Here is a 115343-nt window from a genome sequence, read left to right as displayed (position 1 = left end):
GACAAAGGAATGGAACAAAACCATCCCGCGCAGGCTTCTGTAAACGATCTGACCCAAGGGAGAACATCATGAAAATCGAATGGACAAAAGCAAATGTCGGGCGCAGGGGCTTCTTGAAAGGGGCAACTGCGCTTGGGGCGGCATCCGCGCTGCCTGCAAGCTGGGCCAATCGCGCCTTCGCCGCTGATGACGGGGTGTTGCGGGTGCGCGCCTATGGTGATGCCCAGAACATGGACCCCGCACATTCCGTCGGTGTTGTCGAAGAAGAAGTGCATGCCTCGATTTACAACAAGTTGATCCAATACAAGCCCGGCGAGGAATGGGGTTGGCAGCTGGATGCGGCGGCGATGATCGAGCAGGTTGACCCGACCCATATCAAGTTCGCCCTACGCGATGATATCGGTTTCACCAATGGCTTCGGTGCGATGACCGCTGAAGACGTGAAATTCAGCATGGAGCGCATCGTGGACGATGCGACCGAAAGCCCGAACAAGCCCGATTTGGGTCCGTTCAGCCATGTCGAAGTGAGCAGCGAACGCGAAGGTACCATCGTTCTGAACGAGCCGTTTGCTCCGATTTGGTCGATCGCCCTGCCCTACATAACCGGCAACATCGTCTCGAAAGCTGCGGTCGAGGCCGCAGGGGGCCGCATCGGGGCTGATCCGGTCGCTGAATCCGGCCCTTATCTGCGGGACAGCTGGTCACCCAAAGAAAAAACCGTGCTTAAGCGCAACCCGGATTGGAAGGGTGACGCACCAACATGGGACACAATCGAAATCCTGCCGATCGACGACGAAAACACCGCCGAGATCGCCTTTGAGGCGGGCGAACTGGACATGACTCGGGTTTCGCTGGGATCGGTTGAACGCTATCGGGCCGGTGTTCCGAACGGCGGATCTTTGGTCGAGAAACCCTCACTGTTCTATGTCTGGTTGGGCATGAATCTGGATCACCCCAAGCTTCAGAACCCAAAACTGCGTCAGGCGATTCAACATGCAGTCGACGTACCAAGCATCCTAGAGGCGGCCTATTTTGGAGCCGCTGAACCCTCGACAGGCATCATCGCACCTGGCCTTGCGGGCCACCGCCCACAATCTCTGGTCCCTCCGGCGGCAAACTTCGAGAAAGCGGCGCAATTGCTGGCGGAATCTGGCGAGACCAATGTGACGCTTACGCTGGACACGCTGAACAAGACCACTTTCACAACGACGGCTCAGATCATTCAGGCAACTCTGGCGCAGATCGGGATCACGGTCGAAGTCAACGTACTGGAATCCGGTGCATTCTGGGCAAGCGGAGACAACGAGAACCTGCAACTGGTTCTGAACCGCTTCTCGATGACCCCCGATCCATATTATGCGACGGCTTGGTTCACCACCGAACAGGTCGGCATCTGGAACTGGGAGCGGTTCAGCAACGCTGAATTTGACGAAATTCACAACTCGGCATTCAAGGAAGCGGATGTGGCCAAACGCGCTGAGATGTATCAGCGGGCGCAGGATCTGATGGAAGAAAGTGGTGCCTACCGCTTTATCACCCACGAGGCGACACCGGTGATTCATTCGGCTCGTGTCACCCCCGCGCTAAGACCCGACGGTCTGGCACTGCTGCGGTATTTCGGCAAGGCGACCTGACCTCCCCAAGGTCGGCTATGTCCGGCGGGGTTTGACGCCCGCCGGACAAAACAGCTCGCCACCCATCCACAAGGAGCCAGCTTTTCATGTTGAAGTTTGCAACCCGCCGCTTCGGGCTAGCGCTGCTTATCCTGTTCGTGGCGGTTACCGTCATGTTCCTGATGATCCGCGCCGTCCCCGGGGACCCGGTCCAGATCATGTTGGGGCCACGCGCAACACCTGAGCTTCAGGCCCAGCTCACCGCTGCGTTGGCGCTGGATCAACCAATCTGGAAACAGCTGGTCATATTCTATGGAAACCTGGTCCGTGGCGATCTGGGAATCGACGTATTCTCGGGCCGATCCGTGACAGATATCGTGTTTCAGCAGCTACCCTACACTCTGGAACTGATCTTTGCGTCGATCCTGTGGTCCGCCACCTTGGGAATTGCGCTTGGGGCATATGCCGCCGCCCATCCGAACACTCTGATCGACCGAATTGCGGCGGCGATTTCGGTCAGTTTTGTTGCAGCACCCGCCTTTGTCGTAGCACTTCTGTCGCTATTGGTCTTTGCCGTGCATCTTCAGTGGTTTCCAGCCATCGGCGCGGGCGAAGGCTTCTGGGGTCGCATTGATCACCTCGTTTTGCCCGCCTTTGCCATCGGGCTAAGCTGGGTGGGCTACATCGCGCGGTTGGTGCGCGCCTCGATGTTGGAAGTCTTAGGCGAAAACCACGTTCGGACCGCACGAGCCTTCGGTATCGCAGAGCGCCGCGTGGTGATGGTTTATGCCTTGCGTATCGCCATTCTTCCGGTTGTCACGGTGATCGGCGTCGGCATGGGTTTCCTGCTGAGCTCGGCCGTATTCGCCGAAATAGTGTTCGCGCGCCCGGGTCTGGGCAAGCTGGTGATCGACAGCATAACCACCCGCAATTACCCGATTGTCATGGGCTCGGTTCTGATCTCAACCGGTTTGTTCGTCGTGTCGACCGCACTGGCGGACCTGATCAATGCGTGGCTCGACCCACGCGCTAGACAAGCGCATTGAGGAAAGCCGAAATGGAAAAATCTCGTTCTGAACTTGGTCAGATCATTGTCGGCGTCGCCCGCGACCCTCTGGGTCTGATTGGTTTGGTCATTGTCGGCACCATCGTCTTCTGTGCGATTTTCGCCTATTGGATTGTGCCCTATGATCCTGTGGCCATGGATATCAAAGCCCGGTTGCAAGGCCCGTCTGCCGAGCACCTTCTGGGTACGGACCAACTTGGCCGCGATACGTTTTCCCGCGTGATTGCCGGCGGTCAGGTTGCGTTGAAAGTCGCCTTGCCTGCCGTCTTTGGTGCTATGGCAATTGGCCTAACCTTGGGAATGATTGCGGGGTATGGGCCAAAATGGCTCGACAACCTGTTGATGTTGTTCTTTGACACCATCCGATCCTTCCCAACCGTGATGTTCGCGCTGGCCGTTGTGGCCCTGGTCGGTCCCAGTTTGCAAACGGTTGTGTTCGTGGTGATGGCGACTTCGATCCCAACCTATGGCCGTGTGGCGCGAACGCAGACCCTGACGTTGCGCAACTCCGAGTTCATTCTGGCCGAGCGGTCGATGGGGGCCAGCATGGCCCGCATCTTGGGTGTGCACATGCTACCAAATATCGTGGGGGTTTTGGCCGTCCTGGCTGCTATGGACATCCCGACGGTAATCGCGCTTGAGGCGGGGCTGTCCTTTCTCGGGCTTGGCGTGAAGCCCCCAACCCCCAGTTGGGGCGCACTTCTGAAGGACGGGTATTCCCTGATCCGACAGACACCTTGGCTGGTGGTGGGCGGCGGTCTGCCGATCATTCTGGCAACCCTGGGCTTTACGTTTTTAGGGGAATCGCTGCGCGACGTGGTTGATCCCAAACTGAGGAAACAGCGATGACCGAAACTCTTCTGGAAATCGAGAACCTCAGCGTCGATTATGAAACGGCACGCGGAGATCTCAAGGCATTGCGGGATCTCACCTTTGACATCCGCAAAGGTGAGATCGTGGGTATTGTCGGTGAGTCTGGTTGCGGAAAATCAACCTTGATCTCGTCGATCCTGCGGCTGACCGCACCGAACACGCGGTTCCGGCAAGGCGAAATACGCTTTAAGGGGCAGGATCTGTTGCAAGTGCCTGAACGCAGGATGCGTGATCTGCGCGGGGCCGATATCTCAATCATCTTTCAGGACCCGATGCAGACCCACAATCCGGTTCTAACCATTGGCCAGCAGATGGTCGATATTCAGCATCGATCAAAGACAAGCAGGCAGGTAAAACTGGCCAATGCGGCAAAGATGCTGGGGGCTGTTGGAATTCCGGACCCTGAAGCGCGCTTAAAGCAGTTTCCGCACGAGTTTTCTGGCGGAATGCGACAGCGGATCGCCATTGCCATGGCGTTGATTTCAGAACCCGACCTGCTGATCGCGGATGAGCCGACCACCGCGCTGGACGCCACGCTTGAGGTGCAAATCATTGAGCGCTTGCAAGAGCTGCAGCGCGAGTTCGATTGCGCCATCCTGTTCATCTCGCACCATCTGGGTGTGATCGCGGAACTCTGTGATCGCGTAGTGGTAATGTACGCAGGCGCCGTGGTCGAAAGCGGCGAGGTGCGCGAGATTTTTCACAATCCCAAGCACCCTTACACACGCCGTCTGATTGATTGCGATCCCGGCCATATCAAGGAACGCGCGCGGGTTCTGCCAACTATTCCGGGCGAAGTGCCCGATCTGGCCAACCTGCCCGGCGGCTGTATTTTCCGCGACCGCTGCGATCAGGCGATGCCACGCTGCGCAACGGACGTTCCGCCCTTGGATCGTCTGAAAGAAGGGCATCACGCCGCCTGCTGGCTGAACCATGAGGAGGCCGTGACATGAGCCTGCTGAATGTCCAAGACCTGCAAACCAGCTATGGCCCGGTCAACGTGCTGGCGGGCGTCAGCTTTGAGGTCGAAGCTGGCGAGACCTATGCGCTTGTCGGCGAAAGCGGTTCGGGCAAGACAACTGTCATCCGTGCGATTGCGGGCCTGGCCCCGGCGCAGGCCGGTTCGGTCGTGTTTGACACGCAAGAGATACGAGGCGCGCCGGAACGGGTAATGCGTCCGCTGCGCAAAGACATGGCGATGATGTTTCAGGACCCTGTGGGCAGCTTGTCACCACGCCTGACAATTCGAAGCCTGATCACGGAACCCTATCGCATTCAGGGCATGAAAGATCGCGATCTGGATGCCGAAGCCAAGCGTCTGCTGGAAATGGTGAACCTGCCGGTGCATTTCGCGGACCGCTACCCCTATCAATTGTCCGGTGGCCAGGCACGACGGGTTGGTGTTGCCCGCGCTTTGGCGCTGGAGCCGAAACTGATCCTGGCGGATGAACCAACGGCGGGGCTGGATGTCTCGGTACAGGGTGAGCTGCTGAACCTACTCAATGACCTGCGGGAACGCCTGGGCCTGGCGATGGTGATCATCACCCACAACCTGAACGTGGTGCGCCACGTGGCAGACCGCATGGGCATTATGTATCTGGGTCGACTGGTCGAGGAAGGCACGACAGAGGCGATCTTCGACGATCCGCGCCACCCCTATACCCGCTGCCTGCTCAGCGCCAACCCCGAGCCGGACCCCGATGCGCGCCTTGAACGGATCGCGCTCAAAGGTGAGCCGCCCAGCCTCTTGCAACGTCCGTCGGGCTGTGAGTTCCGCGAAAGATGCCCGTTTGCCAAAGACATCTGCACACAGACACCGCAATGGGAGGTTGCGGCGGGCCACGGGCTGCGCTGTCTCGCACCCTTGTCGGGTGCGCCTGCTCCGGGTCACTAAAGGATGAGGGAAACACTCTATTTCGGCGGTCCCATCCTGACGATGGACGCCGACAATTCCCGACCCGAGGCGGTGTTGGTGCGGGACGATGTCATCATTGCGGTGGGGGACGAAGCAACGCTGCGTCGGCGGATGTCATCCGATGCGGGTGTATATGACCTAGCTGGCCAGACCCTGATCCCAGCCTTCATCGACTCGCACGGCCACTTCCCAGATCCCGGCTTCATCCAGCTGTTTCGGGTTGATCTTGCATCACCTCCACGCGGCGTGTGTATGGATATGGCGCAAGCTTTGGAAAAGCTGCGCTGCCGAGCCGAAGAGACGCCCGAGGGCGATTGGGTGATGGGCGTTTTGTTCGACAACACCGCCATTTCAGAAGGCCGCATGCCTACCCGGGCCGAACTGGATGATGTCTCAACGGCGCATCCAATCTGGGTTCTGCATGCTTCGGGTCACAATGGCGTGGCCAATTCGATGGCGCTGAAGCTGCATGGCGTCAATCGCGACACCCCGGACCCGGCCGGAGGGCGTTATGGCCGCGACCCCGATACCGGCGCCCTGACGGGGCTGGTCGAAGGGCTGTCGGCCATGGGCGAAATGGGCGACACTGATTTTCTGATCGACCGGGACAGGTTCTGGCAAGGGTTCAACGCCTGCCGTGATGAGTATTTGTCCCACGGAGTAACTTATGCACAGAACGCTTGGGCATCGCAGGTTATGCTCGACCACTTTACCAGCCTTCCTGCCGATCAGGATCCCGGCATTGATTTGGAATTGTTGCCAATTGCCGATCTGGAACCGGCTCTGAGCCAGGGCTGGATCGACGATAACTGGCCCGGAAACCCACATTTTACGCTGGGTGCGCGCAAGCTGTTTACCGATGGCGCATTCCAATTGCAGACTGCCTATCTGTCTGCGCCCTACTACAAGTCGCTGGACCCCGATCACCCCTGTGGCATGATCTATGCCACGCAGGTCGACATGGATACCGAGGTTCTCCGCCTACACGCTATGGGGTTTCAGATCCACTGCCATTGCAACGGGGATGCCGGGGCCGAGATGTTCATCGATGCGGTGGACAAGGCCTTGTTAGCGCATCCGCGAGACGATCACCGCCATACCATCATCCACGGCCAGGTTCTGCGCGACGATCAACTGGACCGCATGGCGCGGCTTGGAATAACTGTCAGCTTCTTTTCAGCACATGTGCATTTCTGGGGGGACCGACACTACGATACCTTCCTCGGCCCGGAACGCGCTGAACGGATTTCGCCAGCCGCAACTGCGGAACGATACGGTGTACGCTATACGATCCACAATGACGCGTCGGTTACGCCAACGCGGCCCATCCATCTGGCGCATTGCGCGGTGAACCGACTGACTGCATCCGGCCGGCAACTGGGTGAAAAGGAAAAGGTCAGCGTACTGTCTGCGCTACGGGCACAAACCATCGATGCGGCGTGGCAAGTGTTTAAAGAAGATCAGCGCGGTTCGATTGAGCCCGGAAAACTGGCAGATTTCGCCATCCTTTCTCGCAATCCCCTAGATGATCCTGAACGGCTGCTCGACACATCAATTGTTGCAACCATCCGGCGAGGACAGATTGTGTTTGGCGCCACCAAATCCAGAAAAGAACTGGAGTTTTAGAATGACAGCGAAACGCATTGCCATTGCCGGATTTCAACACGAAACCAACTGCTTCGGAGCGACCAAAGCGGGTCTGCCCGAGTTCGAGATGGCAGATTCCTGGCCCGAAATGTTGCATGGCGCGCGTGTCATCGCAGACACCAAAGGCATGAACCTACCCATCGCCGGGTTTTCTTCCGCCGCGAACCAGGCAGGTTTCGAGCTTTTCCCAATCCTGTGGTGTGCGGCAGAACCTAGCGCTCATGTCACGGATCACGCGTTCGAGAAGATATGTACTATGATCTTGGATGGCCTTCGCGGCGCGGGACCGCTGGACGGAGTGTATCTCGACCTGCACGGTGCCATGGTGACTGAAAGCCTTGCCGATGGTGAGGGAGAACTGTTGCGCCGAGTACGTGATCTGGTAGGGCAGGACGTTCCGGTCGTGGCGAGCCTGGACCTGCATGCCAATATCTCTGACCAGATGATCTCGCAGGCGGACTATCTGGCAATTTTCCGCACGTACCCGCACCTCGATATGGGCGAAACCGGTGCACGATGCGTACCGGTTCTGCAAAGGCTACTGGCAGGAGAAAAGCTGCACAAAGCCTTCCGGCAGGTGCCCTATCTGATCCCATTGCATGCGCAATACACCTGGGCCGCACCGTTTGATGAGATTTATCAGTTGCCCACCCGGTTCGAACAGGCCCATGTCTATGCAGAAATCGCACTGGGTTTTACAGCGGCAGATTATCCCGATACTGGTCCGTCCTGCGTTGCCTACGCGACCAGTGCCGCGCAAGCGACCGCCGCAGTAGATCAAATAGTCGACCTTTTTCTGGCCCGCGAACCTGATGTGGACTGCTCTATGTTGTCGTTGGACGAAGCCGTTCTGGCCTGTCGTTCGCATCGCGACAAACCGCTCGTGTTAGCGGATGTACAGGACAACGCAGGCGCAGGCGGCACATCCGATACCACCGGACTTCTGGCCGCTTTGATCGAGGGGGAAGCGCAGGAGGTTTTGATGGGTCTCTTCCACGACGCCGAAAGCGCAGAGAAAGCGCATCGTGCAGGCCAAGGCGCAAAACTGAACCTGGCCATCGGCGGAAAATCAGGTCTGCCCGGGCTCCACCCCGTTGAGGCAAAGTTCGAAGTTCTGGCCATCGGAGATGGCATCTGCCGATACTCAGGTGAGATGTACGGAGGCGGCATCGCGACGCTTGGCAAAACGGCCGCTCTGAGGATGATAGAGTCTGGCGCGAAGATAGACTTGGTCGTCACCAGTGTGCGCAACCAATGCCTAGACCGCGCTCATTTCACCCATATCGGCCTGAATCCCACATCCTATTCAGTGATCTGTGTCAAAAGCACCACACATTTCCGGGCGGATTTCCAACCCATCGCAAGCGACGTGAAAGCCGTTGCCGCTCCAGGCACCTTTCTCTGCGATCTGGACCAGATCCCCTACTACAACATCGCAGGCAAACGCCGCATCGAAACACGTGGACCCAAAACCAGAACCCATTGATTTCCCACCCGCATCGCAGCTCGCAATCGACATAGCAGGCGCAGAAACTGCATTGATATCCCGCTTGTAAACTAAGAGATTGGAAACTTCTCGCTTCACGTTTTGACAATGCTGCGTCATCATTCGCTTCAAACCTACAGAAGATAGGGCTTAAACCGCTTCTGTTCGGCAGAAACCCAAGCCCATTACGACCAAGCTTTGATAGAGCAACCCTGCAGCAAATCCCGACCCAGCGAACGGACCTTGCTAGCGCGATTCACGGTTCGAAATCGAGCGGTGAAGATGTCTGACTTATATTGGTTGGCTGGCGCACATAAAGCGCGTCTTGAGCCCTTATTCCCCAAATCACACGCCAGTCATCTACGCGAGACCCGCGGAGTTACAGACCCAGATTGTGATGATCTGCTAAAACCCGCTTTTTATCGGAATAGTGAACGAAACCGCAACGCTGGGAAATACCATCACACCGGATACCTCCGCTCAAACAAACTGGTCTGAGATCCGGCCTGTTCGGCGTTGGATGTAGACGGCAAGTGTAGCTATCGATAGACAACTTCCACAGGGTCAAACCGAAAACGAGGGCCCGAGGCAACCCAGGCAACAGGAAGAAACTATGAAGCGCTGTGCAATTGTACAATTTGAACCGCGCCATGAAGAAGTCATCCCCAGCTTGGTGGCCGCCTGTAATGCCAACGGGTACCGACCACGAATCTTTCTGCATCGCCGGATCTTAAAGCTGCGCGGAGATATCATGGCCTTGGTGCCGGGATTGGAATTTGATGTTGAGTATGTGCCTTTGAGCACACCGGATTACCGGGCTGCGGATGCACCAAAACATATCAAGTCTACTATGGCTGCAATTGAAGCGGCCGAACATGACTTCGTCCTGATGGCCTCTTTGAGTCGTCCAAAAGCGGCAAGCTGGGCGCATGGAGTGAAGAAGCCATTGATCATGGTCCTGCATAATCTGGATCAGTTCAACCATATGGCACCCCTGCGCGAGACGCTTCAGATGCCAAATGCGCGCTACATCAGCCTGAGTGCACATGTCACGGCTGAATGGATCAGCCGGGTGGGCAAAGCCCATATGGACAGGATCGCGACGTTGGAGCCGTTTTATTGGATCGATGATCCGGAACCAAAGTTGGGCCAGCCGCGTCAGGTCGTGATCCCCGGCAACGTTAACATGCGGACACGTGATTACCCTGGCCTGCTGGATCTTCTTGGCAATCGACCGGACGCCTTTCAGAATCTACATTTCATTCTGCCGTCAGGAGGCGGAGATCGCGCCAAGGTTGAAAGTGAGATCCAGGACCGAAAGCTTGACGCGCGTTTTACGTGCGTGCCTTTGGACGACAGCGGGCAGGTGGGGCATGCCGCGTATTTTAACGCACTGGCGGGCGCTCAGGTGATACATCCGCTCATGCCATTTGACTATGAACAATATCAACGGATCAAGATCACATCTGCCCTGTCCTCTTCGGGTGGATTCTGTGTGCCGATCGTCATGGACCGCTGGTCAGAGGCCTGTTACCGACCACCAATGCTGATTGCTGACAATGGGTTGGAGGCAAGCCTGACCCGCATTTCAGGGGCGAGTGATGCAGAACTCGGCGATCTGCAGGTAGCACTGAAGTCTTACCGCCGATCTGCACTTGCAAACGGAGCTGTCGGGCTAAGACGGCTAATTGAACAATAAGTGCATCTATCCGGTTCACTCTCAGCCTTTTAGATCCACCTACCACCGAGTTGGAAATCGCCCAAGTTGGCAACATGATGCCGCGCCGTACTTTTTTCGTTCCTACGCGAAATTCGCAGTTCAGAACATCCGCAAAACCGTTATTCTCAATGAGCACCACATGACATGCGGTCTGGCAGATGACCAGACTGAAGCGTCGGATCAAAGGAATAGAATGACACGAAAGCTAGCGATCCTGACGGTCAAAGATGAAGGCGCGTTCCTGTTGGAATGGCTCGCCCATCATCAGATGGTTGGATTCACTGATTTTCTGATCTTCTCAAATGATTGCGCGGATGGCACCGATCTGATGTTGCACCGACTCGAAGAGATGGGGCAAATCACTCATATCAGCCATGAAGCCAAGCCTGATAAGAGCGTACAGTGGCAGGCTATGAAACAAGCCGCCAAACATCCTCTATTGAAAGAAGCAGACTGGATATTGGCGCTCGATATTGATGAGTTTGTAAATATCCATATTGGCGACGGCTCATTAAACGCGCTCATCCATAGCCTCCCCGAGGCGGATGCGATCACGCTCACCTGGCGGCTATTCGGAAATGCAGGGATCGTTTATTTTGAAGATGCGCCGGTGACCCAACAGTTCACTTCGTGCGCCCCCAAACCCATCCTTTGGCCGTGGCGCGCCTCGATGTTCAAAACGCTTTATCGCAACAACGGGATTTACCGTAAACCAGGCATTCATCGGCCAATTTCGCCTGATCAGACCCGCGTGGATGAGGCGCGCTGGTATGATGGATCAGGCCGTTTGCTTGGTGGCGATCATCGCCGCCAGCGGGTATTTTCCAACTATACCCAAGATACGACCATGAGGGTTCAGCTTAACCATTATGCTTTGGGCGCGATGGACTCCTTTCTGCTCAAACGTGCGCGTGGACGTGGGGTGCATTTCAAAGAGAAAATCGGCATGGATTATTGGGTCGATTACAACTTTAACAGCGATCAGGACGTCTCTATTTCCCACTACCAATCGGCACGGGCTGCTCGGGTTACCGAGCTAAAATCAGATGCCACACTGAAGAAGCTACATGACAAGGCCTGCGAATGGCGGCACAAGCGATTTAAGGAACTTTTGGAGTCAGAACCTGAACGCGCGTTTTTTGCTCGCCTGATGATGGCTGGCCAAACCACACCTCTGACGGAGCATACGGCCCGTCAGCTTATTTCAGTTGCCATGCGCGCGAACCAGAAAGCCGCCGCAGAGTCCGAGTAGGAGCCTTACTTCGTGCCGCAATCATCAAAAACCCATCCTGAATATCTGTCTACCCATGCAGGACGTACGCAGCGGATATTTCAGGTCGGTTTCAACAAGTGCGGCACAAGGTCGATTTCCGCCTTTCTAGATAACAACGGCATTCCGACGGTTCACTTCAAGCGTGGCAATCTTGCCCGCGCGCTCGCTAACAATCTTAAGTATGGCTATGCGCCGCTCAATGGCATTGACCGTTGGGTCGGCTACACCGACATGCAGATGGTGAGCGGCTCACGCGTGATTGAAGGTTGCCGTTATTTTCGTCAACTCGCGGCATATTATCCCAATTCCTATTTCATATTGAACACTCGAGACAAAGACAGGTGGATCGCAAGTCGCCGAAACCATGGCAATGGGTTTTATGCCGAGCGTTATCGTAAGGGTATGAATTTCGAGTCGGTTGATCAGGTAATTGATCATTGGTCAGAAGAATGGGACCGGCATCATCAGGAGGTGCCCGAATTTTTTAAGGACCAACCGGATAAATTATTGATATATAATATAGAAACAGACAGCCCTGACCAGATGTCCGAGTTCCTTGCGCCTGATTTTGAGACTGATCCGACTTTCTTCGGCCATGAGGGTAAAACGTCCGGAGGCAATGACGCCGACGATGCGGTTTCTCCGAATTGAGATGTCATGGCCTGCTTATTTAAGCAGCATAAGAAATCGAGTGTGGGCGAGAACGAAAGGTTCGGTCGCCAACTCTCTGACGAATGAATGCGACCTAAAACTTGCCCAGCTTAGCTGGCTAACGGAGTGACAAGATTGAACAGGCAGGCTGCGCCGCCGCGCACCTTTTGATTGCCTTGATTCCTATGGTACGCGCGATGCTCTTGCCGTTGGCAATCTTTTGGAAAGGCCGTTGATTTCGACAATTTGGGCAATGAGCGTCGTAACTGTTGGTTTACTCTTGGTGCTGTTAGAGCACAAAATCCAGACCAATATCGAGGCAGTGTGCACTGTGGGTGATCCAGCCCATAGAAATCAAATTAACACCGGTGTTCGCCACAGCCCGCACATTATCTGGGGTTATCCCGCCTGAAGCTTCGGCAATGGCTTGACCATCAATCATGCCTATAGCTTCGCTTAAGGTTCTTGGATCCATGTTATCCAGAAGCACCGCATCAACACCGATTTTCAGAACTTCGGCCAGCTGCTCCAGCGTGTCGACCTCGATCTCGACCTTGACCATATGACCGACTGTCTCTTTGGCCCGCGTCAAGGCTGGGCGGACACCCCCGGCTATAGCGATGTGGTTGTCCTTGATCAGCACCGCGTCACTTAGGGAGTAGCGATGGTTCATGCCGCCGCCTGATCGCACAGCGTATTTCTCTAAAGCCCGCAAACCGGGCGTTGTTTTTCGGGTACAGACGATGGCAGCACGCGTGCCTTCGACGCGGCGAACCATATCGGCAGTCACACTTGCAATACCCGATAGATGACCCAAGAAGTTGAGCGCCGTACGTTCGGCAATCAGCAGACTGCGCGACGGCCCTTTGAAGGTAGCGATCACTGTGCCGGGCGCGACTGTCCCACCATCCTCGACATGACGGATTACTTTGATCGCCGGATCTATCAGCTCACAAGCCAATTCAGCACAATCCAGACCGGAAATACATCCGGATTGACGCGCGCAAGCCACAACTTCGGAAACATGATCCGAAGGAATAACAGCCGAAGAGGTGACATCTCCGGCGAGGCCCAAATCTTCATCAAGTGCGCGGCGGATCACCGGCTCCAGCATCGTTCGGGGCAACGGGGCTAGGGGCATGATAGTCATTTCTCAAGCAGTCCTCAAAAAGGGTTCCTGACTGTTCAAACTCGCATGAGCAAGTACTTCGGTCAGAGTCATCAAAAGAGATTGCGCGTTCGCCTCAGGATTAGGGAAGTCACTTCGGTAATGTCCGCCACGCGATTCTCGGCGCAGATCGGCAAAGACCGCGATCGAAAGCGCGACTAGTGCCGGGTCAGAAGCGCAGGCAGCGGTTTCGACCAACGGAGATAACTTTGAAATGACTTGACGCAATCCCACCTCGTCGCGGATCAAACCCAGAAATTTTGTAGCCAAAGGCCGGACAGAGCTAGGGTCAGAACGAGGCAGAGCGGTAACTGTAGGCACAAATGACAGGTTTCTCATTTCTGCCTTGGCAACATCATTTGCGGCGCGGCATCCCATCACCACCGCCTCCAGCAGTGAATTGCTAGCAAGGCGATTGGCACCATGCAGGCCAGTGGCCGCGCATTCACCTATGGCCCAAAGGCCTGACAGAGTGCTTCTTCCATACTCATCAACGGCGATACCGCCCATGTGGTAATGCGCAGCCGGAAGTATCGGTATGGGATCGCGCGCCGGATCAATTCCGCTTGCTGCGCACAATGCATGGATGCCAGGGAACCGCTGGACAAATTCGGCACCAAGCGCGGCACGAGCATCAAGAAACACTCGCCCACCTTCCAATATGACCTGATGCACGGCACGAGCCACCACGTCGCGCGGGGCCAGTTCAGCCCCCGGAATATGCGACATGAAGCGCTTGCCGGTTTGGTCAATCAGAATTGCGCCTTCGCCCCGGACGGCTTCACTGACCAATGCCAGTGGTGTCTGCTTGGCATCCAGCGCTGTGGGATGAAACTGGACAAATTCCATATCGCGCAAGGCTGCCCCGGCACGGGCGGCCATCATGACACCCTGGCCGAAATTACCTGAAGGGTTGGTGCTGACACCAAACAAACCGCCGCAACCGCCTGTCGCCATAACGACCTGAGATGTGCGCAGTACCTCTGCTTGGGCATCTTTTTGCAGATGAACGCCTGTGACGTGTCCGTCTAGCGTCAACACCCGTCGGGCTTCGACTCCGGTCAAGCAAGTGATCGACTGGCATTGCAACACAGCACGCGCAAGGGCCGATGCGATTTCGGCTCCGGTGCGGTCGCCGCCTGCATGCAGTATGCGGCGGCGGGAATGCGCGGCCTCGCGCCCCAAGGCATATCTGCCGTCGGCGGTTCTATCGAAACGAACGCCATGTTTCTCTAAACCAGTGATCGCCTTTTGCGCTTCGCAGAGAATGGCCGACGCCACGGTTTCATCGCACAACCCGTCGCCGGCCCGCAAAGTATCGACCAAGTGTTGCGCAGGATCACCATCCGCGCCTAGTTCGGCGGCAACCCCTCCTTGAGCCCAAGCGCTGGAACATTCCTGGCCCAGCCCTGCACGGGTGATTAGTACTACGGGTTGTGGAGCCAGTTCCAGCGCAGCCGTCAGCCCGGCGATGCCGCCACCGATGATGGCAGTTCGACCATGAAGCCCTTCGAGCCCGATCATTTCACTGCCAGCATCCGTTCTACCGCGCGGCGCGCATCTTCGGCGATGGCCGGATCGACGGTGACTTCGTGATGGCCCAGTTCCAATGCGTTGCGAATGTTGCGCAGACTAATGCGCTTCATATGTGGACACAGGTTACAGGGGCGCACGAATTCCACCTCAGGATGGTTCAGCGCCACGTTGTCGCTCATCGAGCATTCGGTCAGCAGGCAAACCCGCGTCGGTTTTTTATCACCGACGAAATCCGACATGACTGCGGTAGAGCCAGAAAAATCTGCTTCGGCAACCACTTCGGGCGGGCATTCAGGATGGGCCAGGACCGTAACACCCGGCCACGCTTCGCGCATTTCACGTATATCGGCTGGAGTAAACAGTTCGTGCACCTCGCAATGTCCATGCCATGCGATCAATTCGACATCGGTCTCTTTGGCGACGTTCTTGGCGAGATACTCGTCCGGGATCATCAACACGCGCGGCACTCCGAGGGATTCCACCACCTTTACTGCGTTGCCCGACGTGCAGCAGATATCCGATGCCGCCTTCACCGCTGCCGAAGTGTTTACATATGTGATCACCGGAACGCCGGGATGGGCTTCGCGCAGAAGCGCAATATCCTCGGGTGTGATGGAATCTGCCAGTGAGCACCCCGCCCCCAAATCTGGGATCAGTACCGTCTTTTCCGGGTTCAGCAGCTTGGCAGTTTCCGCCATAAAATGCACACCAGCCAACACAATGACATCGGCATCAACCTTCACAGCTTCGCGCGCAAGCGCAAGGCTGTCGCCCACGATATCGGCAACTCCGTGGAAGATCTCCGGCGTTTGGTAATTGTGGGCGAGGATGACCGCATTCCTCTCACGCTTGAGATCAAGGATGGCTTCCAGATCATCTTCAAACAGCATCCATTCGGGTTGCGGGATGATCTGCTTTACCCGGTCGTAGAGGTCTGGAAGGCGAAAATCTTTCATTGGCTTCTCCATTTATACTCGAATCGAGTATATTGAGGTCATGCTTATTCTCGATTCGAGATTATGTCAAGCGAGGTTCAGGACCGGGAGAGAGGTAATCTGACGCCCGACAGCATGCGAGCCTCTAGAATGGCCGGCCTATATCGGAACAGGCGCGCCGGGCGACCACCGGTGCCGCTGGACATTTCGCCGGTATCTTCAATCAATTCCTGCTGATCAATCTGGCGGCGAAAATTGGGTTTGTGCAGGTGTAGACCAGACAGCGCTTCGACTGTGCGCTGTAACTGCAGCAAGGTGAAGCTTTCGGGCATGAGCTCGAACACCACCGGAGAGTATTTTATCTTGGCCCGCAAGCGAGATATGCCGGTGGCGAGAATGCGACGGTTGTCCGCTTCCATGTGACGACCGAATTCAGGAGTGTCAACAAGCCCTGCTTCGTACATCAGCTCATAACGTTGCAAAACCAGTTCTTCGTTCCAAGTCTTCCCATTCAAACCAAACAGATAGTCCACACGCTGCAGTTTTAGCGGATCACTTCCTGCCCAAGCTGAGATACGTTTGATAATTTGCGGTAGCTCTTCTGGGCTGCGATCACGATGATCCTCCCATGGGAAGTACTGATACCAGCTACGCCATGCCGGACGTCCAGCACCGGTAGTATCCTGCTCCCGCACCAGACCGAGATAGCTGATCGAGATACGCTGAGAGTTGTCGGCATAACCCGAGCGTGGATCGCGATCCCTGTCTGCAAAGGTATAAAGCTGTTCAAGATATCCCACCGGATGGCCGGTCTGCGCCTCAATCCAGGCCCGCAAGCCGCTTTGTAAGCTGCGGTGTGAAGATTCGAACGGTCCCGAAGGTAGCGCGTTACCGCCACGCAAGGTCATGACACGCGGCTGATCATCAGTCACGGCGATTAGGATTGCGATCAGTTCGGCAGGGGCTAGTCCACTTGGCAAGGAATTTCCTGTTTGTAGAATGTCGCGAAGCGTTGGTTAGAATGTGCGTTCTAACCCAAATTTAGTACCTTGGCTTGAAGAAAAATACAGTGTGACGGGTGCTTCTTCAGAGAACAAGCATTTCTGGCCCAGTTAATCGTCCCACTGTTCTAACATCAGGTTACTACTTTCGGTCCAATGAACCTGAAATACAGTTTCGTCTCACGACTTGAGAAGTGTCGCAAGATATGGGTTCGGGCTGACCAAACAGCCCGTTGAGGTATTCGTTTCGCTAAGGTAGTTCTCAGAACGGTCTTACGTATGATCTTTTTGAAGGCTGCCGTTTCCGCAAAGACATTAATGATTACACTAAATACTTCGATTTGCGACACACAGTGTCTTATCGAAATTTGGAAGCGATCATAGCATATCGCAGCTAAGGTCTGACCACTTCACATTCGACAGTTGGGTTGTGAAGCTTCCTCCAGTTCGAAGATACCCATCCGACCCGCGGCGCTAAGCAGCCAGTTCTTTGAATCGTTGTACGGGACGGGGTCCAGGAGTGAATTGAAATCTACGGATCGGGACCTCTAGGTAGTTTGATATCTTGGCTGATGTTCACAAATTGCAAGTTTCAGAACATCCCAGTTTGATTTTTGCGTCATGCGCTTTGGCTTTCTTAGGCTGAAGATTCTGATCCCGCATTGACACCACGGATGAAAGAGTCCACGCACGGCGGTAACAATCCAGCAGTCGTTCGGGCGGGGCATTCTGCTGCTCCGATACCAGCACTACTGGTCGAAAACTTCTCCCGGTCCAATAGTCAGAAAGAGAGAGGCCCAGGGCAGCAAAACCCTGAGCCAGCTTTCAATCGGACGGTCCCGCCTCAGCCGCCACTCGAGTTTGCTAACCCGGGCTGGGCAAAATCATTGGCGGGTGGTGTCAAATCCTGCGCACCGGTGCCGGGCATCAACTCGAAACCCAAATCGAATTGATCCAGGGTCGAAGCCAGTTGCGCTACGATCTCGGCGTTGCCCTCAGACTGCGCGGTGCCATCAGCGAGCATCTCGGTCAATCTGCGCTCACCGGTCATGACCTTTTCCAAGTCCGTGCGGCTCAGACTGATCGAAAGATCGGCGTCTTCCGCCACCTGGTCGACGATATGAGTCAGAGTGGCATTGCTCATCTCGACAACGATGTTCTCGTCCCGGTCGGGGATCGACAGGTTGATGGTGAACTCCATATCGGTGGCTTTGGCGCTATTGACGCGAATGGCCAGAAAGTCGAGCCACATCGTGGTCTGCATCGCCTTTATCGTATCGGGACCGGTGGTCTCGATGGTAGCGCCCTGCGGAATACCGTTGCGCAGTTCGAACGCCGCACCAAGGAACGAGTTGCGGACCGAAGGGCTTTCCTTCTGATACCCGATCTGCTCGAACGCGTCGGCCAACAGGTCCTTGGCGGCCTGGTTCTGTGGTTCGGCGTAGACCAGTTTGTTCAGAATCTCGGTCGCTTCAAGGTATTTGCCGGTGTCGACCAATTCCTGCCCTTTCGACAGGATCGGTTCGGCGCCGCCCATCATCTCGATAAACAGCGGCGCGCTGTCTTCTGGCGACAGAGGTGTGAGCGTGGTGGGGTTGGCATCCCAGTAGCCCAGATAACGGTTTATCACCGCCCGGCTGTTATGCTCGACCGAGCCATGATAGCTGCGCGCGGCCCATTGCTGCTGCAGGCTTTCCGGCACGTCATAAACGTTGTGAATCTGATTGATGGTCACGCCCTTGTTGGCCAGATTCAACACCCCGTTGTTAAGATTGGCGTAAGTGTCACGCTGCGCACGCATCACTTCTTGAATGCGCTCATTTCCGTAACGGGGCCAAGAGTGAGAGGCGAACATCAACTCGGCATCCTGCCCAAACTTGTACAGCGCGTCATTGACATGCTTGGACCAGCTCAGCGCATCGCGCACCAGTGCGCCACGCAAGGTATAGATGTTGTGAATTGTCCCAGTGATGTTTTCCGCCGCCCAGAATGCCTTGAGGTCGGGGAAATAAGTATTCATCTCAGCAGGTGCTTCAGTACCCGGTGTATTCTGGAAGATCATACGCACGCCGTCTACGATGATCTCTTCATACGCGTCCGAGACATAGCGGGTCGGTTCGATCAGGCCCGTGGTGCCAGCCGAGATGTTTTTGCCGATGGACTGATCCACATGGCCGAACGGGCTGCGTGGCAGCAATACGCCGTATTGGAAAAACAGACGGCGGTTCATCACGTTGCCCGCATAGACGTTTTCGGAAACCGCATATTCCATGAAACCTTCGGGCGCGATCACCTCCACGCCGTTTGCCACGTCCTCATCGGTGATCACCCCGCGCACACCGCCATAATGGTCGGCGTGGGAATGCGAATAGACAACCGCCTTGACAGGAAGTTCGCCCACGGTGTCGTTTAGCAGCTTCAGCGCTGCAGCGGCAGTTTCCTTGGAGGCCAGCGGGTCAAAGATGATCCAGCCGGTATCGCCACGAATAAAAGTGATGTTGGACAGATCGAAGCCACGCACCTGATAGATGCTGTCGTCGAGAATCTCGTACAGGCCGAAATTCATGTTCAGGATCGCCTGACGCTGCAACGACGGGTGGATCGAGTCGAACTCTTTGCCCTCGAGCAGATAGTCATAGCTGCCGATGTCCCAGGCGACGGTGCCATCCTCGGTTTTGATCTGGCGGTATTCTGGAACCGCAATTAGCCCCTTGCGGCTTTCTTCAAAGTCACGCTCGTCATCGAACGGCAGGTTATTGCGTTGGGTTTGCTGGAATTCGATCGTGTAATCCGAGGGCAACTTGCCCTTCGGGTCAAAGTGCTGAGGACTATCATCCTGCGCGACGGCAAGACCTGAGGTCAGCGTCAAAAAGGTGACGGTCAAGAGTAAGGTGGTTCGGCGTGGCATATATAATCGGTTCCTATCATGAACGCTTCAAAAGAGGTCGCAGCGCAGGAGGTCTGACGGGACGAACCACGAGGTTGAAATTCGTCCCGCCGGTGCATTGACGTCCAGAAGTGCCGAGATGCGCGATCTTTTGGAAGCCGGGTGCCTGCCTGTACGACCAGCAGTGCGGCCCTCTTATCCGCAGAATTTTTCCCGAGAAGTGCAAACATGTTGCCACCTGTCGAAAAACGCATGTATCAACGAGGCCAACATAATGGTTTTCCTTGGTTTTCCCGAGGCAGAGGGATATTGAAGTGGATACTACCGAGCGCGAAATTCGGGTACAGATGCAACGTATCCTGGATCATCCGGATTTCACCGCCAGCCCCAAACGCCGCGCATTTCTGAACTATATCATCGAGGAATATCTGGACGGTCGTTCAGATCAGATCAAAGGCGTGTCGATTGCCATGTCCGTCTTTGACCGCGACGAAAGCTTCGACCAGCAGGTCGATCCGATTGTCCGACTTGAGGCGCGGCGACTACGGCAGGAGATTGACACCTACTATGCCGGGCCCGGTCGGGGCGATCCGATACGTCTCACCATACCCAAAGGAGGATACGCGCCGCGGTTCGCAAAATCTTCACTGCCCAGCCCTGATCAGGCACCTGCTGACGCCCGGCCAAATGCCGGGTTCAGCGGACGACGACGCGCTGGGATTGGACTGGCTGTCGCCTTTGGCCTGGCATTGTTTGGGCTAATCTGGGGATTGACCCGTTCAGGGGCGCCAGAGGAACAGGCAAATCACAGCTTGCCCAAAGGGCCCGTCGTGGCTGTACTGCCCTTTGAAACTCTGGGAGAGGGCCCCGAGTACCTCGCCGATGGTCTTACCCGGCAGTTGACGACCGAGTTGATCCGGTTCCGGGACATCTGGGTCTTGCCCCTTGGCAGCACACTGCATTCTGGTGAAACCGAGATTGATACGGCAAGCTTGCGTACAGAATTCAACGCGGATTTCGCGCTGGAAGGCAATGTGATGGACAGGGGTGACACCTTGCGCCTGTCCGCACGCCTCATTGATCTGAAAGACCGAAGATATATCTGGTCGCAAAGCTATGAGGTCAGCGATACCTCCAAGGAGATCTATGCGGTACAGGACAGCATTATCCGAGATGTAATGGGTAAACTGGCCGGGAAATACGGGCTACTGACGCTTGGCGCGATGCGAGATGCCGATAGAATTCCACCCAACAATCGCGATGCTTTTGACTGTGTGCTTGGTTATTACAGCTATCAGGTAACCATCAATCTGGATCGCCATGCCGAAATCAAATCCTGCATCCTGAACGCGCTCGAGAAGGCTCCGGATTATGCCGAGGCCTGGGCGGTGCTGTCGAACCTGTATCTGCAACAGATACGTTTTGGGCTGGGCGGAAATCGCGAACAGATTCTGGCCGCAGCCGATGCCGCAGCACGCCGGGCGGTCGAGATCGACCCAAATCTGGCGGCGGGACATCTGATGATGGCCAATATGCGGTTCGTGCTCGGTGATTTTGCCGGGTTCCGAGAGGCCGGGCAACGGGCGATTGACCTGAATCCGAATGACACCGACATTCTGGCCCATTACGGGATGCGTCTGGCGTTCAGTGGCGAATGGGACAAAGGACTTGCTACTGTAGACCGGGCAATCGCTCTGAACCCTGTGCATCCTCAGTGGTATCTGTTTCCGCGGGTTTTTTACGAGTTCGACCGGGGCGACTATGAAGCGGCGCTGGCACAATTGGAACAAATCGATATGCCAAGTTTCTTCTGGACCCATCTATGGCAGGCTGCGCTACACAGCAAACTGGGAAATGGGGAACAGGCCCAGGCGGCTCTACGCAGCTTGTTGGTTCTACGCCCAGATTTTTCATCTGTTGCATCGGATATACTTGCCATTTGGCAACTTGACGCCACTTTTAAGGAGAACCTGTTGGCCAGCCTCCAGAAGGCTGGTTTGTCAGATTCTTGACCGGCTTATCCAGTTTCCGCACACCTATTCATCGGTGGGTTTCACAGTTATCTGGAATCGCATCACCCTTGTACGCAGCAATAAGTAAACCACGTCAGATGGCTGACTTTATATCATCAGATCGTCGTTCGATTTTCTAGCTTTCACGCAAGCGGGCCAACGGTCGCTGCCGGTCCATATCTGGGATGGTTTGTCAGAGTTGGCGTTTTTTTGGGACGGCCTTTTACATAGTTTCGGCATTGCAAAACACTTTGCTCATCGGTGCTCAACATGCGGAAGTTGATCACCTGTAGCCTGAAAGAAGCGCGCTTCTGGGTGGGATATGTCAATTCGATGCGCCAACATGCAAGGCAATCGAGACGCATCTTTGGAAGATCTGCGCGACACTGTTCACCCACCCAATCAGGCAGGTTTCTTTAACTGTTACAACTGAAACGTTTATTCGGCATCAGAGCACTCCTTCTCTGGTCAGAATTTACCCCAAATTACGAACTCTGTTCGGGCCCTTTTTTGAGTCAAGGCCAAGGCCCCTTTCGATAAACCACTGAGTAATCTGCAGCCATTACTAGCCCACCACACCGTGACCACGCACCTGCATGCAGTTCACAAGCACATGACGCCGCGCCATTTCGTCATTGTACTGGCCGCGCACAGATCCGACTATGCCACCTGCGATCGCACCTCCGATGACATCTTCCTTCTCGCCAACAACCCAACCAGTAACCGCGCCATCAATAGCGCCGAACGTAGCATCCATTTTACGCTGCCCAGGATTGAAACTCGCGGCCATCAATCGGCATTCAGCCTCATCTGTGTAGAAGCTCGCATTCCTGGTTCCGTCAACCATCAGTGGCTTCTGCATCGGGTACTGAGTGCATGCGGTAAGACTGATGAGAGCAACAAAAATGAACTTTTTCATCGCAGCTTTCCTTTCGGGAATCGAAGTAATTGCTTGGCGTACACGCTAAACTTGCCTGCCTAGGCAAATCTCATTTAGGAAGTTTACTATTGTCGAAAAATAGCCCCGCCATTTTACGCAGCGTAAAATTGCATTTGTTTCGCTGGCTCGGTCGCAAACTTCTCTGGCGCATGAATACAGCGCCTTTCTTGCGCAGCTAAGTTGGCTAACTAGGCAACTAGATTAACGCGAAAAAACCGTCGGCCGAGCATGCCGAAGGCGTGACGGCACGCAGACGCGTAGGGCTGCGGCACAAGAAAGTCGGCGGCCCGAAAGTCCTTTTTCAATTTTTATAGGGTCTTCTATTCAGCCGCGTAACGCTCCATGTCGGCAAGGCGCGTATATCCGTCCCGCGTCTGTGGTGTTTTAATGCCTAGAATATTTCCGGCGATTTGGGTCCGGAGAATCTGTGCGGTCCCGCCGCCGATAGTGAACATGCGCACATCGCGATACATCCGCTCCAGAGGTTCACGATCGCTGTAGCCGCGCGCGCCGAACATCTGCAGCGCATCGCTGACCACCTTAATAGCCATCTCGGACGCAAAAAGCTTGGCGCGGGCGGCCATGGTCATATCGGGATACTGACTGCCGTTTGGGCCACGCGATCGTGCCGCTTCTTGGAGCAGCAGCCTGGCTGCATGAACTTGCGTGTCCATATCGGCCAGCATCCATTGAAGCCCCTGGAATTCTGCAAGCGGGCGCCCGAACTGTTCACGTTGAACGAGGTAGCGTTTTGCATGTTCAAGTGCCCCTGCCGCAACACCCATAGCAACTGCTCCCGCACCGACGCGTTGCGAATTGTAAGCGTTCATCAGGTCGGCAAAGCCACGCTTCAATCCTGAAGGCGGTTTGACCAGCCATTTCTCGTTGATCTCGACATTCTCGAACCGCAATTCTGCTTCGGGCATACCGCAAAGGCCCATCGTGTATTCGCGACCCACCACGGTGAACCCCTTGGGCGTATCTCCTGACATCGGGTCGGCAAACAGAATGAAACCGCCAATCCCCTGATCGACGCCTGCCTCATCGAGCACGCGGGCAAAGATCAGGTACAGCTTCGAGACCCCTCCACCAGTGATCCAATGCTTGGACCCGTTGAGGATGTATGTGCGACCCTGTTTCCGCGCGGTAGTCTGCATTTCGGTCGCGGCACTTCCCGAGTCAGGTTCGGTTATGCAGATCGCAGGCTTATCTCCTGCCAGGACATGCTGAGCACAAAAAGCCTTCTGCTCATCATTGCCGTACCCCATGACCGCACTGATGCCGCCCATGTTGCCCTCGACAACGATGCGGGCGGTCAGGGTGCAGGCTTTCGCGATCTCTTCGACCACCATGGTGACGTCCAGAAAACTCGCGCCCTGCCCACCATATTTCTTTGCAATGGTCATACCCATGATGCCAGCATCGGCCAATTCGCCAACATTCTGCCAGCAATACCTGCGCGATCTGTCCCAATCTGCGGCACGTTTCTCAAATTCTGGGGCCAGTTCTTTCGCAACGTTCACAAGCGGATGCGGCATGCGTGTCCCTCGTCTCTGTTTCTTAACAGAATACGCTTGCAGTAATACAACACAATCGAATAAAAATGGATATCTAATCCAATATACCTTAACTTATGCAGACACGTTCTCTCAGAACCCTCATACGGGTCTCGAATGTCGGCTCCTTTGCGAAAGCGGCCGAGCAGCAAAACATGACATTGTCTGCACTTTCAATGCAGATGAAGGCGCTTGAGGTGGAGCTTGGCGTCGACCTCTTTGACCGTACCGTACGACCACCGCGACTTACGCCAATCGGCCGGAGCGTCGTCGAGGCATCGATCCCGCTCCTGCAGCACGAAGACAGCCTTCTCAAAATCTGTCGCCCGACAGACACGCTTGTCGGGCATTTCCGAATAGGATTTGTCACAACTGCTGCCGTTCGCTTGCTGCCGAACTTCCTGAACAACGCAAAACGTCAAGCACCGCAAGCGACCTTCTCATTCGAAACCGGCCTGTCCAAGGTTCTACAAGAAAAGGTTGTAAGCGGTCAGCTTGATGCCGCCCTTCTTACAGATGCAGAAGGTGTTCCTGACACGCTTGCGGAAGAGGTGCTTCGAGAGGAACCCTTTGCCTTTGCAGCCCATAAGAAATTGCTGAAAGACGGCCTCGCGGGTTTATTGAATGCGCAGCCCTTCTTTCATTTTATGCCCGACACCGGGATCGGAAAACTCATTGCTGGAGAGATGCTTAAGCACAAAAGACCGAAGGATTCCGAAACCATTGTCCTTGATAACCTTGAAGCGATTATGGAATGTGTTTCGGCAGGCCTGGGATTTACGCTTCTGCCTGTCCCCGATGTTTTGCGGTACCGGTCTGACGACGTCAAAAGTATTTGTCCCCCACAATCGTCGGCTCGGAAACTTGTTCTTGCGACCGTGCGCAAGGGCGCGCTGGCTGGAAGTGAGGCGATGCTTGCCGCGCTATTTTCGACAGGCGAGGCCGTCGCTGCGGGCGAATAAGAAACACCTCTCCCGCACTCGCGGTTTCGCCTGGATCGACTATGATCTTGAAACGCACATGTGATCCCCGTTGCGTGTCCAGTCAGTTTGGACGAGTGCCCAAATAGAATCGGCTTCCGATCTTGAAGCCCTCTATTGGGTTCACACATTAACGGACCGTTATTACCATTCGCCTATGGTTGCCATTGCTGCGATTTAGCCCTTAGTATCGGCCATTCGCTGCATCTGCGATGGCAACTCCTCCAATCTGATATATCGGCCATTTAAGATCGGGTGTGCAATATCTTCTACGCCGCAGAGACGCTAAAATCGGCAACGCTATCTGCACAAGCATCTTTTTAAGTCCGGCGTAAGAAATCCGACAGCACAACATTGAAGATATCGGGTTTTTCCAGATGTACCGCGTGGGCGCAGCCGGGAACGACGGAAAGCTCAGCCTGATTGATCGACGTCCAAAGTTGTTTGGTCTGTGTCCACGAATACGTGCGGTCCATGTCACCCCAGATCACCAGAGAGTTAGCTTTGATGGCAGAGAGATAATCATCGGCGCGCCAAGCGCGCATTGCGTCCAGCCCCTTGAGCATGGCATCCGGTGTACATTGCGCTGCAATCTCAGCGCAGTCTGAGTAAGCTTCAGCAGACCGGCCATCCAAGAACCATGTCGCAGCGATGCGGCGAGCTGTTTCCTGGAAACCCTCGGTTTGGGCACGCCGTTTGCTTTCCTCGATTGTCTCGAAACGGTCGGGCAGGATGCCAACCGCGCCAGTGGAGTAAAGGATCAACCCACCTATCCGTTGCGGGGCACGATGTATCATTTCCTGCGCGATCATTCCGCCCATCGAATGTCCCAAGAGGTTGAATTGTTCGACGCCAAGGTGGAATAGATGTTCCAGGACCCAATCAGCAAATCCGCCGATCGTGTCGATGCTAGGTAAGCCTGCATTCTGTCCGAACCCAGGCAAGTCGATCGTGATCAGCTTTTGGGTTTCTGAAAGTTGGTGCTGTTGCGGTGCCCATTGCGCGCCTCCACCCATGAAACCATGGACTAGGACAAGCGGCCTCACTTTCGCTGTCCCTGCACAATTCGGTCAAGTATCATGGCGCAAAATAGGATGGCAAAACCTGCAAGGATTCCCTGCCCGACATTGGCGTATTGCAGCGCCTCAAGCACGTCTTCGCCCAGACCCTTGGCGCCAATCAACGAAGCTACCACGACCATGGCGAGCGACAGCATGATGGTTTGGTTGATTCCTGCCCGGATCGAGGGGCTAGCCAGGGGCAGATCGACCTTTGTGAGCAAGTACCATTTGTTTGCGCCAAAACTAATTGCCGCTTCGCGCACGCTTTCAGGCACGCCGCGCAGGCCCAGTACGGTCAGGCGTACCACAGGAGTACCGCCGAAAATCATCGTGACAATAACGGCTGCGGGCTTGCCGACGCCAAAAAACGCGATCACAGGCACCATGAAGACAAACGCCGGCATGGTTTGCATGAAATCCATAATTGGTTGGATGAAAGCATAAAAACGCGGGCGCCGTGCGGCGAACATTCCAAGTGGAATGCCTATCACGATTGAGAGACAAGCAGCAGTGCCTAGCAAAGCAAGTGTCGTCATTGCCGCCTCCCAGAAGCCCAAAAGGCCCATATAGGCAAGGAAGGCTCCTGAATAGATGGCCGTGCTGATACCTGCCGTTAGCCATGTTAGCAGAATGATCAGGCATGCAATTACAATCCAAGGAGTCTGGACAAGTATGACCTCCAAGGCATCGAGCAACGCGCGGATGCCAATCGTCAGCCCATCAAAAAAAGCTTCACTGTTGCGGACACAAAATGCGATGAAATCTTCCACCCAAGTGATGCCGGTCAAACGGATATCGGGATCTGTTGGAAAGTGACTGAGCAATGAAAAACGCCCGGGGAAGCTGTAGTGCAACATTGCCGCTGTTACGATTAACGCCATGAAAATTGTGCTGAACACGATCTCTGAAACAGGCATAGCTGAACGTATCGAACGATCCGAAATCCATTCTGAAAACCGTGCCTCAAGCGCCCAGTTTGCCACAACCGATTGCACCGCTTTTATGACCAACAGAATAATAAGGCCCGACAATATGATCGCGGGGCCTTGGGCGGCCAATGCTTCGGCTTCGGCTCGTATACCGCCGATATTGGCCTCAAGAGATTCGACAGTACGCTGGTAGACATCAATCTTGTCGGAATTTGCTTCGATCGCAGCAGCCAATTGCTGACGACGCAACTCCAATGTTCCTTCAATTGAAGCGATACGAGCCATCGCGTCGGCTGCGAGGTCTCCAAAAAGACCGCGGGCAATCTGAACATAGGCGAGTGTTTCGATGATCAGGAATGGGAGTGCCCAAGACCACAAGCCACGCGCTCCGAACCAGATTGGACCGAAAATCCCGGCCATCAGATTGAAGGTCGCCGTAAAGCGAGCGGACGCGCCGATCTTGTCAAAGTTTTTGATGTAATAATCGGGGTTAGTACGTACAAATGTGCGAATGTTCTCGCGCCGCTCTTCAGCATAGGCCAGAGCAGCTTCGCTTTCGGTATCTTCCAGGGGGTTTACGCCATCAGGGTTCGCGTCGGATGTGCTCATGATACTTCCGTCCCCTCGATTACTGTGCGCAGCAAATCGGCGCGGGTAATCAAACCCACATCCCTGCCGCCGTCCTCCACCAGGATGGCGCTGCTGTGGTCAATCGCCAAATTGATCAGAGTGCTAAGATTTTCCGCCTCATTGACGCGCGGTGCATCTGCGTCCAACGGGCCATGGGTGGCTACATAGTCTGAAATTGGTTGCATCACTGCGTGCGCGCGCACCACTTTGAGGCGCGAGATACCCGCTACGAAGTCTGCCACGTAATCGTCGGCAGGGTTCATAACGATGTCTTCGGCAGTGCCGATCTGAACCACTTTGCCGTCGCGCATGATCGCAATTCTATTGCCGATACGCACCGCTTCGTCCAGATCGTGCGTAATGAAGATGGTAGTCTTCTTCAAAATCTTACTGAGCCGAATAAATTCATCCTGCAATTGTCGTCGAATGAGCGGATCGAGCGCCGAGAACGGCTCATCCATCAACAGCACATCCGGGTTCGCAGCCAATGCGCGCGCCAAACCCACGCGCTGCTGCATTCCACCGGACAACTCGTGTGCGAATTTCGATCCCCAGGCCCCCAACTCGACGATGTCCAGTATGGCGGCAGCCTGTCGCATACGTTCATTTTTGCTGACTTGTCTGATTTCCAGCGGTAAGGCGACGTTGTCCAAAACCGAACGGTGCGGCATTAGAGCGAAGTTCTGAAACACCATACCGATTTTGTTGTTACGGAACTGCTGAAGCTCTTGCGGCCCCAGTGCCATAACGTCGGTTCCTTCGATCTCAATCTTGCCACCGGTAGGTTCCAGAAGCCGATTGAAGTGGCGCACCAACGTGGACTTGCCGCTGCCAGACAGGCCCATGATACAGAATATCTCACCGCGGTTCACAGAAAGGCTGACATCAGCCACGCCGACAACACAGTTGAATTCAGCTAGTACCTCAGCTTTGCTCAGCCCACGCTCACGGATTGCCTGCAATGCGACTTCGGGTTTCGCTCCAAAAATCTTCCAGACATTCGATATTTTAATAACTGTATCGTCACCCATGCGTCCCCCAGCGGCCTCGGAATGGGCCTAGTTGGCTCAGGGTGGCAGCGAAATGGAACTGCCACCATGGTCATTTCTTCAGCTTGGGTTCAAAGACCCAGCCAACCATCCACACGCTCGGGGTTCGCTTCGACCCATTCTCTTGCTACGTCCGCCGGGTCGCGGCCATTGGCGCTGATTTCGAAGGCAAAGGCTGAAACATCATCAGCTGTTAACTGAAAGTTGGCAAAAAACTCAGCAATAGCCGGCGAACGGTCAACCAGCGAGTTGGACCATGCGATCTGCACGTTCTTAAGCGCGTCCTTGGTGGCAACTGTCGACTTTTCATACCAATCGGGATCATCCGACGGCTGCACCATCACATATTTTTCGGGGTCAAATGTGGGCTCCGACAGCATTTCCACGTCAAACATGTACCAAACTGCATGAGGTTTATAGCAATAGAATGCATAGCCCTCGCCCTTGGCGATGCTATCCTTGATACGCGCTGTTTTAACGCTTTCTTCGGCACGGACCGGTTCGATAAAGTCCAACAAGCCGTAGTCGCGCACCTTGACTTCGTTTACATTTGCTGAAGCCCAGCCTGGAGCACCGATCCACATTTCACCACGGCCATTGCCGTCGCTATCCATCAGTGCGGCAACATCAGGACGACCCAGATCGGCAATATCGGTGATGTTGTTCGCTTCACCAAAGTCCTTGGATACACAGAAACCTTGATTACCTTCGTAAGGGTTGGACGACAAGGTGACCGTGCCCGCGTCATCTACGTATTTTTGAGTAAAACTTTGTTGATTAGGTAGCCAAACATCAGGGTGAACATCGATGTCGCCCTTACCTTGGTCCATCGCCTGGAAAATCGTAGCGTTATTGCCGGGTACATACTCGACTGTGCCTCCGATCCTCATCTCGACAACCGCGCCTAGAAGATGTGCGATTGCCTGAGCACCAGTCCAGGATGGGACTCCGATTTTTACCTCTTCAGCCGCAGCGGCGGGCAGGGCCAAGAGGCCCAGCGAGACTGACACTGTCAGGGATTTCATGCTTATATTCATAGTAACTCTCCTGCTGGTAAGTTGAATTCTTATGCGCGCGCCCGCTTTCGTTGCGGGTCTATGAATGGAATTTCTGTGACTTTCGCACCAAGGCGTTTCATGCGCCCGTCAAGCTGCCCGATTTCCAGCCTATTTTCAGTTTTCGAGTGTTCCACCGAAAGGCGTGCGATCGCGATACCGTGCTCAAGCAAAGGAGACTTGGTTGCAGAGGTAATCACCCCGACCTGTCTTTCTTTTGCAAATACCGCATCTCCATGCATGGGAATATCGTCGGATTCTAAAACTAAACCCTTGAGGACTTGTCGTGGGCTCTGCCTGTTACGCTCCAGTGCTGCCTTGCCGATGAACTCAGCTTTGGTCAGATCAACAGCAAAGCCCAGACCGGCCTCGAATGCGTCGATGCCTGGCGCAAATTCGGCATTTGCAGCCGCCAAGCCCGCTTCGATCCTGATGATCTCCAGGGCGGCTGACCCCATCGGGGTAATCCCGAAATCTTCACCCGCCTCCATGATTGCGTCCCAAAGGGCGACAGCATCGGCCTTTGAGCAGAAAATCTCGTATCCAAGCTCCCCAGTGTAGCCAGAGCGGGACAGCATAAAAGGCGCCCCTTCGCGACCATTTAGTCGGGCAACAGTACAGCCAAACCATTTTAGCTGCTCAAGGGAGGGCACATGTGGTTGCGTGAAAACGATTTTACGCAGTACATTTCGGGAATTAGGCCCTTGCAACGCCAGGTTTGGCAGCGAATTCCGCAGATCATGGATTCGCACCTGAAACCCGCGTTCCTCCGCCAAGGACTGCAATGCTCGTCCGCTCTCTTCGGTGCCACAACACCAGCGGAACAGGTCATTTGCGAGCCGGAACAAAGTGCCGTCATCTATTACCGCGCCGGTATCATCACACATCAGCGTATAAGCCCCGCGCCACACCGGTAGCTTGGCAACATTGCGTGTCGTTGCAAGCTGCAACAATTTCTCAGCGTCTGGCCCAATGATGTCGAATTTGCGCAACCCGCTCATGTCCTGCAAAGTTACCGCTTCTCTGCAGGCCCAGTACTCGCCCAATGTTCCATATGACGGAAAACTAACAGGTGCCCACAAGTCCCGTGCAGGCGCAAAATGTTGGGTCAGTGGCTCCAGACGTTCGTGAAAAGCCGATTCCTGACTAATGGACATGGGGGCATCTTCCTTTTCCCGGTAGGCGACCGCACGGCGGATCGGTGTGTCTGGATGGTAGATCCGCACGTGCACATCTGTGGGATTCCAGCCATTTATCGGGTCAATGTCGTCTGGGCACGCCGTGGAAGCGCATACCAAGTCTTCCATTGCCCGCATTGCGACGTAATCGCCTGGGCGCGAATAGCTTTCATCTACCAGCAGTTCGTGGGAATTTTGATCAATCCAAGTATTCCAGAAGAAATTAACTGCAGGCCAGGCCGCGCGGCGTCTAACTCCATATTGCGCCAGTGTTTCAGAAATGTTGTCAGAACAGTTGACATGGCCTGGAAAACCTCGCTCAGCGTATCCCCGTGCGGTGCAAGCCAACCCGTAAGTATCGTGTCGTCCGCAAGTGTCATGAACGACATTTAGAAGCGGGTTCATGTCACTATCGAAAAACTTGTCGAGCATACCAGGGCCAGGATAAGCGCGCCGGACCAAAGACCGAGTTGCGGTACTGTCGATCAGCCATTCCTCACCTTTTTCGAGTTTATCTGCTCGCATTGCGATAAAGTCCGAGCATTGTTGGCCCTCGACATCAATGATTTGGACTATTTCGCCTTGCTTAACTTCATATGACAATCCAGTGCCGCGCTTTACGGTGAATTCTTTTCGCACATCACCCAGGGGTTCGGGCAATATCGAACTACTGGCATTTGCCATTTGATGAGAGATACTGACTGATCCGCCTCTGGACCCGGTTGCCAGTTGATCACGATCCATAGCCCGCATGATCCAAGCAGAAATTGTAGCACTGGCTTTTAGAACGATCAGATCATCGTTTTCAGGAAGGTAAGCGATACCAATCTCGGATTCTGGTTTACCTCCCTGAGCTGCAATCCAATTGATCAGTTTTTCGCCATCTACTTTGGAGAAATCCAAAACTCCTGCTTTAATAAGCGCTAGCGACACAAGCGCATCTCCGCCCACTTCGTCAAAAGCAATGACTTGCAGTTGGTTTTTAGGCCAATTGCCTGTCACCGACAGAAGATCACCTGGTCGCATGATAACATTCAGTACTTCGCGCGGACCTAGCGTATATGTTTTTCCGTGCGACGGCTTCTGAAACCCTGGGTAAAAGCGTCCAGGCGTCATGTAACCGCTATTGCTGAACTCATGTAGTATCGAATAATCGCGCATCGTATTCCAAAGTGAGTCGCTTATTGTAACTAGTTACATAATCTTGATGAAACTAGTTACATGTGTCAAGTTAACTGTCGCGAGATCGAGGATATCCAAGGAATTCAAAGGAATTGACCGAGCAGAAAAATAAGAAGCGCGCGAACCTTCGGGATGTTGCCAAGGCAGCAGATGTTTCTGTTGCGACGGTGTCGCGCGTACTGAATTCTCCGAAAACCGTGTCTGAAGACACACGCCGACGTGTGCTTGATGTTATTTCGAAGCTGCATTTTGTACCAAGTGCTGCAGCCCGTGCGATCAATTCCGGGAGAACCCGAGTCGTTGGGGCCATGGTTCCAACTTTGGACAACGCAATATTCTCAAAATTTCTAGCGGCGCTTGAAAAAGGTTTGGCACTAAATGGTTTGTCACTCGTAGTCGCAACTACCAATGGCGACCCGGACATAGAAACGAATAAAGCGCAAGGTCTGGTTGATATTGGTGCAGAAGCACTGATTGTTTCCGGCATCACACACAGTCAAGACTTCGAAAAGATCATCGAACGGACACGCCTCCCCGTGATCGCCACCTCCTACTATGAAAGGGACCACCATTTTCCGACCATCGGTTATGATAACGCCGGCGCTTCTTGCACCGCTCTCAGTTTTCTTCTGTCTGCTGGGCATAGAAATATTGCCGTGATTCACGGGCCAACAAAAAACAACGATAGGACGCTGGCACGGCTTGATGGTTTGAAGAATCCGGATGTGAACCACACCCTGCAAATGTACGAAACGGAAATTTCAATAAAAGGTGGCTGCGTCGCAACACAGAATCTTCTTGCAGGGGACACGGCCTTTTCTGCAATTCTCTGTTTTTCCGATGTCTTGGCGATGGGCTCTCTTTTTGAATTGCAAAGAAAGCGGGTAAAAGTGCCTCATGAAATGTCAATTGTTGGCATCGACGATCTGCCCTCTTCATCCTGCACCTTTCCTGAAATCACGACCGTGCATTTGCCCGTCACACGGATGGGTGAAGCCACTGCCGCAGCGATAGTTGAGTGGTTGGAAAACCAAGCCGTTCCTAAATCGAAACTTCTTCAGGCTGAACTGATTGTGAGGAACTCCACACGAAAATTGGCATAGATTGGCTTCTTGTACTGAAAATAGACTGAAGCGGTGTTAAAATGTGTGTTTTTCATCTAAAAGCTGACGCAATGAACATATGACTGCCATTGGGCTACTTCCAGTGAAAGGATGCTTTGTCCGATCAACCGCCATTCGTTACCTGGCATTGAGCGCCTGGATTATTAGGTTCGCGACGGGCCGAACTCAAAAAGAATAGACGCCAAATCGACGGTTGCTTTGGGTTCGTAGCAGACTTCAGAGGCGACACAGCAACTCGTGATATAGTCCCTTGTCAACGCCGGCTTGACGGTGTGTGCGGACATGGTGGATCGGATGGTAAGTCATAGAAACGCTACACTTACCTGCCATTCGCGCACTTTGCCAGTTTGGAACAAAGGGCTTGTCGTCAGTCAGAAACGGCCTTCTGCAGAAGCTCATTCTCCTTCTGCAAACGCTTGAGTTCCTTTCGTTGATCGGCTCCCATCCCACCATATTGCTTACGCCACCGGTAGTAGGTTTGTTCCGTTATGCGAACCTCGCAGATCGCATCTGCACGCATCATTCCCTAACCAACAAGCACATCAACTTGTCGCAGTTTCTGATCTATTTCCTCTGCCTCGTGTCTCTTGATCGAAATTCTCGATCCTCCGCTTTTCAATCATAACGGTGGTTCAAATCAAATGGGGTATTCCATTGTCAGCTATGCATATCCGCATCTATGATGGCGCGGATCCGTTGCAAATCCTCAAGTTCGATGCCGGTGATCTCGTCATAAAGGTTGCGAAACTCGAGCTCATCCATCAAAAACTCAATCTTAGCTTGGTGCCAGGCAACAGCTTTTTCGTGTAGCTGCGCAATCTGGGGAATGGCTAGCAACGCTTCCATCGCCACTGACAATCTGGCCAGGTTGCGTTGGATAGTGACGTCCTGATACTGGTTCCAATCCATCCGTATCCAATAGTTGCGCCCGACAGTGCGATCCACATGCAGGGCCCGTCCACGCTGGCGCTTGACCAAGAAAGACTGCGCAGATCTTAGTGCGTAGTGGTTTAGCTGGACCAGCTCATAGCCGATGGTCTTGATATCGGACCTCCAGCCATTCTTTGCCACTTTGTGCGTGATATCCTGACCCGATCCATTGACCCATAGCACCTGTTCGGCTTTTGCTTCTTTCAGCTTATTTGGCCGGTGACAGCTTAGTTTACGATAGGCACGAATATTCCTGGTGGCGGTCTTGAAGCCCCAAGCGGTATGCGGTTTGGGCAGATATGACGGAGCGCATCGGTCAAATTGCGCAATGACCGGCCTGTCCTCGTAGGTCTTTATCCCGGCCGACCCAAATTGCCGCCAGGTCATGGCAATATTGCTGACCCCCTCGGGCAGGCGCTTATAAAGTTCCGGCAGTGTCCCGTTACCAAAGCGGATGTTGATAAACTCATCCACATCAATATGGATAACCCAATCGGCACGTTTGACCACCTTGAGCTTTGCAGACTGGTTCAGAGCCCACTGTTGCGGGGAATTGCCCTTCCATTTGTTGTTGTCGACATGCGTGACCAGACCGGTTTTGGCCAGCGCATCCAGCATCAGATCCGTGCCATCCTCGCAGCCATTGGTATAGATAACAAAGTGATGCACACCGATCGATTGGTGGTATGCAATCCATTCCAATAGGAAAGGGCCTTCGTTTTTCATGCAACCGATCAGCACCGTGCCGCTGGTACCCTCTGGCGGCCTGAGGTCCACCGGCACCGTGTCACCCATGGGTCGACTTTCGTCAAAACTTGTCAGGTCATTGCGCGGCAAGAAGCGACGGGCAAATGGCAGCACTTCTTTTAGAGTGGATTCTTCTTTTGCAGAGGAGGCCAGGGTAGAGAATGCAGGAGGCTGCGCAGTCAGATCATCTGGCCATTCAATCCGGTTAACTATCGCATCGGCACCAAATTGTGTGGCCCAAATTCTGGCGCGATCAGATCCTGAATCAAGATCAGTCAAAATCAGGATGTCGGCCGCCAATTGCCCCAAAACTTCGTGGACTCGACCAACAGAGACTTCCGTGGTGAGGTTTTCTGCTAGCCCTGGCATGGCCAAAAGCATGAACCGCGGTCGCTCATTAGCAATCGCACTGGCGAGTGCGGGCAAAAAATCGGGCGGCTCGGCCTTTGCACGTCTTCGCCGTGTAATCTGCGCAAACGTAACCAGTTGCTGCTGCAAATCCGCATTATCGATACTCAAAACAGACGCAACCCCATTGGCTTGGCGCGCCTGATCCCGAGCTGTGTCGCGTATATCCAGGATTAGCTGCATTAGTCAGCGGGCTCTTGATGGATGGGAACCAGCTGGTCGCCAAGGGCTTTTTCCAGTTTTCGGATGGTTCGCCGCCGCTGCCGCCAGAACATTTCTTCCCAGGCCAGATCAGGTGAGACAAATCCTGCATCGGCAAGCATTTTATGCAATCTGGACATGTCAAGCTCTCCAAGTGAATGGCGGTTGGGGCGACCGCGCGAAGCCAATACCCAATCGGTGCGAATGGCATTGGCGACTAAAGGCTCTTGCCCGCAAAAGGCCGCTAGCTGAGCTGAGATATTGTGATGCACCGAAGAAGTGCGGCGCGGGATCATTGCAACCTGCTGATCTGGACGGCCTACCAGAGCAAAAAGATGCAGTGCCGACCCGTCTAGTGCAACGATCTGACGGGCGGCTTTGTAACGCGCGATCTGCTTTTCCATCGGGTGTTGTTCCGGATAGAAAATCTCGTAACCGTTCTGGCGCAAATTCTCTTCGAGAAACTCTTCTCCGATAACGCCACCCCGCCGTATTCCAAGACCTGCGCGCGAGATATAAAGCCGCTCCGGCCCATCAGGGGGAACGTCGGCGCCAAAATTTTGATGGATCAAGGCACGATATTCAGGCGTTCCCGCCACAATCGGGCCCAGCCCAAACCCCTGACCGGGCACCTGCAGATGTTCTACCTGAGTTGGCTCGGTCACCACTTTGATTGGCAGATCAATACCCAGAAGCGCAAAAAAACTATGCTGCATGGGGCGTGTTTCACCCCCATTGGCGGGTCGCTTGGGGGTAAAGAGGACCCCATCAATATCCTTCGCGATTGCCGGCAGCGGCCAAAGACGTGCGGTGCTTTCAGCCAGGAAATGACCAAAGTGTACCCATAACAGCCCGGCATAAAGCCAGCGACCCGACAATTGCGGCAAAGGGTCTGTTGGCGATACCGGTTGGGTGGTCATGGCACGCTTTCCCCGCCAAAGCGCCCCATGCGCGCAATATTCCCGGTCTTCAGTCAGAACACCGGCTTCCTGCACCGTATCGGAGACTGCGGGCGGAACCACAATAGCCCGCTCAAGTGCAACAAGTTCACGTGACCATCCTTGATCAGGCTGAGGAGGTTGGTTCAGATCATTATCGTTAAGCGTAGACATCTTTGTTCACACCCGGTCAGAGCGACCGGGTCGACAAAGACATGCTTTTAGTCGGTCTTCTGGTGTTAAAGGCCGGGATAGATGATCGGCGAATATCCTTGTGATCTGTAGCCAGCTTCTTTGACATTCGCCTATCCCATAAACTGGACCCCAGATTAATCCAAGATCTGTGTTCGGGCTTCATAACATTCGGCCCTATTCACCCCAGTATTCTGATATGGCCGTACCTGCGCCGCTGCAAGTAATCGTAGTGAAATTTCTACGCCAGAAAAAGTAAAGGCTCTGTCCGTAGGAAGACAATCGAATATGTTGAGAGTGTCGCAGTTTATCATCCTTGCCTGAAGCGACCGCCATTACTTTGATTGCCAAGTTGTTGCACGTTGTACTCAATACAGTGGCCGATTGGGGAACTGTCTGCCGAACAACTTGGCACTACGGTGTTAGCAGATGACGCCTAGTGTTTTTGATTCCGATCGTCCGAAACTTGGACACATACTGGCGCTTCTGACTTGCCCAGACATTTTAATCTTGGTCAACAGACTTCAGCACATCCTGTGGCATCGCCTTAGAGGGATCGATGTCATGTTTCTTGCATAGCTTGGCGACCTGGCTGTTGGGATGCGGCAAAGGAAACCCACCATCCATATTGTATTTCTTGCGCATGCTTGAGCCGCCAATGTGATGAACCCCCAACGCGTTTTCATCGAGCGATATGCGGGAAAACCGCGGCCGGAAATAATTCAAGCGCATGGCCGTAGGTTCTTGGGAATAGAATGACTCGGGTGGCAGGGCGTGTTTAACTTCACCGTTTTTGCCCAAAAAATAAGAGATAGCCTGAGGCCCGAACGTATAAAATGGCAGCTGCGACAGGTTTTCCAACGGTACCGAGAAAGAGCCGTCTTCATTGGACTTGCCGATGGAAACATCAATATTTTTTTTCCACGGCCAGTCATTGGGGATCACGATCTCGGACCCGTTCATAAAGTCATGCATACCCTGCAATGTTGGAGAACTGTGCGGCAGCCGGAGAGCCGCATTGTTAAAATAGCGTTTCTCTTTTGCGAAAATATACGGAATGTCGGGGATCGGCTGCATACACAACATATCGCAATCCATCCAGATTTCGTCGGATTCCCGAAGCATGTTGATCCTGAAAAAATCCGACAACGGGGCATAAGCGCTGTTTCGCTTTTCGTTTCGCCATATTTTCAAGTGGTCAGGCAAAAAAATACGTGCATCCGCATTTTCAACGCCCGGTGGTGTGTTCGTGATTTCTTTCAAAGAGTACAACTTGACCTTATGGCCGTGATCCACAAAGCTTTTGAGGCAGAGTTGCTCGAAAAAAGTCAGACTGGATCCATGCCAAAACGATGAAATTACTGGAGAAATTTCCATGCTGGATCAATGCCCGTTATATTTTTCGCTTGCTCCGCATTAGCATGGCTCCGGTATTCGATCCACTGGTTTAATGATCCCGATACAAGCGCAATTGTGATGGTGACCCAACCGTCCAATATGAACTGTCTGTAGCGCAGGTCCGTTAGTCAGAATTCTCGCACCTTTGTGTTTCGCGAAAAAGAACGAGCGGTAACGATCAAACTTTAGGGGCTCGCAATAAGCAGTAATTGTTTGGTTACCTCAACTTTGGTCCAGTTTTCTCAGTCCTCCCCGACAAAGGTCGTAAGATCACCCAAACTGTCTTAAATCGGATCGTCCAATAAGACCTCAGGATGCTCTTGCTTAAGGCGGAAAATTCACCGATCAAGGTTGCCACAAATCCAGACTTACTGGGCAATAGAGGAAGCCGGTGACTCTAAAGACGTGCAATCAGCGATTTTGGCCCTTCCCAAACACAGGAATCCTTTGAAAATGGCCACCTGGGGTGTCGTTACCATGGTCAAAGAGCCGCCAGAGCTGGTGGCTATATTTGCTTCCTATTATGCGTCACTCGGCGCGCAAGAGATCTTTATCTTTCTGGATGGTGATGATCCGAAAGCGCGGCAACTTCTGGCTCAGATACCGAACTGTCGCGTTGAAGTGATGGATGACACGTTTTTTCGAAGAAACTGGGACTGTGCTTATCCAGAAAACAGTTTCAGACGCCAAAGGCTGATAGCGACAAAAGCCTATCGAGAAGCAAAAGTCGATTGGATGCTTTTCCTCGATGCGGACGAGTATCTGCAAGCCGATGATTTTGCACAAGAGCTTGCTGACCTGCCCTCGGATGTTGATACGATTTCAATTCCTAATGGCGAGCGTGTGTTTTCAACCGAGGACACCACACCCGGACTTTTTGGTGGTCTTATGCTGAAGCCTAAGCACACCCGCGGCTATGTCGCCCGAAGCTTATTCGGAGAAGAACGACTCAAATACAGCGACAGAGGATTTTGTGCGCATCGTTTCGGAAAAAGCGCCACCCGAACGGGGAAGAACATCAAGTTAGGTGTTCATGCGCCACAGCGGTGGAGAGGCAACATCAAGCGACATGTTTCTCAACAATCGGTCATTTGTCACTTTGACGGACTGACCGAAATTCACTGGATGCTCAAATTGCTGAGATATCATGATATGGGAACATATGAATCACCTAAGGGCAGCAACGATTTCCGCTATGAACAGGTCCAATTCCTGAAAAATTCATCTTCTTTGAATGCTGTTCAAGAGCTTCATGACATTATCCGAAAATACGACAAGGACACCGAAGAAAGACTAAGGGGTCATGGTCTTCTCGATGATGTGCAGGTCCGCCCTTTCCGGGGTTTGGATTCCTATTATCCTGACCACGAGTTTGACTTGTCGGTTGAGTGGTTCAACGATGTTCTGAAGATGAATATGTCGGACCTCTATGCGAGATTACCGACATGATGTTTGATGCAAATAGTCTGACCTTATGCAAAACATGCTCTACCGACCGCTCATCCTTGGAATGGAGCAAGAATGACCGAAACGAACCCTGATGTTGCGATCCAGTACCGTGGATTGAAGATACCTTCATCGCCATTTCTGGACGAAACGATTATAAATCTGATCGAGCAGGACAATTATGAAAGCTGGGAAATGGATGGCGCTTTGAGCGTCGTTCAACCTGAGGATCGTATTCTGGAAATGGGCGCCGGGCTGGGTATCGTGAGTGGTGTTGTCGCGCTCGAGAACAAACCAGAGGCTATTCTCAGTTTTGAAGCCAATCCAAATCTAATTCCACACATCCGTCGTTTACATGCCCTAAATGGGCTTTCAGACCGGATCGAAGTCCGGAATGCGATACTAAGCGCCAATCCAAAGGATCCCGACTCTATTCCGTTTCATATTGACGCTTCATATCTAGGGTCTTCAGTTTTTGATAATGAAGGTGAATCAACAACATCAGTGCGCGTAGCTAAAGCGGACTTCGAAGCGGTGAAACGAGAGTTCGCTCCGACGGTTCTTGTGATGGATATTGAGGGGGCGGAACTGGATTTCTTGAGGAATGCGGACCTGTCGGGCATTCGAGCCATTGTTATTGAATTCCATCGCCTCATTTATGGGCACAAAGGTGTCCGGGCCTGTAAAAGGATTCTTTCGAACGCGGGTTTTCTACGGCTGGACGATTTGTCCTGGAGGGTTGTTTGGACCTGCACACGAGATCTTGGCTGAACCGCGTCATTGAGACGAGCATTTTCGAACTATGCGAATTGGCCAAGGCAGTTGAGCGCCCTGAAATGAAACGTTTAGCCGACTTGTGACCTGAATTTGCCCATAGCAATTTATTCGTTGCAACTATGTGCATCTGCGGACGGGAACTTGTGACAGGACCTCAAAGAACTGTTTCTGCCTTCAATCTCGGATCGCGGGGCTGGGTCAACGACCACGATGTCGGCGCTGTATGTCCCTGTCTTATTGTGCCGTTTTCCGGTCATAGCATCTGGAAACACCACCATTTTGCGACACCGGCGACACCCCGAGTTAACTGCAAAGCTCAAAGCGAAGCCGCACCCATCATACGGTGTGCAACAAAACTGTTGACGAGACCTGATCTCATCAATAATCGGTAACCATCTGTTGGGGTGCCCCTCGGGGCTGAGATGCAGACATGCAAACCCATTGAACCTGACCCGGTTAGGACCGGCGGAGGAAACAGGCATACCGGGCGCCCCGTGTCACAACTCGTGTCACTACGCAGGCTCTGGGTCTTTCCACGCACATCCTGACCATGACAACGAAGGATGTGCCATGGTTGCGACTGCATTGACGATTGCCGGTTCCGACAGTGGGGGCGGCGCGGGAATTCAGGCGGATCTCAAATCATTCGGCGCAATGGGCGTGTTCGGTTGCAGCGTGGTCACCGCGATAACCGCGCAGAATACCTGTGACGTGACCGCAGTACATCCGGTACCCGACAATGTGGTCGCGGCTCAGATCAAGGCGGTCCTAGACGACATCCGCATAGACGCCATCAAGATCGGAATGCTGGGCACGCCATCATTGGTTGAAACAGTGGCCCGTGCAACGGAAGGTTTTTCCGGACCTGTCGTCCTAGACCCCGTCATGGTGGCGAAATCCGGGGTCGCCCTGCTTGAAGATCAAGCGATTGCCGCGCTGAAGCGGTATCTTCTGCCGCGCGCTGACCTGCTGACACCGAACCTGCCCGAGGCGGATAAGCTGCTGGGACAAACCCATAAGGGCGACAGTGCCGGACTGGTTGCGCCGTTGCTAGCGCTAGGTCCTAAGGCGGTTCTAATCAAGGGCGGCCATGCCGATGGCATTGAGTGCCTTGATGTGCTGGCAAAGTCAGGGTTCGTTGTCACGCTGGGGGCACCGCGGATCGCGACCCGCAACACGCATGGTACTGGCTGCAGTTATTCCGCAGCAATTGCGGGCTGCCTTGCGCGGGGCATGGATCTTGAGACTGCGGTGCGGCGGGCGCATGGCTGGCTGCACGCTGCAATAAAACGTGCCGACGGGTTGGAGATTGGACAAGGCCACGGCCCGGTGCATCATTTTCACGAGATGTGGGCATGAGCGCTGTCACCATACTGGGTGCAGGGGTTGCCGGGCTTTGCGTTGCAGCCGAGCTGGTGTCACGCGGTGTTTCCGTACGGATGATTGACCCGGCAGGTCCCGTGAATACGCATTCCTGCAGCTGGTGGGCCGGTGGCATGTTGGCACCAGAATGCGAGGGCGCAGTCGCCGAACAGCCCGTTGTGGAACACGGGCGTAAAGCAGCGGATTGGTGGCAAAAGCAGGGGGCGCAGTTCGGTCAGGATGTGAACCGGAACGGTACCATGGTTGTCGCTCTGGGCCGGGATCAGAGCGAGCTGACGACGTTTGCACGGCGCGCCGAAGGCGTGGAATGGCTGGACCGTGAGGGCATCGCCCTCCATGAGCCACATCTGGCCGAGCAATTCGGCAAGGCGTTGTTCATCGCGAGTGAAGCGCATCTCAATCCCCGCCCGATGTTGACCGGGTTGCATGCGCAGCTGGTGGCCTCGGGCGTTGAGTTTCTGACCACAAGCGAAACGCTGGGTCAGGTCATCGACTGCCGTGGTCTGGCCGCGCAGGATCGGCTGAGCGATTTGCGCGGGGTAAAGGGTGAGATGCTCATCGTGCGCTGCCCGGATGTGTCGCTGTCGCGTCCCGTGCGGCTGCTGCATCCTCGTTTCCCGCTCTACATTGTACCGCGCGGCGATGGCGTATTCATGTTGGGCGCAACCCAGATCGAAAGTGGGCAGCGCACCCGCGCAAGCCTGCGATCCGTGATGGAACTAATGAATGCGGCCTATGCGCTGCACCCGGCATTTGGTGAGGCCGAGCTGCTGGAAATTGGCGTCGATGCCCGCCCGGCCTTTGCGGACAATCAGCCGCGCATCCGCCATTTCGAAGATCGCATCATGGTGAACGGGCTGTTCCGGCATGGCTATCTGCTTGCTCCGGCGTTGGCGGGGATGGTGGCAGATCTGGTGACCTGCGGCACGCAGCCCGCGCTTTGGTACGAGAACTGCTAAGGCACGAAAAGCGCGTATGAAACGCTGGGGAGAACCACATGAAACTGATGGTGAATGGTGAGGTCACCGAGGCCAAGGGCCCCAGCCTTGCCGATCTTCTGATCGAACTTGGCAAAGGCAACGACAAACTGGCCACGGCGGTGAACGAGGTGTTCGTTCCGGCATCAACACGTGCGGCGCACATGCTTTCCGATGGGGACCGGATCGAGCTGGTTTCGCCGCGGCAGGGGGGCTGACATGCCGGAATTCTACGGCAAGGAAATAGCGTCGCGCCTGATGTTGGGCACCGCGCAGTATCCGTCGCCCGCAGTGCTCGCCGATGCGTTTCGACGTTCGGGCGCAGGCATTGCCACGGTGTCGCTGCGTCGCGAGGCGGGTGGTGAAAGGGCCGGGCAGGATTTCTGGTCTCTGATCCGTGATTTGGGTGTCGAGGTGTTGCCCAATACCGCCGGGTGCTACTCAGTACGCGAAGCGGTCACTACGGCGCAGATGGCGCGCGAACTTTTCGAGACCAACTGGATCAAGCTTGAGGTGATCGGCCATGCCGACACTCTGCAGCCCGACCCGTTCGGCCTTGTGGAGGCGGCGCGCATCCTTGCCGACGATGGGTTCGACGTCTTCCCCTATTGCACCGAAGATCTGGTGCTGTGCGAGAAACTGATCGAGGCAGGCTGCCGGGTACTGATGCCCTGGGGTGCGCCGATCGGCACCGGATTGGGGCTGAATAATCTCTACGGCCTGCGCTCGGTCCGGGCTCATTTCCCCGAGGTGCCTCTGGTGGTCGATGCAGGGCTGGGTCTGCCGTCGCAGGCGGCACAGGCCATCGAAATCGGCTATGACGCGGTGCTGCTGAACACGGCGGTCGCTAAGGCAGGTGATCCGGCGGCGATGGCCGAAGCGTTTGCGCGCGCGGTCGAAGCGGGGGCTTTGGCATTCGGTGCCGATGCGATGGAACCACGCGACATGGCCGCGCCCTCGACCCCTGTTTTTGGAAAGGCCATGTTGTGATCTTGCCGTCGCTCTACCCGATCTTCGATGACATCTCATGGCTGCGCCGAATGCTGCCGCTCGGGGTGCGGTTGGTGCAGCTGCGCATCAAGGAACATCCCCTGGATGCGGTGCGCGCGCAGTTGGCGGAGGCGCGGGATTTGTGCCGCGACCACGGCGCTCTGTTGGTGGTCAATGACTATTGGGAACTGGCGATTGAGCTAGACTGCGACTGGGTGCACCTAGGGCAGGAAGATCTGGATACCGCTGACCTTGACGCGATCCGAGCTGCTGGATTGAAACTTGGAGTCTCAACCCATGACGAAGCAGAGCTTAAGCGTGCGCTGGCTTTGCGGCCTGACTATGTGGCACTCGGGCCCGTTCATCCGACCATTCTTAAAAAGATGAAATGGCACCAGCAGGGTGTCGAAAAGCTGACCGACTGGAAGGCGCGGATCGGACCTATTCCGCTTGTGGCGATAGGTGGCATGTCGGTCGAGCGCGCGCAGGGTGCGTTCGCCGCCGGGGCCGACATCGTGTCCGCCGTGACCGACATCACCTTGAAGGACGACCCAGAAGCCCGTGTACGCGAATGGCTAAGGATCTGCCTATGAGCCGCTATGCACGCCAGATTGCTGTACTTGGCTTTGGCGCGTCGGGGCAGGAAAACCTGCGCACCGCGCATGTACTGGTGATTGGCGCAGGAGGGCTTGCCGCACCAGTGCTGCAATATCTGGTCGGGGCCGGTGTGGGACGTATCCGTTTGGTTGATGCTGACAAGATCAGCCTGTCGAACCTGCACCGCCAAACGCTGTTCCGTGAACGCGACATAGGGCAATCCAAAGTGCAGGTGGCAGCACGTGAAATGATGGCGCTGAATGATGAGGTGCGGATCGAACCGGTCGAAACCCGCTTTGATCCGGCCAATGCCTCGCAACTTTGTCAGGGCATCAATCTGGTGCTGGATTGTGCCGACAGTTTTGCCGCCAGCTATGTGGCCTCGGATGTTTGCCTTGATGCCGATTTGCCGCTGATCAGCGCCAGCGTGGTGGGCTCGGAGGGCTATGTCGGGGGCTTCTGCCACAAGGCTCCGGGTCTGCGCGCGCTGTTCCCGGATCTGCCTGCAAGGCTGGGTTCCTGTGACGCCGATGGCGTGCTTGGCCCGACGGTGGGTATGATCGGCAGTCTGCAAGCGCAGATCGCGGTTGCGGTGCTGAGCGGGGACCTTACGCCAATGGGGCGTCTGGTGACCTATGAGGCCACCAGCATGCGCTTTGGCGGTTTTCGCTTTGACGGCGCGCCGGATCCCGCACCAGAGCCGGACTTCATAGCGCAAGAGATGCTTCGGGCCGACGATCTGGTAATCGACCTACGCGCCGCAGATGAAACTGGCCCGGAGCTGGCCGGGGCTCAGCGCCTCAGTGTCGATGAAATCGATCCGCGTGACCCCCTTTTGCAAAACAACAGACGCCTCATCCTTGCCTGCCGTTCCGGTCTTCGGGCCTGGCAGGCGGCGATGCGGATTTCCACGAAAAACGGGCCCGAAATCAAACTTCTGGCCCTAGGTGACAACAACTGAAACGAGGAAACCGAATTGAAACATTTTCTGACCGTAGCGGCGATGCTGATGGCTACACCGGCGCTGGCACAAGACAAGATGACTCTGCTGCTGGATTGGTTCGTGAACCCTGATCACGGTCCGATCATCGTGGCGCAGCAAAAGGGTTATTTCGCAGACCAGAATCTTGAGGTCGAGATTGTGCCGCCTGCTGATCCCTCGGCCCCACCGAAACTGGTGGCCGCTGGGCAGGGTGACATCGCCGTGAGCTACCAACCAAACCAGCACCTACAGGTAGCCGAAGGTCTGCCGCTGATGCGTGTCGGCACGTTAGTGGCGACACCACTCAGCTGCCTTTTGACGCTGAAGGACGGCCCAATCCAGGAAATCAGCCAGCTAAAGGGCGGCAAGATCGGGTTCTCAGTTGCCGGCGTAGAAGAAGCGGTGCTGAGTGCCATGCTGGGCAAGCACGGTGTCGCGCTGAACGAGATCGAAATGATCAACGTCAACTTCTCGCTCAGCCCGTCGGTCATGTCCGGACAGGTCGATGCGGTGATCGGTGCCTATCGCAATTTTGAGCTGAACCAGATGGAAATCGAAGGCATCGAAGGCCGATGCTTCTATGTCGAAGAAGAAGGCGTGCCGACATATGACGAGCTGATCTATGTCGCCAACCCCGAGCTGATGGACAAGGACAAGGTGCGCCGCTTCCTGCGCGCCACCGAGCTGGCCACGCAATACATCGTCAACAACCCGGATGAAAGCTGGGAGGTTTTCAAAAGCTACGCGGAAGAGCTGGACGACGAGCTGAATGCAAAGGCCTGGGTCGACACCCTACCCCGCTTTGCCTTGCGTCCTGAGGCGCTGGACGAAGGCCGCTATATCCGCTTCGAGGAATTTCTGGCCAGAAGCGGCCTGGTCGAGGGCACCCGCCCAGTATCGAAAATCGCGGTCGATCTGGGGGCACAATGAACTACGGTACCTCATTTGAGGCGTGGCGAGCGGCGGCCGGGGAAACCTGGCCTGCCTATACCCGCCACGCATTCGTGCGGGGCATGGGTGATGGAACCCTCCCGCGCGCAGCGTTTCTGCACTATCTCAAGCAGGATTATGTCTTTCTGATCCATTTCGCCCGCGCTTGGGCGCTGGTGGTGACCAAGGCCGAGACCGTCGCGGATATGCGCCTCGCCGCGGGGACCGTGAATGCACTGATCAATGGCGAGCTTGCCCTGCATATCGGCATCTGTGCCAAGGCTGGGATTTCCGAGGAAGAACTTATTGCAACGCAAGAGCGTCAGGCTAATCTTGCCTATACACGCTATGTGCTGGATGCCGGGCATTCAGGGGATATGCTTGATCTGCTGGCCACACTGGCCCCCTGCGTCATGGGCTATGGTGTGATCGGGGCGGAGCTTTCGGCGACAAAGACGTCGGAAACCTATGCCGATTGGATCAACACTTATGGCGGGGAAGATTACCAACAGGTCTGCTGCGATGTTGGCGCGCTGATCGATGGCGTGGTAGCGCGGCGCATCGGGGATGACCCGCAAAACTGCCCACGTTGGGCAAATCTTTGCGACCGCTTCCACAAGGCGACCGAGCTTGAGGTCGGCTTTTGGGGCATGGCATCGCAGCCATGAGCCCGGCCCCCGCCCTATATCTGCGCGGATCACTGTCGATTGGCGACACATCCATCGCGCGCGGCATTGATCTGCGACTTGATGCAGGGCGGTGGACCTGTCTTCTGGGGGCCAGTGGTGTGGGCAAATCCACAGTGCTCAAGCTGCTGGCCGGACTGGGAGACCATGTTTCTTTGGACGGTGAAATCTGGGCCTCGGACGGTGGCGCGCTGGCCGGGCGGGTGGCCTTAATGGCGCAGAGTGATTTGTTGCTGCCTTGGCTATCAGCGCTCGACAATGTGGCAATAGGGGCACGATTGCGCGGCGAGAAATTCGATCGGGGCCGGGCCGAGCAGGTACTGGAGCAAGTTGGGCTAGGCACACATCTGGGCAAGAAACCGGGAAAGCTCTCCGGTGGGCAAAGACAGCGCGTGGCCTTGGCCCGAACCCTGATGGAAGACCGCCCCATTGTGTTGCTGGACGAACCATTTTCAGCCCTTGATGCCCTGACTCGGGTGCATATGCAGGACCTCACCGCACATCTGCTGAAGGGACGTACGGTGCTGCTTATCACCCATGACCCGGCCGAAGTGGCGCGGCTGGGGCAGAACATCATGATCATGACGCGCGACGGGCTGCACCCGGTCGAAACTCCAATGGGCAGCATCCCGCGCCCTGTTGATGATCCGGGTGTGCTGGGCATCCAGGCCGCGCTGCTTCAACAACTCAGGACGAACAGATGAGCGCAAGCGAAACTCTCAGGGCGCTGAACCAGGACAACTGGACAGCGGCCACGACACATGACTTTACCAATGCGCTGGCAACCGGAATGCTCGATCACGACAAAATGGCTGGCTATTTACAGCAGGATTACCTTTTCGTGGAAGGCTTTGTGCGGCTGCTGGCCTCAGCAGTGGCGCATGCACCCAACCTCGCCGATGCTGTGCCGGGCGCACAGTTTCTAGGTCAGATCTGCGGGCCGGAGAACACCTATTTTTTGCGTGCATTCAGCGCGCTGGATGTGCCGCAGGCAAGCGAAGCCGCACCCGAAACACTGGCGTTTCAAGCCCTGATGGACGAGGCTCGTGCATCAGGGCGTTATGAGCGGATGCTGGCGGTGTTGGTGGTCGCGGAATGGGTCTATCTGGATTGGGCTAGCCCGGTCGAAAACCGCGCCGATAATCTGCCGTTCTGGCTGGGTGAATGGATCACCCTGCACTCCGGCGACGGGTTCGAAAGTGTGGTGGCCTATCTGCGTGAGCAATTGGATGCGATCTGGCCGACCCTTTCGGACCAGGCGCAAACCGAGGTTGCCGCCACCTTCGAAAAAGCCGTGGCCCTAGAGCGCGCCTTTTTCGATGCCGCATGGGCAGGATTCCCGGTTGCCCGATGACAGGTTGGTCCGCAGGAATCGCTGCAGTCGCAGTGGCAGTGTCGCTTTGGCAACTGGTGGTCTGGGCCACCGGCTTGCCGCGTTTTATCTTGCCTCCGCCAGCGCTGGTTTCCGAAACCATTTGGAACAGCCGCAACCTTCTGCTGGAGCATGGGCTGGTCACCGCGACCGAAGTGCTGATCGGGCTGGCCCTTGGCGCAGTGCTGGGCGGGCTGTCGGCCATCGGCCTTGCCGCCTCACCGCTAGCACGCGCGCTGGTGCGACCGATTTTGGTGTTTTCCCAGACCATCCCCGTCTTTGCCCTCGCACCGATTCTGACCCTGTGGCTTGGCTTCGGGCTCGAGGCTAAGATCGCTATGGCTCTGCTGATCATTTATTTCCCGGTCACTTCGTCTTTCTTTGATGCACTGATGCGCAGTAATCGCGACTGGCTGGATCTGGCTCGGGTCATGGGGGCGTCGCCCGCCCGAGTAATGTGGCACATCCGTATTCCATCTGCTCTGCCCGGATTTGCCAGCGGCCTGCGTCTGGCTGCTGTCTATGCTCCCATCGGTGCCGTCATTGGTGAATGGGTCGGAGCGTCGCGTGGGCTGGGATATCTGATGTTGCTGGTCAATGGACGTGCCAAAACGGACCTGATGTTCGCCGCTCTGATCGTGTTGGCGGTACTTACCATCATCCTGCACACAACGGTCAACGCCCTGTGCAATCGGTACCTGGATCAGCGTGATCGGATATGAACAAAGTACTGACCATAAGTATACGCGAACGCGGAGATCGACTTTAATCGTGCCACCAGCTGTGATGAAAAAGCTCAAAGCTAGAGTACATTGATTTCCAGAGCGCAATGTTAAACAAAGCTAGTTGGTCGAGCGGCGAACACAGAGTGTGCCGCAGTCACTTGTCCAAGAGTCCTACGGTAAGGATCAACTTGAATTAAGCCGAACCAGACCGCGTAGCGTCATGGTCTGAAAGTGGTTTATCATTGCCAGTGGCCACTACTTCCGCTGGTCAGGCCTCCGCAGCCAGAGAAGCCGAATGGTTTCCGTAATTTTTGCAACGCGGATCACATAGTGAACGCCCCACACACCAAAAGCCTGTTTGGTTGACAGATCCTGATTCCTCAGAAGATTTGTTAACGTCTTGAAGGAAGGGATCAATTTCTGCACAGGCGGGATGTAATTTACGATGCCGCGCTTGGCATTGCGGCGTAGCCTAGCCCCCTCAATACGACGGGCTTTGGTGATGTGATCCTCAAGACTGTCGCGCGCCGGATGACGAACGATGGCGTCTTCGGCAAACACAATCGCTTCGCCCGCAGATTGAGCACGATCATTCCATTCCATGTCCCCGCCGGACAACACCGTGTCGTTGAACCGACCGATGCGATCCATAAGCTCCCGCCGTACGATCAGATTGGCCGTAACCGCGCGCCCCCGTTCCACCCATTTTTTTTGCTCTAACCCCAAATGAACATCATAGAGTTCGGTCGTCTTCCAATCCTGCCCGTTCGGGATCAGCACAACATTGCCGCCAAAGCGATTAACCTCGGGGTGGTCTTCGGCTATTTTCAACCCGGCCTCTAGATAGAGCGGGTCAGGCTGACAATCGGAGTCGGTGAAAAACAGCAGCTCCGAGGCGGCTTCTTCGATTCCTCGGTTGCGCGCTGCGTATGAGCCGGGTTTTGCCTCACTTAGAATGCGGGCGTTGGCGGGCAGGCGAAACCCGTTGGGCATGGGGTCGGTCGGGTCATTGTTGACTGCAAGTATCTCGAACTGGTTTGTGTTCAGTGTCTGAGAGGCGAGCCCATCCAGACAAAGCTGCAATTGGTCCCAGCTTTGATAGGTCGGGATGATCACTGACGCGCTCAGGGACGAACGCGCCGGTGTAATGTCAGGCCGTTGGATCACGTCGGGATCATTCGGCATTGACGGCGTTCGAGTACTGATGGTCATACAGGGTTTTGAATGGCCCCGGTTTCTTCAGCAACTGTTGGGCGCTGCCCTGCTCAAGAACTTCACCAGCCTCAATCACCACGATCTTGTCCGCATGCATGATGGTTGAAAGCCTGTGAGCCACGATGATTGTCGTACGCCCTTCGGTCAGGCGGCCCAAGGCTTCCTGAACCAGATGTTCCGACCGCGAGTCCAGCGCACTAGTTGGTTCGTCCAGCAGCAGGATCGGGCTGTCGCGCAGAAGCGCGCGCGCGATCGCAAGGCGCTGTTTTTGACCACCGGACAGGAAGGCACCATTTTCACCAACCAGAGTGTCAAAGCCTTTCTCAAGCGACATGATGAAGTCATAGGCATTCGCGGCCTTGGCAGCCTCGATCACGTCGTCTTGCGAGGCACCCTCACGGCCAAAACGGATGTTGTCGGCGATTGAGGCCGAAAACAGAAACGTCTCTTGCCCGACGAACGACATGTTCTGGCGCAGTGATTTGAACGAGGCGTACTTGATATCCTGACCATCGATCGATACCGAACCACTGCTCGGGTCATAAAGGCGCAGGGCCAAATTCAAAATGGTCGACTTGCCGCCGCCGGACAGACCAACCAGAGCGGTGGTCTTGCCAGCTTCGAACGTCAACGAAAGCCCTTTCAGGATCGGATCGCGACGACGGTAGCCGAAAGTGACGGCGTCGAACACCACCTCTCGCGGACCATCAGGCAGGCTTTTGGGATTGGCCTCTTCCGGCAGAGTTTCAGGCTCGTCCAACATATTGAACAACATCTGCACCCGGCGCAGACCCAGCTCCATCTTCACCCGCACCTTCGTCAGGCGCTTCGCGGGCTCATAGGCCATCATCACAGCGGTCACGAACGACATCAGTTCACCCGGAGTGGACGCTGCAGCGCCAAACAGCTTACCAGCGCTCAACCCGATGACCGAGGCAATTGCAAACCCGGCCAGGATATCCGTCAGCGGGCTCGTCGCAGCTTGCAAACGCGCAAGCTTGTTGCGGCGCTTCTCAACGCTTTTCACCGCCGAATTCATTTCGAGGGCCATGCGCTCTTCCAATCCGAAGGACTTGACCACACGTATACCAGCCGAGGTTTCTTGAATGACCTTCATGATCGCGCCCATCGATTGCAGCTCCATATCCGCAATCTCTCGCACTTTGCGAAGCAGCATGCGAACACCCAAGATCGCCAAAGGGCCGACGATAAGCGTAAACAAAGACAAGATCGGTTGCTGGTAGAACATCACGGCCAAAAGACCAATCAATGTAAGCATATCGCGCACCGCCGTGGTCACCATGATCTCGATCACCGTGCGCGCAGCCTGGGCGGTTTGTGTCACCTTCAACAACAGATCCGAGCTTTCGGTCAAATTGAAGAATGACACCCCTTGCCGCAAAAGTTTGTCGTAAAGCTTGATCTGCTGTTTCGAGACGATCCGGTTACCGGCACGGGTCAGAGCCACAATCTGGACGTAAGTCGCAATCCCTTTGACCAGGAAGATCGAGAATACAGCCATCGAAACGCCGAAAATCTTGGCTGAGTTTTCACTGTCAAACAGCGAATCCACCACATCACGCATGATAAAGGCGATACCTGCAGTGGTTGCCGCAACAAATACCATCGCGATGATCGCGATTGTATAAGGGACCGCTTGCTCGCGCATATTTTCGGAGAGCAGTCGCCACAGGACGGAATCACTCAATACGGCCGCAAATTTTGATTTGATCTTTTGCAATGCACATGTCCACTGTGATCAGGATCGAGCTATGTCACATCTGACGCGCTCATAAACAGTTTCCGCTAGATAGTCGCCTGTTGCCAGTTGAGCAAGCCCGCGCCCTATTCTGCCGCTTCAATGCGAATTGTTCGAACCGAAGGGTCTACACGTGAATAAGCGGCCAAAACCCTCCCCGACCATTTCTGTGCAATGTAATCCGCCATAAAACGCGTTGGTGCAATCAGAGTCGCCAGGCCCCCTGCCCTTTCGGCTTCGTTCAGATGCTTGAACCAACTGGACCAAAGTTCTGGGTCACGCTCATGTAGGATCGATTGAACCTGTGCCCAAACGTCTTCACCCTGCGGCGGCGGGATCGATGGCTTTGACTGAAATGGCACAACATTGGTATCGCGCTCTGGCTTCTGCTGCATTCGTTCCTGGAAATCCGTTCCGATCACGGGCCAGGCTTCCATTGTGTCCAGCATGATCTGCTTGAGGTCGAGTTCATAAACCGCAACCCGACCCCGAGCGGCGGGTCGTTTGACCGCAATCCAGCCTGCGCTGCGCAGCTTAGCCATCTCACGTTTAACTGTGCGTTCGTTCACGGACCACAACCGAGCGATCTCTTCCCGGCCAATCGACAGTTCATTGGAGCGCCAGTTATAGCGCGTGGTAATTAACGTCATGATGCGAAGAACACTGCGATGACGATGTTTGTCACCTGATAAGGCGTGAACGGCGAGCGCCGACAAGATATCGTACTTCAGTGCAGGCGCATTTCGCCCGACCGGTTTCGCAACCTGCATCCGTTTCCTCACCGCTCTTTTTTGCCTCATGCGGGTTGATCCCGCCGTAATCGCGCCGTTTCCCAACGCTTTTCGTGATTGTTCACTGATTAGCGTCCAATACTTCGATTCTGTCAAGAGTTCGTTGAGATCACGCTATTTGACAGGTGCTATTCGCTATCAAAAAATAAAAGAAGTAGGTGAATCTATGGTGATGGGGGACATACTGGGTGTCCCCTTTTGGAGCAATAATGTCCCCCTATATGCCGTATTTACTTCATTTGTGACCCCCTAAATCTGGTAGGATATCTGAAGTCAGGACGATTGCAGAGAGCAGCAGCGTTCCGAATCGGTCAGCATTACATACGGCCATATTTTCTTACCCGTGGGTAACATCACAACCTTACAATAATTTCTTTTGCCAAATATGCAAATCGGGCGTAAATAACAAAAGAGAGAAAAATAACGTCCAGAAGAATGAGAACTGAGGCATGTACACGCACGAAGACCTGAATGCATTGCGCACCCAGTCCCTGAAATTGCAGGGCTGGATTCGCCAGCAGACTTTCAGCCCTGAGATGGAGAAGACGCTAAGGCGGTTCTCAAGCTGGGAGGTGTCCGAGCTGATCTTTAAGGTGAACCAATCGACTTTCCGAGGAAAGCTGGCCGCCGATCCTTCATTGCCGGGAGGCGAGGTCGAGCCTGATGGGCGGCAGCGTTGGTTTAGTCTGGAAGAGGTAAATGAGCTCAGGCGGCGGCTTAAGGTTAATCGCAAAGCGCTCACTCCCCCACGCCCTGCGGGCAAGCGGGCGGTTCGGGCCGCTGTTGCCAATTTCAAAGGGGGGGCTGGCAAGTCGACAGTGGCGTTGCATCTTGCGCACGCCGCTGCTCTGGACGGCTACCGAGTATTAGTGGTGGATTTTGACCCTCAGGCGACGCTCAGCCATTCGATGGGTCTAACCGATGTCGCTGAAGATTTCACCGTCTGGGGTATCATGGCGCGGGATCTGATCCGTGAAACCGAGCGCATGAATAACCGCCCTGCGGCTGCGGAGTCAGGAACTGCCCTGCCCCGCCGAGAATTACCACCTTCTATAACGGATATGGGCCTCGGCGAACTGCGCATTTCTGATTTTATCAAGCAGACCTCATGGTCAACGATTGATGCGATCCCTTCTTGCGCCAACGCTGCTTTCGTCGAATTCGCATCAGCACAATATCGGCACCTGAATCCTGAGTGGTCTTTTTTTGCTGCTGTGTCCCGCTATCTGGATCAAATACCGAATGATGCTTATGACCTGATCCTGTTCGATTGCCCGCCTGCGATAGGATACCAATCCATGAATGCGGTGTTCGCAGCAGACATGTTGTATATCCCGTCGGGGCCCGGATACTGGGAATACGATTCAACCACCTCATTCATTGGACAGTTGGCTGAAGCCCTCGAAGATCTGGCCTATGGTTTCGACAAGACCTTACCCACGGGTAAGATTGGTTTACCCAAGACATTCTGCGAAATTCGGTTTTTGCTTACGCGCTACGAACCGGGGAACGCACTGCACACAGCGATGTATGACGCATTCCGCAAAGTCTTTGGTGAGCACCTCGCCGAGCACCCGGTCGAGATGACGCGTGCGGTCGAGCAATCTGGTCGGTTCCTGAGTTCAGTTTATGAGATGGATTACCGTGAGATGACGAGGGAAACCTGGCGTCGCGCGCGTTCGACATTTGATAATGTTTATGATGAATTCCGGGGCGTCATGCTATCGGCCTGGGACAAGCTGGAGGATGACGTATGAGCCGAAAACGCAGAATGTTCGATATCGATATGCCAGCGATGGAAGAAATCCCGGTTGGCAAGGTTCCGGATAAAGCGCTTGAGAAAAGGCGCGGACCAATGGCTACTGCAATCTCCGAGAACGCTAATGCGCTACGCGACCAGCAAACTACCGAAGATGCAATCAGAGTCGAAAATGACAGGTTAGCGCACGAGCTTGTGCGACTACGTTCAGAAGGGTATGTTACTGAACAGATCGCATTGGCGGATGTTGTTACCGAGCGCCTGACGCGCGACCGCAAGCCTGGCCCTGATCCTGAGTTGGATGAGTTGAAGGCTTCTATTCAGGATGTGGGTCTTTCGAACCCGATCCGGGTCGAGCGTCGCAACGATGGACGCTTTGAGTTAATTCAAGGAATGCGCAGATTATCGGCATTTCGCGCATTACTTGAGGAAACTGGCGACGCGCGATTTGCGACGATTCCGGCCGGTGTTTCTGACGTTGCAGAGCTGGATGATAGCTATCGTCGCATGGTCGATGAAAACCTGATCCGAAAGGATATCTCGTTTGCGGAAATGGGCGCGCTTGCGCGTGCCTATGCGGAAGACCCTTCCAATGATTGTCCGGATGTCGACAAAGCGGTTTCAACCTTGTTCAAATCTGCAAGCTATACCAAGCGCAGCTATATACGGGCATTTGCGAGTTTGCTGGCCATGTTGGAAAAGGTTCTTATGCACCCAAACGACATTCCACGGAATGTGGGTGTTGAACTCAAACGAAAGCTCGACTCTGATCCTGGATTGATCCGACAAGTCAGTACGGCTTTGGTGAGTGAACCAAATCGCAACAGCGTGCGCGAAGTGGCCATTCTTCGCGATTTTCTCACAATCGAAAATGCGACCGCCGCTAAGCCAAAGGCTGAAGCCGTAGATAAACCACGCCGCGCGAAGACAACGTTTCAGGTAAGGAGCAGGGCAGGGATTGCAAAATGTTCTGCATCCAGCGGAAGGATCGAACTTCGCTATGATCTCGACTTTACCCGTGTCGATAGGGCTAAATTAGAACGTGCTGTGGCCACTTTGATCGAGGATCTGCGAGAAGAAGACGATCTTACCCACGGGTAAGACGGGCTTAGCGAGATAGATCCGAAGCGCGGCGCTGGTTAATTTCAGCGCCGTTTTTTTGCACAAACTGGACAGCTGTTTGAGTCAGAACCTCACGAGGTCATCTGAACCATTTGATCGTACCACCCGGACTCAAACGCTTGTTTTGTGCTTCGGACGGCTGCATTCCGAGCAGAGGCGATGACATCAAGTCCAGTTAATTAATATAAGGCGTCGCGCCGCATTGATGTTAAACTGGGGCAGGTGATCTGCAAATTATTTAGTTTGTCACGGCGGAACTGATGCACAGTCTATGGGATAGGGCAGGGACCACGCCACGGCCTCAATCTTCGTGCGCACCGCCGCTGCTTTTCATCAGGAGAACTATCTTGGCGTGCGGTAACATATTCATAGCACTTGAGCATACAACGGTGTGGCGGTGAGTACCTATCAATGATTGGTATGAACGTGCCGTGGCTTGCCAGAGAAAGCGCGGCGATCGGTTGAATGATCGACAATAGAGAGCATCGTGTGTGAGTAGTGCGCAAAATGTACTAATAACTACTATTATTAATTCTGTCGGTCTGCAGTTTCATGCAGTAAGAGAATGTGATTTCGGCGGCATTCTTCTTCGCAAGTTTCCTGGGCTGAACAGGCGGTGGTTCTGTCGTAAACTCTGCTCCCACTTGTCAGATCGAACGCAGTCCTGTTAACGCGGGCTGGGACGTGACAGGAGCAAACTGTGACGATCACTTTGAAAGGCGCGCATTTTCCAATATCAATGGTTGTCGGAGGATCGGCAGCGACCGCGCAAACAGCGGCATATGGTCAAGCGGATCTTCGAGCAGTAGCGGGATGAGCATGGTTTCGAGGGTGGTTACACCATCATCAAGGACTATGTTCGGGAGCATGGTCGACAGCATCGCGAGATGTTCTTACCGCTTGACCATGCATCCGGCTATGCTAAGGCCAATTTCGGCGAAGCAATGGTGGTGATCGGTGGCATTGAGCAGAAGGCTCACTTCATTGCCTTGGATCTGCCGTAAAGCGATGCCTGCTACATCCGCGCCTATCCTGCGGCGGCTGCCGAGGCCTGGATGGACGGGCACGTCCGTGCCTTTAGGTTCTTCGGGGCCGTTCCGCGGTCGATCCTTTACGATAACGACCGGTGCCTTGTAGCAAAGATCGAGCCCGACGGAACTCGCAGGCGTGCGCGGCTGTTAAGCGAAATGCTGTCCCACTACGTGATCCAGGTCCGCAACGGGGCGTCCTGGTACGGGCAACGACAAGGGATCCGTCGAAGGGCTGGTGGTTATTCCCGGCGCAATTTCATGGTGCCGATCCCGAACTTTCCAACCTGGGATGCCTTCAACGACAGGCTTGAGAGGCAGTGCCAAAACGACAGGCGGATAAGAAGCGCGGGCATACCGCGACGATTGGCGAGCGGCTTCAGCATGACCTGGACGTGATGGCTGCCTTAACGACCACGCCCTTCGAAGCCTGTAACTAGGCAACAGGCCGGGTCAATTCGCTCGCGTTGGTACGTTACAAAACCAATGATTATTACTTTCCGGCGCCTACGGGCATAGAGATGTCTGGATCCGTGGCTATGTTGACCGGGTGGTGATCGGATGTGGTGGTGAGGTCATCGCGCGACAAATTCGCAGTTACGACCGTGAGGACATGGTCTTCGATCCGGTTCATTACTTGCCGCTGATCGAGAAGAACATAACCGTTTTCGAACAGGCAGCTCCGCTAGCCGGATGGGAGCTTCCCAAGGTTCGATGCTCTCAATAAGATTATGGAGACACGCATGCTGAAAGCCGGAAGGCGCGAATACGTGCAGGTCCTACGGCTGCTCGAAAGCTTCGAAATGGAGGAGATTCATGCTGCAGTGAATACGGCTATCCAGATGGGGTGATCAGTTTGATGCCGTGAAACAACCGGTGCTGTGTCAAGTGGAGCGGCGGCCGCCGAGGCTCGATCTGAATGTCTATCCGTACCTGCCGCAGGCCAAGGTGGCGACGACATCTCTGGCCAGCTACATGTGCCTGACAACAGTTGCTTCGACATGACGGAGACGCCACAGGTCCTGCTGAACCATCAACTAAAAAAACTGAAGCTGCCGACCATCCTGCGGGAATACGACAAACGGGCTCGGCAGTGTTCCTCCGAGGGCCGCGACTATGTTCAGTTCCTGGCCCGGCTGATCGAGCTCGAACTATTTGACCGGGAAAGGCGGATGATTGAGTGCCGGATCAAGGCGGCTCGGTTCCCAGCGACCAATAGTCTCGACAGCTTTGACTTCTCCGCGATCCCGAGCCTCAACAAGATGCAGGTGCTGGAACTGGCGCTCTGCGAATGGATCGACCGCTGCGAGAACGTCATCGCTCTCGGCGCCAGCGACACCGGTAAGACCCACGTGGCGCTTGGTCCCGGGTTATCCCGCCAGCTGGATAAATTGCTGAAATGGACAGAGTCCGGGCGTGAATTGAGCTTTGCGGATCATTTTGACCAATTCTATACCTGCCAAGGCAGATGCTGCCGAAGCGAAAGATTTGAAGCCCAGCATGAATCTGATCCTTCGTTTGATGAAGTGGTGATCTTGTTCAATGATGGTATTGAGGTATTTGCGCTTGACCATCTCAATCGGGATTGGACAACTGAAGCTCTTGAGTATATTACTAACTGCCTTGATGCCGGCCATGTTGGTAAAACTACTGTCGATAACGATCTTGCGCGGTGGACCGTTCACCTCAAGTGCGCGGGCAAAAAACCTCGTCGCAGCAGCTTTGTTCCGGTGCTCGGACAGCATGAAATCAAGGGTCTTGCCGTGTTTATCGATCGCTCGATAAAGATATATCCATTTCCCTTTGGCCCGCACATATGTTTCATCCATTCGCCACAAACGTCGACGGATGCTTTCTATAACGCGCTGTGTCCGAAATGAGACCAGCATATTGACTGAACCAGCGGTTCAGTGTTGCAAGATCCAGATTAACGCCGCGTTCCGCAATGATTTCCTCCAGGTCACGGTATGAAACACCGCAGCGTAGGTAGAAGAAAACCGCGTGCAAAATCACGTCTTTCGAAAAATGCGCACCCTTAATTGAGATCGTCACGGCCTGCTGCTGTCATATTCCAGCCCACGTTAGCAGAACTGCGTTCGATCTGACAGGTGGGGATGGAGTTTGCGACAGAATTTGTTCGTCTGTTCAGTTTGAGGGTAGTTGCTGTAGTCGGGCTTTTTGTCGCTGGAAATCTTAACGCCGATTCTTAATTGGGCCAGATCGACTACCGAATTGGCTTCTTGTTTTTTGAGGGTTCATTTACTTTGCGTTCTCTGCGTCGGCATCTGTATCAATCTTCTGGTACCACGTTGTTTCGCGCCGGGCCACACACCCTCAGATAGTGTCACTATCTAGCTTTAGCTTAAGACAATCTCTGTCTATTTGAAATTAGATATACCAAATTTCGCCAGTAAAATTGAAGTTTCCAGCTTCTACTTTGTTTCCTCAGTCCGCCCAACGAATCCTTTAAAAACTGCAAGAGTTTCTTCGCTTACATGATGCTCAATGCCTTCAGCATCATGCTCTGCGACTTCCGGTGAAACGCCCAAGGCGATCAGGAACTCCACGACAATCCGGTGACGCCTTCTACAAGCTTCCGCCAATTGACGCCCGGCATCGGTCAGTTGAAGTGAGCGGTAGGGAATTTGTTCTATGAAACCTTCTCGTTTCAAACGGGCCAAATTCTTCGAAACCGTAGGTTGGGTTACGCCCAACCGCTCTGCTATTTCGACCGGGCGCGCCGAGCCATTCTGATGGATCAACTCTGCAATAAGTTCAACGTAGTCTTCAACCATTTCGCTTTGGTGGGCCTGTCGCACAGCCTCAAATCCACTCGCCTGGGTATCAATACTACGATCTGAATCTTGCGGTGTCGTTTCAGTCATCGGCTCACGATTAGGTCGTTAATCCAGTCACTAGTGTATGCACCTGAAAGCCGAACTTGACAATGAGCATGCCTTCATCAATAAATTAGACAAGGCTAATTTTAATAGACAGAGCTATGAAATATCTAATAGCGTCCACACTTCTTTGCGCATTGCCAGTGATCGCCGATGCCACGGCGATTGAAGAATCTCCTTGGGCTCCGCGCGCTGCCGCGTATCGACTGACCTTGTTCATGGGAAATCTAACCCCGGTTCCCTGGGATGAAATTGAGAGGAGTTGGACCTCGCCCGCACCTGTCAGTGACATTCAGGTCGCTCCATTGTCACGCGTTTCCGACAAAGAGGCGCTTGCGATCAACCAAGCTATGCAAGCCGAAGATCTCCAGGCGCTGTTCGAAGCAAGCACAATTGCCATTGCTGAGGGAATCCTGCGCCATCTGGATGTCGCAAAGACCGCGTTGGGTCAGCCTGAAGCGGCACGCGAGGTTGCACAAGCGGCAGCTCTGTTCCGCGCATTCGAAGATGGTATCAAGGCTGCGGATGCGTCGGCGGCTCGCGATCTGGGCCGGGCATGGCTGGTTCTGAACTCTACCCTTGGCAGCGCAGGAGTACTGGGCAATGGTGCACAAACGGTGGATGCCGACCAATTTGCGGAAGCTCAGGCCATTGTCGCTGCCTATATTCGTGCCAACTATCTGCCATCCGAGTATGCCCAACGCGACAAGTTAACACCGCTGCCTGAAACAGTTGTGCTTTCCGGCGAACAAATCACCATGCCCGCCACGCTGCCGCCAGGGTCGAACATCGGAGATCAGGCGCAGCTGCCGCGGCTGGTTCTTCAGTTTGAAGAGGCGGGTGAGGATGAAGCCAATCTACCGCTGGTGGCCTATGGCGATATGCTGTTCGACAGCCCTGAAATCTTCGGCGGCCCGGCGCGCGAGTTAGGCATCGCCTGCTCGACCTGCCACAACCGCTCCGACGTGAACCGGGATTTCTTCATACCGGGCCTGTCATCCCATCCGGGTGGGATGGATGTGGACGGTTCGTTCTTCAATCCAATGTTCAATGACCGGACCGATGATCACTTGGACACGCCTTCTATGCGTGGCATCCGCTTTACCGCACCTTATGGCCGCGACGGGCGCGAACCCAGCCTACGTCGCTTCATCCGAAATGTGATTGTGACTGAATTCGCCGGAAAGGAACCAACACCGTTCCAACTGGATGCGCTGGAAGCCTATGTCAAACAGTTCGACTTTCTTCCCAACCCAAAGATCGACCGGTCCGGCAAACTGACCGATCTGGCGTCAGATGCCGCCAAGCGCGGGGAGGTGCTGTTCAACACCAAATTTGCCGGACTTGGTGACAAATCCTGCGCTTCGTGTCACACGCCTGACCGTCAGTTCCGCGATGGTCTGACCTACGACATCGGCAGCGCGGAACCACCATTCCCCGGCGGCACGGCTACCGCGTTCGAAACCCCGACACTGCGCAACGTCAATTTCACTGCACCTTACATGCATGACGGATCGCTGCCGACGCTGGCCAGCGTTGTTGACTGGTTCAATGACACCAAAAATTTGGGGTTGGACGAAGCACAGCGCGCAGATCTGACGGCCTATGTCGAAGCTGTCGGAGACGGTGAAGACCCCTATCAAGTATTCGAGGGTCGCAACAGCGTATTCCGCTTGTCCTGGGAGGAGCTGACAACATTCGCCAGCACGCTCGATACCCTGCTGCCGATGCAGGATGCCGAAAACATAGCGGTTCTGATCGACACAGTAGCTCCTGATCTGGCCGCGGATGCCAGTGTCATGGTCAATCAGAACGCCAAGCCCGAAATCTACGAATTCGCCGCGATCCTGCGAGCGGTTGGCGATGCCAGCGCCGAAGGTAACTGGACCGAAGCCACCCGCCAGTGGGAACTGTTCAAGGCCATGCAGGCCGAAATTGACGAGAGGATGTTCTGATGTTGTCGCGCCGCAATTTTCTGGTCGCTGCAGCCGCATCTGCAGCCCTGCCCGTAATGGCTGCAACTGACCGGGGGCTGAAGCTGGCCTTCATCCCGCAGGAGAACCCCGAAAAGCTGTTGGGTGACATCAACGTCATCACCGGCTGGCTTTCAGAGCAGATGGGCGTCCCGGTCACGGGGTTTGTCACGTTCGACCACGCTGCTGCCGTTGAGGCGCTGCGCAACGGTGATGCCGATATCTCGTTCATGGGAGCGTTGCCCTTTGTGTTGGCCGAAGACCAGATCGGCGCCGTACCGCTATTGTCCGAGGTTTATCGCGGGCAACCCAGCTATTCGGGCCGGGTCTTCGTGCGGCGTGACAGCGGAATCGAAACGCTGGCAGATCTCCGGGGACGTGACATCGCCTTTTCCGATCCGGTCTCGGAATCCGGTTACATCTATCCCCTTGATCTGTTTGTGCGCGCCGGGCTGTTCTCGGGCACGGGCGATGCCGACAGCTTTTTCGGGCAAAAATTCTTTGCTGGCGGATATCAGCAAGCGATGCAGGCCATGGCCAATGGGCTGGTCGATGCTGCGGGCGCGAGCCAGTATGCAGATCTCTATCTGACTCCGGATCAGCAGGCCGAGGTCAAGGTGCTGGCGGAATCAGAACAAATTCCCAGCCACGCAATCATTGCCCGCCCTGATCTGGACGCCGGGCTGCAGGCGAAGTTCATTAAAACCATGCTGCGCCTCAACGAGAGTGAGAACCGTCACCTGCTGGCTTACCTCTATGGCCCGGACGGGTATCTTCCTGCTGATCCTTCGGTTTACGAAGGCGTGCGCGAGACTGCGCGGCGCTATGGGTTTCTGAAATGAACCCTATAGTTTCACTCAACGCGGTATCGCAGCACTTTGCCAGTGCGGCAGCTCTTTCAGATGTTTCGCTGTCGGTGCAGCCCGGTGAAAGCGTCGCGCTACTCGGTCCTTCGGGTGCGGGCAAATCAACGTTGCTGGCGTTGTTGGATGGTCGTTTGAGTGGATGGCAGGGCGAGGCACAGGTGCTGGGCAAGCCACTTTTGGCAACTGGGATTCCATCCCGCGAGGACCGTGCCAATACTGGCTTTGTCTTCCAGGAATTCGCATTGGTTGATCGGCAGAGTGTTTATCAGAATGTGATGAACGGTCGGATGGGCCGGATGAATATCTGGTCCTCACTCTGGGGTCGGTTTCGGGAAGAGGACCATATGTGCGTGACACGAGCGCTTCAGGATACGGGGCTGTCCGATCTGGCAAGCCGCCGTGCCGATCAGTTGTCGGGTGGACAACGGCAGCGCGTTGCGATTGCCAGATGTCTGGCACAAGAACCCGAGTTGATCCTTGCGGATGAGCCCGTCAGCAATTTGGACCCTGCTCACGCCGAACGCATTCTGAGCTTGATCACCAGCTCTGCACGTAGTCGCGAAATCGGCGTCATTTTCAGCTCGCATCAGCCCGACCTGTCACGCCGCTTTGCTGAGCGCATCATAGGCCTGCGAGATGGCGTGGTATTGTTCGACAAACCGTCGGCTCAGTTGACCAGCGGGGACATCGATGAACTGTATCACGGTGCCGGTGTCACATCGGGGCTGCGGGTAGTCAGTTGATGGGTCGATCCGTCATTTGGATCATACTGGTACTGGCGATCCTGTGGTCGCTGACCAGCGGGGATATGGGATTGGGCAAGCTGCCAGGCGCGGGACCCCGTCTGGTAGAGTTTTTGGGGCGCATGATCCCACCTGACCTGTCCGTTTGGCGCGAGGTTCTGACCGGGCTGGCGGAGACTCTGAGGATCGCCATTCTGGGAACATTGTTTGCCGTGATCCTGTCGGCGGGACTGGCCGTTTTGGCTTCTGAAACTATGGTACCAACAGCGATCTGGCGTCCCGTCCGTGCCTTGCTTGCGGTTATCCGGTCGATCCCACTGATCCTGGTCGCTATGCTAATGGTGGGCGCTGTTGGGTTGGGCCCGCTTCCCGGTATACTGGCAATCACATTTCACGCGACCGGCATGTTGGCAAAGTTCTATGCAGAAGCCATCGACAATGTTGCCACCGCTCCTGTGGCGGCGCTTGAAAGCGCAGGGGCCAACAGAATTCAACAGTTGCGTTGGGCAATCTGGCCGCAGATGGCGCCTGTGATCATGCGCGATACCGTATTTCGGTTTGAGCTAAATCTGCGCGAAAGCCTGATACTGGGCATTGTCGGTGCCGGTGGCATCGGGTTGTATGTACAAACCTACGTACGGTCGTTTCATTATGAAAAGGCTGCGACCGTGACGTTGGCAATCATCGTTTTGGTTTTATTGTCAGAGGCACTGAATACGGCCTTGCAAAAGCGCTTCAGTTGAGGCCCCACTATGTATTTCCGTGTGTATGCGTGGCCGCCATTCGAGCCTTCAGCTTCCCATTGCGGAGGGATCGAACGCGTGCGTTCATCCAGTGACGGAATATGAAGCGATAAAGCCAACCCCGAATGCTGCCGAAACTTTGCGCATGATCAGCATAGAACGCATCCGGACTATCAAAAACGCCAAAATCCTTCACGATTCCGGTTTTCTGAATGTACGTGTCACGACCTTCCCATTCGACCTGAGGGGTGCTCAAACAACGGGTACCCGCCCCATAACCGCACAGGCTTTCTGTTTCTGCAAAGTTATGCTGCAAGGCCTCCAGGTATGGCTGATCCAGAATAAATCCTTCGAGGTTGACCCAACGACCGTCTACTTCGACTTCGACCCACGAATGCAAGATTTCTTCTGGCGCCAGCGGATAAATCAGTTCGGGGACCACACCCCTCTGCAACTCTTTGTGGATCGTAAAGCCATGTAAACGGCATCGGATACCGCTGCCGCGAAATAGTGCCATCAAAAGCGTACCCTTGGTATTGCATTGCCCATAGCCGTTGGCGAGCACCTCTGATGCCGGGATATCGTCTGCACGGTTGTAACCAAAGGCAATCTCGTTACGAACGAAATCATAAATAGCGCCAATTCGATCCCCGATAGGCAGATCGGGCCAGCGCCGTTCCGTTATGAGCCCAGAAATTGCGGGTGTTTCAAAATCAAGCAGAGGTGTGGCGGTTAACAACGGGTCTCGGTTCAGCATTTGGTCTCTCGTCGAATCAACTCAGAAAGACTTGTAATTGCTACAGTGACTGTAGCTTCAAGAGGCTATTTCCAGTTCGCAACAACGCTGCCCAGGGTTACGCGCCGATGTCTTCGTGATCAGTAAGACATTCGGAATGATCGCGTAGAACTTCGAGTACACGACAATCCGAGGCGTTGCCGCCACTGCATTCATGCACCATGCGCTCCAGCTCGGTTCGCAACGCTTCTAGCCGCGCCATTCTTTGCTCAATTTGTTTGAGTTGTCGGCGCGCAATACTGTCGGCTTCATGACATGGGCGATCCGGATCGTCGGACAAATCAAGCAGTTCGCGTATCGCCTCAAGCGAAAACCCCAATTGGCGGGCGTGACGGATAAAAGCCAGGCGATCCAGTTCGGTATGGCCATAACGCCGCTGGCCACCTTCGGTGCGCCCCGGTTCCGGCATAAGTCCGATCTGCTCGTAGTAGCGGATCGTCTGAACCTTGGTTCCGGTCTTTTTTCCAAGCGTTCCGATCGTCAGCATCTGGGTCTCCTTACAAAGCTACAGCTTATGTAGGCTCGGGTTGACGCCGCACAATAGAACCTTCCAGCCGGTGGACCTGTGACACCCAGCCGCAGGCTCAAAATCCCCTTTGAACCTCTAGCAGGTAGAGGGTGTACATGCCGTTCTGAACCAAGAATCACAGGCGGACGGCTAACTTTGAAACTGACCGTATTTCAAAAAATCTTATGGGTACTGGCTGGTGTCGCAACGGCGGCATTTGCCTATTTGATGCTGTGGTCAGAATATAGACCTGCGCGGATTGAGGAGGGGTCTGTTCCGTTCGAAGCCAGGTTCGAACTGACAGATCACTCTGGTGTTGTCCGTACCCAGAACGACTTTGCAGGCAAGTGGATGTTGGTGTTTTTCGGTTTCACCAACTGCCCCGACGTTTGCCCTACAACACTGTCCGAGGTGGCAGCAGTGCAGGAAGGTCTGGGAAATCAATCAACCCAAGTGCAACCTATCTTCATATCCATCGACCCCGAGCGCGACACTCCGGCCGTCCTGGCCGAGTATGTACCACTTTTCGATGCGGGGATCATTGGGCTTACAGGCACGCCAGAACAAATTGCGCAAACGTCCAAGACCTTCCCGATATTCTACGAACGGATCGAACAAGCCACTGCGCCGGATGGATATACGATGGGGCATACCTCTCATCTGTTTCTGTTCAACAAGGACGCTGGATTCGTCCAGTCCTGGTCATATGGCACGCCTGCCGAAGAAATTCTTGCGGATCTGAAACAGAGACTCTGAGCACCATGACCCGGTTTTTCAAAGATACACTTCTCGGCCTGGCCTGGGCGATTGCCTTGGTTGCTTCTCTTTCTGTTCTGTTCATTGGAGAGATCCTGGGGCAGACGCCCTGTGTGCTGTGCTGGTTCCAGCGTGCGTTCATGTTCCCATTGGCGATCGTACTGGGGCTTGGCCTGTGGTGGCAGGACCAGAACGTGGGCCGATATGGGATAGCACTGGCATTGGGGGGCGCTGCTGTCGCCTTGTGGCACATGGGCCTGTATGCTGGTCTAATCCCCGAAAAAATCCAACCATGCTCGGCCAGTGGTCCGTCCTGCACGGACGCAAATCAAACTGTTTTGGGCATCCCGATTCCGCTGATGGCGCTCGTTTCATTCGCGCTAATCGGCGTTCTGTGCGCCCTTTCACTCAAGGAGAAACAAGTATGAACAGACGTGGCCTGATTTTGTCCGTTCTCGCATTCGGTGGTGCCGGATTCGGAGCCGCTTCCTGGTACGTGAACCGTCCGGCTGCTTCAGGCAATACCGAGCCTGTTGCACCCGAAATCGCTGAAACACTTATCCGTTCCTACTCGCCTGTTCTCGGCCCAAAGGACGCACCGGTTACAATCGTCGAATTTTTCGATCCGGCTTGTGAAGCCTGCCGTGCCTTTCATCCGGTCGTGAAGGACATAATGGCTCAGCATGGAGACGCCGTGCGCGTTGTGATCCGGTACACCCCTTTCCATGGCGAAGGCTCAGAGGAGGCGATCCGCGTGCTTGAAGCGGCACGCATGCAGGGGGTCTTTGAACCGGTCCTGGAAGCCGTGCTGCGAGAGCAGCCCAAATGGGCCGCGCATGGTGCGCCTGAGCCTGGTCTTATTATTCGAATTGCAGCAGCGGCGGGACTGGATGCCGAGGCAGCGCAGGCACAAATGCTTGCGCCCCAGACAGTTGGTGTTCTCAATCAGGATCGCGCTGATGTCGAAGCGGTCGGTATAAGGCAAACTCCGACATTCTTCGTCAATGGCAAAGCTCTGGATCCGTTTGGTGAGGCTGAATTGAGACGCCTGGTCGCTGCAGAAGTTGCAGCACTGCAAAGCTGAGCAGTAGCGAGAGGTACTATGAGACTCACTGCAAAAAATACACTTCTGGCAGGTGTGCTTGCCGCATTCGGCACCACTGCCATTCTATCGGCACCTGCACTGGCAGGGGGCGGCGATGTTGTCGTTGAAGATGCCTGGTCGCGCGCTTCAATTGGCACCAACCGACCTGGCGTCGCTTACATGACGATCAGCAACACCGGCAATGAGGCCGTCACGCTGACGTCTATCCGCACCGATCTTGCGATGATGCCCGAGATCCATCAGACATCGACCAATGCAGAGGGCGTCAGTTCCATGGCACCAGCTGGCGAGCTGGAAATTGCGCCGGGTGGTTCCGTAGCGCTTGAGCCGGGCGGGCTCCACGCTATGCTCATGCGGCTGCAACGCCCTATGACTGAAGGCGAGAGTTTTGCGCTGACTCTGATCTTTGCTGATGGTACAGAAAAGACCGTCAACGTGCCGATATTTGGTATTGCTGCGCGAGGCCCCGAGAACTGATGCAGCGGCGACGCGTTCTCACATTCGGGGCTGCTGGACTTGGTGCAATCGGGCTGACACTCTTTGCCGGATGGTGGCAAGTGGATGGGCCGGGAGCGGCTCAATCTGATCGCCTTCGTCCCCTTGCGTTGTCAGATATGAACTTTCGCATGGTTGATCACGAAGGGACCACCGTCACCCCGCAATCGCTCGTCGGACGTGCAACAATGGTGTTCTTCGGCTTTACCTACTGCCCGGATGTTTGCCCGACGACACTTTCGGATATTTCCCTCTGGCTGGATGATCTGAGCAATGACGCGGATGAATTGAACGTCGTGTTCATAACCGTAGACCCTGAAAGAGACACAGTCGAATCTATGGCCGACTATGTCAGCTACTTTCATCCCGCTGTCCGAGGGTGGGTCGGCGTTTCGGGCCAAATCGCTCAGGCCGCAGACGATTTTCGCGCCACTTATGAAAAAGTTCCAATGGAAGATGGCGACTACACAATGAATCACACTGCAAGTGTATTTCTGTTTAGCCCCACAGGCGAATTTGTCAGCACCATCGACTATCATGAGCAGAGAGAATTCGCTGTGCCCAAGATCCGTCGTGCTTTGAAAAGTGGAGCGGATAAAACATTATGAACGCACGGTTTCTAGCAACCTCGGCAATCGCGATCAGCAGCGTCTCAATTGCTTCGATCGTGTTCATTGCCTCGAACAGGTCTGAAGTGACGGCGCCTGCGCCCACGGTCTTTCCGGTGCCCAAGCTTCCTGCGGAACCGCAGATCACATCGGCTCCGTTGCTGAACGTACCATCAGCAGAACTCGCTCCAAGCCCCGTTTCGTTTCGACCTGCTCAACCGGAACCCATTCAGGCAGAGGAACCTTTGCCACCTGTTGAACCACCTTCACGGACATGGACACGCGAACTTGCGTTGGGTGACACGCTCGACAGTTTGCTGTCTAAAGCCGGGATCAACGCAACCGATCGGGCCGAAATCGCACTTGCGCTTGGCGCTGAATATGATTTGCAGCGTTTGCGCCCGGGCCACTCGATAACAGTCGTTACAACCGCAGCGGATCAACCGCAGAGCGTGGAGCTTGCGGTGGAAGATGGTGTAAGAATCGAGGTGCTACTCAGCGAAACGTTGTCCACGCGCGTGGTCTCGCCAGAACCCGACACCGTCATTCTGGCCCGCAAAACAGAGATCGAAACTTCGATTTCAAATGCGTTGAGTAGCGCAAAGATCCCGGTTCGTTTTGCGGTGGATCTGGCGCAGATGCTGAGCGGGACAGTGGATTTTCGGAGGGATCTGACAGGTGGTGAAGCTCTCCGTCTTCTCTGGCGCGAAAAGAGCATCGATGGCGAGAGAACAGGCCAGCCAGAACTCATTTTTGCGGCGCTGGAGGTTGATGACCAACTTTATGAAATAGCATGGCCAGATGCCGAAAATGGCCGCGCCACAATCTATGTCGATGGTGAGCTTCTTCGCGTCTTCTCGCAGCCAGTCGAGGGCGCGCGCCTGAGTTCAGTCTTTGGTCGGCGAAAACATCCGGTCTACGGAAATGTTCGGATGCATACAGGTGTCGATTTTGCTGCCGCACGTGGTACTCCGGTGCATGCGACGGCCCCGGGCCGCGTGTCTTATATTGGTTGGCGCGGGGGGTATGGGCGTGTGGTCGAAATCGCTCATGGATCGGACACGGTCACGCGATACACGCATCTTAGCGCAACCGCCGATGGTCTGACCAAAGGTCAGCGCGTGGAGGCGGGCCAGGTGGTTGGTCGTGTCGGGTCGACCGGCACCGCGACCGGCCCAAATCTTCATTATGAAGTATTGGTCGACGGGCGCCCGACAGACCCGCTATCTGACGATCGACTTGCTGCCGCTGCGAATGACAAGGTAGAAAACGAAGCAGCGCAAAAGCGATTAAGTAGTGCACGGGCACAGCTTGAGAAGCAGCTGGGCGATCTCACTGCCAAGAAACGCGAAGCTAACTCGTGAGAGTTCTTTCAGAACGCCTTCAGACGCGCGGCTATCAGTTTGACGGTTTGAACGCCTGAAGTGAACTGCACCGCAAATGAACAAAATCAGAGGATGTAAGATGATGGCAATCACGGGTGCCTTGGTTGGCGCCGTTTGGGGTAGGGTCCTGGCAAAGCGCCGGAATGGCAACAGCCTTGATATTCTTCAGTACGCCGCAGGATATGCCATCGCTTTTGGCCTGGTGGCGTTTTTCCTTTCGATCACAGTTGTGCGCTTGATGTAACGCGCCAGTAAGCGAGGCGAAAGCCGGACACCTTGAAGTCCGGCTTCCCCTCTTATGTGGTCGCAGCGCCTATTCCCTGCGAGCCAAGGGTATTTGCCGCAGTCTGGGCGGTGTGATCTTCCGGAGCTTTCAGAAGCCGTAAGGCATTGGCTACGACCAGCAAGGACACTCCGACATCTGCGGCGATTGCTCCCCACATTGATGCCAATCCAAAACCGGTAAGGGTCACAAACAGTGCTTTGGTCGCAAGTGAGAACCCGATGTTCTGACGGATGATCGACATGGTTCGACGTGAATGATCGATCAGCCAGGGTACTTTGCCGATGTCATCAGTCATCAGAGCAATGTCTGCAGTCTCAATAGCAGCATCAGATCCAACTGCACCCATCGCAACTGCATAATGTGCCCGAGCCATCGCAGGCGCGTCGTTGACGCCATCGCCGATCATCGCAACCATCTCGTGCTGTTCTGCCAGTTCCTCAATCGCAGCGACTTTGTCCTCCGGCAGAAGTTGGGCCCGAACTTCGTCGATGCCGACTTCGGCTGCTACCGCTCTCGCTGTTTGTTCGTTGTCACCAGTCAGCATGATGATTGACTTCACGCCCTGCGCATGAAGCCGGGCAACGATGCTTCGGGCTTCGGGGCGAATGCGGTCCCGCAGCTCAAGCAAACCGGTTAACCCGTTCTCATCCCCGACAACAACAAGTGTGCTTCCCGCGCTCTCGATTTGGTTGCGCAACTCGGCAGGGATGGACGCGCCAAAACCTTTCTCGACAGCGAAGCGGTCAGAGCCAAGCCAGATATCTCCACGCTCGGTACGGCCTTCCAGACCACGACCGGGAACGGTTCGGATGTCTTCAGCCGCCGATATCGAAATGTCGGTCTGTTCTGCCCGGGTCAAAATGGCGCGGGCCAGCGGGTGTGAAGACCGAACCTCGAGGCTGGCAGCGCTCGCTAACAGCTCCTGCTCGGATGCGGCGCCCAGCGGATAGACATTGGCCACTTCAGGCTCACCCATGGTGATCGTGCCTGTCTTGTCCATGGCTAGTGCGGTGGTACGCCCGGGGGCCTCGATATATGCGCCGCCCTTAATCAGAACCCCAGCCCGGGCCGAAGCGGTCAAAGCCGCAACGATTGAAACCGGTGTGGAAATTACGAGCGCACAGGGGCAGGCGATAACCAGCAGAACAAGCGCATTGTAAAACCAGAAGCCCCACGATGCGCCAAATGCAAGCGGCGGGATCAGGGCGATGGCCACTGCGACGACCATAACGATGGGCGTATAGATCCGCGCAAATTTTGTAACCCACTGCTCAACCGGCGCGCGGCGCGCATGAGCATCACCGACCATCCGGATGATCTTGGCAAGCACGGTGTCTGACGCTGTTTTCGTCGCACGTATTTTGAGGGTGCCTTCACCATTGATTGTGCCGGCATAGACCTCATCACCCAGCTCTTTGGGAATCAGCGCGCTTTCACCCGTGATTGGAGCCTGGTCAACGGCACCGGCCCCTTCGATGACTTCTCCGTCAAGTGGAATGCGATCCCCACCTCGAACGATGAAGCTGTCACCGACAAAGACATCCGCCGCCGGGACCGTTGCCTCAGAACCGTCAGCACGAACCAGCCGAACCGTCGGGGGGGCCAGATCAAGCAGCGCGGACACCGCGTTCCGAGCACGTCCGACACTCCAGCTTTCCAGATAAAGAGAGAGCGAAAAGAAAAATGCTACAGTTGCCGCTTCAAAAAACTCACCCAGAGCGATGGCACCGGCGACGGCAACAACCATCAAAAGGTTCATATCAGGCGAAAGTCGACGCGCCGAAGACCAGGCCTTAGGGGACACCAGCCAGACGCCAAACAAGATCGCGACTGCGAACAAAGCTGCCTCGGGCAAAGGCATCGGAACCTCACCATGTCCCGAGAACAGCCCGAGCGCACCGCCCATGCCGGTTTCGAAAATGTGCCAGCCAAAACCTGCTGCCCAAAACCCTCCGCTAAGAGTGGTGAACCGCCGCTGACGTGCAATATGCGCCGCCTGGTCCTGGGCGGCATTTCCGTCATCCCATGGTTTGGCGGTCATACCAGTACTCGCAACCAGCAGCATGACATCTTCGTCAGATAACTTGGAAGCACTTTCAAGAAGCGTCATCCGACCGTTGATCACATCAAATGCGAGATGCTCTTCACCACCTGCTTTCGGGCCGACGACACGGTTCAGGATCGCCACCTCTTCGGCGCAATCAAGGCCAGAGACCTGAAAGCTTCTACCACCTTCAGGAATTGGACCGGCGGGGGCGATGTCGCCACACCCGCCACTACCGCATGCGTGGTGACCATGTTTGTTTTCGTGGCCATGGTCGTGGCTATGGGTATCGGATGACATGATTGGACCTCAAGAATCTCTATGGTCCTTTGTAAATAGTTCCTACAGTAACTAGAGCTTCAATACCTTTTATATTTTTTTCATCCGGGTTCTTTGCCTGCGATATTGTTAGTTCATTTCGTCTTGCGGGCCGGCCGTGTGGATGCAATCTAATTGCAGATGACGCAAAAAATTTGGAACAGATCAATGCAGAAACGGATCGCAATTACCATCACGTTAGTCTCGATTACGGCTGGTTGCTCAGCCCAGTTCACCGGAGCCAAAAGCAAGGCACTTGAACCAGGCAACGTGCCAGATTCGGTCGTAGCGCTGGCAGGGCCGGCGCAGGATTTGACCACGGCACGCCTTTTGCCAGAAGATAATTGCTTTTGGTATGAGCACAGCGGACCCGTCGAGACGACATTGGTACCATTGCGCGCGACGAATGGCGCTCCGATCTGCATTGCGCGCGACGCCTGATCGAAATGAGGGCAGCGACGTCCTTGTACGCTGCCCAATATTCATGAGCGGGCTGTGACGCTATCTTCGGCAGAGTATAGGAAAGCGGTCGAGCCGGTTTTCACGTTTGGGTAGAGGTCATTGATATGAGCCATGATCATTCGCACACATCCAGAACTTGCGCGACCGCCGATGCTTCTTGGCTCAGGCGTGCCGTGAATTCTGAGATATGTGTCTCGGTCTCCAACGTATAGATAAAGGGCACGAGAGCCGAGAGCATTATTCGGCCCGGGCTCCATGCCATTCCGGAATTCCGCGTATTCGGGGTTGCGCTCGATCATTGAAGCGGTTGGTGTCCAGTGTGGCCATTCGACCTTTCGGCGGATAACATAGGTGCCGGGCTCGTAAAGGTTCCCGCGCGCGATCGCTACGCCATAGCGCATTGCGGTCCCGCCTTCTTCGATATGATAGAGATAGCGCGCGACGGCATCCACATGGATGTCACCTGGAACCAAACCATCATTTGCCGCGACGCGTCTTGGTAAAAAACGGTCATGAACACCCCACGGATTTGAGGTCATTGGATCGTAACCAATTGGCGTGACCTGACTGTCCCAATAGGTCTTCTGCGATGCGGTTGGCCAGGTTTTGGCGATCAATGGACTGGCCGCAGACGCCGAGAACAGCGCTGTGGTGGATTGAATGAAATGGCGCCTTGTAAGCATAGGTCTCGTCCTGGTTCACAAGTTTAACGTATTTGGATCGCACTATCGCGAATTAATCCGAATCTTAAAGCCTCTAGCAGCTAGAGCTTCAAGAGGTTTCAGGTAACGCTTGGTTTACCCTGTCGATCAAGTGACCGGTTGCGTGAATCCTGCTTCGGTCGAGTTTACATTGGAATAGGTCGCAAAGACAATTGACACAGGCGAAGCCGCCATTGTAGCGGTGAATTGTTTTCGGTTCCTGATGGCGGAAGCCAAAAGGATTAAAAGGGAATACGGTTCGGTGTTTTCAATGGCGCCAATTCCGTAACTGCCCCCGCAACTGTGAGCGGAGAGCGATGCCAAGACACCACTGGTTCGTAATGGAACCGGGAAGGTTGGCGGAGCGAGCACCCGCGAGTCAGGAGACCTGCCGTAAAGCGCCGGGCTATGCCCAGACTGAACCTGTCGGCCTTACGGTCGATTCAACCTGACAAGCCGCCGGGTGAGGCGGTAGGGAGAAAGAACATGCATATCGAACCGGGCATCGTGAATGGTGCCAAAATCGCGCTTTCCTATGTTACCGCCGCAGGTGCGGCTACTTACGCAGCGAAAGAAACGTTTTCCACATTGCGTGCGAATGGACCTGCATCTTTTGTTATGCGCTCGGTGCTCGCCACCGTTGGGGTTTTCCTTTTCTTCGAAGTCCTGCCGCATTTCCCGGTTGGTGTCTCTGAAGTCCACTTCATCCTGGGGTCGACGCTGTTTCTGCTTCTCGGTGCTGCACCCGCGGCTTTTGGATTGGCAGCTGGTCTCCTGATTCAGGGTGTGTTTTTTGCCCCGTTCGATCTTCCGCAGTACTTCATCAACCTGACCACTCTGCTGGTGCCGCTATTTGCGCTACAGGCACTGGCCAGCCGCATCATCGCACCCGGCACAGCATATGTTGACCTCAAATATGGCCAAGCTCTTGCCCTAAGTGCGACGTATCAGGGAGGAGTAGTCGCATGGGTTGGGTTCTGGGCCTTCTACGGCCAGGGTTTCGGCGCAGAAACCATGGCGTCGGTTCTGTCCTTTGGCGGCGCTTATATGCTGGTAATCGTCATTGAGCCGATTGCTGATCTGGCAGTGCTTGCGGCAGCCAAGGCAATGCGCGGTTTGAACAGTACAGGTCTGGTGACTCCGCGTTTGTACAACGCTGCGAAAGCTTGACCAAAGTTTGAAGCAGTGTCCTAAACTTGGGTTGCCGCGAAACAACCAGTAGTCGCAGGACCAAAATTTTATTGTGGCGCGTCTCTAGGGCGCGCCACATTGTCTTTAGCCGCTAGAAACCTGTACCCAACGATCAGGGTGATTTGGGTCCTGTATTCGTAGGAAAAGATACCTCGTTTCCTTCCAAGATTTGATCCTGTTGGTGACATTGTCCAGAATCAAATCGCCTTCACTCGAGCGATAAACTAAAACTGCATGGCCACTGCGATTGGTGTCCAAGACAGTTGCAATAAGTAGCTTCGTAGGATCCAGGCCGTTCTGCATTAGTTCAAACTTCTTTTGCAAAGCGATGTCTCTAGAACCACGCTCAGGTTACAAACCGTCGGCCTGACTAGCGGTTTCGCAACCGAGCGAAGGCATGCGTGAGGGTGTGATCGGGCCGACGAAATTGAAATTCGCGAACCATATTGTTCTTGTGGCTGAGCTCTCTTGGCTCGATGGTCTCAATTTCCACCCACAATGCCCCAAGTTTTTTTGTGAGTAGTTTTGCAAAAGGGCGCATATATCTTGCCAGAATGACATTTTCGCAGGAATGGTTCCCGATGACCAAGATCACTCCAGAATTGCTTGAACAAATCCGTGCCCGATTTGCGCAGGTTGACCACTGCCCGCAGCAGGGACCGCGTATTTTCTTTGAAAACGCGGGTGGGGCGCTGACGCTGAATTCGGTTGTGGGCACCTCGCAGGCTTATGCTGCGATCCCTGACAATCAGGGCCGCGACAACCCGGGAAGTCACGAACTGGTGCGGGTAATCAACAAGGCCAAAGAAGATATGGCCGTGTTCATGAACGCCCCCGGTGGCCAGTTCTTTGTCGGCGAAAGCGGGACCGAGCTGCTGTTTCGATTGATCATGAACGCCTGTCTGGGCACCGCCACCGGTCGGGTACTTGGCACAACGCTGGAACATCCCGCGACCCGAAGCGCTTGCGCGCGTTGGGCCGGGGTGGCCGGGCAAGATCATGTTCTGGTGGTCCATGACGACGCCACAGGCACCGTCACAGCAGATGCTTATGCGGCGCAGGTAACGCCGGACACAAAGGTTGCGACTATCGTGCACACCTCGCCGGTGACCGGTATGGGCGTGGATGTAGCGGCTGTGGCTGCCGAGATCCGCGCCGTTGCGCCCAATTGCTTCATCATAATCGACGGTATCCAGCACGCCGCGCATGGCCGGATCGACCTAACCGCCTATGATGTCGATGGCTATGTGATCTCGCCTTACAAGGTGTTCTCGCGCCATGGTTACGGGGTGGCCTGGATTTCTGACCGGCTGACCAAGCTGCCACATAACAGCTTGATCGACGGCCCCGCCGACAATTGGGAAATGGGGACGCGTGATACCGGCTCTTACGCTACAATGTCTGACGTAATCAGCTATTTCGAATGGCTGGGCGCACAGGTCAGCGACGCCACCGACCGGCGCGCAAAATTCGTCGCTGCCGGAGAGGCGATCCATGAGCAGGAAAAAGCGCTGACTGATGCGATGATCCGCGGAACCGGCAACCTGCCTGGGCTGGCCGAGATGGAGAAGGTGACCATTCTGGGCGGTGTCGATAACCCTGCACGCGAGGGGCTGGTGTCACTGCAGGTCGAGGGCGTGCCGTCGGTCGATGTGGTCAAGCAACTGAACGAACAAGGCATCCGTACGCATTTGCGCAAGGCCGATCACTACTCGGGCAACATCTTGACACCGCTTGGCATGGACAGCTGCGTGCGTGTTTCGATGTGCCACTACAACAGCGTCGCCGAAGTGGCCCAGTTTCTGGGTGCAATGAAAACCATCGCCGCCTGAGGCATTTGAGAGGGGAAGCACATGAAAACGCATGCACAAGCGGTTGTAATCGGCGGTGGCCTAGCCGGCTGTTCAATTCTGTATCATCTCGCCAAGTTGGGTTGGACCGATGTGGTCCTGCTAGAGCGGGACGAACTGACCAGCGGCTCGACCTGGCACGCGGCGGCCAACATTCATGGGCTGCATGACAACAACAATATCACCCGCATCCAGCACTATACGATGAATCTATATAAAGAGCTGGAACAGGAAACCGGTCAGAGCTGCGGCGTGTTCCAGCCCGGCTCGCTCTATTTAGCGCAAACCGAAGAACGCGAGCATCAGCTGCGCCTGCAGGAAGCCAAGGCTAAATTTTATGGTTTGAACTTCCACGAGGTCAGTCGCGAGCAGGCCAAGGAACTGCACCCGCTGGCGCAGTTCGACGATATCCGCTGCATCATGTATGAACCCGATGGCGGCAATGTGGATCCCTCGGGCGTGCCCCACGCCTATGCTGCCGGTGCCCGCGCCATGGGAGCAACCATAGAACGGTTCTGTCCGGTGCTAGGTACGGATCAGCAACCCGACGGGTCTTGGATCGTGCGTACCGCAAAGGGCGATATTCACACGCAATGGATGGTGAATGCCGCTGGTCTTTGGGGCCGCGAAGTTGCGGCGCTGGCGGGGCTGACTCTGCCGTTGCAACCGACCGAGCACCAGTACTTCGTGACTGAATCCATCGAAGAAGTTGCCAATCTGGGCCGTCGCCTTCCGTCAATTGCAGACCGGGATGGCGAGTACTATTTCCGTCAGGAAGGCAACGGATTGCTGATCGGGGCCTATGAGAAGGACATGAAGTTCTGGGCCGAGGACGGCACGCCGCTGGACTTTGCCCATGACCTGTTCCCCGACGATTTGGATCGGATCATGGAAAACGTGATCCGCGCTACCGAACGTGTGCCAGTTGCCGCCACCGCAGGGGTCAAACGGGTGATCAACGGGCCGATGATCTGGTCTCCGGACTCCAGCGCCTTGTGGGGTCCGGTGCCCGAACTGAAGAACTATTTCCTCTGCGGCGGACTGATCCCGGGTTTCTCGCAATCGGGTGGTCTGGGCCTGCTGGCGGCGCAGTGGATGATCGAGGGCGAGCCGCAATACGACATGTTTGCATGGGATCTGGCCCGCTTCGGCGCCTGGGCCGACAAAAAATTCACCAAGGCACGGGTTGAGGACCAGTATACCCACCGTTTTGCCATCCACTTCCCGAACGAGGAGCGTAGTGCAGGTCGCCCCGCCCGAGTCCGCCCTGCCTATGAAATGCAGAAAGACATGGGCTGTGTCTTTGGTCTGAACTGCGGCTGGGAGCATCCCCTATGGTTCGCCGATCAGCCCGGCGTGCAGGAAACCAACGGCTTCACACGCCAGAACTGGTGGGAGCCGGTGGGACGTGAGGTACAGATGCTGCGGGAGAATGTGGGCGTCATCGACATATCGAATTTTGCGAACTACATCATCAAAGGACCCGGTGCGCAAGATTGGCTGGATCGCTTGGTCGCCAACCGCGTACCGACCGTGATTGGGCGGTCTTGCCTGACGCCGCTGATCTCTGTCCGTGGCGGCGTGGCTGGAGATTTCACCATAACCAAGGTGGCCGATGACGAATACATGATGATCGGATCGGGCATGGCCGAGCGCTATCATCAACGCTTTTTCAACATGATCGACCTGCCAAAGGACACAACCTTCGAAGTCGCCACCGACCGCATAGCAGGGTTCAACGTCGCCGGTCCGAAAGCGCGTGACCTGCTGCAGCGGCTGACCAATGCAGACCTGTCGAACGAGGCGTTCCGCTTTATGCGCTCGGCCACAATCGAGGTTGCAGGTGTCACCTGTCTGGCCATCCGCGTCAGCTTTACCGGCGATCTAGGGTGGGAGTTGCACTGCGCCGAAGAAGATCAGACCCGCCTGTACGCTGCGCTGCTGGATGCGGCCAAGCTGCTGGATGGCGGCCCCGTTGGCGGCCGCGCGCTGGGGTCGTTGCGGATCGAAAAAGGTTATGGCTCATGGGGCCGTGAGTATTCGCAGGAATACTGGCCGCAAGAGGTCGGGCTGGCGGGCCTGATCAAGCTAGACAAGGATTTTCTGCACAAGGATGCGTATCTGTCGGTCAAGGACAACGCCGCGCGCGAAGTGCTGTCAATCTTCGAGGTCGAAGTCTCCGAGGATGCCGACGCTACCGGCGGTGAGCCGATTTTTACCCCGGATGGTACCCCGGTTGGCCGCGTGACATCCGGTGCATACGGCTATTCGGTCGGCAAATCGCTAGCGCTTGGCTATATAAGTCCTGAGGTCGCGCAATCTGGTGATACGGTCGAAGTGTTCATCCTTGGCAAGCCCCATAAAGCGAAAATCCTGTCCGAGCCTCCTTTTGACCCGGATGGAAACCGCCTGCGTGATGTTAAACCGGCACTGGAAGGGGCTGCCTGAGCAGCCCCGTTGCAGGTCAGCGGTTCATGCTGGCGGCGGCGTTTAGCAGCCAGTCCTGAAACAGCCTGACCGACGGTGAAACGGGTTTTTTCTTGAGACGCACGAAATAGGCCCAGGGGCTGTCCAAATCGAATTCGAACGGTTCGATCAGCAGCCCCCGGTCCACATAAGACCCGGCCAAAGAGCGGGGTAGAGCGACGCAGCCCAACGACTGCGCCGCCATCTCCATTGCCAGATTTGAAGCGTTGGTCCGCAGCCCTTCCTTCTGGTTCAGGTCTGCCAGATCAAAATGACGTGCGACCCGTTCCCAATAAGCTGGACGACCCAAAATATGGATCAGAGGCGCCTCTTGCAGTTGCGCCGGATCGGTCAGCTGCGCGCCATTGACTGTGAATTCGGGCGCACACACGACCGCAAGCTTTTCGGCCCACAGCTGCCGTGCGCCCACCGTCACATCGTCAATATGATTGACCGTTATCGAAATGTCCGAGACGTTCGGCTCGACATCAATCCAGACGGTGCCGTGTACCGTCAGGTCGATATCCGGGTGCTGGTCGCTAAAGCCCCGGATTACGTCCGGTAGCCAATTCTCGGCCAGGCTGACCGGGCAAGACACGACGACTTTGCGGGTGTGTGACCGCTGGATGACCGATTGTGTGGCCACGTCAATCTCATGCAGAGCATGCCGCACTGAAGGCAGATACGCCTCGCCCACGTCGGTCAGCGACAATGACCGGGCATGGCGCACGAACAGAGGCCGCTGCAAAAACTCTTCGAGCGAACGCACATGGTTGCTGACGGCCGATTGGGTGCAGTTCAGCTCATCTGCCGCGCTGGTAAAGCTGAGGTACCGGGCGGCGGCCTCGAAGGATCGCAGGAAGATCAGGTGGGGCAGGTTCATCATGGCGACATATTCCTGGGCGGGCGGATGGGTGGTGCGCCGGGAATCCTGTTTCGCGGCGGGAATTGATCTGGTTCATATGCTACAATGGAGCGGAGCCAAAGCTACAAATTTTCCGGGGCCATTGCCCTCGTATTGTTTTCGTGCTGCGATGGGCAAACACACTTAGGTTTTGGCCGAACCCGAAACCTCATCTGTAGGGCATCGTGACCAACACATTTCAAACTATCGCAAAGTTTGCGCTAAATCGAAGGGTGCAGGATTTCCCCGACAGCGCGCTCGAAGCGGCAGCACTGATGCTGCTGGACACGCTGGGGATCACCATCGGGTCCGGACCGATGCAGGCCGGTCAGATCGCGCGTGACAGCGCAGTGGCGCTTTACGGTGCGGGCGATCCGGGCCTTAGCGCACGGATGCTGTTCGATGGCCGCAAGGTTAGCGTTGCCGGCGCGGCTTATGCCGCTGCGACTCAGACCGATAATCTGGATGGCCATGACGGCTATAACCCCACCAAGGGCCATATCGGTGTTGCCGTTGTGCCGGCTCTGGCGGCTTTGGCGGAAACGGTCGCGGATTTTTCCGGCCCCGAGGCGTTGGCGACCGTAACTATTGGATACGAAATCGCCGGGCGCGCCGGGATTTCGTTGCATGACACAGTCAGCGACTACCACACTTCCGGCGCATGGAACGCGTTGGGAGTTGTGGCCGTTGCCGCCCGTCTGCGCGGGCTGAGCGCAGAACGGATGCGGCAGGCCATGGGCATCGCCGAATATCACGGGCCGCGCAGTCAAATGATGCGCGAGATTGCCAACCCCACCATGCTGCATGACGGCTCGGGCTGGGGCGCGCTGGTGGGTGTATCCTCGGCAGTGCTGGCCGAGAAGGGATTTACCGGCGCGCCGGCGATCACCATAGAGGCGGATGAGGTCGCGCATCACTGGCGGGATCTGGGCAGCTTCTGGCAGATGGAAAATCAATATGTGAAGCCCTATCCGATCTGTCGTTGGGCCCATGCAGCGATCGACGCCACCAGGGCGCTGATGCGTGAATATGGCCTGTCTCATCAGGACATTGCCGCGATTCAGGTGAACACTTTCCACGAAAGTGCCTGCCTGTTTCAGGGTATGCCGGATGACACTTCGAAGGCGCAGTATTCGCTGCCCTTCGCTGTGGCGACGATGGTCGCGCACGGCCGTATCGGGGTCGAGCATATCACCGGCCCGGGCCTCTCCGATCCGCTGGTCGCGGCGATTGTCGACCGTATCTCGGTGGCCGAGACCGCGCGCCATTCCGACCGCTTTCCTCAAAGCCGCGTTGCTGATGTCGTCATGACCTTGACGGATGGGCGGGAACTGGCGTCGGGCGACGTCCACGCGCGCGGCGGGCCCGAGGCACCCATGGACCGTGACGAAGTGATTGCCAAGTTCATGGAGTTCGCCACTCCACCGCTGGGGGTCAGCCGTGCCGCCGCCATACGCGACGCGGTTCTGGGGTTGCAGTCGCCGGACGCCAAATTCTCGGATCTCGGCGCGCTGATTTATGACGCCGCTGACAACCGCTGAAATCAGGACAACAAAAATGCCGCTAAGGCTGCTGAAATACGGGCTATCCGCCGATTACCCTGTCACCGGAGACATTCCGGCCACGCCAGAGCTTAAATCCAGTTACGATGTGGTCATCGTAGGTGGTGGCGGCCACGGACTGGCCTGTGCCCACTACCTATCAAAGTATCACGGCATCACCAATGTGGCTGTGCTGGAAAAGGGTTATCTGGCGGGCGGCAACACCGCGCGGAACACCACTACCATCCGCTCGAACTACATCACCAAAGAGGGCATCGCGTTCTACAAGGAAGGTGTGCAGCTTTACGGGGAGATGAGCGAAGAGCTGGATTTCAACGTCATGTTCAGCCAGCGCGGTCAACTGACGCTGGCCCATACCGAGGCGACGCTACGCTCGTTCCATCTGCGGGCCGAGATGGGTAAACACGCGGGCACTCGGATCGAGGTCGTTGATGCACAGACGGTCAAGGACCTGTCCCCGCATCTGAATATGGATGAGGGCGGGCCGCTGGAAATCATCGGCGGTTTGTGGCACGCCGATGGAGGCACTGCGCGGCATGATGCGGTGGCCTGGGGCTATGCAGCGCAAGCCAGTAGGCGCGGGGTGGAAATTCATCAACGTACCGAGGTTGAAGGGTTCGACACTGCCGGTGGCAAGATCACAAAAGTGCGCACCAATCGCGGTGATATCAGTGCCGGGCAGGTGATGATTGCTGTCGGGGGCATGAACTACGACATGGCGATGAAAGCCGGGGTAGAATTGCCGATCCGTTGCTATCCGTTGCAGGCGATGGTCACGCAGCCGCTGAAACCGTGGCTGCACACGCTGGTCAGTTCGGTCAGCCTGCACACCTATCTGGTGCAGTCATCGCGAGGCGAGATCGTGATCGGCGGTGGCTCGGACCCTTATCAGCTGTATTCCACCCGCTCGACACTGGACATGAAAGAACATCTGGCCGAAGGCGCGGTACATTTGTTCCCGTTCCTGCACGGGGTGCGTCTGCTGCGACAATGGGCCGGGATTACCGACATGACGCCCGATTACTCACCCATCATGGGTGCCAGCCCATTGTCCAACCTATGGCTAGATTGCGGTTGGGGCACCTGGGGGTTCAAAGCCACTCCGGTGGCGGGCAAGTACATGGCGCAGTCCATCGCCAACCAGAAGGTCGCGCCGATACTCGAACCCTTCACAATGGAGCGTTTCGCCACCTTTGATCTGCTCAATGAAATGGGCGCAACTGCCGCGAGCCACTGACATGAAGATCCTGATCTGCCCGATGAACGGGCCCCGCAATATTAATGAATTCCAGAGCTTCGGCCCCCTGCGCGCCAACCCCGACCCGGATGCAACCAGCGATCAGGACTGGGCACGTCACCTGTTCCGTGCCAACAATTCACGTGGAACGCTGGTGGAATGGTGGCGGCACGTGCCCTCGAACTATTTCTTTCTGGCCGAGCGCAACGCCACCACGAACGAGGTGATCCGCACTTTTGACCCCTCAGAGCTGGAGCAAAGGTGATGGCCCGACTTCCCGCACCCTGGGGCAACAGGATCAATCGAGATGCGCCGGTATCGTTCGGCTTTGAAGGGCAGGCGTTTCAGGGATACGAAGGTGATGTGATCGCCTCGGCTTTGGCCGGGCAGGGGAAGTGGATGCTGTCGCGCTCGTTCAAATACCACCGACCGCGCGGTGCGATGTCGATGGCGGGCACCGAGGCCGATACGCTGGTGCAACTGCCCTCGGACCCGAACGTGCAGGCCGACCGGCATCCGATTTCGGCAGGGCTGCAAGTTAAGGCGCAGAACGTCAACGGATCACTGGCGCGAGACCGCGACGCATTCATGGACAAGCTGGGGCGATTCATGCCGGTGGGGTTCTATTATCGTACCTTCATGGGCCCGACGCGCAATAGCTGGCTGAAACTGTGGGAGCCGCTGATCCGCAAGAAGGCTGGGCTGGGCGTTCTGGATATCAACGCACCGAATGAAGACTACGAAAAGGCCAACCTGTTTTGTGACCTGCTGGTCGTCGGCGCGGGGCTGGCCGGGTTGACCGCCGCCATCGAAGCCGCCGAAGCCGGGGCTGACGTCATCCTAGCCGAGCAGGAGCCGGTATTGGGCGGCGCGCTGACCTATGGCCGCGATGTCGACAGGCTGTCCGACCTACTGGCGAAAGTGCAAAGTCTGCCGAACCTTCGCATCATGACCGATACAGTGGTGAACGGCTGGTTCGAGGACAACTGGCTGCCGCTGATCCGGGGCAACAAGCTGTTCAAGACGCGCGCGCGCGAGGTTCTGCTGGCCACCGGCTGCATCGAACAGCCCGCGATCTTCCGAAACAATGACCTGCCGGGCATCTTGCTGGGCACTGGCGCGCAACGGCTTATGCGGCACTATGGTGTGAAACCGGGCAAGCGCGCGGTGGTACTGGCCGCCAATCTCGACGGTTATCGGGTGGCGCTGGATCTGTTGGACGCAGGCGTAGAACTGGCGGCTGTGGTTGATCCGCGCCCCGGCGGCAGCGGCAGTGAGCTTGGCCAGCAACTGGCAACAAGGGGAACGCGTGTCATTCACGGCGCCGTGGGCGAGGCGCGTGGCAAGACCCATGTTACCGGCGTAAAGGTCGGAGGCGACTGGCTAGATTGCGATCTGTTGGTAATTTCGGTCGGCTATGCGCCAATGTGGCAACTGCCCTGTCATGCTGGCGCGAACCTTGGGTACAATGAAACGGCGGCGCGGTTTTCCCTGTCTCTGCCAGACGCTCCGCTGGGCATTGCCGGGGGTGTTGCCGGGGTCTTTGCGCCTGATGCGGTGGTGGCCGATGCGCAACGCGCGGCACAGACGGCGTTGACTCGTCTGGGGCTGCCAACCCGCGACATCGCGCAGGTTGAAGATGTCGAGGCTGCGTTGACGAATTTCGAACCGGCAATCGCCGGGCATCCCAAGGGCAAGGATTTTGTCGACCGGGACGAGGATATTCAGATCAAGGACCTGCAAAACGCGGTTAAGGAAGGCTATCGCGAGCTGGAGCTGATCAAGCGCTTTACCACAGTTGGTATGGGGCCGTCACAAGGGCGGCACTCGGCGCTGGCCACCGCCCGGGTGGTGGCCAAGGCGACCGACCGCACAATCGGGCAGATCGGCGTGACTACCGCCCGTCCGCCCTTTGGCCCCGAAACGCTGGGCGTGCTGTCTGGTCATCATCACCCGGCAGACAGGCGCACCGCGCTGCATCACGAACATATCCGGTTGGGGGCGGACATGCGCCCGGTCGGAGCGTGGTGGCGGCCTTATTTCTACGGCCCCAAACAAGACGCCAAGCGCCTTATCGAAGAAGAGGTGCATGCGGTGCGCAATGGGGTCGGCGTGCTGGATGTTTCAACTCTGGGCGGGCTCGAGGTGCGTGGCCCGGATGCGGGCGAATTCCTCAACCGCATTTACACCATGGCCTATAAAAAGCAGCCTGTGGGCCGCTGCCGGTACTGCCTGATGACAAACGAAATGGGCACGGTGATCGACGATGGCGTGGCGTATCGACTGGCCGAGGATCTGTTCTATGTCACCGCCACCACCGGGGCCGTGGCGCGGGTTTATTCGGATATGTTGTTCTGGAATGCGCAGTGGCGGTTGGATGTGGATGTGCTGAACGTCACCTCGGCCTTCTCGGGCTTCAACATTACCGGTCCCAAGGCGCGCTCCGTGGTCGAAGCGCTGGACAGCGACATCGATTTCTCGCGCGATGGCTTTGCCTATCTCGACGGGCGTAGCGGCATGGTGGCCGGGGTGCCGGTGCGCGCCATGCGGATTGGGTTCACCGGCGAGTTGAGCTACGAGCTGCACTGCCCGACCAGCTATGCCAACACCCTGTGGGATGCGGTGATAGCGGCGGGTCACGCGCACGAGTTGCGCCCTTACGGGCTGGAAGCCAGCCGGATTCTGCGGTTGGAGAAAGGCCATATCCTGATTGGTCAGGACACCGACGCGCTGACCTCGCCGGATGAGCTGGGGTTCGAATGGGCGATCTCGAAGACCAAGCCGTTTTTCGTGGGCAAGCGCTCAACCGAGATGCGCCGAAACAAAGGCCTGCCGCGCAAGCTGGTCGGGCTGACATTCGACGGGCCAGATGTACCGGGGGAAAGCTGTCTGGTACTGAGGGACGATGTACCGGTGGGGCATGTGACCTCGGTCCTGTGGTCGCCGACGCTGAACACCCATATCGCGCTGGCATATGTGCATGGCGATGACGCTACGCAAGGATCGCAGGTCACGGTGAAGTGCCGCAATGGCAAGCGTGTCGTAACAACTGTGCGCGGCCACACCTTTTTTGATCCTGAAAACAAACGGCAGGAGGTGTGATGATGCGAACCTATCCGCTTGACCCAAAGGGCGCTGCTGAAGGCACACTACTGGTTTCCGGGCAGATTATCGTGCAGGACCTGACCCATACGCCGCGTTTTGGCCTCAAGGGCCGAGGCACCGTGGCGTTTTTGCAATCGCGGGGCCTGAAGGTGCCAGACGTCAACGAAACCGCCAATGGCCTTCTGCGTCTGGGTCAGGAAGAGGTGGTGGTACTGGATGCGCCTGCCGACCTGTATGCCCGGTGGCAGGTCGCCGCCACGCCAAAGGGCTATTATTCCTGGCGCGAGGAAACCTGGGCCATGATGCACCTGACCGGCCCGCGCCTGTTCGATCTGCTGGCCAAGATTTGCCCGGTCGACCTGTCGCCCGGTGCCTTTCCAGTGGGAAAGATCGCACAGACTCGCGTGGGCTATGTCGAGGCAATCACATGGCGCAACGACCGCAAAGGTGTGGGGTTCGATGTCCTTTTCGACATCGCCGCCACTGCTTTTTTCGCCAACGCGGTAGCCATTGCAAGCGCCGAGTTCCAACCGGAGGTACCCGCATGAAATCCCCCACCGTGATCTTGCACACCGATAACCCCGACGCTGCCCGTGCGGTTCTTGCTGAAGGTCATCCCGATCTGCCGATCCACACCTGCGACAGCTATGAGGCGCTCACGGGTTTGATCGAGGATACAGGAGCTGAGGTTGTATATTCCGTTCGCTTTGCGGGCACCCCCGGCTTTCCACGCGCAGCACTGGTCGAGAACCCGCAAATCAAATGGGCTTCGGTCGGCGGCTCGGGCACCGATCACCTGAACCCTTGGAACCCTGAAGAGGTAACGGTGACAAATGCCGCCGGGGTCGCCGCCGATATGATGGCACAATATGCGCTGGGGGCGATGCTGCATTTCACGCTGGATTTCCCGGGCTTTCGTGCCGCGCAGGTGCGGCGGGACTGGATCGGCGGCAAAGTCGAGCCCATCGACGGCAAGACGGTGCTGATCATCGGCCTTGGCAAAACAGGAGAGGCTGTTGCGGCACGGTCCAAAGCTATGGGGCTGAACACAATCGGTGTACGGGCCCGCCCGAAACCGACTCCCAACGTGGACGAGGTACACGGGATGGAGGCTTTGCCTGATCTCTGGCCACGCGCTGACTTTATCGTCGTTTGCGTACCACTGCTGGACAGCACGCGCGGTCTGGTCGGGGCGGAGGCTTTTGCCGCCATGAAACCGACGACGGTGATAATCGACGTCTCACGAGGTGGGGTAATTGACGAAGCACCTCTACTGGCCGTGCTGGAACAGAACCGGATCAGAGGCGCGGCGCTGGACGTGTTCGTTACCGAACCCCTGCCTCAGGGGCACAGGTTCTGGGAACTGGACAACATGATCGTCACACCGCACTGCAGCTCGGTCTATGACGGCTGGGATCTGAAATCGGTCCGCATGTTTTCCGAGAACCTGATGCGCTATCGCAAGGGCGAGGTGCTGAACAACACCGTAAATCCACAACGGGGATACTAGGTCAATGGCACGAGACAGACGCAGCGGCGGGCGACGCGGCAAATCCGGGCGCGCGGCGGCGGGGATCGAACAGCTGCCCTGGCAACAGGTGCTCAACAGCTATCCGCCGTTCGAGCTGTTGAACCCCGAACAGATGGATCAGCTGCATACAACCTCGATGCGCATTCTGTCCGAGGCCGGTATCCGGGTGATGGGCGATAATGTTATGGACATTTTCGAACGCGCGGGGGCCATCTTAGACCGCGACACCAAGACCATCCGTATGGACGAAACCATTGTCGCAGAAGCGTTGAAAACGGTGCCTTCGGAATTCACGCTGACCTCTCGCAACCGCGCGAAACAGATTACGCTGGGCGGCGATCATGTGAATTTTGGTTTGGTTGCCGGGCCGCCGAACGTACATGACTGTATCAATGGCCGCCGTCAGGGTAATTACGATGACTATTGCAACTTCATCCGGTTGGCGCATCACTTCAACGCTATCCATCTGATCGGCAATCAGGTGATGGCCCCGATCGAAATGCCCGCCAACAACCGCCATCTGGACACCTACAACGCCAACCTGAGCTATAGCGACCTGAGCTTTCACTGCATCGCTATCGGGCGCGGGCGGGCGATGGATGGCATCAACATGATGGCGATTTCGCGCGGTCAGAAACCTGAGGACATGCGCGGCGATCCGGGGGTGATCACAATCATTTCGGTGAACTCTCCACGCCTGTTCGACGATGCCATGGGTGACGGCCTGATCGCGATGGCCGAGTATGGTCAACCTGTGACGGTCACGCCATTCACTCTGATGGGGGCAATGACACCGGTCACGCTTCCTGCCGCGCTGGCGCAACAGAACGCCGAGGCGCTGTTCGGTGTGGTGCTGACGCAGTTGGTCAGCCCGGGAGCGCCTGTCATGTATGGCTCGTTCACCTCGAATGTGGACATGAAATCCGGGGCTCCGGCCTTTGGCACACCGGAAAATGCCAAGGCGAATATTGTCGGCGGGCAGCTGGCGCGGCGCTATGGCATTCCGTACCGGACATCGAACGCAAATGCATCCAACGTGGTGGATTTGCAGGCGGCATACGAAACGATGATGGCCACATGGGGCGCGGTTCTGGGAGGGGCCAATATCGTCTATCATGCCGCCGGCTGGCTTGAAGGCGGGCTGACCGCATCTTATGAGAAATTCGTCATGGATATCGAGATCATCCAGAACATGATGGAATTCCTAAAGCCGATGAAATTTGACACGGATGAACTGGGCCTGGACACCATCAAATCGGTGCCCACTGGCGGCCATTTCTTTGGCGTCGATCACACGATGGAACGCTATGAGACCGCGTTCTACAAACCGATGCTGTCCGACTGGCAGAACTATGAAAACTGGGAGGCGGCCGGAGCCAAGGACGCCCTGCAACGCGCCACCGAGGTTTGGCAGCAGGCGCTACGCGAGTATCAGATGCCCGAGATGGACCCCTCTGTGCGTGAGGAGCTGGATGCCTATATCGCCAAACGCAAGGAAGAGATCGGCAGCGGCGAACCCTGATGGAATATCGGGGCAGGGGGGGCGGCCGTTGCCCCGGTTCGGTTACAGCAGATCGAACAACCGGCCCGGCAGCGCCTCGTGGCGTGGCAGACCCAGCGCCCGCATCATGCAGAACATCATCGCCTGATTTGAGGTCACTACCGGCTTGTCCAGCGTGTCCTCGATCTGCTCGATGGCCTCGACTGCGCGCATGTCGGTGCAGCTGAGCACGACGGCTTGCGCGTCCGGGTGGTCTGCCTCACAGGCGAGGTCGTAAACCTCGTCCGGGGTCAGCTCTCCTTGTCCGTAATTGCCCAGCTCGCGACCAACGTCGGCGCAACGCACGGTTGCGATGTCGTTTGCGGCCATGAAATCCATCGCCTGCGTGTTGATCTCGCCCAGATAGGGCGAGGAAAAGCCCACTTTCGTCACCCCAAGCGCCTGAATGGCAGCGATCAGCGATCCGGCGGCTGTCAGCGATTGCGCTCCCGATCCGGCCTTGATCTGCTGCGCCAGATCGGCGTCGAAAGACGGTCCATGGGTCAGCGTGGCCGAGGTGCAGCCGTACAGCACCACATCTGGCCGCACGCCCGAAATCATCCGCAAATCGTGGCTGATGTCCGAGGCCCCAAGCCCCGCCATCTGGTCAGAACCGGGGATTTCATCGACATCATAACCACCCATGCGCTGGAAATGCACGGTGGTATCCGGGCAGCGCATCAAGGCCATATCGGCCTCGAGGTTGGTGTTGGTGAAGGGCACCAGAACGCCGATCTTGGCCCGGGTACGCGTTTCGTGGCTCATGACGTTACCTTTCTCAGAACGGCCAGACAGCGATCCATTACCGGCGTGTCGCAGATCGTGGCGCGCAGGCAGTCGGACAGACCATAGCCGCCCATACCGCGCATCAGCAGTTTCTCGGCCCGTAGCGCGGCGTCGGCATGTTGCGCCTGCTCGGTCGAGGCAAAGCGGATCAGCACGAAATTGGTGTGGCTGTCCGGTACGATCAGCCCCAGATCGCGGCAGTCCTCCGCGAGCCGATCGCGAATGGTTGCCGTTTTCGCGACCACGTCCCGCATATGCGCCTGATCGCGCATCGCCGCCGCTGCCGCAGCCTGCGAGGCAATCGAGATGTTGTTGGGGTTCAACAGCTTGCGCAGCTCTCTGGCGATGTCGGTGGGGAAATAGCCCCACCCGGCGCGCGCCCCGGCAAGCCCGTAAGCCTTGGAGAAGGTGCGGGTGATCACGGTATGCCCCCGATCAGCCAGCGCGAAAATCTCTGCTGGATCGTTGGCTTGGTCGGCGAACTCGGCATAGGCCTGATCGACCACCAGCAGCACGTCGCCGGGTAGCGCGTTGCGCAGGCGCAGGATGTCGGCATTCGGGATCAGGGTGCCGGTGGGATTGCCCGGGTTACAGACAAACACGATACGGGTCGCCGGGGTGACGGCGGCCAGAACCGCGTCGACGGATACGGTCAGATCGACCTCGGGCGCGGCGACGTATTCGGCCTGCGCCTGCGCCGTGGCCGAGGCCACGAAGGCATAGCCATACTGCGTGCCCAGCACGTGATCGCCGGGCCCGGCAAAGGCGCGGATCAGGCAGCCGATCAGCTCCATCGAGCCCGCGCCACACAGCACCCGCGCCGGGTCGACCCCGTGTACCCCGGCAATGGCCGCGCGCATGTCGGGCCATTCGGGATCGGGGTAGAGCGTCAGATCAGCCAGCGCTGCCTGCCCGGCCGCCACGGCGGACGGACTGGCCGGAAAGGCGCTTTCGTTCTGCGCCAGCGAGATGGTGCCTTCACCACCCAGATCGGCCAGCGCATAGGCGCCCATGGCGCCGACATGAGAAACCGGACGGATCATACGTCACCTCCGTAGGCATTGGCGCCCTCGGCGCTGACCAGACCGCGTTTGAGGTCCAGCGCCAGCGCGTCCCGATCACGGTCTGCCGGGTCGCCGAAACCGCCGCCGCCCGGGGTGTCGAAGATCAGGTAATCGCCACCTTCGACCCGCAGCTCTCCCTTGCCGGGAATGTCGCTGTCGCCATCACGGAACCGGATGCGCCCCGGCGCGCCGGGCTGACCGCCCATGCGGCCCAGGGCGGGGAATTTCAGCCGCTCGACCGACAGGAACACGATGAAGGGCGCGCCGTTGGCCGATGTCATCTCGATCCGCTGCCCAAGCCCGCCGCGATACTTGCCCGCGCCACCGGAATCCGCGCGCAGCTCGCGTCGCCAGATGGTCACCGGCGCGACGCTTTCGGTGATCTCCACCTGCGAACCGAACACGCCCGAGGGGTAGGCGGTGGCTGACAGACCATCCGCATGGGGTCGTGCGCCGGTTCCGCCGTTATGCACCGGTTCCACCGCGAATTCCTGCCCGCCATCGCGGGCCACTTCGGGCGCGTGGCGCATCGGCAGGTCGAACATGCAGCTTGCGCCTTCAGCCGGAACTTCATCGGGCAGCGCCTGATGCAGGCAGCCCAGCACCAGATCGGGTGTCACCTGACCCAGCGTGTGCCGCATCGCCACCGGCACCGGGCGCTGCGCATTCAGGATGCAGCCCTTGGGGCCGTCGACGGTGAACGGCTCCAGCGATCCGGCATTGTTGGGAATGTCCGAGCCGACAATGCAGCGCAAGGCAAATACCGTGTAGGCGGTGGCATAGTTCAGCGGCACGTTGATGCCCTTGCGCGAACAACCCGAGGTGCCGGTGAAATCCACATGCATCCTCGATTTACTGACGGTCAGGGTCGCGTGCAGTTCCAGCTCGTTCTCATAGCCGTCCATCTTGAGGGCGTTCTTATAGACCCCCTCGGGCACCTCGGCGATGGCCTCAAGCGTGCCACGGCGCGAAGTGTCGATGATATAGGACCCCAGCGCATCCAGATCGGTCAGGCCGAACTCTTCCATCATCGAAACCAGCCGGTTCACCCCGGCCTCGCAACAGGCGATCAGGGCATAGATGTCGCCCTCGTTGGCGATGGGCTCGCGGCTGTTGGCGCGGATGATGTCCAGCAGCAGCGCGTTGGGGGTACCTTCCTCGACCAGTTTGCAGGGCGGGATCAGCAGCCCCTCGTCATAGATGTCGGACCCTTCGGGCCCCATGCCCAAGCCACCCAGATCGACCAGATGTGAGGTGCATGAGGTGAAGCCCACCACCCTGCCATCCTTGAACGCGGGCATCATCAGCAGAAAGTCGTTCAAATGCCCCGAGGCCAGCCACGGATCGTTGGTCATGTAGATATCGCCCGGTTTCATGGTCTGAACCGGGAAGGCGGCGCGCAGATGCTGCACCGCTTCGGCCATGGTGTTGATATGGCCCGGCGTGCCGGTTACCGCCTGTGCCAGCATCCGGCCGTTGACGTCGAAGATCCCGGCGGAGATATCGCCGCATTCGCGCACGATGGGCGAAAAGGCGGCGCGGATCAGGGTTTGGCCTTGTTCTTCGACCACTGCCAGCAAACGGTTCCACATCACTTGTAGGCGGGCGGGGGAAAGATCGGTCGCCATCATGCGCCTCCTTTCTGGTCCTGAACCAGGACGAGGTTTCCTATGGCGTCCACATGGGCCGAGAAATCAGTCGAGACCAGCGTGGTGGTCTGCGGCTCGTGGATCAGCGCCGGGCCGCGCACATGGTCGCCGGACTTCAGATCGGCCCGCGCCACGAAGGCGGCCTGTTTCAGCGCGCCGTCCACATCGCAGGTAATCGGGCGAGTGTCGGGTGCGGTGAAGGTCGTCAATGCAGGTGTAGCGGGCACTGGTGGCACGGCGCTGTCAAGGGTCGCGACGCGCACCGCCCAGTTGAGAATCTCAATCTGCATCCCCGGCACCGGGCGTGAGAACTGCTTGCGATATTCTTCCTCAAAGGCGGTGGTCAGCGGTGCAATATCGTCTGCCGTCAGATGCCGGTCGGGCAGAGTGATCTCGATCTCGTGACCCTGACCGTTGTAGCGCATGAAGGCGGTGCGCTGTGTTTCGGTCGGGGCATCGCCCGCGCCCTGGGCAACCACGCCTTTGGCTTCGGAAATCATTGCGTCGAACATCGCGTTGATCTCATCCATGTCCATGCTGTCCAACAGCGAATAGCGCGAGCGGACGATTTCGAACGAAACGGGTGCGAACAGGAAGCCCACGGCAGACCCCACGCCCGGATTGGGCGGGATTACAATGCGGCTAACCCCGGCGGATCGTGCCACCCGGCTGGCATGCAACGGCCCGTTGCCGCCAAAGGCAATCATCGTGCGCGGTCCAAGATCCTTGCCCGATTCCACCGCGTGCATCCGGCCCGCGCTGGCCATGCTTTCGTCGACGATGCGGCTGACGCCGTCGGCTGAGCCAACGGCATCGAGATCTAGTTTCGACCCGATCACCCGGCTCAGCGACTGTTTCGAGCCTTCGGGGTCCAGCTTGATATGCCCCTCGGCAAATGTGTCGGGCACGATGTAGCCCAGCGTAATGTCGCTGTCTGTCACAGTGGGCTCGGTGCCGCCGCGCATGAAGGCCACGGGTCCGGGTTCAGACCCCGCCGATTTCGGACCCACGGTCAGGCGTCCCAGCCGGTCAACCCCGGCGATGGACCCACCGCCCGCGCCGATCTCGATCATCTCTATCACCGGGATGCGCACTGGCATGCCCGAGCCCTTTATGAACCGCGCGGCGCGGGCGATCTCGAACTGGCGCGAGGTCTGCGGGCGGGCCTTGTCGATCAGGCACATCTTAGCGGTGGTGCCGCCAACGTCAAAGGACAGCACCTGATCCAGCCCGGTGCGGGCGGCGATGCGGGCGGCCAGAATGGCCCCTCCGGCGGGGCCGGATTCCACCAGCCGGATCGGAAAACGCGCGGCGGTGCGCACGGTGCACATGCCGCCGCCCGCCGTCATCATCAGGATCGGACAGGTCACGCCCTCGGCCTCGAACCGGTCGACGAAACGGGCCAGATAGGTCTGCATCAGCGGCTGGATATAAGCATTGGCAACGGTGGTGCACAGCCGGTCGAACTCGCGCGCCTCGGGGCTGACCTCGGACGAGATCGAGACGGTCAGATCGGGCCGCTTCTCAGCCAGCACATCGCGTAGGCGGCGTTCATGGGCGGGGTTGGCATAAGCGTGCATCAGGCAGATCGCTATGGCCTCTGCGCCGCTCGCGTCGATATCGGCCAGCAGTGCGTCGATGGCCGAGTCTTCGAGCTCGATCAATACCTGACCACCCGCCGACATGCGTTCGCGCACGGTCAGAGCACGCTCGCGCGGCACCAGCAGGTCAGGCTTCTCGAGGTTGATATCGTATTGCGAATAACGCCGCTCATACGCGATTTCCAGGATGTCGCGAAAGCCTTCGGTGGTCACCGTCGCCACCACCGCGCCGCGACGTTCGATCAGCGCATTGGTCGCCAGGGTGGTGCCGTGGATAAAGCCGGTCACCTGATCCAGCGTCCGGCCCGATTGCTGCATTACTCGCGCGGCCCCTTCCATGGCGCCGTCGGCAGGGTTCTGATGGGTGGTCAGGGTCTTGGTGGAGGCCAGGATTGTCTCTTCGCCAGAGACAAGGACCGTATCGGTGAAGGTGCCGCCAATATCGATGGCCAGGCGCAGCGTTTGAGTTGTCATGAGGTCTTCCGAAATTCCTGTAATCGCAGCGTGAAGCAAAAGGCCCGAGGCCCTGCTTTATGCAAGGATCACAAGATCACAGCCGGTTGCGCGGCGGTCCGTAGGATTCGGAATGTCAGTCTGTGTCATGGGCGAAATGTGCAGTTTCAAGATAGCGGCAGCAAGCTGGATTACGACAGAAAGGCCTGCAAGCGACATCTTTCGGCGTAGCAGGCCCGAAATCTGCCGAAACGGGCCGTCAGACGGCGAGCGCTCGATCAGGCAAGCCACCAGCGTTCAGGGGCTTTGGCACCATCCATTTCCCAATTCGCGGCGATCTCGCCCTGGGCGACGGTTTTGGCAACACCCATGATATGATTGGCGAACATCGGAACGATCGCACCACCATCATCATGAACCAAAGTCTGCGCCTCGGCATACAGTGTGCGGCGTTTGGCGTCGTCCAGCTCTGCGCGGGCCTCGACCACGATGGCGTTGAAGCGATCGGCGGCTTCGCCTGTGCGCCAGGCTCGTACACCTCAATGAATTAGCCACCGGTGCCAATTCCGGATTGTGGGTCGGTCAATTTGCCATCGGTCGAAGGCATAATGACCAAGTGATAGCCAGACAGGATGATGGGAAGTCGGCATTTGCCGGATCCAGCTCGAACACCACGTTGTTGCCATCGGCGCGCATCGATTTGATTTGGGCAACCAAACCGTTCACCGCAGATTTCGATCCTTCGCCACAGTGGTGGTCGATTGTGGCGATGACAACGGCAGGGGTAAGGGTTTGGTCGTTGTGGAACTCGACCCCTTCACGCAGGGTGAATACCCAAGTGATTGCGTCGTTCGAGGAATACTCGGTCGCGAGTTCGGGCACTAAATTTCCGTTTGCGTCTAATTCGACCAAGTTGTTGCCGAACAGATAGGCGACAGCGGTTTTGATCGTGCCTTCATAGGTTGCTGGGTCTAAAAAGTCGGTAGTCGAACCGCTGCCAAAGCCAAATTTGATCGCTCCGCCTTTTTTAGGGACCTGCGCAAGTGCTTGTCCGGATAGGCTCAGTGCCGCCGGAATGGCAAGGCCCGCAGCCAGAGCGCTTGATATGAAGATACGACGCGAAATCCGGCCGCTCTGCAGTTTCTGCATCTGAGAGGACAGGAAAGGTGATCCGGGCCGAGCTTGGCCTCGATAAACCTGCCTATATCCGATATTTCGACTGGATCGGTGCGTTGGCGACCGGGGATCTGGGAACGTCGTTCTCAGGTCGGGCGAGTTCGGGTGTGGATCGATCACGTCCGGTAGTGGAACTGGTCGCACCGCGCTTATGGAACACATTGTTTCTTGCGGGTATGGCGGCGCTGATCTCGGTTCCGCTAGCGCTGTTTCTGGGTATCACCACCGCGCTGTGGCGCAATTCGCGCTATGATAAGCTGGCCAGCGCCAGCACCTTGACGGCGATCTCGTTCCCCGAGTTCTTCGTGGCCTATATCCTGATTTTGCTGTTCGGAACGCTATGGCCGGTGTTGCCGTCGTTGGCCAATGTGGAGCCAGGGATGCCGCTGGTCGAGCGGATCGTCAAATGCATATTACCTGCGCTTACACTGACACTTGTAATCGTCGCGCACATGATGCGTATGACGCGGGCTTCGCTGATCAGTCTTCTAGCTTCACCCTATGTCGAGATGGCGCGGTTGAAAGGAGAGAACGCCCGCCGCGTGGTTCTGCATCACGCGCTGCCCAATGCGTGGGCGCCAATTTCAACGGTGGTCGCGTTCAACCTGGCCTATCTGGTAGTTGGAGTGGTCGTGGTCGAGGTGGTGTTCGTCTATCCCGGCGTCGGCCAACTGATGGTCGATGCGGTCAGCTCGCGCGATATCCCGGTGGTTCAGGCGTGCGCCCTGATATTCGCCGCCACATATGTCCTTCTGAACCTGATTGCCGACATCATTGGAATCGTCACCAACCCGAGGCTTCTGCACCCAAAATGAGCCAGACAAGCAAGACATATTCAGCCGCCGCCGAGGTGGGTCGCGTGCGGACCCGTCGCAGCAAGCGCGAGCGTATTTGGATCGAGCTGAAGAAAGCGCCGCCGACAGCAATTTTCGGCATGTTTGTGATCCTGTTCTATCTAATCATGGCAATCGGAGCGCCGGTCATCGCGCCTTATGGTGAGGCCGAGGTATTCCCGACGCCTTACGCACCCTGGTCGTCCGAGCATTGGCTGGGTACCGACCAGATCGGGCGTGATATCCTGTCGCGGCTGATCTATGGCGCGCGCAACACCATTGGTATCGCTTTTGTCACTACGCTGCTGGCGTTCTTCATCGGAGGCGGTCTGGGGCTGATCGCTGCGATTAACCGCAGTTGGCTGGATCAATTGATCAGCCGGGGCGTAGATGTATTTATGGCCATTCCCAGCCTGATTTTCGCGCTGATGCTGCTGTCGATTTTCGGCTCGTCGGCGCTGTCGTTGATTTTGATTATTGCGATTCTGGATTCAACCCGCGTGTTCCGCCTGACTCGCGCTGTGGCGGTGAACGTGGCAGTGATGGATTATGTCGAGGCAGCCCGGCTGCGCGGCGAAAAACTGCCTTGGGTGATGCGTCGCGAGATTTTGCCCAACATCATGCCTCCGCTGGTGGCCGAGTTCGGGCTGCGATTCTGTTTCGTGTTCCTAACCATCGCTGCGCTCAGCTTTCTGGGCGTCGGTATTCAGCCCCCCACCGCCGATTGGGGCACCATGGTGCGCGAGACCGCCAACCTGATCCAGTTCGCCAAATATGATTTCAAGGCCGGGGTCACGCCGCTGCTGCCCGCTGCCTCGATCGCGTTGATCACTGTGGCGGTCAACTTTGTCGTCGACTGGTTCTTGCACAAAACAAGCGGATTACGCGATGAACACTGAGACTGACCTTCTGCTGGATATGCGCGACATCCGTATCGAGGGGTTCTCGGACGAAAAGTGGAATCCGATCATCAGAGGTGTCAACCTGACCCTGAAGCGCGGTGAGGTGCTGGGCCTGATAGGCGAAAGTGGCGCGGGCAAGTCGACGCTGGGCAAAGCGGCTATGGGATACACTCAGCCCGGCTGTCGTATCACGGGCGGTTCGATCCGGTTCAAGGGGCAGGAGTTGCGGGATCTGGACGACCACGTGCTGCAGCATCTGTGGGGATCGCGGATAGCCTATGTGGCCCAATCGGCGGCTGCGTCGTTCAACCCGGCGCATAAGTTGTTGGATCAGACCGTTGCTGCAACGGTGCGCGAGGGACTGCAACCCGAGAATGTCGCGCGTGAGGATGCCCGCGCGCTTTATGCCTCGTTGTCGTTACCGCATCCCGAAACGATTGGTGACCGCTATCCGCATCAGGTCTCCGGTGGCCAGTTACAGCGGATCATGACAGCCATGGCGATGTCACCCCGTCCCGATTTGATCATTTTCGACGAACCGACAACTGCGCTGGATGTGACGACCCAGGTCGAGGTTCTGACTGCTATGCGCCGGATCGTCGAAGAATTTCATACCGCCGCAATCTACATAACCCATGACCTGGCGGTGGTCGCGCAGATGGCGGACCGGATCAAGGTGCTGCGCTATGGAGAAGAGGTAGAAGAGGCGGAAACGCGCAAAATGCTGTCTGCGCCCGAGCAAGAGTATACCAAATCCCTCTGGTCGGTGCGGCTGTTGCAAAAACAAGCCGAGACTTCTGATGATATCATCCTTAAAATTGACGGTGTGGATGCGGCCTATGGCAAGAGCGCCAAGGTGTTGCACAATGTGTCAATCAGCCTGCCGCGGGGGCGCACGGTGTCGATTGTCGGCGAATCCGGATCTGGTAAATCGACCACGGCGCGGGTGATTACCGGCTTGCTGCCAGCCACAAGCGGGCAGGTCACGTTCAATAGCGAGGTCCTGCCAAACGAACTGAAAAATCGCAGCCGTGATCAGCTGCGCAGAATTCAGATGATTTATCAGATGGCCGATACCGCGATGAACCCGCGTCAAACCGTAGGTGAAATCATTGGACGTCCGCTGGAATTCTATCATGGTCTGCGGGGCCGGGCGCAGGAAGACCGGGTCATCGAACTGCTTGAAGCCATCGAGTTGTCGGAAGACTTCTATGATCGTCTTCCCAGCGAATTGTCCGGCGGACAAAAACAGAGAATATGCATTGCTCGCGCTCTGGCCGCCGACCCTGAGGTGATTATTTGTGACGAAGTGACGTCCGCATTGGACCAGATTGTGCAGGAAGGCATCCTGCAATTGCTGATGCGCCTACAAAAGGAGCGCGGAATTTCCTATCTGTTCATCACGCATGACATTGCCACGGTCGAGGCTATTTCGGACGAGATTGTTGTGATGCTGAATGGTCAAGTCGTCGAGCAGGGATTGAAGAATACCGTTCTATCCGAACCCTTCCCGGACTATACAAAGCTGCTGCTAAGTTCGGTTCCCGAGATGGACCCGGATTGGTTGACGAACCTGCTGAAAGAGCGAAAAGAAAATCACTTAAATACAAAACATGACACTGCGTAGGCGCGGGCAATAACAACACTTGGGAATCTCAGTCGCAGTGGACTTCTCATTCTGCTAGTATTCCGAAACTCTTTTTTACCGGCATAACAATAGATCGATACGCAGAGAACCTGAAACTCAGGAGCAACTCGCGAATTAAGGTGGCTTTTGACTGGATCGCATTGATATTCTTGTTCACAATCAGTTCGATCCTCTTTTGGGCTGCCATAGGGTTAATACTTGAGGTCACCGCAGGCCGTGTAATTGCCCCGTTCTTCGACACCCCATTGGTGACATAGGTTGCAGTCATCGCAACCTTCCTCGCCGGGTTTCCTCAGTCAGCGCGCGCGAAGCCTTGTCGCAAAATACGAGTGCAAGGCTGCGATCAATAATGTGCGAGCGGCGCTTGTCGTGATGACTGTCCCAATGGCATCATCCCCGACGGTCATGGGACTGCTCTCTGTAATGGGTGCTCGAGTAGTGGCTGGAATGCTGCAGAGCGCACCTTACAAGCGTCGCAAAAGGATCTTACCGACTAAACCTCCTAGAACGACATAGTCCAATTTGGTGATGCCTTATGAACAATAGATCTGGGACCGAGTGAACGTCGATCTCAATCTGGCATCTCCTGTCTTGTTCGTTGGAGGTGGCAGTAGCACTTTGCCCACCAAGCTGCTCGCATCGCGACCACTGATGCAGGTCGCCCGGTTTTTTTCTGATCGACCCTGGCGAGCGGGCGCAGAGCTTTTACATCTCGTTTTCGCCCAACCTGACTCATGGGGGCAACGCAATCCTTCGAACGCAGCATTGGGTGCAAATGCGTTATGCGGGCCCGATCCCGGTTTCCGAATTGGCCTGCACCGCCCGACTTGAGCTGCGCACTTTTGGATTCCGATTCCTGACGGCCACGGGTTTCACGCCATCGGAATACCTGCAACAGCGTCGCATCACCAATGCCTGTCAGAGACTGGAACTATCGCAGTCCAGTATCGAAACCATCGCCCGGGATATGAGGTATATGGATGTTTCAGCATTCCGCGGAATGTTTCACGAAATAGTCGACCTCTCGCCGGGAGATTACCGCAAGCGCTTTTCTTTTCTTAAAGACGCTTCGCATTTAAGAAAATGACGTCTGAACAGCCTTTCTTGGGTCTGTTTTTGCTTTGGCTAAGCGTAATTGCAAAGGTCTTATTCCTCTGCTTTCTTTTGTCATCACGACCTTGACGATATGGCGGCCTCGATGCTTCGATTGATTGCCTCGATCGGTCCCATTGCGTCAACATTCGCCAAAACGCCCATATGGCTATAGTAGTCGATCAAGGGTGAAGTCTGTTCACGATATTCAATCAGACGTGCAGCGACTGTTTCGGCCTTGTCGTCAGCGCGGCGCATAAACTCAGAGCCTCCGCAATTGTCGCAGCGTTCCGCTGCCTCAAGCGGTTTGAATGTATCATGGTAACCTTCGCCACATCCTGCACAGGTAAAGCGACCGGAAATGCGGTCGACCATCTTCTTGTCATCCACCGCAAGACTGACGACAGCACTGATCTGCTGCCCCGTTTCCGCCAATAGTTGATCCAATGCGCGCGCCTGACTAAGCGTGCGTGGAAATCCGTCTAATATCACCCCTCCGGCACAGTCCGAATCCCTCATACGGTCACGCAAGATCGAAATGACGATGTCATCTCCGACGAGCCTGCCTTCAGCCATGATGGATTCCACCGCCTTGCCTGTTTCGCTGCCGCTTTCAATCGATCTGCGGAGCAAATCGCCTGTCGACAACTGAACCAAGTCAAATTTTTGCTCAAGCAGTCGGGATTGCGTTCCCTTACCGGCACTAGGAGGGCCGAGAAGGATTAACACTTTAGACGTATTCGGGCTGGTCACTCTTTTTCCTCTTAGAGAATATCGTAAACACGACTTGGAATAGACCGCTCAGTGCCATTTCAGATGTATTAGCGGTGTATGACGGTCGTGTGTGGGCGTTGCTTCTGATCCCTAGACCAGACTATCGCACCACGTGTACGGAACAGTTTGCATGCCTGACTACGCGTGCCGCTGTGGACCCCAGTAGATAATCCTGCAATCCAGGCTGGTGGCTTGCGATAACGATGCAGTCTGCATTGTTATTCGTTGCATAATCGAGAATTCCACGGCCCGACTGTCCTTCGACAATTTCAATTTTGGAGTCCGCTACCCCGTCCACTAGTGGGCCCAGTTTGTCAGTAACACTGGTCTTTGCGATATCCAGATGGTTTTCTGGAAGCAGGTCGCTTGTGTATTGCGGAAGGTGCTCAATGACATGCAATAGAGTGATATGACCACCATCCGAGCGGAGAGTTTGTGCGACATCCAGCGCTCTTTGCGCGTCGCGGTCGGTATCAAAGGAAACAGGGACTAGAATATTTCCATACATTTCTGGTTCTCCAGCAGGTAGAAAAATTCAACAACCAGAGCAGGGAACAGGTCCGCCTGCCCTGGTTGTTGAAGTTAGGCCCGTAGCATTATCGAGAAGAGGGGCTACTGGGCCGGGGAGGGTCATCTTACGCTGCCACGAACATGTCTTTGTATCGGTCGCGCAGGATGTTCTTTTGAACTTTGCCCATGGTGTTGCGGGGCAGTTCGTCCAGCAGGATCAGTTTGCGTGGATGCTTGAACCGCGCCAAGCTACCGCGCACGGCCTCCATCATTGCGTCCAGATCGGGGGTTTGGCCCCGCTCTGCAACGATCACGCCCAGAACAGTTTCGCCGAAATCGGGATGTGGAACGCCCACAACGGCGCTTTCCAGCACGCCGGACTGGTCATCCAGAATCAGCTCGATTTCTTTGGGATAGATGTTGTAACCGCCTGAAATAATAAGGTCTTTGTTGCGGCCAACAATATGAACATAGCCGTCTTCGTCGATCCGACCCAAATCGCCAGTGATGAAGAACCCGTTCTCGCGCAGTTCGGCGGCAGTCTTCTCCGGCATCTGCCAGTAACCTTTGAACACGTTGGGCCCGCGCACCTCGATCTCGCCGATCTCGCCCTGAGCCAGCGCATTGCCGTCTGAATCACAGATCTGCAGCTCGACCCCAGGCAATGGAAAGCCCACCGTGCCTGCGCGGCGGTCACCGTCATAGGGGTTCGAGGTGTTCATGTTAGTTTCGGTCATGCCATAGCGTTCAAGGATGCGATGGCCGGTGCGTTCTTCGAACTGTACATGGGTTTCGGCCAGCAAGGGTGCCGAGCCTGAAACAAACAGGCGCATATGTGCGGCCAGATTCTTGGTGAAGCGGTCATCGTCCAGAAGGCGGGTGTAGAAGGTTGGCACGCCCATCATGGTCGTGGCATTGGGCATCCGCCCGATGATCTCATCCAGATCGAACTTGGGCATAAAAACGATGCTGCTGCCTGCAGCCAGCGTGACATTGGTGGCCACGAATAGTCCGTGAGTGTGAAAGATCGGCAGCGCATGCAGCAGCACGTCGTCGGATGTGAAGCGCCATTCTTTGACCAGCGTCTGTGCATTCGACAACAGGTTGTTCTGGGTCAGCATCGCACCCTTCGATCGGCCTGTAGTCCCCGATGTATAGAGGAATGCGGCCAGATCGTCGCCATCACGGTCAACGGTCTCAAAGCTGGCAGGCATTGCTGCAGCCTGCTCCATCAGGCTGCCGCTGCCATCGGCGTTCAGGGTTTCCACCTTCGCGCCTAGCTGCGCACCAACCGGGGCGAGTTTCTCTTCGCTGCGGCTGTCACAAACGATCAGCGAGGCGCCACTGTTTTCGATGAAATAGGTCAATTCATCCACAGTGTAAGCGGTATTGAGCGGCAGGAATACAAGACCTGCCTGCGCACAGGCAGCATATAGCGCCAGCGCTTCGGGCGATTTCTCGATCTGTGCCGCAACCCGGTCGCCGGGTTTCAGGCCCAGCTGCGTCGCCACATGGGCGATTTGTGCCGCGGTGCTCAGGAAGTCCTGATGGGTGATGGTCGTTCCGTCGAGCAACTGCAAAAAGGCTGTGTCTTTACCGGCATGTGCGCCGAACAAACCGTCATAGAGAGGATTGGCCATAAGGGTTACCTTTCCTGTGTCGTGGTGAGAGAGGCTGACGCGGCAAGCGATTTGGCCTCGGACGAGGCGATTACCTCGCGGGTGTTGGCGAACTGTTCGTGGTTCTGCGCTACGCGGCCAAGGTCATAAAGATAGTTGACCATGGTGCCACCGGACTGTGCCCGGCCCTTGTCCGAAACATCCGCGTCGGCATGAACCGCATGGACCAGCGCACCGTTGCCAAGATGGAACCGTGCCACCGGATCGAACGGCAGATCGCCCCGACCTTTGGCGTTCAACAGGTAATGTGCGGCCAGTGCTTTCATCTGATCGGGCTCTTCGATGTTCCAATCGATGCCTTCCTGCGACAACCATTTGGTCAGCCCCGGAATTGGCGAGAGCGTGACGAAGGTTTTCAGCCCCGCCAACTCAGCCGACAGGTCCGAGGCCACCTGTTTGATCAGCGAATTGCCGAAAGAGATGCTGGCCAACCCGGCCTGACAGTTGGAGATCGAGTAGAACACAGCCGTATCGGCCTGATCTTCGGGCAATGGATCGCGGTCTTCGGCGAGCAAGGCCTGTACGGAACCCGGAATACCGCTGTTCAGCGCCACTTCGACAAAGATCAGCGGCTCATCAGGCATCGAGGGATGAAAAAAGGCAAAGCAGCGCCGGTCAGTGGGTTCCAGCCTGCGGCGCAGGTCATCCCAGCTGTCGATGGCATGGACCGCCTCATACGCAATGATCTTTTCCAGAATATGCGCCGGGCTTTCCCAGTTGATCGGGCGCAGCACCAGAAAGCCACGATTGAACCAGCTGGCAAACAGGTGCCGGAAGTCCAGGTCAAGCGCCTGCAATTCGGGCTCCTTGCCGCCCAGTCGCAATAGGTCGGCGCGCATCTGAACCAGCGCTCCGGTGGCACCGGGTACCCGGTTCAGACGGCGGATCATTTCCTGCCGGGCCGGTTCCACCGCAGCCGCAAAGGTGCGATAGGTCGCTTTCGAAGGGTTGCGCTCGTATTCGTCCAGTGACGAACGTACCGCCTCGGGATCGATATTCATGGCGGTGGCGAGATAGCGGAAGAACTCCAGCTTGTCGTCATCACTCAGCGTATCGAACCGGGTCAGGATTTCCTCGGCCAGCGCCAGCCCCGAAGTTTCCCCCGCTGACCCAACCAGCGCGTCGGCCAGTTCGGTCAGTGGTCGGCCATCCGGAGCCACCGCGCCGTCGCGGCGGTAACGCCGCTCGAACACGGTGGATAGAAGATCCGCCAGCAGGGTCATACCGCTGCTCCCATCACCAGGTCAGGCAGCCATGTGGCTAGACCGGGGAACAGGCACAGCAGGACAATCGCGATCACCATGCAGGCCACGAAGGGGAGAGAGCCTGTCAGGATGGTCTTGAGCGAGATGTCGGGCGCAATGCCGTTGATCACATAGAGGTTCAGGCCGACAGGGGGCGAGATCAGGCCAATCTCCATGTTGATGGTCAGTACAACCGCAAACCAGATCGGATCGAAGCCAGCGGTGGTGATAATCGGCAGCAGGATCGGTGCCGCCATCAGGATCACAGCGACGGGCGGCAGAAAGAACCCGGCGATCAGCAGGAACACGTTGACCGCACCCATCAGAACCCAACGGTTCACGTCCAGCGTACCGATCCATTCGGCAATCGCCTGTGTGATGAACAGCGAGCTGAGCATGTAAGAGAACACACCGGCAGCGGCGATGATGAACAGGATCATCACGCTTTCCTTGGTGCTGTCGCGCAGCACGACCCAGATGTCCTTGGGGTTCCACAGCTTGTAGATGATCATCGCGATCAGCAGGCAGAGCAGGGCACCGACAGCAGCCGTTTCCGACGGGGTGGCGATACCGCCATACATGGCGTAAAGCACACCCAGAATGATGCCGAGGAAGGGCAGCACGCGCGGCAGAATCTCGAACCGTTCGGCCCAGGTGTAGCTGCCCGAACCCAGACGGGTCGCGTCACCGGATTTCCAGGTCGAATACAGCGACCAGGCCATGAACAGACCCACCAGCATAAGGCCCGGGATCACACCGGCCAGAAACAGACGGCCAATCGAGGTTTCGGTGGCAATACCGTAAACGATCATGGTGACCGATGGCGGGATCAGGATTCCCAGAGTACCGCCTGCAGCGATCGAACCGGCGGCGACGCCGTCAGGATAGCCACGTTTGCGCATCTCCGGGATACCCATCTTGCCGATGGCGGCACAGGTCGCGGGTGACGAACCGGACATAGCCGCAAATAGGGCACAGGCACCGAGGTTTGATACGACCAGACCGCCGGGAACACGGGTCAGCCAGCGTTCCAGCGCTTCGTACAAATCCGCTCCAGCTCTGGTAGAGGCGATTGAGGCCCCCATGATGATGAACATCGGGATAGACAGAAGGGCGAAGTTATCGAGTTTGCCGAACAGGATTTCCGGCATCAGTTCCAGCGAGCGCGGTCCGTCAAAGACGATTAGGAACCCAGCCGAGACGATCAGCAGGCCGATGGCCACGGACACGCCCGAGAAAAGAACAAGGATGGTGGCGATGGCGACAATAGCGCCGAGCAGAAGGGGATCCATCGGCTTTACTCCAGACCAAATGGTTTATCGATGCCAAGCAGGACGGCGACGAGATCGGCGATCAGTTGCAACAACAGCAGACCAAAGCCAACTGGGATGGCGAGGTAGGGGATCCACAGGCGAACGCCCCAAACGGTGTCGGATTTCCATCCGCGCTCCCATGCGAAGTGCCAATACTCGTAGCCGTAGAACAGCATGACTGAGACGATGGCGATGGACAGAACCGAAGTCAGGATCGCCATGTAAAAGCGGGCTCGAGGTGCGAGCGAAATCGGGATCAGGTCAACATTCACGTGACCGCGCAGGCGCTGCACATAAGGCAGACCGACCAGGGTTGCGGCGATGACCAGATAAATGACCGCTTCGGTTTGCCAAATGGTCGATTGATTCAGCACGAAGCGCACGATGATCATCTGGCAGGTGATGGCGACAGCAGCGACGATCATGCCTGCGGAACACCATCCAGCCAGAGTTGAAAGCGCAGCGACAAAGCGAAGGAAGGGATTGTTCCCTGTGTGGGAAGCAACGGCAGAGCTATGACCGGCCATTTGCGCCTCCTGTGATTGAGATGCAATTAAGTCTGAAGATCAGAGAAGATCAGAACCAAGATCGGATGCCGAGCGGCGGCAGGCCGCCCGGCAAGATGGGGTCATTCGACTGCCAGAGCCTTGTCCAGCAGGTCCTGCCCATCAGGAACCTCTTCTACGAAGGCCTTGTAAGATGTTTCCATTGCCAGCGTACGCCATGCTTCGAAGTCTTCGGCGCTCATCTCCGCAATCTCAACACCGGCGTCGGCAAAAACTTTCGCCGAGTTGGCGTCCTGTTTCTTGGCCTCTTCCAAATAGAAGGCCTGTGCCTTTTCCGATGCAGCCAGCAATGCGGCTTGCTGATCTTGGTTCAGTCCGTCGAAGGTGGATTTGTTCATCAGCAGCGGCTGATACATGAACCACAGCGCCACATCGCCCGCAGGGGTATAGCAGGCAACCTGCTCGTAGATGCGGTAGCTGACAAAGGACGAGGACGACGTGTTGGCCGCCTGCAAAACGCCGGTTTGCATGGCGTTATAGATTTCCGACGACGCCATTGATGCGATCGAGGCATCAGCGCCGGCCAGCATCTGCTCAAAGGATTTACCTGCCGCGCGAGTCTGCAGGCCTGCGACATCCTCAGGGTTCGTGATGCACTTGTCTTTACCGGCGAAGCCACCGGCCAGATAGCCATGCACCAGCACCATCACGTCGTCCTGAGCCATTTTCTCTTCCAACGCCTCCATGAAGGGCGAGTCGGCCAGACGGGCAGCGTGATCGTGGTTTTTCACCAATCCCGGCATCAGCGTCAGATTATAGGCAGGCTGCTGACCGCCGGCGTAGGACAGCGGCAGTATGGTCATATCCAATTGACCGCGGCTGAGCGGCTTGTACTGCTCGCGCGGCTTGAACAGCGATTTCGAGCCGAAAATCTTGATTTCCAGATCAACGTCCGCCGCCGCAACCTCGTCTGCAACAATCTGTGCTACTTGATGGCGAATGTCCTTGTTCGACCACTGATGTGACAGGCGCAGTTCCTCCGCTGACACCAATGTACCTGCGGATGCAAGCGCCAACGCAGCGACGGCCGTTTTGAACACTGATTTCATTTTTTCCTCCCGTTTTCAGTCCCGGATGAGCCGGGGATGAATAGAAGCATAGGGCAGTGATGTTTTTTTAGTCAAGGTTTTTGTATACAAGATATGATTTCTTGAGTTCTCGCCTAATCACAAGTAAAACAGAAACCTATGGACCAACGACTTGCAGATACCATCGCTCAGGATTTGGAAGAGCTGATTTTTGACGGGACATTTTCGGACGGTGACCGTCTAGATGAGGTCAAACTGGCTGAGCAGTTCGGGGTCTCACGAACGCCACTTAGGGAAGCATTCCAGAGACTTGCCTTGTCGGGGTTGGTCGATCTGATAGCGCGGCGGGGCGCTTTTGTCCGACAGCCCGGCCCGGTGGAACTGATGGAGATGTTCGAGGTCATGGCCGAGCTTGAAGCCGTTTGCGGTCGACTTGCGGCGTTGCGCATTTCCGATGAAGCTTTGCTTGAACTGACCGAAGCTAACAGCAAATGCCAACTGGCCGTGGATGCGGGCAATCCCGATGCGTACTACCTGGAAAACGAGCGGTTCCATCGAATCATCTATCAACAGTCCGGCAATGCATTCTTAGAGCAAGAAACTTCCAAGCTGCACAGAAGGCTCAAACCATTCCGTCGACAGCAGCTTCGGTTCCGTGGTCGTATGGCCCAGTCCATGGCCGAACACGAAGAAATTGTCAGAGCCCTGAAAAAAGGCGTACCGGAAGAAACAGCGAATGCGCTGCGTGACCATGTCGCCGTACAGGGTGAGAAGTTTCGCAACCTTATGGCTTCACTAAAGAGCGCAGCTGAGTAGCAGTTGCCATTAATACACGCGGAATTTCATTGTGAGCGCGACTGGGCTGGTCAGCTAGCGTTGATGCCAGTGCGCCTTTGAATCAGATCTCAAATATAATCGGGTCAAATTTCGAACCCCATGTAGGTGAAGATGATGACCGTAAGATAGACCATCCCGGCTACAAACGAAGGAATGATGGTCGGTAGGATGATTTCATTGGCGAAGCCACATTGAAGGCTCCCAAGGTTACCGCAGACCAGCAGCAGGATCATTATGGCGGATTTCATCAACCAGCCAACATTTAGAATCCAAAGTATCTTTTAGATAATCTGCATAGTGATCAGTATCATGAACCAACCCAACACGATGGCAATGATCGTAACGCCTCCAGGGCAGAGCTTGAAACCCTGAATTCGCACCATAACGAGGCCAAACAGATAGAAAACCGCTGAAACCTGAAGCGCACGAGTGGTTCGATAAAGCCAAGAGTACCGCGCGCTTATCCCATCGCCGAATGCCCGCTGCACCTAGTCGATCAGCTCGCCTTCATCCGGATAAGTGGTGCCCAATTCGGTTTTGACCACCCGTGCGGAACAAACAAATATTGGTGAAGATGATGAGCCGCCAGACCAGCAATGAGGGTCATATGACTACTGACGCGGCAACGATAACGAGCACCAGAATCGAACTGACGGCGATGAATACAGCTCTGAATATGTTTACTTTGGGCGGGCCGGACACGGGAATGTTCTGAAAGAAAATTGATGTAAGCAAGTTGCAAGTGTTTGTTAATTCTTGAAAAACGGCGCAGGGGGGCGTCTGATTGGTCGAACCAAGCGCGGCACGAACACCAAGTCACACGCCATCTGCGATAGCCAGAGGCGTTCGCTTAACCTGATTGTCACCGCCGGACAGGTCAGCGTCGGCATTGGCGCATGCGCGATGCTTGGCGACTTTCTAAATGTCGAATGATTGCCCAGGGAACGCGGCCACGATGCCGACCGGTTCCGGGAAGCATTGCAAGACAAGGGGATACGTGCCTGCAATGCAGGCTGAACGCAAAGCAAGACCCCGGTCAAATATGACAAGCGTCGGTACAGACGGCAAAACCGCGTCGAGATCATGTCCGGCAGGCTCAAGGGTCTTATGCGCGTTGCGACGCTCTTTGACCGCTGTTCGGGGGTCTGACTCTCAGCTAGCGCTCTCGCGGAAACCGCCATCCATCGGTTGGAAGGCCTGACGATGGGGGCAGTTCGCTGCAATCGCCTTTGGTGCGTAAAGTGGCTTGGACTGTGCAACTCAATACAATAGGCTTTTAGGATCCTACCCCCAAGTTCGACATGTTTGTTGCAAAGATCTTCACTGTCATACCCTTGTTGTGAAAAGCATCCAGAACACGCGTCGATCCACAAACCTGAGAGGTGCCTTATGTCCTATTCCAATCGTAGTTTGATTTCGCGCCGTCAGTTTCTTGCCACTACGACCGCCAGCGCAGCTGCCATCACCTTGCATCCCTTTTCGGCGGCGGCGGCCAACAATCAGGCGCATCTGAGGATCATGGAAACCACCGACATCCATGTTCACGTGTTCCCATACGATTACTATGCGGACAAACCGCGCGATACTGTCGGGCTGTCGCGGACCGCTTCGATCATTAATGAGATCCGTTCCGAGGCGACAAATTCGCTGCTCGTCGATAATGGAGATTTTCTGCAAGGCAATCCGATGGGCGATTACATCGCCTATGAGCGTGGCATGAAAGAAGGCGATAGCCATCCGATCATCACTGCCTTCAATACTGTTGGTTATGACGCTGCCACTTTGGGCAATCACGAGTTCAACTATGGCCTAGATTTCCTTGAAAAAGCGCTTGCTGGTGCAGAATTCCCCGTGGTTCTGGCCAATGTCGCAAAAGAGACTGGGGCGTCCCCCCGCGATGATACGACTCTGGTGAAGCCCTATGCCATCCTTGAGCGTGAGATTGAAATGGGGGATGGCAGCAAGCATCCGATCAAGATTGGTGTCATCGGTTTCACGCCACCTCAGATCATGAACTGGGATCGCAAGCATCTGGAAGGCAACGTGCAGGCGCGTGACATTGTCGAAACTGCGCAGGCTTACGTCCCCGAGATGCAAGAGCAGGGTTGCGACCTGGTCATCGCCCTGTCGCATTCCGGCATTGGGGATGCGGATCACGCTGATGGAATGGAAAATGCGTCGGTCGTTTTGGCAGGGGTCGATGGCATCGACGCGCTGGTGACCGGGCACAATCACCTGGTATTCCCGTCCGCTACCTTTGCGGATCGCCCTGGAATTGATGTCGACAAGGGGACCTTGATGGGCAAACCGGCGGTCATGGGCGGCTTTTGGGGGTCACATCTTGGCCTGCTGGACCTGCTGCTTGAGCGCGACGGGAACGAATGGCGGGTTGTGACGACAACGTCTGAGGCGCGCCCGATTTCAAAGCGCAACGAAGATCGTTCGATCACGGCACTTGTTGGCGACGATCAGAAGGTGCTGGACTCGGTGGCGAAAGATCATGACGAAACACTGGCCTATGTACGCCGCGCGGTCGGCAAGACTTCGGCCCCGCTGCACAGCTACTTCGCGTTGGTTGCGGATGATCCATCGGTGCAAATCGTCTCGATTGCGCAGAAATGGTACGTCGAAGAGATGATGAAGGGCACCGAACATGAAGGTCTGCCCATTCTATCGGCTGCAGCGCCGTTCAAGGCAGGGGGTCGCGGCGGCCCGGACTATTACACAGATGTTCCGGTGGGCGATGTTGCGATCAAAAACGTGGCTGATCTTTACCTGTATCCCAATACCGTGCGCGCGGTGCGGGTGGACGGTGCACAGGTTCGGGGTTGGTTGGAACGCTCGGCGGGTATGTTCAACCAGATCGAGGCGGGATCAGAGGATGCGATTTTGCTAAACCCGGACTTCCCGTCTTACAATTTCGACGTGATGGACGGTGTGACCTACCAGATCGACTTATCGCAACCGTCGCGCTTTGGACCCAAGGGGGAAGAGATCAACCCGGATGCAGCCCGTATCGTAGATTTGGCCTTCAACGGTGAGGCGGTCACGGATGACATGGAGTTCATCATTGCCACCAACAACTATCGTGCTTCGGGCGGCGGCTCTTTCCCGGGCGCAATGGGTGATACCGTCGTGTTCGAAGCCCCTGACACCAACCGCGACGTGATCGTGCGGTATATCGTCGAGCAAGGAACAATCGATCCCAAGGCCGATGCAAACTGGTCGTTCGCGCCGCTTTCTGACACTACCGTGTTGTTTGAAACTGGTCCAAAGGCGCGCGACTACATGGGCGAAGTCAAAGGCGTCACCATCGAGGATGCCGGTGAAGGCGCTGATGGGTTTGCGGCATTCCGCATCAGGCTCTAGCAAGGGTAAGGTCCAAATTATAGTGTGAGCGGCCGTCTTAGATCATTCATCTGACGGCCGTTCGAAGGTGCTATGTTGCTGGGCCTCGTTCAGTCTTCGTCTTGCAGCGGAAGCCTGTCGCGCACGAGATTTGCCCAGAATTCCGCGCCGATCGGCAGTAACGCATCGTTGAAATCGTAGTCGTTCGAATGCAGCGGTTGACCGTTGGGGCCGGATTCACCGTTGCCCAGTAGGATAAAGCAGCCGGGTACGGCTTTGCAAAAATGCGCGAAATCCTCTGAAAAGCTCATCGGTTGACGATTGGGAAGTGTGTCCAGCCCGGATAGCTGCGCGACGCGGATGGCAGCCTCGGTCGGGATCGGTGCGTTGACTGTTTCGATGAATTCGGTTTTGAAATCCACTTGGACTTCAACGCCATGGGCGGATGCGATGCCATGCGCAATCTTGCGCATGTGTTCTTCGATCTTGTTTCGATCTTCAGGGCTGCGAGCCCGCGCATCACCCTTTAGCGTTGCCGTTCCTGGCAGAACGTTGCGCTGCCCGTCGGTCAGAAATTCGGTCACTGACACAACCGCCCCGGCGCCCGGGGCCAGCTTGCGTGCGACAATTGTCTGAAGCGCCAGAACGATTTCTGACCCAACGGTTAGCGCATCACGTCCAGACTGCGGCATGGACGCATGGCCGCCTTGTCCATTGATCGTAATTTCGAAAAGGCTTTCTGATGTGCATATTAAACCGGTTCGGGTCGACATCTGCCCGGCGGGTGCCCCAGGCAGGTTATGTATGGCGTAGACTTCTTCGATTGGAAATCGCGTCAAGACATTCTCGTCCAGCATTGCATTAGCCCCCAGTCCAAGCTCTTCATTCGGTTGAAACAGGAACACCACCGTGCCGCTGAAACCGGGATCCGAGGACAAAGTCTTTGCTGCGCCCAACAGCATCGTCATGTGACCATCATGGCCACAGGCGTGCATAATGCCGGGATTTTGTGACACGTAATCATGATCGCTGGCTTCCTGAATGGGTAGCGCGTCCATATCTGCGCGTAATCCGATCGCGCGGTTGCCTTGACCGGCCCTTAGGATACCCACCACGCCCACGCCTTCATGAACTTCAAGCCCGTATTGACGCAGCAGCGCCGCAACTTTGGCTTTGGTTTTCGTTTCATTGAAGCCCAATTCGGGGTGTCTGTGGAATGACCGCCTAAGTTGGCGCAGTTCGGGTTGGTTCAATTCCATGGCGGTTAATGTTCCCAGATTACAGGTGCTATCCGAGCGGGGCGAACTCGGACTCTAGCCCTGATTGGTAGAGTACGATCGCAGCCGGGTCCACCGGCACGGCATCTCTCAATCGTTCTGTCCCGACCAGCCTCGCCTGAATGAGGTCGGCGCTGCGCCGTATCGTTTCTTGAACCGAACTGTCAGTTGGGTCGCGCTGCCAAAACCCGTGGCGGCCGCAATTTCAGCAACGGTCATTTCTGTTTCGCTTAGCAACGCGTAGGCGCGCGCCACACGCAATTCGATATAGAATTGTACCGGGGAAACCTCGACATACTTTTGAAACAGCCGCTCCAACTGTCGGCGAGAAATCTGAACGATCTTGGCAATCTCAGAGATAACCAGAGGCTCTTCCAGATTCTCATGCATGATCTGGATGGCGTTGATCAGGTATTGGTTCCGACTGCCCAACGCGACAGAAAACGCGGATTTCTGGAGCGTTTTTTGATTGTTGGATCGTGAGTGGATGCACATGTCCGAGACGATGATGGCCAGATCCTTTCCGAAGTCGGTTTCAATCATGTCCAGTACCATATCGGTTGCCGCGTTACCTCCACCGCATGTCATCAGATCATTGTCAATCTCATACAGGTTAGCCGATGGTGTCAGGTGTTCGAAGTGTTCAACAAAGGCGGGTTGGTTTTCCCAATGCAGTGTGAACCTCTTGCCGGTCAGCATACCTGCCTTGGCCAGCGTAAATGCGCCGGTACAAATTCCACCAAGCTTGCAGCCAAACGCTTTCTGACGGCTGATCCACGAAAGGATCGTTGAATTAATGCTTTCCGATGGTTCGATCCCTGAACACACAAACAATCTGGATGATCGCGGTAAATTATGCAGAGCCAAGTCAGCTGCTATTTCGACTCCATTGGAGCATCGAACAGGGTTCCCATCCTCGGAGATCAGAAACCACTTGTAGAGCTCTTTGTTGGTGACCTGATTGGCGATCCTCAGCGGTTCAACCGCTGCGCTAAAGGCAAGCATGGTGAGTTTCGGCAGTAACAGAAAATAGATCTCGTTGGATGGTCCGTCATAATCGATGTCGAACGTCGCGGCCCCTTTCGGAACGAAATTCCTAGGTTTCATGCTCTCTTTTCCTAGTGCGGACCTGGATGGTAAACCGACCCGTACAAAATCGCATCGATCGAAACACCAGCGTATCAACTTCGCAGATCACAAGCGAGAGGTCCTACGACAACAATTAGCCAGCGCGTAGCTGCGAACTTGTCTTAAAGACGGCAACTGAGGATTTAGCCGGGCCAATATTTGGGCCGGTGGCAAAGCATTGTTAACTGGACTAACAATCGTATCTGTCGTCAACCTCATGAATGGTGAATGCCAAAAGGTCAGGCCCAGTGTGGTATCAACCGCATTCGACTGCGCTGTCGATTCACACGATCAAGCTAAACAGCCTGAGTTTTGCCTGCAAATCGCCGATTTCGTACACTTTCGGGCGATGCATCATAGTGATCCCGGAACGCACGCACCAATGCACTTGTGGAAGAAAAGCCCGTAGCAGTCGCCACTTCAAGATAGGTCATCTCGGTAAATTGAAGCAGGCCATAGGCCCGTTCTAGGCGAAGTTCCCGATACGTTGTCAGCAGTTTTACACCCGTTCTGTCCAGAAACCGCCGCTGTAACTGGCGCGTTGATGTACCAAGCGCCATCGCAAGTTCCGGTATCCTAAGCGGATCCTCCAGATTGTTCTGCATCTTTTCAACAACCTGTCGCACCATTGGGTCGGCTTTTGAACGTCTGATCAATCGAGCTGCCAGTTGGCTTGCGCATGTAGTTTGCCTGTCGGCCAACCCGATATAGCTGCGTACTGACTCGGCAAGATGCTCGCCGTGATCAAAGGCAACAAAATCGGACAACAAACGCAACGTGCCCAATCTGGTTGATGCGCTATGGGTGCGGCTATCTGAGGACCAGTATGTACCCGAACCGACGTCGATCAGTCCAACCTCTTGCGCTGCGGCAGAAAAGTTGGGGTGAACCGATGCAATTCGCTTGGTTGCGCGAGCGGTCTGGGCGAGAAGAAACACTGCACCGCCAACGAGAATTGATCGGGAGGACAGGTTCAATACTTGGGCGATCCAGGTTTTGTCCGACGGTGTCAGAGGCCAGCTTTTGTAGATATCCCCCCAGAAAATCGCGGTTCGCCCGGCCCAGTGCAAGGGTCCGCCCGCCGCGCCGTCGGCAATGGTGCGGATATTTGTAATGTATGTATGGCCTTCGTTCAGTTCATTTAGGGCACGATAGAAATCAACCAGCATATCTGCCGATGCTTCCGCTTCGGCCTCGCAAAGAATGATCTCGATATGATGATCTCGTTTGGGTCTTGCCAACGTGGTTTCGGTCAAATGCGCATGGTCATTTACAGGGACATAATGCTTCATTTCTCCTCCACCTTCTTTAGCGCTTCGGCCGCGAACAGTCGTTCCCGAATTCGGATTGAAACCCCCGCCAGTTGGCGGGGGTTTATTGATTGAGTATTATTCAGCTGCGTCCATGTATTCTGACATTGGCGGGCATGTGCAGATTAGGTTTCGGTCTCCGTATGCGTTGTCGACGCGGTTGACGGGGGACCAGTATTTGTCGACGCCCATGGAGCCTGGGGGGAAGCAGGCCTGTTCACGGGTGTAGG

The 115343-nt window shown here is 56.0% G+C and carries 100 protein-coding genes, 5 pseudogenes and 2 riboswitches (1 of these 107 running past the window's edge); of the genes and pseudogenes, 60 read left to right on the top strand and 45 right to left on the bottom strand.

Going from position 1 to position 115343, the window contains the following annotated elements; all coding sequences use genetic code 11:
• From ACRZ96_RS08285 to ACRZ96_RS08235, 11 genes are all read left to right on the top strand, one after another.
• Nucleotides 1-43, top strand: partial view of a CocE/NonD family hydrolase gene (locus ACRZ96_RS08285; protein WP_480771810.1) — the 3' end only. The gene continues 1934 nt to the left of window position 1, outside the view; 43 of the gene's 1977 nt are visible here — the last part of the coding sequence; the start codon falls outside the window, past its left edge; it ends in the stop codon at nucleotides 41-43.
• Nucleotides 44-68: 25 nt separating this feature from the next.
• Nucleotides 69-1634 carry an ABC transporter substrate-binding protein gene (locus ACRZ96_RS08280; protein ID WP_170509482.1) on the top strand — a complete coding sequence of 522 codons (1566 nt, stop codon included), beginning with the start codon at nucleotides 69-71 and terminating at the stop codon, nucleotides 1632-1634.
• 86 nt (nucleotides 1635-1720) lie between these two features.
• A complete protein-coding gene (locus ACRZ96_RS08275) occupies nucleotides 1721-2659 on the top strand; it encodes an ABC transporter permease (protein ID WP_170422950.1) in 939 nt (312 codons plus the stop codon).
• An 11-nt stretch (nucleotides 2660-2670) separates the two neighbouring features.
• The gene (locus tag ACRZ96_RS08270; RefSeq protein ID WP_170512064.1) at nucleotides 2671-3528 is read left to right on the top strand and encodes an ABC transporter permease; all 858 of its coding nucleotides are present in this window, start codon (nucleotides 2671-2673) and stop codon (nucleotides 3526-3528) included.
• Nucleotides 3525-4505, top strand: coding sequence for an ABC transporter ATP-binding protein (locus ACRZ96_RS08265; protein ID WP_170561648.1), 981 nt, complete (start codon nucleotides 3525-3527; stop codon nucleotides 4503-4505). Before ACRZ96_RS08270 ends, ACRZ96_RS08265 begins: the two co-directional genes overlap by 4 nt.
• A complete protein-coding gene (locus ACRZ96_RS08260) occupies nucleotides 4502-5446 on the top strand; it encodes an oligopeptide/dipeptide ABC transporter ATP-binding protein (protein WP_480706300.1) in 945 nt (314 codons plus the stop codon). Before ACRZ96_RS08265 ends, ACRZ96_RS08260 begins: the two co-directional genes overlap by 4 nt.
• Before the next feature lie 3 nt (nucleotides 5447-5449).
• Nucleotides 5450-7093: an amidohydrolase gene (locus tag ACRZ96_RS08255; protein WP_480706302.1), complete on the top strand. Its 1644-nt coding sequence runs from the start codon at nucleotides 5450-5452 to the stop codon at nucleotides 7091-7093.
• A 1-nt stretch (nucleotide 7094) separates the two neighbouring features.
• Nucleotides 7095-8600, top strand: a complete 1506-nt coding sequence (locus ACRZ96_RS08250) for a M81 family metallopeptidase (RefSeq protein ID WP_170512070.1) — start codon at nucleotides 7095-7097, stop codon at nucleotides 8598-8600.
• A gap of 613 nt (nucleotides 8601-9213) precedes the next feature.
• Entirely contained in the window at nucleotides 9214-10299 is a 1086-nt protein-coding gene (locus ACRZ96_RS08245) for a hypothetical protein (RefSeq protein ID WP_480706304.1), read from the top strand.
• Entirely contained in the window at nucleotides 10289-11572 is a 1284-nt protein-coding gene (locus tag ACRZ96_RS08240; RefSeq protein ID WP_480706306.1) for a glycosyltransferase family 2 protein, read from the top strand. The genes ACRZ96_RS08245 and ACRZ96_RS08240 overlap by 11 nt, the downstream gene beginning before the upstream one ends.
• A gap of 12 nt (nucleotides 11573-11584) precedes the next feature.
• On the top strand, nucleotides 11585-12244 hold the full coding sequence (locus tag ACRZ96_RS08235) for a sulfotransferase (protein ID WP_480814392.1): 660 nt from the start codon (nucleotides 11585-11587) through the stop codon (nucleotides 12242-12244).
• 289 nt (nucleotides 12245-12533) lie between these two features.
• Here the strand turns inward: ACRZ96_RS08235 and nadC are convergent, their stop codons facing one another.
• From nadC to ACRZ96_RS08210, 5 genes are all read right to left on the bottom strand, one after another.
• Entirely contained in the window at nucleotides 12534-13385 is an 852-nt protein-coding gene (nadC, locus tag ACRZ96_RS08230; RefSeq protein ID WP_170394237.1) for a carboxylating nicotinate-nucleotide diphosphorylase, read from the bottom strand.
• 12 nt (nucleotides 13386-13397) lie between these two features.
• Entirely contained in the window at nucleotides 13398-14936 is a 1539-nt protein-coding gene (locus ACRZ96_RS08225; RefSeq protein WP_480706310.1) for an L-aspartate oxidase, read from the bottom strand.
• Entirely contained in the window at nucleotides 14933-15904 is a 972-nt protein-coding gene (gene nadA / locus ACRZ96_RS08220) for a quinolinate synthase NadA (protein ID WP_170611794.1), read from the bottom strand. Before nadA ends, ACRZ96_RS08225 begins: the two co-directional genes overlap by 4 nt.
• A 77-nt stretch (nucleotides 15905-15981) precedes the next feature.
• The gene (locus ACRZ96_RS08215; RefSeq protein WP_170509435.1) at nucleotides 15982-16863 is read right to left on the bottom strand and encodes an NrtR DNA-binding winged helix domain-containing protein; all 882 of its coding nucleotides are present in this window, start codon (nucleotides 16861-16863) and stop codon (nucleotides 15982-15984) included.
• A gap of 865 nt (nucleotides 16864-17728) precedes the next feature.
• On the bottom strand, nucleotides 17729-19792 hold the full coding sequence (locus ACRZ96_RS08210) for an alkyl/aryl-sulfatase (protein ID WP_480706314.1): 2064 nt from the start codon (nucleotides 19790-19792) through the stop codon (nucleotides 17729-17731).
• 293 nt (nucleotides 19793-20085) lie between these two features.
• Between ACRZ96_RS08210 and ACRZ96_RS08205 the strand changes: the two genes are divergently transcribed.
• Nucleotides 20086-21783: a tetratricopeptide repeat protein gene (locus ACRZ96_RS08205; protein ID WP_480814391.1), complete on the top strand. Its 1698-nt coding sequence runs from the start codon at nucleotides 20086-20088 to the stop codon at nucleotides 21781-21783.
• A gap of 565 nt (nucleotides 21784-22348) precedes the next feature.
• On the opposite strand, the gene ACRZ96_RS08200 is transcribed toward ACRZ96_RS08205, so the two are convergent.
• Nucleotides 22349-22702 (bottom strand): hypothetical protein, encoded by a 354-nt coding sequence (locus ACRZ96_RS08200; RefSeq protein ID WP_480706318.1) that lies wholly within the window; start codon nucleotides 22700-22702, stop codon nucleotides 22349-22351.
• A gap of 341 nt (nucleotides 22703-23043) precedes the next feature.
• Nucleotides 23044-24261 (bottom strand): 3-sulfinopropanoyl-CoA desulfinase, encoded by a 1218-nt coding sequence (gene acdA / locus ACRZ96_RS08195; protein ID WP_480706320.1) that lies wholly within the window; start codon nucleotides 24259-24261, stop codon nucleotides 23044-23046.
• 95 nt (nucleotides 24262-24356) lie between these two features.
• On the opposite strand from acdA, the gene ACRZ96_RS08190 reads away from it, so the two are divergent.
• A complete protein-coding gene (locus tag ACRZ96_RS08190; protein WP_480706322.1) occupies nucleotides 24357-25241 on the top strand; it encodes a LysR family transcriptional regulator in 885 nt (294 codons plus the stop codon).
• A gap of 338 nt (nucleotides 25242-25579) precedes the next feature.
• Here ACRZ96_RS08190 and ACRZ96_RS08185 read toward each other — a convergent pair whose 3' ends face one another.
• From ACRZ96_RS08185 to ACRZ96_RS08165, 5 genes are all read right to left on the bottom strand, one after another.
• Nucleotides 25580-26305: an alpha/beta fold hydrolase gene (locus ACRZ96_RS08185; RefSeq protein WP_170423485.1), complete on the bottom strand. Its 726-nt coding sequence runs from the start codon at nucleotides 26303-26305 to the stop codon at nucleotides 25580-25582.
• On the bottom strand, nucleotides 26302-27858 hold the full coding sequence (locus ACRZ96_RS08180) for an ABC transporter permease subunit (protein ID WP_170635906.1): 1557 nt from the start codon (nucleotides 27856-27858) through the stop codon (nucleotides 26302-26304). Before ACRZ96_RS08180 ends, ACRZ96_RS08185 begins: the two co-directional genes overlap by 4 nt.
• Nucleotides 27855-28910 carry a quaternary amine ABC transporter ATP-binding protein gene (locus ACRZ96_RS08175; protein ID WP_170801754.1) on the bottom strand — a complete coding sequence of 352 codons (1056 nt, stop codon included), beginning with the start codon at nucleotides 28908-28910 and terminating at the stop codon, nucleotides 27855-27857. The genes ACRZ96_RS08180 and ACRZ96_RS08175 overlap by 4 nt, the downstream gene beginning before the upstream one ends.
• Nucleotides 28911-28999: 89 nt before the next feature.
• Nucleotides 29000-29953, bottom strand: a complete 954-nt coding sequence (locus ACRZ96_RS08170; protein WP_480814417.1) for an ABC transporter substrate-binding protein — start codon at nucleotides 29951-29953, stop codon at nucleotides 29000-29002.
• A 41-nt stretch (nucleotides 29954-29994) separates the two neighbouring features.
• Nucleotides 29995-32322 carry a DUF1989 domain-containing protein gene (locus ACRZ96_RS08165; RefSeq protein WP_480706324.1) on the bottom strand — a complete coding sequence of 776 codons (2328 nt, stop codon included), beginning with the start codon at nucleotides 32320-32322 and terminating at the stop codon, nucleotides 29995-29997.
• A gap of 113 nt (nucleotides 32323-32435) precedes the next feature.
• On the opposite strand from ACRZ96_RS08165, the gene ACRZ96_RS08160 reads away from it, so the two are divergent.
• Complete coding sequence (locus ACRZ96_RS08160; RefSeq protein ID WP_480706326.1) at nucleotides 32436-33446, top strand: LacI family DNA-binding transcriptional regulator; 1011 nt, start codon at nucleotides 32436-32438, stop codon at nucleotides 33444-33446.
• Between the two features lie 391 nt (nucleotides 33447-33837).
• Here the strand turns inward: ACRZ96_RS08160 and ACRZ96_RS08155 are convergent.
• The 4 genes and pseudogenes from ACRZ96_RS08155 to ACRZ96_RS08140 all read right to left on the bottom strand — a co-directional run.
• A pseudogene (locus ACRZ96_RS08155) lies at nucleotides 33838-34065 on the bottom strand (transposase); the annotation flags it as partial.
• 59 nt (nucleotides 34066-34124) lie between these two features.
• Nucleotides 34125-35642, bottom strand: coding sequence for a glycosyltransferase family 2 protein (locus ACRZ96_RS08150; RefSeq protein WP_480814390.1), 1518 nt, complete (start codon nucleotides 35640-35642; stop codon nucleotides 34125-34127).
• A 92-nt stretch (nucleotides 35643-35734) separates the two neighbouring features.
• Nucleotides 35735-36865 carry a glycosyltransferase family 61 protein gene (locus tag ACRZ96_RS08145; protein ID WP_480771817.1) on the bottom strand — a complete coding sequence of 377 codons (1131 nt, stop codon included), beginning with the start codon at nucleotides 36863-36865 and terminating at the stop codon, nucleotides 35735-35737.
• Between the two features lie 522 nt (nucleotides 36866-37387).
• Nucleotides 37388-38260 carry a glycosyltransferase family 32 protein gene (locus ACRZ96_RS08140; protein WP_480706332.1) on the bottom strand — a complete coding sequence of 291 codons (873 nt, stop codon included), beginning with the start codon at nucleotides 38258-38260 and terminating at the stop codon, nucleotides 37388-37390.
• A 474-nt stretch (nucleotides 38261-38734) separates the two neighbouring features.
• On the opposite strand from ACRZ96_RS08140, the gene ACRZ96_RS08135 reads away from it, so the two are divergent.
• From ACRZ96_RS08135 to ACRZ96_RS08075, 13 genes are all read left to right on the top strand, one after another.
• Nucleotides 38735-39730 (top strand): glycosyltransferase family 2 protein, encoded by a 996-nt coding sequence (locus ACRZ96_RS08135; RefSeq protein WP_480706334.1) that lies wholly within the window; start codon nucleotides 38735-38737, stop codon nucleotides 39728-39730.
• 72 nt (nucleotides 39731-39802) lie between these two features.
• Nucleotides 39803-40498, top strand: coding sequence for an FkbM family methyltransferase (locus tag ACRZ96_RS08130; RefSeq protein ID WP_170407497.1), 696 nt, complete (start codon nucleotides 39803-39805; stop codon nucleotides 40496-40498).
• Nucleotides 40499-40894: 396 nt separating this feature from the next.
• A riboswitch (TPP riboswitch) is annotated at nucleotides 40895-40995 on the top strand.
• A gap of 79 nt (nucleotides 40996-41074) precedes the next feature.
• Entirely contained in the window at nucleotides 41075-41863 is a 789-nt protein-coding gene (gene thiD, locus ACRZ96_RS08125; protein ID WP_170647005.1) for a bifunctional hydroxymethylpyrimidine kinase/phosphomethylpyrimidine kinase, read from the top strand.
• Complete coding sequence (locus ACRZ96_RS08120; protein WP_480814389.1) at nucleotides 41860-42846, top strand: FAD-dependent oxidoreductase; 987 nt, start codon at nucleotides 41860-41862, stop codon at nucleotides 42844-42846. The genes thiD and ACRZ96_RS08120 overlap by 4 nt, the downstream gene beginning before the upstream one ends.
• Before the next feature lie 38 nt (nucleotides 42847-42884).
• Nucleotides 42885-43082: a sulfur carrier protein ThiS gene (gene thiS, locus ACRZ96_RS08115; RefSeq protein WP_170647007.1), complete on the top strand. Its 198-nt coding sequence runs from the start codon at nucleotides 42885-42887 to the stop codon at nucleotides 43080-43082.
• A 1-nt stretch (nucleotide 43083) separates the two neighbouring features.
• Nucleotides 43084-43854, top strand: coding sequence for a thiazole synthase (locus ACRZ96_RS08110; RefSeq protein WP_170512106.1), 771 nt, complete (start codon nucleotides 43084-43086; stop codon nucleotides 43852-43854).
• Complete coding sequence (locus ACRZ96_RS08105) at nucleotides 43851-44447, top strand: thiamine phosphate synthase (protein WP_480814388.1); 597 nt, start codon at nucleotides 43851-43853, stop codon at nucleotides 44445-44447. The genes ACRZ96_RS08110 and ACRZ96_RS08105 overlap by 4 nt, the downstream gene beginning before the upstream one ends.
• Entirely contained in the window at nucleotides 44444-45412 is a 969-nt protein-coding gene (locus ACRZ96_RS08100) for a HesA/MoeB/ThiF family protein (RefSeq protein WP_170395061.1), read from the top strand. The genes ACRZ96_RS08105 and ACRZ96_RS08100 overlap by 4 nt, the downstream gene beginning before the upstream one ends.
• 42 nt (nucleotides 45413-45454) lie before the next feature.
• On the top strand, nucleotides 45455-46363 hold the full coding sequence (locus ACRZ96_RS08095; protein WP_480706603.1) for an ABC transporter substrate-binding protein: 909 nt from the start codon (nucleotides 45455-45457) through the stop codon (nucleotides 46361-46363).
• Nucleotides 46360-47031, top strand: a complete 672-nt coding sequence (gene tenA, locus ACRZ96_RS08090; protein ID WP_480771818.1) for a thiaminase II — start codon at nucleotides 46360-46362, stop codon at nucleotides 47029-47031. Before ACRZ96_RS08095 ends, tenA begins: the two co-directional genes overlap by 4 nt.
• Nucleotides 47028-47753: an ABC transporter ATP-binding protein gene (locus tag ACRZ96_RS08085; RefSeq protein ID WP_480706344.1), complete on the top strand. Its 726-nt coding sequence runs from the start codon at nucleotides 47028-47030 to the stop codon at nucleotides 47751-47753. Before tenA ends, ACRZ96_RS08085 begins: the two co-directional genes overlap by 4 nt.
• Nucleotides 47750-48403 carry a TenA family protein gene (locus ACRZ96_RS08080; protein ID WP_480706346.1) on the top strand — a complete coding sequence of 218 codons (654 nt, stop codon included), beginning with the start codon at nucleotides 47750-47752 and terminating at the stop codon, nucleotides 48401-48403. The genes ACRZ96_RS08085 and ACRZ96_RS08080 overlap by 4 nt, the downstream gene beginning before the upstream one ends.
• Nucleotides 48400-49143: an ABC transporter permease gene (locus tag ACRZ96_RS08075; RefSeq protein WP_480814387.1), complete on the top strand. Its 744-nt coding sequence runs from the start codon at nucleotides 48400-48402 to the stop codon at nucleotides 49141-49143. The genes ACRZ96_RS08080 and ACRZ96_RS08075 overlap by 4 nt, the downstream gene beginning before the upstream one ends.
• Nucleotides 49144-49401: 258 nt before the next feature.
• Here ACRZ96_RS08075 and ACRZ96_RS08070 read toward each other — a convergent pair whose 3' ends face one another.
• The 3 genes from ACRZ96_RS08070 to ACRZ96_RS08060 form a co-directional block, all read right to left on the bottom strand.
• Nucleotides 49402-50331, bottom strand: coding sequence for a glycosyltransferase family 2 protein (locus ACRZ96_RS08070; protein ID WP_480706350.1), 930 nt, complete (start codon nucleotides 50329-50331; stop codon nucleotides 49402-49404).
• Nucleotides 50321-52069 carry an ABC transporter ATP-binding protein gene (locus ACRZ96_RS08065; protein WP_480436466.1) on the bottom strand — a complete coding sequence of 583 codons (1749 nt, stop codon included), beginning with the start codon at nucleotides 52067-52069 and terminating at the stop codon, nucleotides 50321-50323. The genes ACRZ96_RS08070 and ACRZ96_RS08065 overlap by 11 nt, the downstream gene beginning before the upstream one ends.
• A gap of 137 nt (nucleotides 52070-52206) precedes the next feature.
• Nucleotides 52207-52770, bottom strand: a complete 564-nt coding sequence (locus tag ACRZ96_RS08060; protein WP_480459501.1) for a DnaA N-terminal domain-containing protein — start codon at nucleotides 52768-52770, stop codon at nucleotides 52207-52209.
• Between the two features lie 590 nt (nucleotides 52771-53360).
• On the opposite strand from ACRZ96_RS08060, the gene ACRZ96_RS08055 reads away from it, so the two are divergent.
• The 4 genes and pseudogenes from ACRZ96_RS08055 to ACRZ96_RS08040 all read left to right on the top strand — a co-directional run.
• Nucleotides 53361-54668, top strand: coding sequence for an AAA family ATPase (locus ACRZ96_RS08055; protein WP_170423104.1), 1308 nt, complete (start codon nucleotides 53361-53363; stop codon nucleotides 54666-54668).
• Nucleotides 54665-55771, top strand: coding sequence for a ParB/RepB/Spo0J family partition protein (locus ACRZ96_RS08050; RefSeq protein ID WP_480771819.1), 1107 nt, complete (start codon nucleotides 54665-54667; stop codon nucleotides 55769-55771). Before ACRZ96_RS08055 ends, ACRZ96_RS08050 begins: the two co-directional genes overlap by 4 nt.
• Before the next feature lie 761 nt (nucleotides 55772-56532).
• A pseudogene (gene istA, locus ACRZ96_RS08045) lies at nucleotides 56533-57825 on the top strand (IS21 family transposase); the annotation flags it as partial.
• A pseudogene (locus tag ACRZ96_RS08040) lies at nucleotides 57822-58196 on the top strand (ATP-binding protein); the annotation flags it as partial. The pseudogenes istA and ACRZ96_RS08040, both read left to right, overlap by 4 nt.
• Here the strand turns inward: ACRZ96_RS08040 and ACRZ96_RS08035 are convergent.
• Both ACRZ96_RS08035 and mntR read right to left on the bottom strand, forming a co-directional pair.
• Nucleotides 58191-58872 (bottom strand): annotated as a pseudogene (locus tag ACRZ96_RS08035) (IS6 family transposase). The pseudogenes ACRZ96_RS08040 and ACRZ96_RS08035 overlap by 6 nt on opposite strands.
• Before the next feature lie 380 nt (nucleotides 58873-59252).
• Nucleotides 59253-59705: a manganese-binding transcriptional regulator MntR gene (gene mntR, locus ACRZ96_RS08030; RefSeq protein ID WP_480706356.1), complete on the bottom strand. Its 453-nt coding sequence runs from the start codon at nucleotides 59703-59705 to the stop codon at nucleotides 59253-59255.
• 116 nt (nucleotides 59706-59821) lie between these two features.
• Here mntR and ACRZ96_RS08025 point away from each other — a divergent pair, with 116 nt between their 5' ends.
• Genes ACRZ96_RS08025 through phnE form a run of 4 tightly spaced genes read left to right on the top strand, consistent with a single transcriptional unit; the run spans nucleotide 59822 to nucleotide 64045 of the window.
• Nucleotides 59822-61675 carry a cytochrome c peroxidase gene (locus ACRZ96_RS08025; RefSeq protein ID WP_480706358.1) on the top strand — a complete coding sequence of 618 codons (1854 nt, stop codon included), beginning with the start codon at nucleotides 59822-59824 and terminating at the stop codon, nucleotides 61673-61675.
• Nucleotides 61675-62535, top strand: a complete 861-nt coding sequence (locus ACRZ96_RS08020; protein WP_480615653.1) for a phosphate/phosphite/phosphonate ABC transporter substrate-binding protein — start codon at nucleotides 61675-61677, stop codon at nucleotides 62533-62535. Before ACRZ96_RS08025 ends, ACRZ96_RS08020 begins: the two co-directional genes overlap by 1 nt.
• A complete protein-coding gene (locus tag ACRZ96_RS08015; RefSeq protein WP_480814386.1) occupies nucleotides 62532-63302 on the top strand; it encodes a phosphonate ABC transporter ATP-binding protein in 771 nt (256 codons plus the stop codon). The genes ACRZ96_RS08020 and ACRZ96_RS08015 overlap by 4 nt, the downstream gene beginning before the upstream one ends.
• The gene (gene phnE, locus ACRZ96_RS08010) at nucleotides 63302-64045 is read left to right on the top strand and encodes a phosphonate ABC transporter, permease protein PhnE (protein WP_480814385.1); all 744 of its coding nucleotides are present in this window, start codon (nucleotides 63302-63304) and stop codon (nucleotides 64043-64045) included. The genes ACRZ96_RS08015 and phnE overlap by 1 nt, the downstream gene beginning before the upstream one ends.
• A gap of 7 nt (nucleotides 64046-64052) precedes the next feature.
• Here phnE and ACRZ96_RS08005 read toward each other — a convergent pair whose 3' ends face one another.
• A complete protein-coding gene (locus ACRZ96_RS08005; protein WP_480706366.1) occupies nucleotides 64053-64802 on the bottom strand; it encodes a transglutaminase-like domain-containing protein in 750 nt (249 codons plus the stop codon).
• Nucleotides 64803-64899: 97 nt separating this feature from the next.
• The gene (locus ACRZ96_RS08000; RefSeq protein ID WP_170637694.1) at nucleotides 64900-65328 is read right to left on the bottom strand and encodes a MerR family transcriptional regulator; all 429 of its coding nucleotides are present in this window, start codon (nucleotides 65326-65328) and stop codon (nucleotides 64900-64902) included.
• Between the two features lie 177 nt (nucleotides 65329-65505).
• Here ACRZ96_RS08000 and ACRZ96_RS07995 point away from each other — a divergent pair, with 177 nt between their 5' ends.
• From ACRZ96_RS07995 to ACRZ96_RS07965, 7 genes are all read left to right on the top strand, one after another.
• Nucleotides 65506-66105 (top strand): SCO family protein, encoded by a 600-nt coding sequence (locus ACRZ96_RS07995; protein WP_480706368.1) that lies wholly within the window; start codon nucleotides 65506-65508, stop codon nucleotides 66103-66105.
• 5 nt (nucleotides 66106-66110) lie between these two features.
• Complete coding sequence (locus ACRZ96_RS07990) at nucleotides 66111-66533, top strand: disulfide bond formation protein B (RefSeq protein WP_480706369.1); 423 nt, start codon at nucleotides 66111-66113, stop codon at nucleotides 66531-66533.
• The gene (locus ACRZ96_RS07985) at nucleotides 66530-67189 is read left to right on the top strand and encodes a DsbA family protein (RefSeq protein ID WP_480706371.1); all 660 of its coding nucleotides are present in this window, start codon (nucleotides 66530-66532) and stop codon (nucleotides 67187-67189) included. The genes ACRZ96_RS07990 and ACRZ96_RS07985 overlap by 4 nt, the downstream gene beginning before the upstream one ends.
• An 18-nt stretch (nucleotides 67190-67207) precedes the next feature.
• On the top strand, nucleotides 67208-67687 hold the full coding sequence (locus tag ACRZ96_RS07980) for a copper chaperone PCu(A)C (protein ID WP_480706373.1): 480 nt from the start codon (nucleotides 67208-67210) through the stop codon (nucleotides 67685-67687).
• The gene (locus tag ACRZ96_RS07975; RefSeq protein WP_480706375.1) at nucleotides 67687-68313 is read left to right on the top strand and encodes an SCO family protein; all 627 of its coding nucleotides are present in this window, start codon (nucleotides 67687-67689) and stop codon (nucleotides 68311-68313) included. Before ACRZ96_RS07980 ends, ACRZ96_RS07975 begins: the two co-directional genes overlap by 1 nt.
• On the top strand, nucleotides 68310-69677 hold the full coding sequence (locus ACRZ96_RS07970; protein WP_480706377.1) for a peptidoglycan DD-metalloendopeptidase family protein: 1368 nt from the start codon (nucleotides 68310-68312) through the stop codon (nucleotides 69675-69677). The genes ACRZ96_RS07975 and ACRZ96_RS07970 overlap by 4 nt, the downstream gene beginning before the upstream one ends.
• Nucleotides 69678-69780: 103 nt before the next feature.
• Nucleotides 69781-69942 (top strand): hypothetical protein, encoded by a 162-nt coding sequence (locus tag ACRZ96_RS07965; protein WP_170508463.1) that lies wholly within the window; start codon nucleotides 69781-69783, stop codon nucleotides 69940-69942.
• A gap of 52 nt (nucleotides 69943-69994) precedes the next feature.
• Here ACRZ96_RS07965 and ACRZ96_RS07960 read toward each other — a convergent pair whose 3' ends face one another.
• Nucleotides 69995-72328: a heavy metal translocating P-type ATPase gene (locus ACRZ96_RS07960; protein ID WP_480771825.1), complete on the bottom strand. Its 2334-nt coding sequence runs from the start codon at nucleotides 72326-72328 to the stop codon at nucleotides 69995-69997.
• A 159-nt stretch (nucleotides 72329-72487) separates the two neighbouring features.
• Between ACRZ96_RS07960 and ACRZ96_RS07955 the strand changes: the two genes are divergently transcribed.
• Complete coding sequence (locus tag ACRZ96_RS07955; RefSeq protein ID WP_480537045.1) at nucleotides 72488-72787, top strand: hypothetical protein; 300 nt, start codon at nucleotides 72488-72490, stop codon at nucleotides 72785-72787.
• Between the two features lie 41 nt (nucleotides 72788-72828).
• On the opposite strand, the gene ACRZ96_RS07950 is transcribed toward ACRZ96_RS07955, so the two are convergent.
• Nucleotides 72829-73491 (bottom strand): L,D-transpeptidase, encoded by a 663-nt coding sequence (locus ACRZ96_RS07950; RefSeq protein ID WP_170402530.1) that lies wholly within the window; start codon nucleotides 73489-73491, stop codon nucleotides 72829-72831.
• 215 nt (nucleotides 73492-73706) lie between these two features.
• A riboswitch (cobalamin riboswitch) is annotated at nucleotides 73707-73919 on the top strand.
• Between the two features lie 76 nt (nucleotides 73920-73995).
• On the opposite strand from ACRZ96_RS07950, the gene ACRZ96_RS07945 reads away from it, so the two are divergent.
• Nucleotides 73996-74679 carry an energy-coupling factor ABC transporter permease gene (locus tag ACRZ96_RS07945; protein WP_170392744.1) on the top strand — a complete coding sequence of 228 codons (684 nt, stop codon included), beginning with the start codon at nucleotides 73996-73998 and terminating at the stop codon, nucleotides 74677-74679.
• A gap of 105 nt (nucleotides 74680-74784) precedes the next feature.
• On the opposite strand, the gene ACRZ96_RS07940 is transcribed toward ACRZ96_RS07945, so the two are convergent.
• The gene (locus ACRZ96_RS07940) at nucleotides 74785-75024 is read right to left on the bottom strand and encodes a transglutaminase-like cysteine peptidase (protein ID WP_480706384.1); all 240 of its coding nucleotides are present in this window, start codon (nucleotides 75022-75024) and stop codon (nucleotides 74785-74787) included.
• A 257-nt stretch (nucleotides 75025-75281) separates the two neighbouring features.
• Between ACRZ96_RS07940 and ACRZ96_RS07935 the strand changes: the two genes are divergently transcribed.
• Together ACRZ96_RS07935 and ACRZ96_RS07930 are read left to right on the top strand one after the other, a co-directional pair.
• Entirely contained in the window at nucleotides 75282-76532 is a 1251-nt protein-coding gene (locus ACRZ96_RS07935) for an aminotransferase class V-fold PLP-dependent enzyme (RefSeq protein WP_480706386.1), read from the top strand.
• A 21-nt stretch (nucleotides 76533-76553) separates the two neighbouring features.
• Nucleotides 76554-78998, top strand: a complete 2445-nt coding sequence (locus ACRZ96_RS07930; RefSeq protein ID WP_480814384.1) for a GcvT family protein — start codon at nucleotides 76554-76556, stop codon at nucleotides 78996-78998.
• Nucleotides 78999-79014: 16 nt separating this feature from the next.
• On the opposite strand, the gene ACRZ96_RS07925 is transcribed toward ACRZ96_RS07930, so the two are convergent.
• Nucleotides 79015-79902: a LysR substrate-binding domain-containing protein gene (locus ACRZ96_RS07925; protein ID WP_170637152.1), complete on the bottom strand. Its 888-nt coding sequence runs from the start codon at nucleotides 79900-79902 to the stop codon at nucleotides 79015-79017.
• 203 nt (nucleotides 79903-80105) lie between these two features.
• On the opposite strand from ACRZ96_RS07925, the gene ACRZ96_RS07920 reads away from it, so the two are divergent.
• Genes ACRZ96_RS07920 through ACRZ96_RS07890 form a run of 7 tightly spaced genes read left to right on the top strand, consistent with a single transcriptional unit; the run spans nucleotide 80106 to nucleotide 88877 of the window.
• Nucleotides 80106-81461, top strand: coding sequence for an MmgE/PrpD family protein (locus tag ACRZ96_RS07920; protein WP_480814383.1), 1356 nt, complete (start codon nucleotides 80106-80108; stop codon nucleotides 81459-81461).
• A 16-nt stretch (nucleotides 81462-81477) separates the two neighbouring features.
• The gene (locus ACRZ96_RS07915) at nucleotides 81478-82719 is read left to right on the top strand and encodes an FAD-dependent oxidoreductase (protein ID WP_170407405.1); all 1242 of its coding nucleotides are present in this window, start codon (nucleotides 81478-81480) and stop codon (nucleotides 82717-82719) included.
• Between the two features lies 1 nt (nucleotide 82720).
• Nucleotides 82721-82984 carry a sarcosine oxidase subunit delta gene (locus ACRZ96_RS07910; RefSeq protein ID WP_170511596.1) on the top strand — a complete coding sequence of 88 codons (264 nt, stop codon included), beginning with the start codon at nucleotides 82721-82723 and terminating at the stop codon, nucleotides 82982-82984.
• The gene (locus ACRZ96_RS07905; protein WP_480814382.1) at nucleotides 82984-85821 is read left to right on the top strand and encodes a 2Fe-2S iron-sulfur cluster-binding protein; all 2838 of its coding nucleotides are present in this window, start codon (nucleotides 82984-82986) and stop codon (nucleotides 85819-85821) included. Before ACRZ96_RS07910 ends, ACRZ96_RS07905 begins: the two co-directional genes overlap by 1 nt.
• Before the next feature lie 2 nt (nucleotides 85822-85823).
• Complete coding sequence (locus tag ACRZ96_RS07900; RefSeq protein ID WP_480814381.1) at nucleotides 85824-86372, top strand: hypothetical protein; 549 nt, start codon at nucleotides 85824-85826, stop codon at nucleotides 86370-86372.
• The gene (locus ACRZ96_RS07895) at nucleotides 86369-87334 is read left to right on the top strand and encodes a D-2-hydroxyacid dehydrogenase (RefSeq protein WP_480814380.1); all 966 of its coding nucleotides are present in this window, start codon (nucleotides 86369-86371) and stop codon (nucleotides 87332-87334) included. Before ACRZ96_RS07900 ends, ACRZ96_RS07895 begins: the two co-directional genes overlap by 4 nt.
• A 4-nt stretch (nucleotides 87335-87338) precedes the next feature.
• Nucleotides 87339-88877 (top strand): trimethylamine methyltransferase family protein, encoded by a 1539-nt coding sequence (locus ACRZ96_RS07890; protein WP_480814379.1) that lies wholly within the window; start codon nucleotides 87339-87341, stop codon nucleotides 88875-88877.
• A 42-nt stretch (nucleotides 88878-88919) separates the two neighbouring features.
• Here the strand turns inward: ACRZ96_RS07890 and ACRZ96_RS07885 are convergent, their stop codons facing one another.
• The 6 genes from ACRZ96_RS07885 to ACRZ96_RS07860 form a co-directional block, all read right to left on the bottom strand.
• A complete protein-coding gene (locus ACRZ96_RS07885) occupies nucleotides 88920-89660 on the bottom strand; it encodes a maleate cis-trans isomerase family protein (protein ID WP_480814378.1) in 741 nt (246 codons plus the stop codon).
• Nucleotides 89657-90724, bottom strand: coding sequence for a pyridoxal phosphate-dependent aminotransferase (locus ACRZ96_RS07880; protein ID WP_480814377.1), 1068 nt, complete (start codon nucleotides 90722-90724; stop codon nucleotides 89657-89659). The genes ACRZ96_RS07885 and ACRZ96_RS07880 overlap by 4 nt, the downstream gene beginning before the upstream one ends.
• Nucleotides 90721-92373 carry a hydantoinase B/oxoprolinase family protein gene (locus ACRZ96_RS07875; protein WP_480562162.1) on the bottom strand — a complete coding sequence of 551 codons (1653 nt, stop codon included), beginning with the start codon at nucleotides 92371-92373 and terminating at the stop codon, nucleotides 90721-90723. Before ACRZ96_RS07875 ends, ACRZ96_RS07880 begins: the two co-directional genes overlap by 4 nt.
• On the bottom strand, nucleotides 92373-94469 hold the full coding sequence (locus ACRZ96_RS07870) for a hydantoinase/oxoprolinase family protein (protein ID WP_480771835.1): 2097 nt from the start codon (nucleotides 94467-94469) through the stop codon (nucleotides 92373-92375). The genes ACRZ96_RS07875 and ACRZ96_RS07870 overlap by 1 nt, the downstream gene beginning before the upstream one ends.
• A gap of 257 nt (nucleotides 94470-94726) precedes the next feature.
• Complete coding sequence (locus tag ACRZ96_RS07865; protein ID WP_480439034.1) at nucleotides 94727-94936, bottom strand: hypothetical protein; 210 nt, start codon at nucleotides 94934-94936, stop codon at nucleotides 94727-94729.
• A gap of 94 nt (nucleotides 94937-95030) precedes the next feature.
• Nucleotides 95031-95597, bottom strand: a complete 567-nt coding sequence (locus ACRZ96_RS07860; protein WP_480706409.1) for an ABC transporter substrate-binding protein — start codon at nucleotides 95595-95597, stop codon at nucleotides 95031-95033.
• 17 nt (nucleotides 95598-95614) lie between these two features.
• Between ACRZ96_RS07860 and ACRZ96_RS07855 the strand changes: the two genes are divergently transcribed.
• The 3 genes from ACRZ96_RS07855 to ACRZ96_RS07845 are packed head-to-tail and all read left to right on the top strand — an operon-like array spanning nucleotide 95615 to nucleotide 98986.
• Nucleotides 95615-96439, top strand: a complete 825-nt coding sequence (locus ACRZ96_RS07855; RefSeq protein ID WP_480586088.1) for an ABC transporter permease — start codon at nucleotides 95615-95617, stop codon at nucleotides 96437-96439.
• Complete coding sequence (locus ACRZ96_RS07850) at nucleotides 96436-97356, top strand: ABC transporter permease (protein ID WP_480814376.1); 921 nt, start codon at nucleotides 96436-96438, stop codon at nucleotides 97354-97356. Before ACRZ96_RS07855 ends, ACRZ96_RS07850 begins: the two co-directional genes overlap by 4 nt.
• Nucleotides 97346-98986: an ABC transporter ATP-binding protein gene (locus ACRZ96_RS07845; RefSeq protein WP_480814375.1), complete on the top strand. Its 1641-nt coding sequence runs from the start codon at nucleotides 97346-97348 to the stop codon at nucleotides 98984-98986. The genes ACRZ96_RS07850 and ACRZ96_RS07845 overlap by 11 nt, the downstream gene beginning before the upstream one ends.
• A 46-nt stretch (nucleotides 98987-99032) precedes the next feature.
• On the opposite strand, the gene ACRZ96_RS07840 is transcribed toward ACRZ96_RS07845, so the two are convergent.
• Nucleotides 99033-99275 carry a hypothetical protein gene (locus ACRZ96_RS07840; protein WP_480706412.1) on the bottom strand — a complete coding sequence of 81 codons (243 nt, stop codon included), beginning with the start codon at nucleotides 99273-99275 and terminating at the stop codon, nucleotides 99033-99035.
• 507 nt (nucleotides 99276-99782) lie between these two features.
• Here ACRZ96_RS07840 and ACRZ96_RS07835 point away from each other — a divergent pair.
• Nucleotides 99783-100094 (top strand): helix-turn-helix domain-containing protein, encoded by a 312-nt coding sequence (locus ACRZ96_RS07835; RefSeq protein ID WP_480502965.1) that lies wholly within the window; start codon nucleotides 99783-99785, stop codon nucleotides 100092-100094.
• Nucleotides 100095-100177: 83 nt separating this feature from the next.
• Here the strand turns inward: ACRZ96_RS07835 and ACRZ96_RS07830 are convergent, their stop codons facing one another.
• The 7 genes from ACRZ96_RS07830 to dctP all read right to left on the bottom strand — a co-directional run bounded on the left by ACRZ96_RS07830 (nucleotide 100178) and on the right by dctP (nucleotide 107234).
• Complete coding sequence (locus ACRZ96_RS07830; RefSeq protein WP_480706414.1) at nucleotides 100178-100852, bottom strand: adenylate kinase; 675 nt, start codon at nucleotides 100850-100852, stop codon at nucleotides 100178-100180.
• Between the two features lie 121 nt (nucleotides 100853-100973).
• Nucleotides 100974-101381, bottom strand: coding sequence for a universal stress protein (locus tag ACRZ96_RS07825; protein ID WP_170423167.1), 408 nt, complete (start codon nucleotides 101379-101381; stop codon nucleotides 100974-100976).
• Between the two features lie 127 nt (nucleotides 101382-101508).
• Nucleotides 101509-103023, bottom strand: coding sequence for a malonate--CoA ligase (locus tag ACRZ96_RS07820; protein ID WP_170465649.1), 1515 nt, complete (start codon nucleotides 103021-103023; stop codon nucleotides 101509-101511).
• A 5-nt stretch (nucleotides 103024-103028) separates the two neighbouring features.
• Nucleotides 103029-104285, bottom strand: coding sequence for a malonyl-CoA decarboxylase (locus tag ACRZ96_RS07815; RefSeq protein WP_170423171.1), 1257 nt, complete (start codon nucleotides 104283-104285; stop codon nucleotides 103029-103031).
• A complete protein-coding gene (locus ACRZ96_RS07810; RefSeq protein WP_170423173.1) occupies nucleotides 104282-105598 on the bottom strand; it encodes a TRAP transporter large permease in 1317 nt (438 codons plus the stop codon). The genes ACRZ96_RS07815 and ACRZ96_RS07810 overlap by 4 nt, the downstream gene beginning before the upstream one ends.
• 5 nt (nucleotides 105599-105603) lie before the next feature.
• Nucleotides 105604-106146: a TRAP transporter small permease gene (locus ACRZ96_RS07805; RefSeq protein ID WP_170423175.1), complete on the bottom strand. Its 543-nt coding sequence runs from the start codon at nucleotides 106144-106146 to the stop codon at nucleotides 105604-105606.
• Between the two features lie 101 nt (nucleotides 106147-106247).
• On the bottom strand, nucleotides 106248-107234 hold the full coding sequence (dctP, locus tag ACRZ96_RS07800) for a TRAP transporter substrate-binding protein DctP (RefSeq protein WP_170423177.1): 987 nt from the start codon (nucleotides 107232-107234) through the stop codon (nucleotides 106248-106250).
• Nucleotides 107235-107372: 138 nt separating this feature from the next.
• Here dctP and ACRZ96_RS07795 point away from each other — a divergent pair, with 138 nt between their 5' ends.
• Nucleotides 107373-108029 (top strand): GntR family transcriptional regulator, encoded by a 657-nt coding sequence (locus tag ACRZ96_RS07795; RefSeq protein WP_170423179.1) that lies wholly within the window; start codon nucleotides 107373-107375, stop codon nucleotides 108027-108029.
• A 104-nt stretch (nucleotides 108030-108133) separates the two neighbouring features.
• On the opposite strand, the gene ACRZ96_RS07790 is transcribed toward ACRZ96_RS07795, so the two are convergent.
• Nucleotides 108134-108298 carry a hypothetical protein gene (locus tag ACRZ96_RS07790; protein WP_170732836.1) on the bottom strand — a complete coding sequence of 55 codons (165 nt, stop codon included), beginning with the start codon at nucleotides 108296-108298 and terminating at the stop codon, nucleotides 108134-108136.
• A gap of 511 nt (nucleotides 108299-108809) precedes the next feature.
• Here ACRZ96_RS07790 and ACRZ96_RS07785 point away from each other — a divergent pair.
• Nucleotides 108810-109199: pseudogene (locus ACRZ96_RS07785) on the top strand (IS5/IS1182 family transposase); the annotation flags it as partial.
• 240 nt (nucleotides 109200-109439) lie between these two features.
• Entirely contained in the window at nucleotides 109440-111419 is a 1980-nt protein-coding gene (locus ACRZ96_RS07780) for a bifunctional 2',3'-cyclic-nucleotide 2'-phosphodiesterase/3'-nucleotidase (protein WP_480814374.1), read from the top strand.
• An 89-nt stretch (nucleotides 111420-111508) separates the two neighbouring features.
• On the opposite strand, the gene ACRZ96_RS07775 is transcribed toward ACRZ96_RS07780, so the two are convergent.
• The 3 genes from ACRZ96_RS07775 to ACRZ96_RS07765 form a co-directional block, all read right to left on the bottom strand.
• Nucleotides 111509-112657 (bottom strand): amidohydrolase, encoded by a 1149-nt coding sequence (locus ACRZ96_RS07775; protein ID WP_480814373.1) that lies wholly within the window; start codon nucleotides 112655-112657, stop codon nucleotides 111509-111511.
• Between the two features lie 108 nt (nucleotides 112658-112765).
• Nucleotides 112766-113782, bottom strand: a complete 1017-nt coding sequence (locus tag ACRZ96_RS07770) for a GlxA family transcriptional regulator (protein WP_480814372.1) — start codon at nucleotides 113780-113782, stop codon at nucleotides 112766-112768.
• Between the two features lie 317 nt (nucleotides 113783-114099).
• Complete coding sequence (locus ACRZ96_RS07765) at nucleotides 114100-115095, bottom strand: helix-turn-helix domain-containing protein (RefSeq protein ID WP_170561483.1); 996 nt, start codon at nucleotides 115093-115095, stop codon at nucleotides 114100-114102.
• Nucleotides 115096-115343 lie beyond the last annotated feature (248 nt).

Source organism: Ruegeria sp. CF1 (assembly GCF_056537445.1).
Note: the sequence above shows the minus strand (reverse complement) of the source record. Positions and strands in the feature narration are given on the sequence as shown.

Excerpts from the sequence above, each read along its gene's own strand:
- ACRZ96_RS07965 (WP_170508463.1), top strand. The coding sequence starts at position 69,781 with ATGGCAATCACGGGTGCCTTGGTTGGCGCCGTTTGGGGTAGGGTCCTG.
- ACRZ96_RS08110 (WP_170512106.1), top strand. The coding sequence starts at position 43,084 with ATGCCGGAATTCTACGGCAAGGAAATAGCGTCGCGCCTGATGTTGGGC.
- ACRZ96_RS08135 (WP_480706334.1), top strand. The coding sequence starts at position 38,735 with ATGGCCACCTGGGGTGTCGTTACCATGGTCAAAGAGCCGCCAGAGCTG.
- ACRZ96_RS07870 (WP_480771835.1), bottom strand. The coding sequence starts at position 94,469 with ATGACAACTCAAACGCTGCGCCTGGCCATCGATATTGGCGGCACCTTC.
- phnE (WP_480814385.1), top strand. The coding sequence starts at position 63,302 with ATGGGTCGATCCGTCATTTGGATCATACTGGTACTGGCGATCCTGTGG.
- ACRZ96_RS08130 (WP_170407497.1), top strand. The coding sequence starts at position 39,803 with ATGACCGAAACGAACCCTGATGTTGCGATCCAGTACCGTGGATTGAAG.
- ACRZ96_RS08020 (WP_480615653.1), top strand. The coding sequence starts at position 61,675 with ATGTTGTCGCGCCGCAATTTTCTGGTCGCTGCAGCCGCATCTGCAGCC.
- ACRZ96_RS07845 (WP_480814375.1), top strand. The coding sequence starts at position 97,346 with ATGAACACTGAGACTGACCTTCTGCTGGATATGCGCGACATCCGTATC.
- ACRZ96_RS08070 (WP_480706350.1), bottom strand. The coding sequence starts at position 50,331 with ATGCCGAATGATCCCGACGTGATCCAACGGCCTGACATTACACCGGCG.
- ACRZ96_RS07915 (WP_170407405.1), top strand. The coding sequence starts at position 81,478 with ATGCCGCTAAGGCTGCTGAAATACGGGCTATCCGCCGATTACCCTGTC.
- ACRZ96_RS07950 (WP_170402530.1), bottom strand. The coding sequence starts at position 73,491 with ATGCTTACAAGGCGCCATTTCATTCAATCCACCACAGCGCTGTTCTCG.
- ACRZ96_RS08095 (WP_480706603.1), top strand. The coding sequence starts at position 45,455 with ATGCTGATGGCTACACCGGCGCTGGCACAAGACAAGATGACTCTGCTG.
- thiD (WP_170647005.1), top strand. The coding sequence starts at position 41,075 with ATGGTTGCGACTGCATTGACGATTGCCGGTTCCGACAGTGGGGGCGGC.
- ACRZ96_RS07850 (WP_480814376.1), top strand. The coding sequence starts at position 96,436 with ATGAGCCAGACAAGCAAGACATATTCAGCCGCCGCCGAGGTGGGTCGC.
- ACRZ96_RS07910 (WP_170511596.1), top strand. The coding sequence starts at position 82,721 with ATGAAGATCCTGATCTGCCCGATGAACGGGCCCCGCAATATTAATGAA.
- ACRZ96_RS07765 (WP_170561483.1), bottom strand. The coding sequence starts at position 115,095 with ATGAAGCATTATGTCCCTGTAAATGACCATGCGCATTTGACCGAAACC.
- ACRZ96_RS08080 (WP_480706346.1), top strand. The coding sequence starts at position 47,750 with ATGAGCGCAAGCGAAACTCTCAGGGCGCTGAACCAGGACAACTGGACA.
- ACRZ96_RS08275 (WP_170422950.1), top strand. The coding sequence starts at position 1,721 with ATGTTGAAGTTTGCAACCCGCCGCTTCGGGCTAGCGCTGCTTATCCTG.
- ACRZ96_RS08100 (WP_170395061.1), top strand. The coding sequence starts at position 44,444 with ATGAGCCGCTATGCACGCCAGATTGCTGTACTTGGCTTTGGCGCGTCG.
- ACRZ96_RS08245 (WP_480706304.1), top strand. The coding sequence starts at position 9,214 with ATGAAGCGCTGTGCAATTGTACAATTTGAACCGCGCCATGAAGAAGTC.
- ACRZ96_RS08210 (WP_480706314.1), bottom strand. The coding sequence starts at position 19,792 with ATGCCACGCCGAACCACCTTACTCTTGACCGTCACCTTTTTGACGCTG.
- ACRZ96_RS07835 (WP_480502965.1), top strand. The coding sequence starts at position 99,783 with ATGCGTTATGCGGGCCCGATCCCGGTTTCCGAATTGGCCTGCACCGCC.
- ACRZ96_RS07945 (WP_170392744.1), top strand. The coding sequence starts at position 73,996 with ATGCATATCGAACCGGGCATCGTGAATGGTGCCAAAATCGCGCTTTCC.
- ACRZ96_RS08225 (WP_480706310.1), bottom strand. The coding sequence starts at position 14,936 with ATGATCGGGCTCGAAGGGCTTCATGGTCGAACTGCCATCATCGGTGGC.
- mntR (WP_480706356.1), bottom strand. The coding sequence starts at position 59,705 with ATGACTGAAACGACACCGCAAGATTCAGATCGTAGTATTGATACCCAG.
- ACRZ96_RS08270 (WP_170512064.1), top strand. The coding sequence starts at position 2,671 with ATGGAAAAATCTCGTTCTGAACTTGGTCAGATCATTGTCGGCGTCGCC.
- ACRZ96_RS07795 (WP_170423179.1), top strand. The coding sequence starts at position 107,373 with ATGGACCAACGACTTGCAGATACCATCGCTCAGGATTTGGAAGAGCTG.
- ACRZ96_RS08260 (WP_480706300.1), top strand. The coding sequence starts at position 4,502 with ATGAGCCTGCTGAATGTCCAAGACCTGCAAACCAGCTATGGCCCGGTC.
- dctP (WP_170423177.1), bottom strand. The coding sequence starts at position 107,234 with ATGAAATCAGTGTTCAAAACGGCCGTCGCTGCGTTGGCGCTTGCATCC.
- ACRZ96_RS07820 (WP_170465649.1), bottom strand. The coding sequence starts at position 103,023 with ATGGCCAATCCTCTCTATGACGGTTTGTTCGGCGCACATGCCGGTAAA.
- ACRZ96_RS08050 (WP_480771819.1), top strand. The coding sequence starts at position 54,665 with ATGAGCCGAAAACGCAGAATGTTCGATATCGATATGCCAGCGATGGAA.
- ACRZ96_RS08145 (WP_480771817.1), bottom strand. The coding sequence starts at position 36,865 with ATGTCTACGCTTAACGATAATGATCTGAACCAACCTCCTCAGCCTGAT.
- ACRZ96_RS07810 (WP_170423173.1), bottom strand. The coding sequence starts at position 105,598 with ATGGATCCCCTTCTGCTCGGCGCTATTGTCGCCATCGCCACCATCCTT.
- ACRZ96_RS08005 (WP_480706366.1), bottom strand. The coding sequence starts at position 64,802 with ATGCTGAACCGAGACCCGTTGTTAACCGCCACACCTCTGCTTGATTTT.
- thiS (WP_170647007.1), top strand. The coding sequence starts at position 42,885 with ATGAAACTGATGGTGAATGGTGAGGTCACCGAGGCCAAGGGCCCCAGC.
- ACRZ96_RS07880 (WP_480814377.1), bottom strand. The coding sequence starts at position 90,724 with ATGATCCGTCCGGTTTCTCATGTCGGCGCCATGGGCGCCTATGCGCTG.
- nadA (WP_170611794.1), bottom strand. The coding sequence starts at position 15,904 with ATGAAAGATTTTCGCCTTCCAGACCTCTACGACCGGGTAAAGCAGATC.
- ACRZ96_RS08000 (WP_170637694.1), bottom strand. The coding sequence starts at position 65,328 with ATGCTGACGATCGGAACGCTTGGAAAAAAGACCGGAACCAAGGTTCAG.
- ACRZ96_RS07840 (WP_480706412.1), bottom strand. The coding sequence starts at position 99,275 with ATGACTGCAACCTATGTCACCAATGGGGTGTCGAAGAACGGGGCAATT.
- ACRZ96_RS08255 (WP_480706302.1), top strand. The coding sequence starts at position 5,450 with ATGAGGGAAACACTCTATTTCGGCGGTCCCATCCTGACGATGGACGCC.
- ACRZ96_RS07780 (WP_480814374.1), top strand. The coding sequence starts at position 109,440 with ATGTCCTATTCCAATCGTAGTTTGATTTCGCGCCGTCAGTTTCTTGCC.
- ACRZ96_RS07900 (WP_480814381.1), top strand. The coding sequence starts at position 85,824 with ATGCGAACCTATCCGCTTGACCCAAAGGGCGCTGCTGAAGGCACACTA.
- ACRZ96_RS07885 (WP_480814378.1), bottom strand. The coding sequence starts at position 89,660 with ATGAGCCACGAAACGCGTACCCGGGCCAAGATCGGCGTTCTGGTGCCC.
- ACRZ96_RS07825 (WP_170423167.1), bottom strand. The coding sequence starts at position 101,381 with ATGTATGGAAATATTCTAGTCCCTGTTTCCTTTGATACCGACCGCGAC.
- ACRZ96_RS07815 (WP_170423171.1), bottom strand. The coding sequence starts at position 104,285 with ATGACCCTGCTGGCGGATCTTCTATCCACCGTGTTCGAGCGGCGTTAC.
- ACRZ96_RS07905 (WP_480814382.1), top strand. The coding sequence starts at position 82,984 with ATGGCCCGACTTCCCGCACCCTGGGGCAACAGGATCAATCGAGATGCG.
- ACRZ96_RS07990 (WP_480706369.1), top strand. The coding sequence starts at position 66,111 with ATGACCCGGTTTTTCAAAGATACACTTCTCGGCCTGGCCTGGGCGATT.
- ACRZ96_RS08015 (WP_480814386.1), top strand. The coding sequence starts at position 62,532 with ATGAACCCTATAGTTTCACTCAACGCGGTATCGCAGCACTTTGCCAGT.
- ACRZ96_RS07925 (WP_170637152.1), bottom strand. The coding sequence starts at position 79,902 with ATGATGAACCTGCCCCACCTGATCTTCCTGCGATCCTTCGAGGCCGCC.
- ACRZ96_RS07805 (WP_170423175.1), bottom strand. The coding sequence starts at position 106,146 with ATGGCCGGTCATAGCTCTGCCGTTGCTTCCCACACAGGGAACAATCCC.
- ACRZ96_RS07955 (WP_480537045.1), top strand. The coding sequence starts at position 72,488 with ATGACGCAAAAAATTTGGAACAGATCAATGCAGAAACGGATCGCAATT.
- ACRZ96_RS07775 (WP_480814373.1), bottom strand. The coding sequence starts at position 112,657 with ATGGAATTGAACCAACCCGAACTGCGCCAACTTAGGCGGTCATTCCAC.
- ACRZ96_RS08180 (WP_170635906.1), bottom strand. The coding sequence starts at position 27,858 with ATGAGCACATCCGACGCGAACCCTGATGGCGTAAACCCCCTGGAAGAT.
- tenA (WP_480771818.1), top strand. The coding sequence starts at position 46,360 with ATGAACTACGGTACCTCATTTGAGGCGTGGCGAGCGGCGGCCGGGGAA.
- acdA (WP_480706320.1), bottom strand. The coding sequence starts at position 24,261 with ATGCCGCATCCGCTTGTGAACGTTGCGAAAGAACTGGCCCCAGAATTT.
- ACRZ96_RS07860 (WP_480706409.1), bottom strand. The coding sequence starts at position 95,597 with ATGCAGAAACTGCAGAGCGGCCGGATTTCGCGTCGTATCTTCATATCA.
- ACRZ96_RS07985 (WP_480706371.1), top strand. The coding sequence starts at position 66,530 with ATGAACAGACGTGGCCTGATTTTGTCCGTTCTCGCATTCGGTGGTGCC.
- ACRZ96_RS08140 (WP_480706332.1), bottom strand. The coding sequence starts at position 38,260 with ATGGAAATTTCTCCAGTAATTTCATCGTTTTGGCATGGATCCAGTCTG.
- ACRZ96_RS07960 (WP_480771825.1), bottom strand. The coding sequence starts at position 72,328 with ATGTCATCCGATACCCATAGCCACGACCATGGCCACGAAAACAAACAT.
- ACRZ96_RS08175 (WP_170801754.1), bottom strand. The coding sequence starts at position 28,910 with ATGGGTGACGATACAGTTATTAAAATATCGAATGTCTGGAAGATTTTT.
- ACRZ96_RS07790 (WP_170732836.1), bottom strand. The coding sequence starts at position 108,298 with ATGAAATCCGCCATAATGATCCTGCTGCTGGTCTGCGGTAACCTTGGG.
- ACRZ96_RS08200 (WP_480706318.1), bottom strand. The coding sequence starts at position 22,702 with ATGAAAAAGTTCATTTTTGTTGCTCTCATCAGTCTTACCGCATGCACT.
- ACRZ96_RS08025 (WP_480706358.1), top strand. The coding sequence starts at position 59,822 with ATGAAATATCTAATAGCGTCCACACTTCTTTGCGCATTGCCAGTGATC.
- ACRZ96_RS08120 (WP_480814389.1), top strand. The coding sequence starts at position 41,860 with ATGAGCGCTGTCACCATACTGGGTGCAGGGGTTGCCGGGCTTTGCGTT.
- ACRZ96_RS07930 (WP_480814384.1), top strand. The coding sequence starts at position 76,554 with ATGAAAACGCATGCACAAGCGGTTGTAATCGGCGGTGGCCTAGCCGGC.
- ACRZ96_RS08250 (WP_170512070.1), top strand. The coding sequence starts at position 7,095 with ATGACAGCGAAACGCATTGCCATTGCCGGATTTCAACACGAAACCAAC.
- ACRZ96_RS08190 (WP_480706322.1), top strand. The coding sequence starts at position 24,357 with ATGCAGACACGTTCTCTCAGAACCCTCATACGGGTCTCGAATGTCGGC.
- ACRZ96_RS08055 (WP_170423104.1), top strand. The coding sequence starts at position 53,361 with ATGTACACGCACGAAGACCTGAATGCATTGCGCACCCAGTCCCTGAAA.
- ACRZ96_RS07875 (WP_480562162.1), bottom strand. The coding sequence starts at position 92,373 with ATGGCGACCGATCTTTCCCCCGCCCGCCTACAAGTGATGTGGAACCGT.
- ACRZ96_RS07890 (WP_480814379.1), top strand. The coding sequence starts at position 87,339 with ATGGCACGAGACAGACGCAGCGGCGGGCGACGCGGCAAATCCGGGCGC.
- ACRZ96_RS07970 (WP_480706377.1), top strand. The coding sequence starts at position 68,310 with ATGAACGCACGGTTTCTAGCAACCTCGGCAATCGCGATCAGCAGCGTC.
- ACRZ96_RS08085 (WP_480706344.1), top strand. The coding sequence starts at position 47,028 with ATGAGCCCGGCCCCCGCCCTATATCTGCGCGGATCACTGTCGATTGGC.
- ACRZ96_RS07975 (WP_480706375.1), top strand. The coding sequence starts at position 67,687 with ATGCAGCGGCGACGCGTTCTCACATTCGGGGCTGCTGGACTTGGTGCA.
- ACRZ96_RS08060 (WP_480459501.1), bottom strand. The coding sequence starts at position 52,770 with ATGACGTTAATTACCACGCGCTATAACTGGCGCTCCAATGAACTGTCG.
- ACRZ96_RS07980 (WP_480706373.1), top strand. The coding sequence starts at position 67,208 with ATGAGACTCACTGCAAAAAATACACTTCTGGCAGGTGTGCTTGCCGCA.
- ACRZ96_RS07770 (WP_480814372.1), bottom strand. The coding sequence starts at position 113,782 with ATGAAACCTAGGAATTTCGTTCCGAAAGGGGCCGCGACGTTCGACATC.
- ACRZ96_RS08265 (WP_170561648.1), top strand. The coding sequence starts at position 3,525 with ATGACCGAAACTCTTCTGGAAATCGAGAACCTCAGCGTCGATTATGAA.
- ACRZ96_RS08075 (WP_480814387.1), top strand. The coding sequence starts at position 48,400 with ATGACAGGTTGGTCCGCAGGAATCGCTGCAGTCGCAGTGGCAGTGTCG.
- ACRZ96_RS08170 (WP_480814417.1), bottom strand. The coding sequence starts at position 29,953 with ATGAAATCCCTGACAGTGTCAGTCTCGCTGGGCCTCTTGGCCCTGCCC.
- ACRZ96_RS08165 (WP_480706324.1), bottom strand. The coding sequence starts at position 32,322 with ATGCGCGATTATTCGATACTACATGAGTTCAGCAATAGCGGTTACATG.
- nadC (WP_170394237.1), bottom strand. The coding sequence starts at position 13,385 with ATGCCCCTAGCCCCGTTGCCCCGAACGATGCTGGAGCCGGTGATCCGC.
- ACRZ96_RS08280 (WP_170509482.1), top strand. The coding sequence starts at position 69 with ATGAAAATCGAATGGACAAAAGCAAATGTCGGGCGCAGGGGCTTCTTG.
- ACRZ96_RS07895 (WP_480814380.1), top strand. The coding sequence starts at position 86,369 with ATGAAATCCCCCACCGTGATCTTGCACACCGATAACCCCGACGCTGCC.
- ACRZ96_RS07935 (WP_480706386.1), top strand. The coding sequence starts at position 75,282 with ATGACCAAGATCACTCCAGAATTGCTTGAACAAATCCGTGCCCGATTT.